The following is a 101269-nucleotide window of genomic DNA, read 5'->3' on the forward strand; positions in this document are numbered from 1 at the left end:
GCGCGGTCGCGGGGGAACCCTTCGGACATGCACAGCAGGAGGCCGTCCGCGGAGACCACCACCGTGTGCGACACCCCGGGGGTGTTGTCCACGAAATTGGTGATCAGCCAGTTCAGGTTCTGTGCGGCCTGGCTCATCTGATTCAACTCAACGCTCCTGATGATCTGCGGCGTTGCCGTCGGTCCGGCCCCCGAAACTATCGAACCCGGGCTGCTGGGCACCATGGCGGAATCCGGCCTGATTGCCCTGGCCCTGGGCCTGGCCCTGAGGCTGGCCCGGGCCCTGGCCGGCGGCCTGCTCGGCGCCGACCCGGCGGCCCTGCTGGATACCGCGGCGAAGGTTGGTCAGACGGCCCCGCACCTCCTCGGGAGCGCGGGACACCTGAGGACCGGTCAGCGGGGACGACTCGGCGGTCCCGGAGACCAGGTTGGCCTGCGGGGTCCGCCGGGGGAGGCCCGACATGGTGACGCCGCTGGTCGAGGGCTCGCGGACCTGCTCGGCCCGCCGCCAGCGCTCGTCGTTGGCGGACGGACGCCACGGGGCGTCGTCGAGACCGTCCTGCGGACCCTGCGGACCCTGGGCCTGGGCCTGCGGAGCAGGGCCCTGGGGAGCCTGGGCCTGCGGGGCCTCGGCGCGCGGCTGCGGCTGCTGCTGCTGGGCCTGGGCGGCCCGACGGGCCTGCGGAGCCGGGCGACCCGGTGCCTCGTCGAAGCCCGGCGCGGTGGTCCCGGGACGGCGCGGCTGGTACCCCCGCGGCCGGGACCCCGGCTGGCCCGGGCGGGCCTCCTCGCCGTACCGGGCCTGCTCGGCCGGGGCGCCGCCGTCGGACGGACCGGTGGGCAGGGCCATCGGCTCCGGACGGGCCGGCGGCTGCTGGGGCTGCTGCTGGGCGGCCTGCTCCGGACGGACCGGCTCCGGGAGTGCCGGGTTGGGCACGCTCGGAAGGACCGGCTCGACCAGGCCGAGGCCCAGCGGGTCGCGCGGGTCGATGTCACTGGCCTCGAACCGGGGGCGGGCGAACTGCTGGGTGCTCTCCAGCGACGCGGACTCGGCCGACGGCAGCGGCTGGGCGGCCTGCTGCTGCTGGATCTGCTGCGGCTGCTGGCGGGGCTGGCCCTGCTGCGGCGGGAGCTGCGGCTGGCGGCCCTGCGGCGGCGCACCCGCTCCGGGGCGCTGCGGACGACCCTGACCCGGGCCCTGCGGCCCCTGGGGACCCTGCGGCCCCTGGGGACCCTGCGGACCCGGCCGGCCGGGGGCCTGTCGGCCCTGGCCCGGCTGGTTCTGGCCCTGCGGAGCCTGACCCTGCGGGCCCTGTCCCTGTCCCTGGCCCGGCCGCTGGCGCTGCGGGAGCCCGTCCTGCGGACGGTTGCCCGGGCGGGTGCCCTGCGGCGCACCGCCGGGTCGGCCGGGCTGGTCGGCCCAGCCGTGCTGCGGCTGTTCGGCGGTCCGGGCGGCCGGGCCGCCCTCGGCCCGCGGCCGCTCCTGACCGGGGCGCCGACCGGCACCGGGGCCGGCCTGCGGACCACCGGCCTGCGGAGCGCCGGCCTGCGGACCACCGGTCTGCTGGCCGCGGCGGGGCAGACCACCGGGGCCGCCCTGCGGCGCACCGCCGGGGCCGCCCTGGGCCGGACCCTGCCGGCCCGGGGTGCGCTGCGGCAGGCCGCCCTGCTGGCCGGCGGCGGGCCGACCACCCTGCGGGTTCTGCGGGTTCTGCTGGCTCTGGGCGCCGGCCCGGCCGGCCGGGGCCGCCGGGGTCTCGCGCAGTGCCTGGCCGACCTGCCGGGTCGGCAGGCCGCCCTGACCGCCGGGACCGCCCTGACCGGCGGGGGTGTTCGGTCCGCCGGGACCGCCCTGGCCGAGCTGCGGCCGGTTCTGCGGGGTGCCGCCCGGCGCGCCCTGGCCGAGTGCGGCCGGGGCACCGCCCGGGCCGCCGGGCATCTGACGCTGCTGGCGCGGCGTCGGGGCGACCCCGCGCTGCTGCTTGGCCTGCGCCGGGCCGGGCCGGCCGGCGCCGCGGCGGTCGGCGGAGTTGGTGACGTCCACCGGGAGCATGACCAGCGCGGTGGTGCCGCCGGAGTCGCTGGGGCGGAGCTGGATCCGGATGCCGTGCCGCAGGGACAGGCGACCGACCACGAAGAGGCCCATGCGGCGGGAGACGGAGACGTCCACCGTCGGCGGGTTGGCGAGGCGCTCGTTGATCTCGGCGAGGTCGTCCGGGCTGAGGCCGATACCGGTGTCGTGGATCTCGACCAGCACCCGGCCGTCCGGCAGCGCGTGGCCGGTGACCCGGACGCGGGTCTGCGGGCTGGAGAACGAGGTGGCGTTCTCCAGCAGCTCGGCGAGCAGGTGGACGAGGTCGTTGACGACGCGGCCGGCGACCTCGGCGGACGGCACGGAGGCCAGTTCGATGCGCTCGTACTGCTCCACCTCGGAGGCGGCGGCGCGGAGCACGTCGACCAGCGGGACGGGGCGGGTCCAGCGGCGGCCCGGGTCCTCACCGGCGAGGACGAGGAGGTTTTCGCCGTTGCGGCGCATACGGGTCGCGAGGTGGTCCAGCTTGAAGAGGTTGGCCAGCTGGTCCGGGTCGGCCTCGCGGCTCTCCAGCTCGGAGATGAGCGACAGCTGGCGCTGGATGAGGCCCTGGCTGCGGCGCGACAGGTTGGTGAACATCGCGTTGATGTTGCCGCGGAGGAGGGCCTGCTCGGCGGCGAGGCGGACGGCCTCGCTGTGCACCATGTCGAAGGCGTGGGCCACGTGGCCGATCTCGTCCGCGGAGTCGACGGCGACCGGTTCGACGGTGACGTCGACGTCGTGCGGGTCGCTCTCGGAGAGCGTCTTGACCAGCTCCGGGAGCCGCCGCTCGGCGACGTCCTCGGCCGCGGCCTGCAGACGGGTCAGCGAGCGCACCATCGAGCGGGCGATCAGACCGGCGCCACCGAGGGCGACGAGCAGCACGAGCGCGACGGCGGCACCGATGATCAGGGCCTCGGTGTCGGCCTGGGACTGCAGCTCCTGGGCCTTGCCGTCGAGGTCCTCGATGAGCTTGGACTCGATGCGGCGCTCGGCGGAGATCTTGGCGGTGGACTGCTCGTACCAGTCCTTGAAGCTGACGGTCTCGCTCTGGTGGATACCGCTCTGCTGGAGGATCGAGCGCGCGTAGCGGTCGGCCGCGGCGACCACCGAGTTGTAGCTCAGCTGGCCGCGCAGGTTGTCCAGGTCGTGCGAGGTGTAGATGTTGTTGAAGCCGGTGAGCGCGTTGTCGTAGGACGAGCGCAGCCGGATACCGAAGGACTCGTCGCTCAGGCTGAGGTTGGGGCCGTCGGGGTTGGCGAGCGCGGCGCTGATCAGCGCACGCTGCTGCGACGTGGAGTTCTTGGCCAGCGAGAACTGCTGCAGGGCGCGGGTCGAGCGGACCAGCTCGCGGTTGTTGGAGGCGAGCGCGATGTCCTGGGTGATCGACAGCAGGTCGCGGATGATCACGTCGTAGGCGGTGATCGTGGCCTGGATGTTCTGGTTGTTCTGGTACGGCGTGCCACGGGCGTCGGAGACCGAGTTCAGGTCCTTGCGGATCTGGAAGAGCAGGGCCTTCCCGCCGGAGAGTTCGAGGTTCTCGAACTTGTCCGAGGACGCGGTGAAGGTGCGGCTGAGGTCGTCGGTGACCTTGCGGGCGGCGACGATGTCGTCGTCCAGCGGTGCGTTCGGCTTGGCGGTGATCGGGCCGGCGCTGATGTCCCGCTCGTTCTGCAGCGCGTTGGCGAGGTCGGTCGCCTTCTTGGCCAGATCGGAGAGGTTGGCCATCTGGGCCAGCTGCTGCGAGGTTTCGAGCGAGGTCTGGATGCGCAGGCCACCGAGGACCAGCGCGACCATGACCGGCAGCGCGAGCAGGGCGATCAGCTTGCTCCGGATTCGCCAGTTGCGCATGGCGAGCCGGCTCACGCCCTTGGCCCGTCGGCGGGTCAGCGTGGTGCGGAGCTTGTCCCGGGTCGACTTCCGGTCCGCCCCGTCCTCCTCCGGCCGGCCGATCACCTCGGGCGCCGGTTCGGCCGGGCCGCCGGGCGTTGCCGCCTGCTGGGGGGCTGTCGTGGGCTCACGCGACTCCGGGTCACCCGCGGCGCCGCTACCCCTTTTGAAACGTCCCTGCACTGGCGTCGCAACCTCTGGACCGGGCGTCCCGCCGCGTCGCCGCAGCCTGGACGGTGTGGAGTTTCCATCCGCACCCCGGCCGGTCCGGGAGAGCGGGTCACCGGGGTGGACTACTCCCTACCCACGGTCCGTGGCATTCCAGCACAGCCGGGGAATCCCAACAAGGGCCGCCAGGGCACACCGGGCGGTGCTACCCACTGCGCGCGGGTTCTCACTGACTGTGCGCCAACCGGACCGGAATACCGCCTTTTTCGGACACTCGTCAGATGCATGCCAAGCGGGTCCGAGATCAACAAGAGTCGTAGAGCTTCGGATATGCCCGATATATCCGGTATGCCGGTAAAAGCTGATGCGGCGATATGTCGGATATAAGAGAATTGCTTCTCAATTTGTGAGCAAAATCACAGGTGTATGTGTAGCTTTGGTCACGGTCGCTGTGGAAAGAGATCCGTAACCTGGCTGTCTCCGGAGCGCGGCCCCGAATCAGCCTGCCCGGAATCTCCCCGAACCACTCAGGCCGGTGCCGATCCCCGGGGATCGCCCGGCCACGACCTTGAGGTGCTGACGCGATGTCCCAGGCGAAGAACGCCACCCAGTCCACGCTCTCCAGCGGTTCCACGGCGAACCCGCGCCGGACGACGCTGGCCTCGGTCGAGGACTTCGGCAAGGTCCCGGGCGCCCGCAGGGCCGAGGACGTCGCGACCTACGCCACCGAGCTGCCGTCCTCCACCGCCAACCCGCGTCGCACCGTGCTGATGGTCGCGCCGCTGGTGAACGTCCCGCAGAGCTGAGCCGTTCCGCGGGACCGTGCTGTCCCGCGGGTGGCGAAGGGCGCCGCGACCGACCCCTCCGGGCGGTCGCGGCGCCCTTCGCCGTGCCGGGGCGCAACGTCTCCGAACAGGGGCAAAGCGGGCAGCGGGGGGCCCACGCGATAGCCTGGGCAGCGATCGAGCGGGTCCGGGCCCAGACGGGTTCGGCGCCCACCAGCGCCCGGGCGCGCCCGGGCGGCCGTCGAAGCGAGGGGTAGCCCAGCCGTGCGCATTGCCAGGTTTTCCGTCCGGGAAGGGAGCCCTGCCGCCGGCAGCGTCTCCTTCGGCGTGGTCGAGGGGGACCCGGCCCGGCCCGAGTCGCTGGTCGTCCACGCCCTGGCCGGCCACCCGTTCGGGCAGCCCCAGCCGACGGGCGAGAGCTACCGCTTCCAGGACGTCCGGCTGCTCAGCCCGATGCTGCCCAACAAGATCGTCGCGGTCGGCCGCAACTACGCCGCGCACGCCGCCGAACTGGGCAACGACGTCCCGGACGTCCCGCTGACCTTCTTCAAGCCGTCGACCGCGGTGATCGGCCCGACCGAGGCGATCGCCTACCCGCCGTTCTCCTCGGACGTCCAGTACGAGGCCGAACTCGCCGTGGTGATCGGCCGGATGTGCCGTGAGGTGCCGCTGGACCGGGTGCCCGAGGTGATCCTCGGCTACACCTGTGCCAACGACGTCACCGCGCGCGACGTCCAGCAGCGCGAGGGCCAGTGGGCCCGGGCCAAGGGCTTCGACACCTCCTGCCCGCTCGGCCCGTGGATCGAGACCGACCTCGACCCGGCCGACCTCGCCGTCACCTGCACCGTCAACGGCGAGCTGCGGCAGACCGGCCGCACCTCCCGGATGGTCCGCTCGGTCGCCGAGCTGATCGTCCACATCTCCGAGGCCATGACGCTGCTTCCCGGCGACGTCATCCTCACCGGCACACCCGCTGGGGTGGGCCCGCTCAACGTCGGCGACGAGGTCGCCGTCTCCATCGAAGGCATCGGCACTCTCACCAACAAGGTGATCAAGCGTGGCTAACACCGACCCCACCGTCCGGGTCCGCTTCTGTCCGTCCCCGACCGGCAACCCCCACGTGGGCCTGGTCCGCACCGCCCTCTTCAACTGGGCCTTCGCCCGCCACAACGGCGGCACGATGGTCTTCCGGATCGAGGACACCGACGCGGCCCGCGACTCCGAGGAGTCGTACGAGCAGCTCCTCGACGCCATGAAGTGGCTCGGTTTCGACTGGGACGAGGGCCCCGAGATCGGCGGCCCGCACGCGCCGTACCGCCAGTCGCAGCGGATGGACGTCTACGCCGATGTCGCCCGCCGCCTCCACGAGGCCGGTCACGCCTACTCCTGCTACTGCTCGACCGAGGAGCTGGACGCCCGCCGCGAGGCCGCCCGCGCGGCCGGCAAGCCGTCGGGCTACGACGGCCACTGCCGCGACCTGACGGACGACCAGGTCGCCGTCTACAAGCTGGAGAAGCGCGAGCCGATCCTGCGGTTCCGGATGCCGGACACCACCATCGTGTTCGACGACCTGGTCCGCGGCACGCTGAGCTTCGAGCCGGAGAACGTGCCCGACTACGGCATCGTCCGGGCCAACGGCGCACCGCTCTACACCCTGGTCAACCCGGTGGACGACGCGCTGATGGAGATCACCCACGTGCTCCGCGGCGAGGACCTGCTCTCCTCCACCCCGCGCCAGGTCGCGCTCTACGCGGCGCTCGCGGACATCGGCGTCGGCAACGGCACCACCCCGCGCTTCGGCCACCTGCCGTACGTGATGGGCGAGGGCAACAAGAAGCTCTCCAAGCGTGACCCGCAGGCCTCGCTCAACCTCTACCGCGAGCGCGGCTTCATCCCCGAGGGCCTGCTCAACTACCTGTCGCTGCTGGGCTGGTCGCTCTCCGCGGACGACGACATCTTCTCGGTCGAGCAGCTGGTCGAGGCGTTCGACGTCGCCGACGTCAACGCCAACCCGGCCCGCTTCGACCTCAAGAAGTGCGAGCACATCAACGCCGAGCACCTGCGCAGGCTCGCGCCGGAGGACTTCGTCCGCCGCCTCGTGCCGTACCTGCAGGCCCCGGGCCTGCTGCCGGCCGAGCCGACCGCCGAGCAGCTGGAGCTGCTGGCCAAGGTGGCGCCGCTCACCCAGGAGCGGATGGTCGTCCTCGGCGAGATCGTCACGATGGCCGGCTTCCTGTTCGTCGCCCCGGACGACTTCGCGGTCGACCCGGACGACGCGGCCAAGGTGCTGACCGCGGACGCCCGCCCGGTGCTGGAGGCCAGCGTCAAGGCGCTGGAGGCGCTGGAGGACTTCACGCCGGAGCCGATCCAGGCCGCGCTGCGCGAGGCGCTGGTGGAGGGCCTGGGCATCAAGCCCAAGTTCGCCTTCACCCCGCTGCGGGTCGCGGTCACCGGCCGGCGGGTCTCGCCGCCGCTCTTCGAGTCGATGGAGCTGCTCGGCCGGCCCGAGACGCTGCGCCGCCTGAACGCCGCTCTGGCCGCCGCCCCGGCGGCCTGACCGGGGCTCCGACCAGGACGCCGAGCAGGGCCCGCCCGGGTCCTGCTCGGCTCGCAGGCCGGGCCCGGCGCCGGGCCCGCGGCGCCCCCGGGCGTCACCGGGCGGCCTCCCGGCCGCCGCCTGGGGTTATCGATTTTGGAGCCAGGCCAGACGTCGGGTAATGTTCTTTCTGCGCCGCCCGGGAGGGAACGGACGGGGGAGTGAAACCCCGTCGGGAACCGAACGAGGGGCGCAACGCCCGAGAAGGCCCCGCAAGGGTCCAACTCTGGTGGGGTATGGTGTAATTGGCAGCACGAGTGATTCTGGTTCATTTAGTCTAGGTTCGAGTCCTGGTACCCCAGCGCAGTACAGCTCCACCGCAGTACCGTACAACAAGAGATCAAGCCCCCGTTGTGTAGCGGCCTAGCACGCTGCCCTCTCACGGCAGTAGCGCCGGTTCGAATCCGGTCGGGGGTACTGGTTCCGCGAGGGACCACCTGGAAAGCCCCCGTTGTGTAGCGGCCTAGCACGCTGCCCTCTCACGGCAGTAGCGCCGGTTCGAATCCGGTCGGGGGTACTGGTTCCGCGAGGGACCGCCAGGAAGCCCCCGTTGTGTAGCGGCCTAGCACGCTGCCCTCTCACGGCAGTAGCGCCGGTTCGAATCCGGTCGGGGGTACCAGAGCAGGAAGGCCGATGGGCTCACCCATCGGCTGAATTGCTTTGTTGGGGTATGGTGTAATTGGCAGCACGAGTGATTCTGGTTCATTTAGTCTAGGTTCGAGTCCTGGTACCCCAGCCAGAAAGTACGGCCCCGGTTCACGCCGGGGCTTTTCGCATTTCCGGCGGTCGTGCGGAATTGCGACGCCGGCCATTTCGAAGGGCCCGCTCACCAGGTGAGCGGGCCCTTTCGGATTCGTGGGGGATTTTCTGCGGGGGGCGGATACGGGGACGGGCGCGTGGGGGTGGGGGAGGGCCTGCGGGGGAGTTTCAGCTGCGGCGCAGCGCCTCGGTGAGGCGGTTGGCGGCTTCGATGATGGCCTGGGCGTGCAGTCGGCCCGGGTGGCGGGTCAGGCGCTCGATGGGGCCGGAGACCGAGACGGAGGCCACCACGCGGTTGGAGGGGCCGCGGACCGGGGCGGAGACCGAGGCCACGCCGGGCTCCCGCTCGCCGATCGACTGGGCCCAGCCGCGCCGCCGCACGCCGCTGAGCGCGGTGGCGGTGAAGCGGGCGCCCTGGAGGCCGCGGTGGAGCCGCTCGGGCTCCTCCCAGGCGAGCAGGACCTGGGCGGCCGAGCCGGCCTTCATCGGCAGGGTGCTGCCGACCGGGACGGTGTCCCGCAGACCGGAGAGCCGCTCGGCGGCGGCGACGCAGATCCGCATCTCGCCCTGCCGGCGGTAGAGCTGTGCGCTCTCGCCGGTGACGTCGCGCAGGTGGGTCAGGACCGGGCCCGCGGTGGCGAGCAGCCGGTCCTCGCCCGCCGCGGCGGAGAGTTCGGAGAGTCGGGGGCCGAGGATGAAGCGGCCCTGCATGTCCCTGGTGACCAGGCGGTGGTGTTCGAGTGCGACGGCGAGTCGGTGGGCCGTGGGGCGCGCCAGACCGGTGGCGGCGACCAGCCCCGCCAACGTGGCGGGGCCCGACTCCAGTGCGCTCAGCACCAGAGCGGCCTTGTCGAGAACGCCGACGCCGCTAGAGTTGTCCATGCCCTAAGACTGCAGTCTCAGTCCGCGAGACGCAAGTTCAATCTTCCGGGAAAAGCGCCACTCTGGATGCAGCAGCCCGGGAGACATCCAGGATGCGGCCCCGACCAGGTGTCCGCATGGTGGACAACGATCCGGTGTGCAGGTCGCGCGACGCGAGCCTCACAGGGCGGCGAAAGCTTCGACCTCGACGACACGAGAAGGCCGGCAACGCGGCCGGCTGGAGGGAACCCGATGGGACGGACACTCGCAGAGAAGGTCTGGGACGACCACGTCGTGCGGCGCGCGGAGGGCGAACCCGACCTGCTCTACATCGACCTTCACCTGCTGCACGAGGTGACCAGCCCGCAGGCCTTCGACGGCCTCCGGCTGGCCGGACGCACGGTCCGCCGCACCGACCTCACGATCGCGACCGAGGACCACAACACCCCGACCCTCGACATCGACAAGCCGATCGCCGACCCGGTCTCCCGGATCCAGCTGGAGACGCTGCGGCGCAACGCCGCCGAGTTCGGCGTCCGGATCCACTCGCTCGGCGACGTCGAGCAGGGCGTCGTGCACGTCGTCGGCCCGCAGCTGGGCCTGACCCAGCCCGGTACGACCGTGGTCTGTGGCGATTCCCACACCTCCACCCACGGCGCCTTCGGCGCACTGGCGTTCGGTATCGGCACCAGCCAGGTCGAGCACGTGCTGGCCACCCAGACGCTGCCGCTGGCCCCGTTCCGGACCATGGCCATCACCGTGGAGGGCGAACTCCCCGACGGAGTGACCGCCAAGGACCTGATCCTGGCGATCATCACGAAGATCGGCACCGGCGGCGGTCAGGGCTACGTCCTGGAGTACCGCGGCTCGGCGATCCGCAGCCTCTCCATGGAGGCCCGGATGACCATCTGCAACATGTCCATCGAGGCGGGCGCCAGGGCCGGCATGATCGCGCCTGACCAGATCACCTTCGACTACCTCGAAGGCCGCCCGCACGCCCCGAAGGGCGAGGACTGGGACGCCGCCGTCGCCTACTGGAAGACCCTGGGCACCGACGAGGACGCGGTCTTCGACCACGAGATCTTCATCGACGCCGCCGAGCTGACCCCCTTCGTCACCTGGGGCACCAACCCCGGTCAGGGCGCCCCGCTCGGTGCGAACGTCCCGCACCCCGAGTCGTTCGCCGACCCGCAGGAGCGGACCGCCGCCGAGAACGCCCTCGCGTACATGGGCCTGGTGGCCGGTACGCCGCTGCGCGAGGTCGCGGTCGACGCGGTCTTCGTCGGCTCCTGCACCAACGGCCGGATCGAGGACCTGCGCGCCGCCGCGGCCATCCTGGAGGGCCGCCGGGTCGCCGACGGCGTGCGGATGCTGGTCGTCCCCGGTTCCGTCCGGGTCGCCCTGCAGGCCGTCGAGGAGGGCCTGGACAAGGTGTTCACCGCGGCGGGTGCCGAGTGGCGCCACGCCGGCTGCTCGATGTGCCTGGGCATGAACCCCGACCAGCTGGCCCCCGGCGAGCGCTGCGCCTCGACCTCGAACCGCAACTTCGAGGGCCGCCAGGGCAAGGGCGGACGCACCCACCTGGTCTCCCCACAGGTCGCCGCCGCGACCGCCGTCCTGGGCCGGCTGGCGGCCCCCGCCGATCTGAGCGCCGCCGACCTGGCGGACCCCAACGCCGCTGTGGAGGTCTGAGCAGCATGGACAAGTTCACCACCCACACCGGCCGGGCCGTCCCGCTGCGCCGCAGCAACGTGGACACCGACCAGATCATCCCGGCCCACTGGCTCAAGAAGGTCACCCGTTCCGGTTTCGAGGGCGGTCTGTTCGAGGCCTGGCGCAAGGACGAGTCGTTCATCCTCAACCGGCCCGAGCGGGAAGGGGCCACCGTCCTGGTGGCCGGCCCCGAGTTCGGCACCGGCTCCTCCCGTGAGCACGCCGTCTGGGCGCTCCAGAACTACGGTTTCCACGCGGTCGTCTCCTCGCGCTTCGCCGACATCTTCCGCGGCAACTCGCTGAAGAACGGCCTGCTCACCGTGGTGCTGCCGCAGGAGACCGTGGAGCGGCTCTGGGAGCTCACCGAGGCCGACCCGACCGCGGAGATCACCGTCGACCTGGAGGCCCGCGAGGTGCGCGCCGAGGGCATCACCGCGTCCTTCGAACTGGACGACAACGTTCGGTGGCGGCTGCTGAACGGGCTGGACGACATCAGCATCACCCTGCAGAACGAGGCCGACATCTCGGCGTTCGAGGAGACCCGTCCCTCGTTCAAGCCGCGTACTCTGCCGGTCGCCTGAGATCCCGTTCTGAACAAGCATTCTGACGATCCGCCGGATGGCCCGCTCCCCCCTCGGGGGGGCGGGCCGTCCGCCGTTCCGGAGCGGGAGTTGTGCGGCCCGGCCGCCCCCCGATTGCCCTTTCGGTAATGCGGCGGAGGGCCCCGCGCATGCACAACTCCGGGTAGATGGCACAATCAGTGCATGCACCGGCACCATGAACCTCCGTACGCGGGCGGCGAACCCGCGTCACCGGAGTCCACGGGCCGGGGATCCGAACGCCGAATTGACGATCGGCCGGACGCCGCCACCTCACCTGCTGAGGGGCCGGACGACCCGGAAGTCGCAGCGCTCTTCGCGCTTGTGGCCGAGCGGTTGAAGCAAGCTCACGACCGCGTGCATGCGCTGAACGTGTCTGCCGATGCAAAGACCGCTCTCGCCCGTCAACTGCTGATCGTCACGGAGACCGCCAAGCGCGATCTTCCCGGGGCGGCGCGGCGGTTGAGTCGCTTTGTGCAGGACCTCGACGAGGGGCGCCCGCCCGTCGACTGAGGTCGCCGACGCGCAAATCCATTGCGACACTAGGGTGATTCGCGCGTTTGGTAATTGAAAGTCCGCAGATACATACCTAACGTGCGAAATGAACGGATGGAATCATCCGGCGCCCGTTTCCGAAGGGGAAGACGTGAACAAGGCTCAGCTTGTCGAAGCGGTGGCCGAGCAGCTGGGCGGTCGCAAGGCTGCCGCAGAGGCCGTCGACGCAGTGCTCGACACCATGGTCCGCGCCGTTGTGGCCGGTGACCGGGTGTCGGTCACCGGTTTTGGCACCTTTGAGAAGGTGGAGCGCTCCGCGCGCTTCGCCCGCAACCCGCAGACCGGCGAGAAGGTCAAGGTCAAGAAGACCTCGGTGCCCCGCTTCCGTCCCGGCCAGGGCTTCAAGGACCTGGTCAGCGGCAGCAAGAAGCTGCCGAAGGAAGGCCCCTCGGTGAAGAAGGCGCCCAAGGGCTCCCTCACCCCGGGCAAGAGCGGTGTCGCCGCGACTCCGGCCGCCAAGCGCGCCGCCACCAAGCGTGCCGCCACGGCTGCCGCTGCCGCCGCCCCGGCGAAGAAGGCCGCGGCGAAGAAGACCGCCACCACCACCGCCGCCGCCGCGAAGAAGACCACCGCGACCGCTGCCAAGAAGGCGCCCGCCGCCAAGAAGGCCACCACCACCGCCGCCGCGAAGAAGACCACCGCGACCGCGACCAAGAAGACGGCGGCCGCCGCGAAGAAGACGGCCACCACCGCCGCCGCCAAGAAGACCACCGCGACCGCCGCCAAGAAGGCGACCGCGACGGCCAAGAAGACGGCTCCGGCGAAGAAGACCGCCACCCGTAAGACCACCGCGCGCAAGACCTCCGCGAAGTAGTCGACGGACGGCCTTCGAGAGCCGTGGCGCAGCACTCCACCCGGTTTTCCGGGCGGGGCCGGCGCCACGGCTCTCCGGTTTTCCGGGCCTCCGGCGCCGTACGGACGCGGTCAGCCCGCGCTCGGGTCCGCGGCCGGGTCCGGGAAGGTCTGCAGCGTCAGGAAGACCACCCGGCGGGCCTCCGCGGCGCCCTCGGTGCGGATCCGGACCCGCTGGCCGGGACGGAGCAGCCGCAGGCCGCCGGCGTCGAAGGCGGCGGCGTCGAACGGCACCGGGGTCCCGTCGTCGAGCAGCACGGAGCCGGCCCGGGTGGCGGGGTCGAAAGTGAACGCGGTGGCCTGCATGTCAGCAGCATAGCGAGCACCACCGACAGTCCCGGGTGACGTGCGGGCCGGGGCCCGGCGCGGTCCGGAGGACCGGTCCGGCAGGTACCCGAGCCGGACCGCCAGGGCCCGGGTGTGCGGGCCCACGCCGAGGGCCAGCGCCGCCGCCAGGTCCTCGCCGGTGTCGACGTCCCGGCGGACCGACTCCACGCCGGTCAGCCGCAGTTCGCGGGCGCCGCCGGCCGCGTGCCGGGCCCGTGAACCGTCCCCGAAGGCGGGGGAGAGCGGGCTGCCCGGGGTGCAGGCGAGCAGGGTGGTGCCCAGGCCGGGTGCGTCGGGCAGGAAGGCCCGGCCGGTGACCGGGACGGCGGTCAGCACCCGGCCCAGTTCGGCCGGGCGCAGGGCCGGCAGGTCCGCCGAGAGAGCGGCCAACGGGGCGCGCGGGGCGAGCGCCAGCGCGACCGCCGCGCCGTGCGCCAGTGCGTCGTTGAGTCCGCCCCCCGGTTCGTCGTCGACGACCAGGGCGCCGAGCGCGGCGAGCAGCTCGCCGGCCTCCGCGTCCCGGGTCACCACCAGGACGCGACCGACCTCGGAGGCGGCCAGCGCGGCGGTGACGGTGTCCAGGGCGAAGGAGAGCGCCAGGTCCGGGCGGTGCGGGCCGGCGAACGGCGCCAGCCGTGACTTGGCCCGGGCGAGCTGCTTGAGCGGCAGTACCAGCGACCAGCCGGCAGTGGGTGCGGCGGGCGCGACGGGCCCGCTGGGGCGTACGGTGTCCTGGGTCATCGGCGTCATTGTGACGCCGGTCCCGGAACCCTCGCCAGGCCGTCCGAACTGTGCGGACGTGCGTTTGATCACGCCCGCCCGACGTGCTGGCGCGGTTGCTCGACAGCCAATGAGCGGTCGGGTGAGACTGTTCCGCGCCCGGGCCCCGAAGCGGGGTCGCGGCAACGTGACTGACGCGGCACCCGACGTGCCGCACGGATGAGGAGGATCTGGGGTGGCCCGCCGCTCGTACGCCAGCTTCGGCAACGCCGACTACGGCATCTGGTACCGCTTCGCGGCCGTGCTGGTGAAGCCGGTGACGACCGCCCTGGTCAAGCCCGACTGGCGGGGCTGGGAGCACCTTCCGAAGAAGGGCGGCTTCATCACCGCGGTCAACCACAACTCGGTCATCGACCCGGTGATCTACGCGCACTGGCAGTACAACAGCGGACGGCCGCCGCGGATCCTCGGCAAGTCCTCGCTGTTCTCCGTGCCGTTCATCGGCTTCATGCTCCGCAAGACGGGCCAGATCCCGGTGTTCCGCGAGTCGACCGACGCGGCGCAGGCGTTCCGGGCCGCCATCGACGCGGTCAACGGCGGCCAGTGCGTGCAGTTCTACCCGGAGGGCACCCTCACCCGGGACCCGGACCTCTGGCCGATGACCGGCAAGAGCGGGGTGGCCCGGGTCGCGCTGATGACCGGCGCCCCGGTCATCCCCGTGGCGCACTGGGGCGCGCACGAGATCATCCCGCCGTACGGCAGGGGCGGCGCCGGGAAGAGCAAGTTCAACCTCTTCCCGCGCCACCGGGTGACGGTCGCGGCCGGGCCGGCCGTCGACCTGAGCAAGTACCGCGGCCAGGAGCTGACCGCCCAGGTGCTCAGGGACGCCACCGAGGACATCATGACGGCGATCACCGCCGTGCTGGCCGAGATCCGCGAGACCGAGCCGCCCGCCGAGCGGTACGACATGAGGGAGGCGGCCCGGAACCGGGGCGCCGCCGCGGCGGCCCGCCGGCAGAAGGCGGCCGGCCGGGCCGCCGACGAGGACGAGGAGGCCGGCAAGTGACCCGATGTGCCGTGTTCGGAACGGGCTCCTGGGGCACCGCGTTCGCGATGATCCTCGCGGACGCCGGCTGCGAGGTGACCCTCTGGGGCCGCCGGCAGGAGCTGGCGGACGCCGTCAACGCCACCCACGTCAACCCGGACTACCTCCCCGGGGTCCGGCTGCCCTCCTCGGTCCGGGCCACCACCGACCCCGCCGAGGCGCTGGCCGGCGCCGACTTCGCGGTGCTGGTGGTGCCCTCCCAGACGCTCCGCGAGAACCTGGCGGCCTGGGCGCCGCTGCTGGAGCCGCAGACCGTCCTGGTCAGCCTGATGAAGGGCATCGAGCTCGGCACCGCCAAGCGGATGAGCGAGGTCATCGGCGAGGTCGCCGGTGTCGGTCCGGAGCGGATCGCCGTGGTCAGCGGCCCCAACCTGGCCCGCGAGATCGCCAACCGGCAGCCCGCCGCGAGCGTCGTCGCGTGCACCGACGAGTCGGTCGCCAAGCGGCTCCAGGCGGCCTGCCACACGCCGTACTTCCGGCCGTACACCAACACCGACGTGATCGGCTGCGAGCTGGGCGGCGCGGTGAAGAACGTGATCGGCCTCGCGGTCGGCATGGCCAACGGCATGGGGCTCGGCGACAACACCAAGGCGACGCTGATCACCCGCGGGCTGGCCGAGACCACCCGGCTGGGACTGGCACTCGGCGCGGACGCGCACACCTTCGCCGGACTCGCCGGGATGGGCGACCTGGTGGCGACCTGCTCCTCACCGCTCTCCCGCAACAACACCTTCGGCACCAACCTGGGCCGGGGCATGTCGCTGGCGGAGACCATCGCGGCCACCCGCCAGACCGCGGAGGGCGTGAAGTCCTGCGAGTCGGTGCTCGACCTGGCCCGGCGCTGCGGCGTCGACATGCCGATCGTCGAGGCCGTGGTGGACGTGGTGCACAACGGCCGGCCCACCCAGGAGGTCCTTCAGGCGCTGATGTCCCGCTCGGCCAAGCCCGAGCGGCGGTGAACGTCCGCCCCAGGGTGGCTCACCTGTCCGAAACAGGCCGCACGGTACTCTCGGTCGCGATATGAGCATCGAACAGACCTCCCAGAACCCGTCCGTGAAGCCTCGTGTCGCCATCGTCTTCGGCGGCCGCAGCTCCGAGCACGCCATCTCGGTCTCCACCGCGGGCAGCGTGCTGAGGGCGATCGACCGCGACAAGTACGAGGTGCTGCCGATCGGCATCACCCACGAGGGCCGCTGGGCGCTGGTCAGCGACGAACCGGCCCGGATGACCATCACCGACGGCCGGCTGCCGGACGTCGACCAGGTCGCCGAGTCCGTCGAGGGCCAGGTCGCGCTGCCGCTCGGCCCGGGCAGCCGCGAGGTGGTCTGGAGCGAGCCCGGTGCGGCCCCCAAGGCGCTCGGCGAGGTCGACGTGGTCTTCCCGCTGCTGCACGGCCCCTGGGGCGAGGACGGCACGCTGCAGGGCCTGCTGGAGCTCTCCGGCGTGCCGTACGTCGGCAACGGCGTGCTCTCCAGCGCGGTCGGCATGGACAAGGAGTTCACCAAGCGCCTGCTGGCCTCGCACGGCCTGGGCGTCGGCCGCTACACCGTGGTCCGCCCGCGCGAGTGGGAGACCGAGGAGGGCCGCGCGGCCGTCCGCGAGCGGGCCGCCGAGCTCGGTCTGCCGCTGTTCGTGAAGCCCTGCCGGGCCGGCTCCAGCATGGGCATCACCAAGGTCAAGGACCTCTCCGACCTCGACCGCGCGATCGACGAGGCCCGCCGGCACGACCCCAAGCTGATCATCGAGGCAGGCGTCTCCGGCCGCGAGATCGAGTGCGCCGTGCTGGAGTTCGAGGACGGCCCGCGGGCCAGCGTCCCGGCCGAGGTGCTGGTCGGCGGCGACTACGAGTTCTACGACTTCGAGGCCAAGTACATCGACTCCTCGGAGGTGCGGATCCCGGCCGAGCTGTCCGGCGAGGAGACCGCCGAGATCCGCCGCCAGGCGGTGGCCGCGTTCGAGGCGCTCGGCTGCGAGGGCCTGGCCCGGGTGGACTTCTTCCTGCTGGAGGACGGCAGCTGGATGGTCAACGAGATCAACACCATGCCCGGCTTCACCCCGATCTCGGCCTACCCGAAGATGTGGGAGGCCAGCGGGCTGTCCTACCCGGAGCTGATCGACCGGCTGCTGCAGGCGGCGCTGCGCCGCTCCACCGGCCTGCGGTAGCCGCGCGGACCGCACCGCGGACGACGCGCGAGGGCGGGCCCGGGTTCCCCCGGGCCCGCCCTCGCGCGTGCGGCACTACGGGATGGTGGCCCTCACCGCGTCGGAGAGCGCGGCGGCGGCGTCGAGCGGGTTGGCGAGTGCCCCGCCGGGGACGGTCACCTCGACGAACACGGCCCGCTGGGTGACGGTGAGCCGGTAGCCGCCGTCCTTCAGCGGCTCCGGCCACCAGGTGACGTCGTTGATCGTCGGCGAGATCTCCTTCTGCCTCTCGTCGACCAGCCCCTCCGGGTGCGGCACGCCGCAGCGCAGCACGACGCGCGGCGACGAGGCCCAGGCGGCGGTGTACGGGGAGGCGGGCCCGGGGTCCTTGCGCGGGTGCCCGATCAGGTCCTGCGGCAGCGCGGCGTCCAGGGCCCGGCAGTACGCGGCGGCCCTGGGGGCGGGCGTGGGGGCGTCGACCTTCTCGGGCGCGCCCCAGTTGCCGACCAGCACCACGATGGTGCAGGTCAGCGCGAGCGGCACCGCCAGCCAACGGACCGGGGCCGGCAGTGCCGCGAGGAGGCGGGGGGCACGGAATTCTCGGGTCACCCGCCGATGGTATGCGCGGCTTACAGGTGAACCACCGGACAGGTCAGGGTCCGGGTGATTCCCTCGACCTGCTGAACCTTCGCGACGACGAGGCGGCCGAGGTCGTCGACCGTGTCGGCCTCCGCGCGGACGATCACGTCGTAGGGCCCGGTCACGTCCTCGGCCTGGAGGACACCGGGGATCTTGGAGATCGACTCGGCCACGGAGCTGGCCTTGCCGACCTCGGTCTGAATCAGGATGTAGGCCTGTACCACGGGGACCTCCCGGCGGCTGGGTACGGGGATCGCCGCCGTGATCGCCCGGTCAGGCGTCGGGGGTGGGGCACGGGCTCACCGGCAGTCTGATCACCACGCTACCGCGCAGCGGGGCAGGGAGGGGAGACCTGTGCGCCGTCGGAGGGCGTACGCTGCGCGCGGAAGCGACTTGGACGTACGACGCAGGTGCGCACGTGATGGAGACCGAGAGGACGGCAGATGCAGGGGACCGTGGGCGAGCTGGGCGAGTTCGGACTCATCAGGGAGCTGACCGCCCGGGTACCGCTCACCGACGCGGTCGACCTCGGCCCGGGTGACGACGCCGCGGTGGTGAAGGCGCCGGACGGCCGGGTGGTGGCCACCACGGACGTGCTGATCGAGAACCGGCACTTCCGCCGGGACTGGTCCACCGCCTACGACGTGGGCCGCAAGGCCGCCGCGCAGAACCTCGCCGACGTGGCCGCGATGGGCGCGGTGCCGACCGCGATCCTGCTGGGTCTGGTCGCGCCCGCCGATCTGCCCACCACCTGGGCGACCGAGCTGATGGACGGCCTGCGCGACGAGTGCCAGGTGGCCGGCGCGACCGTGGTCGGCGGCGACGTGGTGCGCGGGGACACCATCACGCTGGCCATCACGGCGCTCGGAGATCTGCAGGGGCGTGCGCCCGTGACGCGCGCCGGTGCTCAGGTGGGTGACGTGGTGGCGGTCACCGGCTGGCTGGGCTGGTCGGCGGCCGGACTGACCGTGCTGCAGCGCGGCTTCCGCTCCCCGAGGGCCTTCGTCGAGGCGCACCGCCGCCCCGAGCCGCCGTACCACGCCGGTCCGGCCGGCTCCGAGTTGGGCGCCACCTCGATGATCGACGTGAGTGACGGGCTGGTCGCCGACCTGGGCCACGTCGCCAAGGCCAGCGCGGTGGACATCGACCTGCGGGCCGCCGACTTCGACGTCCCGGTCCAGATGGCGGACATCGGGCAGGCGGTCGGGGTGGACCCGCTGGTCTGGGTGCTCTCCGGCGGCGAGGACCACGCGATCGTGGCGACCTTCCCGCGCGGGGTCCAACTGCCCGCCCGCTGGCGGGTGGTCGGTGAGGTCGTGGGGCGGGCCCGGGCGGCGCGCGGCGGCCGGGTGACGGTGGACGGCGAGGCCTGGGACCGGGTCGGCGGCTGGGACCACTTCTCGGAGTGAGGGCGGTCGGCCACCTGCGCTCGGCCGTTGCGGGACCGGCCGTTCCGGGAACGGCCGTTCAAGGGTCGGTCGTTCCGTGGGTCGGCCGGCCCGGCGGCCGACGGACGTGCGGGGCCGGTGGGTTGACGCCCCGCCGGGGGCGGGAACGGGGGCGGGAACGGGGCGCGGCCGAGGGCGCGCGACGCTCCGGGTACGTCCCGCGATCCGGCTCCGGACGGGCCGAGCGCGTAGGCTTGCCGCATCCGGACCGCCCGTCTTCGGCGTGAGTGGTCTGAACCACTGTGGTCTGAACCACTTCGGAGCGGGAGAGCACACCACCATGCGTATCGGTGTCCTGACCAGCGGCGGCGACTGCCCCGGCCTGAACGCGGTGATCCGTTCCGTGGTGCACCGGGGAACCGATGTGCACGGCGACGAGATCGTCGGCATCGAGGACGGCTTCCTCGGCCTGATCGAGGGCCGCACCCGCCCGGTCTCCCACGACGACGTCACCGGCCTGCTGACCCTCGGCGGCACCATCCTCGGCTCGGCCCGGGTGCAGCGCGACCGGATCGCCTGGGCGGTGGAGAACGCCAAGGCCCTCGCCCGCGACATCGGCATCGACGCGCTGATCGCGATCGGCGGCGAGGGCACGCTCACCGCCGCCAAGATGTTCAGCGACGCCGGACTCCCCGTGGTCGGGGTGCCCAAGACCATCGACAACGACATCGACGCCACCGACGTCACCTTCGGCTTCGACACCGCGGTGCACGTCGCGACCGAGGCGATCGACCGGCTGAAGACCACCGCCGAATCCCACCAGCGCGTCATGGTGGTCGAGTTGATGGGCCGGCACACCGGCTGGATCACCCTCACCGCCGGCATGGCGGGCGGCGCGCACGGCATCCTCATCCCGGAGAAGCCGTTCGACATCGAGGGGGTGGCCCGGATGGTCGAGGACCGCTTCGCCCGCGGCAAGAAGTTCGCCATCATCGCCGTCGCCGAGGGCGCCGCACCGATGCCCGGCACCATGCGCTTCGACCACGGCGAGGTCGACCGGTTCGGGCACCGCACCTTCGGCGGGATCGGCAACCGGCTCGCCCACGAGCTGGAGAACCTGCTCGGCAAGGAGGCCCGCCCGGTCATCCTCGGCCACACCCAGCGCGGCGGCACCCCGACCGCCCGGGACCGGGTGCTCGCCACCCGGTTCGGCTGGCACGCGGTCGAGGCCGTCCACCAGGGCGCGTTCGGCCACTTCACCGCGCTGCGCCGGGGCGAGATCCGCCTGGTGCCGGTCGCCGAGGCCGTCACCCGGCTCAAGACCGTGCCGGAGGACCGCTGGGCGGAGTCGGAGGCGGTGCTCTGAACCGGCGCCGGTAGGTTGGAGGGCATGTCGCTCCCGTCCTCCACCCCCGCCCCCGGCGGCCGCCCGTCGCCGGGCGGCCCCTCCGCCGCACCTCCCCGCGTCCTCACGGTGGCCGGCTCCGACTCCGGCGGCGGCGCCGGCATCCAGGCCGACCTCAAGGCGATGCTCGCCCTCGGCGTCCACGGCATGAGCGTGATCACGGCCGTCACCGCGCAGAACTCGCTCGGCGTCCAGGGCTACTGGGAACTCCCCGCCGAGGCCGTCCGCGCCCAGTTCCGCAGCGTGGTGGACGACATCGGCGTCCAGGCCGTGAAGACCGGCATGCTCGCCTCCGTCGAACTGGTGGAGACCGTCGCCGGACTGCTGGTCGACGTCGACGTGCCCGTCGTGGTCGACCCGGTCGGCGTCTCCAAGCACGGCGACGCGCTGCTCGCCGCCGAGGCCGTCGTGACCGTCCGCGAGAAGCTGCTGCCGGTCGCCACCCTCGCCACGCCCAACCTGCACGAGGTGACGCAGCTCACCGGGCGCACCGTGGAGAACGAGGCGCAGATGGCGGACGCGGCCAAGGCGCTGCTCGACCTCGGGCCGCGCTGGGTGCTGGTCAAGGGCGGCCACCTGGAGGGCGACGCGGCCGACCTGCTCCACGGCGGCGCGGGGGAGGAGTACTGGTTCCGGGCACCGCGCCACGACAACCGGCACACCCACGGCACGGGCTGCACGCTGGCCAGCGCGATCGCCTCCGGACTGGCCAAGGGCGAGCCGCTGCCGGAGGCCGTGGCCTCCGCGAAGGAGTACATCACCGGCGCGATCGCCGGCGGGTTCGCGCTGGGAGGCGGGATCGGGCCGGTCGACCACGCCTGGCGTTGGCGCTGAACCGACCGGAAAGACCGATGGGCGGGCCCGGGGGCCCGCCCATCGGCGGAAGGGTCGGCGGGGTTCGCCGGGCAAACAGGAAGCCGGCTCATCCGAGGATGAACCGGCTTGCTGGAGGACCGGCGTACCGGTCTGCGCGTCAGCGCGAGACCTTACCGGCCTTGATGCACGAGGTGCAGACGTTGAGCCGCTTCGGCGTCCGCCCAATCACAGCGCGCACCGTCTGAATGTTGGGGTTCCAACGACGGGGGGTACGGCGGTGAGAGTGGGAGATGCTGTTGCCGAAGCCCGGCCCCTTGCCGCAGACGTCGCAGTTGGCAGCCACAGGAGTCACTCCAAGACTTCAGATCATTTACGTTCGAAAACCCCGCTGGACCAGCGGAGCACTCGCGTGAACCGGACCGGGCCGAAGGGTGAGCCTGAACCTGTTCCAGGCAACCGGAAGAGCATACAACGCTTGCTTCCGTTCAACGAAACTACCACGACCGGCCGAGTGATCGCTCTGCCCGCCGCTCCGGGCACCGTCCCGCGGCCCCCGATAACCTGCCGGTATCACCCCTCGCCGTTCACCCTCAGGCCATCACGGCGTCCCATCCGGAGGAGACCTGGTGCTGCACACGCTCGACGCCCCGGCCGTGCGCAGCTGGTGCCAGCTGGCCCTGCGCGCGCTCGGCCAGGCCCGTGAGGAGATCGACGCACTCAACGTCTATCCCGTCCCGGACGGCGACACCGGCACCAACCTGTACCTGACCGTCGAGTCGGCCGCCGCGGCGGTGGAGAGCCGGTTCGCCGACCCGGGACCGGGCGGGGTGCCGGGGCTCGCCGAGACCGCCCGGGCGATGGCCCGCGGCGCGCTGGTCGGCGCCCGCGGCAACTCCGGGGTGATCCTCGCCCAGTGGCTGCGCGGCACCGCCGAGATGCTCGCCGAGGGCGGCGGCGCCGACCAGCTGCGGGCCGCCCTCCAACGGGCCGCCGACTCCGCCTACCAGGCCGTCGCCGAGCCGGTCGAGGGCACCCTGCTCACCGTCGCCCGGGTCGCCGCCCGGGAGGCGGGCCGGGCCGGTGCGGGGCTCGGCCAGGTCGCCGACACCGCGTACCGGGCCGCCCGGGACGCGCTGCGGCGCACCCCCGAACAGCTCGCCGTGCTCGCCGAGAACGGGGTGGTGGACGCCGGGGGCCGCGGCCTGGTCGCCGTCCTCGGCGCGCTCGCCGACGCGGTGGCCGGGCACCAGCCGATGGGCCCGGTCGCCCTGCGCGGGGACCTCCACGTGGTGGAGAGCTGCTCCGGACACGTCCGCCCGCCCGGGCCGGGCCACCCCGCGTTCGAGGTCATCTACCTGCTGGACGCCCCCGACGAGGCCCTGCCGGCGCTGCGCGAACGGCTGGCGGGTCTCGGTGACTCGCTGGTGGTCGGCGGCGGCGACGGACTCTGGAACGTGCACGTCCACGTGGACGACGCGGGCGCCGCCGTCGAGGCCGGGGTCGGGGCCGGGCGTCCGCACCAGATCCGGATCACCCACTTCGCCGAGGCCGCCGCCCGGGCCGGCACCGCCGCCGACCGCGGCGAGGCCGAGCGGCGCACCCGCGCGGTGCTCTCGGTGGTCTCGGGCGCGGGCCTTGCCGAACTCTGCGAGCAGGCCGGCGCGGTCGTGCTGCACGCCGAGCCCGGCCGCCCGCCGGCCAGCGCCGAACTCACCGCCGCCGTCCGCCGGTCCGCCGCCCGCGAGGTCGTGCTGCTGCTCAACGACCCGGAGCTGCGGGCCGCCGCGGGCGCCGCCGCCGACCAGCTGCGCGAGGAGGGCGTCCGGATCGCCGTCCTGCCCACCCGGTCGCCGGTCCAGGGCCTGGCCGCGCTCGCCGTGCACGAGTCCGCCCGGCGCTTCGACGAGGACGTGGTCGCCATGACCTCCGCGGCCGGCGCCACCCGGTACGCCGAACTGGCGGTCGCCGAGGGGGAGTCCTGGACCATGGCCGGGGTCTGCCAGGCCGGCGACGTGCTCGGCCTGATCGACGGGGACGTCGCGGTGATCGGCACCGGGCTGGCCGAGGTCGGCACGAGCGTGCTGGACCGGATGCTCGGCGCCGGCGGCGAACTGGTCACCCTGATCCTCGGGGAGGGCGCGCCCGAGGGGCTGGCCGAGCGGATGGTCGCGCACGCCCGGCACCGGCGGCCCGAGGTGGACGCGGTGGTCTTCCACGGCGGCCAGGAGTCGGCGCCGCTGCTCATCGGCGTGGAGTGAGGCGGCTCCGCGGGCGGCTCCGCGGGCCGCGCCGGACCGGGGCGGCCGGAGGGCGCGTCGGCGGAGTGAGGGCCGGTCTGTCGGTCCCGTGGTGTAAACAAGGCCCTGATGGGCGCTCTCGATGAACCACTGACCAAGCTCGTCGGCGACCGGACCGCCAAGGTGCTCGCCGACAGCCTCAAGCTGCGCACGGTCGGGGACCTGCTGCACCACTACCCGCGCCGCTACGTCGAACGCGGCCAGCTCACCAGCCTGGACGAGCTGGAGATCGACGAGCACGTCACCGTGCTGGCCAGGGTCGAGAAGGTCACCCTGATCCCGTTCCGCGGGCGCAAGGGCGACCGGCTGGAGGTCGTCGTCACCGACGGCCGCAGCCGGCTCTCGCTGGTCTTCTTCAACCAGGGCTGGCGGCAGAAGGAGCTGAAGGGCGGCTCCCAGGGCCTGTTCGCGGGCAAGGTGGGCGTCTTCAACCGCACCCGCCAGCTGGTCTCGCCGGACTACCAGCTGCTCGACGCGGACGCGGACGCCGGCGCCGCCCAGCAGTTCGCCGGCCGGCTCATCCCCGTGTACGGCGCCAGCGCCCAGATGCCCAGCTGGAAGCTCTCGCTCTGCGTCGAGACGGCGCTCACCAAGCACCTGTCCGACGTCGGCGAGCCGCTCCCCGCCGAACTGCGCGAGCGGCACGACCTGATCCCGCTGCCCGAGGCGCTCGAACTGATCCACCGCCCGCGCAACCAGGCCGACCGCGAACGCGCCCAGGAACGGCTCCGCTGGGACGAGGCGTTCGTCCTCCAGGTCGCCCTCGCGCAGCGCCGGGCCGCCGACTCCGCCCTGCCCGCCAAGCCGCGCAGGGCCCGGGAGGGCGGCCTGCTCGACGCCTTCGACGCCCGGCTGCCGTTCACCCTCACGGAGGGCCAGCAGAAGGTCTCCGCGGAGATCGCCGCCGACCTGGCGGGCGAACACCCGATGCACCGCCTGCTCCAGGGCGAGGTCGGCTCCGGCAAGACCCTGGTCGCGCTGCGCGCCATGCTCGCCGTGGTGGACGCCGGCGGACAGGCGGTGCTGCTCGCGCCCACCGAGGTCCTGGCCCAGCAGCACCACCGCTCGATCGTCGAGATGATGGGCGACCTGGCCGAGGGCGGTCTGCTCGGCGGCTCCGACCTGGGCACCCGGGTGGCGCTGCTCACCGGCTCGATGGGCGTCCCGGCCCGCCGCCAGGTGCTGCTCGACATGGCCTGCGGGGACGCCGGCATCGCGATCGGCACCCACGCGCTGATCGAGGACAAGGTGCAGTTCCAGGACCTCGGCCTGGTCGTGGTCGACGAGCAGCACCGCTTCGGCGTCGAGCAGCGCGACGCGCTGCGCGCCAAGGGCGACCAGCCGCCGCACCTGCTGGTGATGACCGCCACCCCGATCCCGCGCACCGTCGCGATGACCGTCTTCGGGGACTTGGAGACCTCCGTGCTGGACCAGCTTCCGGCCGGCCGCTCGCCCATCTCCACCCACGTCGTCCCGGCCGTCGAGAAGCCCAACTTCCTGGCGCGGGCCTGGGAGCGGGTCCGCGAGGAGGTGACCCGGGGCCACCAGGCGTACGTGGTCTGCCCCCGGATCGGGGACGAGGAGCCCGCCGACCTGAAGGCCGCGAAGGGCGCGAAGAAGCGGCGCCGGGCCGAGGACGAGCTGGAGGACCTCACCGACGACGCACCGGACGAGGGCGCCGCGAGCGACGAGCGGCGGCCCCCGCTCTCCGTCGTGGAGACCGCCGCGAAGCTGGTCGGGGGCCCGCTGGCCGGGCTGCGGGTGGAGATCCTGCACGGCCAGCTGACGCCCGAGGCCAAGGACGACGTGATGCGCCGGTTCACGGCCGGCGCGGTGGACGTGCTGGTCGCGACCACGGTGATCGAGGTCGGCGTCAACGTCCCGAACTCCACCGTGATGGTGATCATGGACGCGGACCGGTTCGGCGTCTCCCAGCTCCACCAGCTCCGCGGCCGGGTCGGGCGCGGCTCCGCCGCCGGGCTCTGCCTGCTGGTCAGCGACATGCCCGCGGGCAGCGCCGCCCGGGCCCGGCTGGACGCGGTGGCCGGCACGCTGGACGGCTTCCAGCTGTCCCGGATCGACCTCGAACAGCGCCGCGAGGGCGACGTCCTGGGCCAGGCGCAGTCGGGTGTGAAGTCCTCGCTCAAGGTGCTCTCGGTGCTGGAGGACGAGGAGGTCATCGTGACCGCCCGCACCGAGGCCACCCGGCTGGTCGCCGAGGACCCCGGGCTGACCGCCCACCCGGAGCTGCGCACCGCGCTGGCGAGCCTGCTCGACGAGGACCGTGCGGAGTATCTGGAGAAGGGCTGAGGCCCGCTCGGCAGAGCCCGACTGTCAGACCCCCGGGAGAGAATGAAGGTGTTCAGGACGCACCCCCAAGGTGCGTTCCTGGCGCGACACTTGGGGGTTTTGCCATGGCATTCCGTCATCTCAACGAGCTCCCGCTGGGCGACAAGGTCTTCCGGATCGAACTCGCCAGCGACGACGACCGCGAGGTCACCCTCACCCTCACCGGCTGGCGCGAGGGGGAAGCGGCCGCGCCGCTCGCCTCCGGACGGCTGCGGCTGCCGGTCGAGGACGTCGCCTCGCTCCGGATCGCGCTCAACCGGGCGCTCCGGGCCCTGGCGATCGTCGCCGACGTCTCCGAGCCCATCCCCGACCGTGACGTGCTGCGCGAGCTCTACCCCGGACACGGCGCCCCCTGGGTGCCGCAGCACGAGGAGGAACTGGTCCGGCGGTTCCACGAGAACGAGACCGTCGCCCGGATCGCCGCCCGCTTCGGCCGTACGCCCGACTCCGTCCGCACCAAGCTGCGGGAGCTCGGCCACGACCCGCGCCGCCCCGAGTACTGCCCGCCCGACGGCTGCCTCTCCTGGTCCCGCTACGCCTCGCCGACGCTGCTCGGCGCGGCCGTCCCGGCCCAGGCGGCGGGGGAGTAGCCGGCATCCGGTCCGTGGGTGCGACGGGGGCGCGACGGGGGCGCGGCGTCCGCGGTGACGAGCTGAAGTGAGGGGGGAGGGCCCCGCCGGTCGGACCGGCGGGGCCCGGCCCGTATAGCGTGGTCGGGCAGCGACGAAAGGACCTCCCACCACCATGACCCGCGTGATCGCCGGGGCGGCCGGCGGCCGCCGACTGGCCGTACCGCCCGGTCGGGGCACCCGCCCGACCTCCGACAAGGCCCGCGAGGCGATGTTCTCCACCCTGGAGGCGCTGCGCGGCACCCTGCACGGCATCCGGATGCTGGACCTGTTCGGCGGGTCCGGCGCGGTCGGCCTGGAGGCGCTGTCGCGCGGCGCCGAGCACGTGCTGCTGGTCGAGGCCGACGCCCAGGCGGCCCGGGTGATCCGGGAGAACGTCCGGACGATCGGACTGCCGGGCGCGCTGGTGAAGGCCGCCAGGGCGGAGAAGGTGATCGCCGGGCCGGCTCCGGAGGCTCCGTACGACCTCGTCTTCCTCGACCCGCCGTACGTCGTCACCGACGACGAGGTGCGCGAGATGCTGATCACACTGTCGGCCGGGGGCTGGCTCGCGGCCGACGCACTCGTCACCGTGGAGCGCAGCACCCGGGGCGGCGAGTTCGGCTGGCCGGAGGGCTTCGAGGTACTGCGCTCGCGCCGGTACGGCGAGGGCACCCTCTGGTACGGTCGCGCCGCCGCCGAGACCCGTCGCCACCCGTAGCGGGCCGAGGCCCGCAGCAGTCTCGTCACCCCATGAGGGAGCACCAACGCCATGCGCCGTGCCGTCTGCCCCGGATCGTTCGACCCGATCACCAACGGTCACCTCGACATCATCGAGCGGGCCTCGAAGCTGTACGACGTGGTGCACGTCGCGGTGTTGATCAACCGCAACAAGGAGGGCATGTTCAGCGTCGAGGAGCGGATCGCGCTGATCGAGGAGACCACCGCGCAGTACGGGAACGTCGTGGTCGAGTCGCACCTCGGCCTGCTGGTGGACTTCTGCCGGGAGCGGGACATCCCGGCGATCATCAAGGGCCTGCGCGCCGTCAGCGACTTCGACTACGAGCTGCAGATGGCCCAGATGAACCACGGGCTGACCGGCGTCGAGACGCTCTTCGTGCCGACGTCGCCGACGTACAGCTTCCTCTCCTCGACGCTGGTCAAGGAGGTGGCCTCGTACGGCGGCGACGTCTCGCACCTGCTGCCGGAGACGGTGCACGGCCGCCTGGTCGAGCGGATCGCCGAGCGGCGCGCCGGGCGGTAGCGCGCGACGGGGCGGCCGGCCCGCGGGGTGGGTCCGGTGGTGACCTCCGGTCCGTTTCTGCCGGTTCGTCACGGTATGTCGGTCAGGTGGGTGGTCGGCCCCGTCCGGACGTTGTGACCTCGCCCCGCCGTGGCCGTACAGTCTGTATTCCTGCCCTGCGGTGAGGTGCACCGCGCCGGGCGCTGCCTCCGCCGGACCGTCGGCGGCACACGGAAAGACGAAGCCCCGTGGACGTGCAGAACAAGGTCGACGAGATCGTGGCCGCCGTCGAGAACGCCCGCTCGATGCCCATGTCGGCCTCCTGCGTGGTGAACCGGGCCGAGCTGGTCGGCCTGCTCCAGGACCTGCGCTCGGCACTGCCCGCCGAGTTGGCCCAGGCCCAGTCGGTGATGGCCGACCACGAGTCGGTGGTCGCGGACGCCCAGTCCGAGGCCGACCGGATCATCCAGGGGGCGCACGCCGAACGGGGCTCGCTGATCTCCGACACCGAGGTGGTCCGCCGCGCCCAGGCCGAGGCCGACCGGATCCTCGTCGAGGCCCGCGCCGAGGTCGACACCAAGCGCGCCGAGGCCGACGACTACGTGGACAGCAAGCTGGCCAACTTCGAGGTCGTGCTCACCAAGACGCTCGGCGCCGTCGGCCGCGGCCGGACCAAGCTGCGCGGCGACGCGAGCGTCTTCGAGAACGACTTCGACGGCGAGAGCGACGGCGAGGAGTTCCGGCCGCAGCGGACCAGCCCGAGCCCCGAGGTCGACGAGTACGTCGATGTGAAGCTCGCCACCCTGGAGAACGTGCTCAGCGCGACCCTGGAGGCGGTCGGCAAGGGCCGCGACAAGCTGCTCGGCAAGCGGCCGATCGACGAGCTGGGCGCCTACCTGGCCGCCGCCGACCAGGCGCAGCAGGCCAAGGAGCGGGCCGAGGCGGTCGCCGCGGGCTTCGCCGGGGACGCCGACGGTGCCGACATCGCGTGGTACCGCGAGGAGGTTCCGCAGCAGCAGAGCTGGCCGGAGCAGGCCCCGGCGGCGGCGGGCTGGCAGTCCCCGGGGGCCGACCAGTACGCGGCCGCGCAGCAGGGCGGCGGCCAGTACGCGGAGGTGTACGGCGGCGGCTTCGACCCGGCGATCGGCCAGGGGGGCGACCCGTACGCCGGCCAGTACGGCTACGGCCAGCAGGTCCCGCAGATCCAGCACGCGCAGCAGGTCCAGCACGTGCAGCAACCCGGCTACCCGGAGGGCCGGCAGGGCCAGCAGGGCGGGTACGACTACCCGCCCCAGCACCAGGGGTACGCCGCCCAGCAGTACGACGCCTGGGGCAACCCCCAGCCCGAGGCCGGGGCCGGCTACCCGCAGCCGCCGGCCAACCCGCCGGCCCTTCCGCAGCAGGCGCAGCCCGGCCTGGACGAGACCAGCTTCTTCGACACCAGCATGATCGACATGACCCGGCTCCGGGAGCTCGGCGGGAGGTAGTGGCCGGGAGCGAAGTTGGGCCTGGCCGGAGACTCCGGTAGTCTGACCACTCCGGCCTCTCCGTGTCGGGCCGTCGGTCTGCCCGCGCATCCATTCGATGAGTGGCGCCGCACATCAGTTTTCTCAGGAAGTCAGGACACCTTGAACCGCCTCGACCACCGCGACCCCCTCGTGTTCGACACGCACGAGCTGGGCCGTCGTCCGGGTGCGCTGCGCAAGGTGAGCCGGACCCTGGAGGCCCCCGAGGGCCTGGGGATCATCGACGTGATCGGTGTTCCCGAGAAGAGTGAGATGGTTCTGGAGCTCCGCCTGGAGTCCGTGGTCGAGGGCGTGCTGGTGACCGGCACCGCCGAGACCGTGGTCGAGGGCGAGTGTGTACGGTGCCTGGAGCCGGTCGAGTTCGACCTCGACGTGGACTTCCAGGAGCTGTACTACTACCCGGAGTCCGACGAGCGCCATCGCGCCCGGACCGCCGGGACCGAGGACCTCGAAGAGGACTCGGAAGAAGAGACTTACCGTCTGGAGGGCGACTACTTCGACCTCCGGCCGGTGCTGCGTGACGCGGTGGTGCTCGCACTGCCGCTGCAGCCGGTGTGCCAGGAAGACTGCCTGGGCCTGTGCTCCGAGTGCGGAGCGCGCCTGAGCGACGACCCGGCGCACCACCACGACGCCGCCGACCCCCGGTGGGCGGCTCTGCAGGGACTCTCCGCCGCCCCTGGCGACGAGGGTGACGGAATCAAGTACAGCGACACCCGTGAGGGTCTCGCCGAGAACCAGGAGAAGTAGCCGTGGCTGTTCCGAAGCGGAAGATGTCGCGCAGCAACACGCGCCACCGTCGGTCCAACTGGAAGGCCGTTGTCCCGGCCCTCGTGGCGTGCGACCGCTGCCACGAGCCGAAGCTGGGTCACATCGCGTGCCCGAGCTGCGGCACGTACAACCGTCGCCAGGTCCTCTCGGTCTGATCGGCGGGGTGCACGGATCGATGTCGGACGGTAACTCTTCCCGCAAGGCGACCACCGCAACGAAGGCTCCTTCGGGTGGCGGAAAGGCCGGCGGGCCGGCTTCGACCGAATACGACGTCCTGGAAGGGCGCCTCGGGTACACGCTCGAGCGCGCCCTTCTGGTGCGTGCCCTGACCCACCGCTCGTACGCGTACGAGAACGGCGGGCTGCCCACCAACGAGCGCCTGGAGTTCCTCGGCGACTCGGTGCTGGGCCTGGTGGTGACCGACACCCTCTACCGCGTCCACCCGGACGTCCCGGAGGGCACGCTCGCCAAGCTGCGCGCCGCGGTGGTCAACTCGCGCGCGCTCGCCGACGTCGGACGCGGCCTGGAGCTCGGCACGTTCATCCGGCTCGGCAAGGGCGAGGAGGGCACCGGCGGCCGCGACAAGTCGTCGATCCTCGCCGACACCGTCGAGGCCGTGATCGGCGCCGTCTACCTGGACCAGGGTCTGGACGCGGCCACCGAGTTCGTCCACCGGCTGTTCGACCCGCTGATCGAGGAATCCTCTCAGCTGGGCGCGGGCCTGGACTGGAAGACCAGCCTCCAGGAGCTCACCGCCTCGGTGGGCATCGGAGTGCCGGAGTACGTGGTCGAGGAATCCGGTCCGGACCACGAGAAGACCTTCACCGCGGCGGCCCGGGTGGCCGGCGAGGACTTCGGCAGCGGCGTCGGCCGCTCGAAGAAGGAAGCCGAGCAGAAGGCCGCGGAGAGCGCCTGGCGGGCGATCAAGGAGAAGTACGCCGACCGCCTGCCCGGCGGCGCCTGAGCACGCAGTAGCCTTCCTCCAGCAGACGCAGTTCCCCGTCGCAGGAGGCTTGTTCCCGTGCCCGAACTTCCCGAGGTCGAGGTCGTCCGCCGCGGTCTGGCGAACTGGGTCGCCGGACGGACCGTGGCCGGGGTCGAGGTGCTGCACCCGCGTGCGGTGCGGCGCCAGCAGGCCGGCGCGGCCGACTTCACCGCCCGGCTCACCGGCACCACCCTCGGCACCGCGCAGCGGCGGGGCAAGTACCTGTGGGTGCCGCTCGCCGGCACCGGGGCCGGGTTCGCGCTGATCGGCCACCTCGGGATGAGCGGCCAGCTGCTCGTCCAGGACCCGTCCGCGCCGGACGAGAAGCACCTGCGGGTCCGGCTGCGGTTCGGCGACGGCGGGCGCGAGCTGCGCTTCGTCGACCAGCGGACCTTCGGCGGGCTGGCGGTCGAGGAGGCCGAGGACGGCGACCCGGAGGGCACCCCGGTCTCCATCGCGCACATCGCCCGCGACCCGCTCGACCCGCGCTTCGACGACGCCGCCTTCGTGACCGCGCTGCGCCTCAGGCGCACCACCGTCAAGCGCGCGCTGCTGGACCAGACGCTGATCAGCGGGGTCGGCAACATCTACGCGGACGAGGCGCTCTGGCGCACCCGGCTGCACTACGACCGCCCGACCGGGTCCCTCACCCGCCCGCAGGCGCTGCTGCTGCTGGCCAACGCCCGGGACGTGATGTCCGCGGCGCTGGCCGTCGGCGGCACCAGTTTCGACAGCCTGTACGTCAACGTGAACGGCGAGAGCGGCTACTTCTCCCGGGACCTGGACGCCTACGGCCGCGAGCAGGAGCCGTGCCGGCGCTGCGGGACGCCGATCCGGCGGGCCGCCTGGATGAACCGGTCCAGCTACTTCTGCCCCCGCTGCCAGCGGGTGCCGCGGGTCCGCAGCGGGGGCTGAGCGGCCTCAGTGCTTGGCGAGTTCGGGCTGCGGCCGTTCGGCTTCGGGCGCGCCGTGGGTGTCCTGGCCGAAGTAGGCGACGCCGACCGCCGCGACCACCGAGAGCAGGAAGCCGGCCACGCCGAGCCAGCCGAGCCCGGCCTTCGAGGAGTCGCCGAGCCAGAGCACGCCGACCGCGCCGGGCAGCACCGTCTCACCGACGACCAGGGCCGCGGTGGCCCCGTTCACCGAGCCGATCTGCAGCGCCACGGTGTGCACGTACATGCCGCCGATGCCGCCGACGAGGATCGCGTACAGGGCCGGGTCGGAGAGCAGCGCGCCGAGCTCGAACGGCTCGATCCCGTTGAGGATGCGCACGCCGACGCCGAGCGCGCCGAAGCCCAGACCGGAGAGCAGGCCGGCGACGATCGCGCCGTTGGCCCCCATCCGGCGGACCAGCAGGCCACCGCCGACCAGCAGCACGGTGGTGATCGCCAGCAGCCCCCAGTGGAAGGCCATCGCGGCGTGGTGGCCGCCCTCCGGTCCGGCCGAGACCGCCAGCAGCACCAGCGCCGAGCAGAGCACGCCGATCGACACCCACTCCAGCTGCTTGAGCCGGATCCCGAGCAGCTTGATCGACAGCACCGCGGTGATCACCAGGTTGGCGCTGATGATGGTCTGGGAGAGGAACAGCGGCAGCAGCCGGGCGGCCAGCGCGCCGAGGCCGAAGCCGATGAAGTCCAGCACCGTGCCGAGGATGAACTCCCAGGTCACGGCCGCCTTGGCGGTGGAGGAGAGGCTCGGCCCGCCGTGCGCGGTGGTCCCGGCGGCGGAGGCGCCCTTGGCGGCCTCCTCCCGGGCGGAGCGGCGTGATCCGACGGCCTGCAGGACCGAGCCGATGCCGTAGCAGGCGGAGGCCGCCACGGCGGTGACGAGGCCGATCAACACGCTGTGCTCCGATCGAGAGGAATGCGGGAGGAGAGGAGTGCGGGAGGAATGGTCAAGAGAAGGTCATGAACGGGCCGTACGGCCACCACTATGCCCGGTCGCGGAGTACGGTCGGACCGCCCCCCGGTGGTCGTCGCGAGCTGCGGTGACCCGCCGGAACGTACGTCCGGGCAGGTGGCCGGGTTCCCGCCGCCCGCCCGGCTCAGGGACCCGCCCGGGTAGAGATCATCCCCGGGGAGGGGACGCACCCCGGCGGACGGTGGGGGTCACCCGGCAGGCCGTACCCGACGGGTATGCCGTGCCGGAGGGTCCGGAGAGGTAGCGTCGATGGCATGAGAACCCTTGCTCGACGACGTTCCCGGGCCGCCGGGCCGCCGGCCCTGGTGGCGGCGCTGCTCGGGCTGCTGCTCGGGTTGCTGCTCCTGGTGACGCCGGCGGCCTCGGCGGCGGGCGGGCTGGACGACGCGGCCGCCACGCTCAAGCAGGGCCGGGTGTACGTCGACCCGGCTATGGCCGGCCGGTTCGACCAGGGGCAGGCCGACGCGCTGACCGAGAAGATCCGCAAGACCGACAAGCCGATCTTCGTCGCGGTGGTCCCGGCCGCGGCTCCCTACGGCGCCCAGACGGTCTTCGACGACCTGCGGACCAAGGTCGGCATCACCGGTACCTACGCCGTCTGGCGCGGCGACCAGTTCCAGGCCCGCTCGGACCGGGCCGCGCTGGCCAGCGAGAGCGCCGAACGGATCGCGGGCGCCTCCTTCCGCTCGCACCCCGGCGACATCGGCGCCACCCTCGACGACTTCGTCGACACCGCCGCCCCGCAGGTCAAGGGGAACGGTGTGAACAGCGGTGCGGGCGGCGCCTCGACCGCCGCGATCGTGGTCCCGCTGGCCCTGCTCGCACTGGCCGGTACCGGCGTCTTCCTGCTCTTCCGCCGCGCGAAGCGGCGCAAGGAGGAGCAGCGCCGGGCCGAACTCGCACAGCTGCGACGGGTCGTCGACGAGGACATCACGGCCTACGGCGAGGAGCTCGACCGGCTCGACTTCGACCCGGGTGCCGCGGACGCGGACGACGTGCAGCGCGGCGACTACACCCACGCCCTGGACTCCTATGACCGGGCCAAGCGTCTGATGGACGAGGCCAGGGGACCGCACGACGTGAAGCCGGTCACCGAGGCGCTGGAGGACGGCCGGTTCGCGCTGGCCACCCTGGAGGCCCGGCGGGAGAGCAGGCCGCTGCCGGAGCGGCGTCCGCCGTGCTTCTTCGACCCGCGGCACGGCCCGTCGGTGCAGGACGCCGACTGGGCCCCGGCGGACGGCGCGGCGCGCACCGTCCCGGTCTGCCGCGCCGACGCGGAGCGGCTGGCGGCCGGGCAGGCCCCGGACATCCGGACCGTCCCGACCGAGCACGGGCCGCAGCCGTACTGGAACGCCGGACCGGCGTACGGGCCCTGGGCGGGCGGCTACTTCGGCGGCTTCGGCGGCGGCGGGCTGCTGCCGGGCCTGCTGGTCGGCACGATGCTCGGTTCGATGATGGCCACCCCGGCCTACGCGGCCGGCGCGGGCGACGCCGGTTCCGGCTACGAGGGCGGCGACGTCTCCGGGGCCGACTACAACTCCTCCGACTTCGACGGCGGGTTCGGCGGCGGCGACTACGGGGGCGGTGGCGGCGGCGACTTCGGTGGCGGTGGCGGAGGCGACTTCGGCGGAGGGTTCTGACTCCCTCGTTCGGCTCCGGCCGGTGCGACGACCGGCCCGCGGCCCCGCCGGACGACCGGCGGGGCCGCGGCGTCCGTCCGGGGAGTGGCCCGGACGGCGCCGGATCCGACCCGCTGATCGGTGTCCGGCGCGGCTCCGGAGCCCCGGCCGTACGGGTTTGAGAAGGCAACCCGGTATGGGAAGGTGGAGGACGTGACGCCCCGCACCCCTTCAGCCGTTCCCGCCGCGCCCGCCCTGCCGGGGCGGCCCTGCTCGATCGCCGCCGCGCTGCACGTGGTGGGGGAGAAGTGGGCGCTGCTCGCCGTGCGGGAGCTGTTCTACGGCAACCACCGGTTCGACCGGATCGCCCGGAACACCGGGGCGCCCCGCGACCGGCTCACCGCCCGGCTGCGCGCGCTGGAAGAGGCCGGCGTGGTCGAACGGCGCGCGTACAGCGAACGCCCGCCCCGGTACGAGTACCACCTGACGGAGGCGGGCCGCGACCTCGCGCCCCTCAGCCAGGCCCTGCTCGGCTGGGGCGACCGGTGGCTGATGCCGGAGCCCCCGGTCGGCCTGGAGCACGACCCGCAGGGGCACGAACCGCACCCGTACGACCCGGCCTGGGTGTGCCGCACCTGCGGCGAGCAGGGGCGCCGCGCGGACCTGCGGATCGAGGTCCACAGCCCGGGCTGGACGACGGAGGGCCCGACGGCGCCGTGACGCGGGCCGTCGCCCCGCCGGATAGGGTCGGGGGCATGCACGGTCGCGACGCCCACAGTGACGAGCCGGTCCGGGTCACCGCCTGGGTGCGGGGCAAGGTCCAGCAGGTCGGCTTCCGCTGGTGGACCAGGGCGCGGGCGCTGGAGATCGGCCTCACCGGCTACGCGAGCAACCTCGGCGACGGCCGGGTGCAGGTGGTGGCCGAGGGCGTCGCCGTCGACTGCGAACAGCTGCTCGCCCTGCTCAGGGGCGCCGGCACACCGGGCCGGGTCGCCGGGGTGACCGAGATCTGGACCGCCGTCGGCACGGGTTACGAGGGCTTCGAGATCCGCTGAGCCGGACCCGGTCCGGTTCCGGCCCTGGCCGGGTCCGGAACCCGTGCGAAAGGATCGGCAACTGGCGGTGTCGTACGGTTGCCATCCGGGCAGACTCGTGGTTGACTCCGCATCGGACGATGATCCACGAGCTCGTGGTGGACCTCCCCGCGACCGCCCGGCGTGACCACACCGCCAGGCAGGTGACAGGGGCGCGGTAGCGTGCGGTGATCGTGTTGACCCGTACCGTCTTTGGTGAGACGCTGGAAACCCGCGCACACGACCGCGTTATCCCGGCAGGCGCATGCCCTCGTGAGCCCAGCTCACGGCGGTTGTGCCGTAGTGCCCAGCCAGCACTGCCGGGGCGCGACGCGCGTGCGTCCCCCTTCCCCCTAGACCTGTTCCGTTCCGGTTCGGTCACTCAGCGTGGAGGACCATTCATCATGGCAAAGGCGCTTCTCGGGTACGTCGGCGGCCCCGACCCGCGAATGCTCTCCGAGATGCGACGGCTGCAGCAGCGCGTTCAGGATCTTGAATCCGAGCTCATTCGGATGCAGGCCGAGAACGACGCTCTCACCGCTGTCGCTGACGAGCACTCGCTGCTCAGCAGCATCGATCTGGACCAGCGGGAGCCGGCTCTCACCTGAGTCCCGCCCGATCCCTCGATCGACGTCGTTGTGCACTGAGCCGCCCCGAAAGGGACGCAGCTTGCAAGGGACGCCCCGCGTGGCGTCCCTTCGTCGTGTCCGGAGCGTTTCGGGACGGCGCCCGGCGCCCGGTGGCCGGGGACCGGCGCCGCGCCCGGCGCGGTGTGGTGGCGGTCCGGTGGCCCGGGGCCGGACCGGCCGGTCCGACCGGTGTGTCCGGGCACGATCGCCGCAGGTGCGGGCGGATACAGTCGCCGCAGAGCCCGGTGAGCGATGTGAGGAGACCGGCGCGTGCACCTGAAGAGCCTGACGCTGCGCGGGTTCAAGTCCTTCGCCTCCGCCACCACCCTGCGGTTCGAACCCGGCATCACCTGCGTGGTCGGGCCCAACGGCTCCGGCAAGTCCAACGTCGTCGACGCGCTCTCCTGGGTGATGGGCGAGCAGGGTGCCAAGTCGCTGCGCGGCGGCAAGATGGAGGACGTCATCTTCGCCGGGACCAGCGGGCGCGCCCCGCTCGGCCGCGCCGAGGTCAGCCTCACCATCGACAACTCCGACGGCGCCCTGCCGATCGAGTACGCCGAGGTGACCATCACCCGGACGATGTTCCGCAACGGCGGCAGCGAGTACGCGCTCAACGGCGACACCTGCCGGCTGCTCGACATCCAGGAACTCCTCTCCGACTCCGGCATCGGCCGCGAGATGCACGTCATCGTCGGCCAGGGTCAGCTCGACTCCGTCCTGCACGCCGACCCGATGGGCCGCCGCGCCTTCATCGAGGAGGCGGCCGGCGTCCTGAAGCACCGCAAGCGCAAGGAGAAGGCGCTCCGGAAGCTGGACGCGATGCAGGTCAACCTCAACCGCGTCCAGGACCTGGTGGCCGAACTCCGCCGCCAGCTCGGCCCGCTCGGCCGGCAGGCCCGGATCGCCCGGCGCGCCGCCGGCATCCAGGCCGACCTGCGCGACGCCCGGCTCCGGCTGCTCGCCGACGACCTGCTCGCCCTGCGCCGGGCGGTCGAGGCCGAGATCGCCGACGAACTCGCGCTGCGCCTGCGCCGCTCCACCGTCGAACAGGAACTGGGCCGGGCGATCGGCCGCGAGGCCGTGCTGGAGGCCCAGGTCCAGCAGCTCGGACCGGGTCTGGAGGCGGCCCGGCAGACCTGGTACCTGCTCTCCGCGCTGGCCGAGCGGACCCGCGGCACCATCGGGCTGGCCGAGGCCCGGGCCCGGCACGCGGTGGCCGGCGGACGGACCGAGGAACGGCGCGGACGGGACCCGGAGGAGTCGGAGCAGGAGGCCGAACGGGTCCGCGAGGAGGAGGCCGCGCTGGCCGGGGCGCTGGAGGAGGCCCGGTACGCGCTGGCCGAGGCGGTCGAGACCAAGGGCGAGCTGGAGCGCGACCTCGCCGCCGAGGAACGGCGGCTCAAGGACGCCGCCCGGGCGATCGCCGACCGCCGGGAGGGGCTGGCCCGGCTGCAGGGGCAGGCCGCCGCCGCGCGTTCCAGGGCCGCCGCCGCCGAGGCCGAGACCGGCCGGCTCGCCGAGGCCCGGGACGAGGCGATGCAGCGTGCCGAGGCCGCCCGGTGCGAGCACGAGGAGCTGGCGTCCCGGGTCGACACCTCGGCCGAGGACGAACGGGCCGACACCGCGCACGAGACCGCCCGGGAGCGGCTCGCCGCCGTCGAGCGGGACCTCGTGGCCGCGCGCGAGGCGGCCGGCGCCGCCGAACGCGAGCGGGCCGGACTGACCGCCCGGCACGAGGCGCTGGCGCTCGGCCTGCGCCGCAAGGACGGCAGCGGCGCGCTGCTGGCCGCGGGCGACCGGCTGGCCGGGCTGCTCGGCCCGGCGGCCGCGCTGCTGCGGATCGCCCCCGGCCACGAGACCGCCCTCGCCGCCGCGTTCGGCGCGGCGGCGGACGCGGTGGCCGTCGACTCGCCCGCCGCGGCGGCCGGCGCGCTCCGACTGCTGCGCGCGGAGGACGCCGGCCGGGCCGCCCTGCTGATCGCCGGCGCGCCCGAACCCACCCGCCCGGTCGGGGAGTTGCCGCCCGGTGCCCGCTGGGCCGCCGAACTCGTCGACGGACCGGCCGGGTTGCTGCCCGCCGTGGGCGAACTGCTCTCCGGAGTCGCGGTGGTCGACTCGCTGGACGACGCCGTCCGCCTGGTCGCCGCGCACCCCGGGGTGGCCGCCGTCACCGCACAGGGCGACCGGCTCGGCGCGGGCTTCGCGCACGGCGGCTCCGGCGGCGCGCCCAGCCTGCTGGAGACCCGGGCGGCGGTGGACGAGACGGCCCGCGCGCTCGGCGAACTCGCCGTCCGCTGCGCCGAGTCGGCCGAACGTCTGGCCGAACTGACCGAGCAGCGGAGCGAGTCGGCGGCCGAACTCGACCGACTCGCCCTCCGGCAGCGGCAGCGGGAACGCGACCGGGCCGAGGTCGCGGGCACACTCGGCCGGCTCGGCGGCCAGGCCCGGGCGGCCGTCGGCGAGGCCGAGCGGCTCACGGCCGCCGCCGTCCGCGCCGAGGACGGGCTCGACCGGCTGCTCGCCACCGCCGAGGAACTGGCCGAACGTCTCGCCGCGGCCGAGGAGTCGGCCGCCGCGGGGGAGGACGAGCCCGATCCCGCCGAGCAGCAACGGCTGGCAGCCGGCGCGACCGCCGCCCGGCAGGCCGAACTGGAGGCCCGGCTCGCGGTCCGCACCCACGAGGAGCGGGTCCGCGCCCTGGCGGGCCGGGCCGATCAGCTGGAACGGGCCGCCCGCGCCGAGCGCGAGGCGCGCGCCCGGGCGGCCGAGCGCCGCCGACGGGCCGCGCACGACGAGGGCGTCGCGAACGCCGTCGCGGCGGGCGCCCGGCAGCTGGCGGCCTGCCTGGAGGTGTCGCTGGCCCGCGCGGACGCCGGCCGGGCCGCGGTCGAGCAGGCGCGCGCCTCGCGTGAGGCGGAGCTGAGGGAGCACCGCGAACTCGGGCGCGAACTCAAGGACGAGCTGGACAAGTTGGTCGACGCGGGCCACCGGGACGAGGTGCTGCGGGCCGAGAAGCGGCTGCGGATCGAGCAGCTGGAGTCCCGCGCGCTGGAGGAGTTCGGCATCGAGGGGGGCGAACTGCTGGCCTCCTACGGGCCGGACCGGCTCGTCCCGCCGTCCACGCCCGAGGAGGGGCAGGAGCCGGGGGAGGCGCGTCCGTACGTCCGGTCCGAGCAGGAGAAGCGGCTGCGGGCGGCGGAGAAGGCGTACCAGCAGCTCGGCAAGGTCAACCCGCTGGCGCTGGAGGAGTTCGCCGCCCTGGAGGAGCGCCACACCTTCCTCGGCGAGCAGCTCGACGACCTCAAGCGGAGCCGGCGCGACCTGCTCGACATCGTCAAGGACGTCGACCAACGGGTGGAGCAGCTGTTCACCTCCGCCTACCACGACACCGCGGCGCAGTTCGAAGGCGTCTTCTCCCGGCTCTTCCCCGGCGGGGAGGGCCGGCTCGTGCTCACCGACCCCGACTCCATGCTGACCACCGGCGTCGAGGTGGAGGCCCGTCCGCCCGGCAAGAGGGTCAAGCGGCTCTCGCTGCTCTCCGGGGGCGAGCGCTCGCTGACCGCGGTGGCGCTGCTGGTCTCGATCTTCAAGGCCCGGCCCAGCCCGTTCTACGTGATGGACGAGGTGGAGGCCGCGCTGGACGAGAGCAACCTGCGGCGGCTGATCGGGATCATGGAGGAGCTCCGGGAGAGCTCCCAGCTGATCGTGATCACCCACCAGAAGCTGACCATGGAGTCCGCCGACGCCCTGTACGGGGTGACCATGAAGGGGGACGGCATCTCCCAGGTGATCAGCCAGCGCCTGCGCGGGGGGACGACCCCCGGACGCCGGGCCGGCGAAGGGGTCCGGGAACGGCCGGACGCCATCGGTAGCACAACGGTCTAGCCGCCTGCGGTCCGTCCGGGCCCCCGTCACGGATACTGGACGGGTTATGGAATACGTGATTCTTGCCGTAGTCATCGCGGTGGTCGCCGTCGGAGCGATCGCCGGACTCGTCGTTTCCGGCAGACGACGCCAGCAGCTGCCCCCGAAGTCGCAGGCGCCGGTCATCACGGCGCCCCCGACCCCGCGCGAGCCCGCCGTCGGCGAGGAGGCCGCGCCGCCGACCGAGGAGCCCCGTCGCACCGTCGAGGAGGTGGAGCTCCCCGAGGCCGAGGACGAGGCCGTCCCCGGACCGTCCGTGGCCGAGGAGGTTCCGGCCCTCGACGTCCCCGAGCCCACCGCCGGCCGGCTGGTCCGGCTGCGCTCCCGGCTCTCCCGTTCGCAGAACTCGCTCGGCAAGGGCCTGCTCTCGCTGCTCTCGCGCGAGCACCTCGACGAGGACACCTGGGAGGAGATCGAGGAGACCCTGCTGATCGCCGACGTCGGCGTCGCCCCCACCCAGGAGCTGGTCGAGCGGCTGCGCACCCGGGTGAAGGTGCTCGGCACCCGCACCCCGGACGAGCTGCGCGGGCTGCTCCGCGAGGAGCTGGTCGAGCTGATCGGCAAGGACGCCGACCGCACGGTCCACTCCACCAGGCACGAGGAGGGTCCGGCCGTCGTCCTGGTGGTCGGCGTCAACGGCGTCGGCAAGACCACCACCACCGGCAAGCTGGCCCGGGTGCTGGTCGCCGACGGCCGCACGGTGGTGCTCGGCGCGGCCGACACCTTCCGCGCCGCCGCCGCAGACCAGCTGCAGACCTGGGGCGAGCGGGTCGGCGCGCGCACCGTGCGCGGGCCCGAGGGCGGCGACCCGGCCTCGATCGCGTTCGACGCGGTCAAGGAGGGCATCGCCGAGGGCGTCGACACCGTGCTCGTGGACACCGCGGGCCGGCTGCACACCAAGACCGGCCTGATGGACGAGCTGGGCAAGGTCAAGCGGGTGATCGAGAAGCACGGTCCGGTGGACGAGGTGCTGCTCGTCCTGGACGCCACCACCGGTCAGAACGGGCTCGTCCAGGCCCGTGTCTTCGCCGAGGTGGTCGACATCACCGGCATCGTGCTGACCAAGCTGGACGGCACCGCCAAGGGCGGCATCGTGGTCGCGGTCCAGCGCGAGCTGGGCGTCCCGGTGAAGCTGATCGGGCTCGGCGAGGGTGCGGACGACCTGGCGCCGTTCGAGCCGGGTGCGTTCGTGGACGCGCTGATCGGGGACTGACCCCGGCCCGCCCGGTCCTTCCGAGAAGGGTCCGCTCCGTGAGGGGCGGGCCCTTCGGCGTGTCCGGGTCGTGTCCGGTGACCCCGCTCGCCGCTCCGGCCTGCCGACCGAGGTCCGTGCCGTGCCGGGCCGTGCCGTGCCGTGCCGGGCCCGGCACGTGGTTCGGGCCGGGGCCGGCGGACGATCAGCCGGCCATCCAGGCGGGTTCGGCGGTGCGCTCCCGGCCGCGGTGGCAGGCGTAGGCGAGGGTGCCGAGCAGCAGTCGGGCCTCGGGCGGGCAGCCGGCGTTGTCCCGGGTGGGGCGGCGCAGCCAGCGGACCGGGCCGAGGGCGCCCAGCACGGTGGGCGGGGCGGCGACGAAGCTGCCCTCGCCGTGGCAGGTGAGGTCGAGCGCGGCGTCGTCCCAGCCCATCCGGTACAGCAGGTCCGGCAGCCGGCGGGCGGTGCCGGCCGCGACCAGGAACTGCAGCCGACCGGTGGGTGCGGCGAGGACCGGGCCGACCTGGGTGCCCATCCGTTCCAGCCGGACCAGCGCCTGCAGCCCGGCCTGCTCGGGGACGTCCAGCACGTCGAAGGCGCGGCCGGTGGGGAACAGGACGGAGACGTCCGGGCCGGGGCGGGCGGAGGGTCCGCCGCCGGGTACGGGGTGCAGACCGGGAGCGGCGCAACGCGGGGTGCCGCAGTGGCAGTCGGCCGGGGTGGTGGCTGCGCGGGCCGGCTCGCCGACGACGACGGCCCAGCCCCACCGGCCGGTGTACTCCGCGGCCGCCTGGCCCGCGGTGACGCGGGTGCGGCGGCGCACGCCCAGCGGTGCCAGCCGAAGGTGCCCCAGTCGAAGTTCGCCGAACAGGTTGTCCATGCCTCCCCCAACAGGTTCTCGTCGCCGATGGTTACGGGACGGTGACTTTGTGTTGATTGTCTGGTGCGTGGTGCGTGGTGCGGTGGCGGCGCGCAGCGCGCGGAGTGCGCCTGTTGCGGTGGTGTGCCTCGGGCGCCGCCTTGTGGCGGGCGGCACCGATGCCGGATCGTCGTGCGGGCGGGGTGGGCGTCGATCGGCGCGCACGGCAAACTCGCCTGTGGCTGGGGCGCATTGTCGTGAAGGGCCGGGTGCCGGTGGGGACTTGGCGGCCCGCATATGCCGGACCGTCGGGACTACCTAGTCAAGCGCGTGCCGACTCGGTTCGGTTCACTCCTGGGGGTGGCGAAAGGTGGCGTTTCGCCAGGGCCGCTCCCCCGGACGGTACGCGGGGCATTACGTTCAGCACACGGACCTCGTCGGGGAGTCCGCTCCGGGCGCTGGGGAGCCGGGAGTTGGGGAGCTGACGGTGAGTCCGGCGGCGGTGGCGCCGCAGGTTCGGCACCGGTAAGAGCCCGCAACCGTCGGGCGGTCACGATCGGGGGCCCCGCAGCAGGGGCCGGGCGGGATGGGGACGTTCCCATGGCAGAGAAGCAACCCAACGAGAAGCTGACCACGTGGTTCGCCCGGAGCGGTTGGTCCAAGGGCGAGTTGGCGCGTCAGGTCAACCGACGGGCTCGCCAGATCGGCGCCCACCACGTCTCCACCGACACCTCGCGGGTGCGCCGCTGGCTCGACGGCGAGCAGCCCCGCGAGCCGATCCCGAAGATCATGTCGGAACTGTTCTCCGAGCGCTTCGGCTCCGTGGTCTCCATCGAGGACCTCGGCCTGCGCGCGGCCATCCCGGTCTCCACCGTCGGCGGCGGCGTCGACCTGCCCTGGAGCGCCCCCCAGACCGTCCAGCTGATCAGCGACTACTCGCGCAGCGACCTCATGCTCAACCGGCGGGGCTTCCTGGGCACCTCGCTCGCCCTGACCGCCGGTGCCGCGCTGATCGAGCCGATGCAGCGCTGGCTCGCCCCCGGCCCGAACGGCACGCCCACCCCGATCCTCACCGCCGCCAACGGCGGCGAGCCCTTCACCGGCCGGCTCTCCGAGCCCGAGCTGGAACTGCTGGAGCAGACCACGGTCATGTTCCGGCAGTGGGACGCGCAGAACGGCGGCGGACTGCGCCGCAAGGCCGTGGTCGGCCAGCTCCACGAGGTCACCGACCTGCTCCAGGAGACCTACCCCGAACAGACCACCCGGCGGCTGTTCCGGCTCACCGCCGAGCTGGCCCACCTGGCCGGCTGGATGTCCTACGACGTCGGCATGCACCCCAGCGCGCAGAAGTACTACGTGCTGGCGCTGCACGCCGCGAAGGAGGCCGGCGACCGCCCGTTCGGCGCGCTGATCCTCACCGACATGAGCCGCCAGATGATCCACCTCAACCGGGGCGAGGACGCGCTGGAGCTGATCCACCTCGCCCAGTACGGCAGCCGTGACACCGCCACCCCGCGCCAGCAGTCGCTGCTGTACGCGATGGAGGCGCGCGCCTACGCGACCATCGGCGAGGTGAACCGTTGCGCCCGGGCGGTCCGGCTGGCCGAGGACACCTTCACCGACATCCGCGAGGGCGACGGCGACCCGGACTGGCTGAAGTTCTTCTCGCCGGCCGAGCTGAACGCGGAGAACGCGCACTCCTTCCGCGACCTCGCCTACCACTCCGACCAGTCCGAGCTGTACGCCTCGATGTCCGCGCCCGTGATGGAGCGGGCGGTCGACCTGTTCCGGCAGGACGGCGACCACGTCCGCTCGTACGCCTTCAACCTGATCGGCATGGCCAGCGTGCACCTGCTGCAGAAGGAGCCGGAGCAGGCCGCCGTCTTCGCCGAGCAGGCGGTCGACATCGCCACCAAGGTCCGCTCCGAGCGGCTGAACTCCCGGGTCCGCAAGACCACCGAGGCCGCCGCCGTCCGGTTCCAGGGCGTCGACGCGGTCAGCCGGCTCCAGGAGCGGGTGGTTCAGGACATTCCCGAGTACGTCTCGGTGGTCTGACCCGCCGCTCCCGTCACGCTCCGCCGACCGTACCGGCCGCCGCCGGTACGGTCGGTGGCGTATCCGGCACGCCCCGTGCGGAGCGGCCGTACGGTAACCCGTCCGGCGGTCCGGCGTGGCCGGGGTTCACGCGGGCGTAACCCCGGTGTCGCCCTCGTCACCGCCGCGAAACAACCGGCCGCATCGGCCGAAACCAGCCTTCGGCACTCTCCTTCTCATCGCCGACGCCCCGGGTACACGGGACAGGAAACCCGGGTGCGGAGCGGCTTCCACTCAGAGGAGACGCCGATGCCGGACGGCTTCAGCGCGGGCGACACCGCCTTCGTGCTCATCAGTGCGGCCCTGGTCATGGTGATGACCCCGGGGCTGGCCTTCTTCTACGGAGGGATGGTCCGGGCCAAGAGCACCCTCAACATGCTGGCGATGAGCTTCCTCTCGCTCGGCATCGTCAGCGTGCTCTGGGTCCTCTACGGGTACTCGCTCAGTTTCGGCCCCGACGCGGGCGCCGGACTGATCGGCAACCTGGACTTCCTCGGGATGCGCGGCATCGGCGTCACCGATCTCGCCGGAACGATCCCGGTCACCGCGTTCTCGTCCTTCCAGCTGATGTTCGCCATCATCACCCCGGCCCTGATCAGCGGGGCGATCGCGGACCGCGCCCGGTTCGCGGCCTGGGGCCTGTTCGTCGGACTCTGGGTGACCGTCGTCTACTTCCCGGTCGCGCACTGGGTGTTCTTCTTCGACGGCGGCAACGGCGGCTGGCTCGGCGACCGCAACGGCGTGATCGACTTCGCCGGCGGCACCGCCGTCCACATCAACGCCGGCGTCGCGGGCCTGGCGCTCTGCCTGGTGCTCGGCAAGCGGGTCGGCTTCCGCAAGGACCCGATGCGCCCGCACAGCCTGCCGCTGGTGATGCTCGGCTCCGGGCTGCTCTGGTTCGGCTGGTTCGGCTTCAACGCGGGCTCGGCCCTGGCCGCCAACGGCGTCGCGGCGATGGCCCTGATCAACACCCAGGTCGCCACGGCGGCCGCGCTGGTCGGCTGGCTGATCTACGAGAAGCTGCGGCACGGCGCGTTCACCACGCTGGGCGCCGCCTCCGGCGCGGTGGCCGGTCTGGTCGCCATCACCCCCGCCTGCGGTTCGGTCTCCCCGCTCGGCGCGGTGGCGATCGGCCTGATCGCCGGTGCGGCCTGCGCCGCCGCGATCAGCCTCAAGTACCGCTTCGGCTTCGACGACTCGCTCGACGTGGTCGGTGTGCACGCCGTCGGCGGGGCGATCGGCTCGCTGCTGGTCGGCCTCTTCGCCACCGGCACCGTCGGCCAGACCGCCAAGGGCCTGTTCTACGGCGGCGGGCTGGAGCAGCTCGGCAAGCAGGCGATGGGCGTGGCCGTGGTCGGCGCGTACTCCTTCGTGCTCTCCTGGCTGCTCGCCAAGGCGATCGACCGCACCATCGGCTTCCGGGTCGCCGAGGAGGTCGAGGTCGCCGGCATCGACCAGGCCGAGCACGCCGAGTCCGCGTACGACTTCAGCGCCCTGGGCGCCGGCCTCGCCCGGACCGCGCACGCCCCGGCCGCCTCGGTCGTCGCAGCCGCCCCCGCCGCCGGTGCTCCTGCCGGTGCCGCCCCCGCCGTCGCTCCGAAGAGCACCGAGAAGACCGAGGTCGACGCCTGATGAAGCTCATCACCGCCGTCATCAAGCCCTACCGCCTGGACGAGGTGAAGGCCGCACTGCAGGCCTTCGGCGTGCACGGCCTGACCGTCACCGAGGCCAGCGGCTACGGCCGCCAGCGCGGCCACACCGAGGTCTACCGTGGTGCGGAGTACACCGTGGACCTGGTGCCCAAGGTCAGAATCGAGGTCCTGGTGGAGGACGACGACGCCGACCAGCTGATCGACGTCCTGGTGAAGGCCGCCCGGACCGGCAAGATCGGCGACGGCAAGGTCTGGGCGGTCCCCGTCGACACCGCCGTCCGGGTCCGGACCGGTGAACGCGGCCCCGACGCCCTCTAGGAACGCCCTAGCATTCGGATGATCACGTAGGCGGGCCTGCGACCACCCCCGGTCGCAGGTCCGCTGACGGCGTATCGGCGCCGCTCGCTCCACCCGCACGACCACGGACGGGGACTTCGCATGGCTACCGGAACCGACGACCTCCGCGACGACTCCCACGACGACTCCGGCGGTGGCACCCTCGACCACGTCGCCGCCCGGGCCCGGCTGCTGGCCGCTCCCGGTCCCGGCGGCCGGGACCGGCGCGCCGCGCTGTCCGCGCTCACCGACGACTGGCTGGCCGGCCTGCTGGAGGCGGCCGGAGCCCCCGGCGGCGTCGCCCTGGTCGCGGTCGGCGGCTACGGGCGCGGCGAACTCTCCCCGCGCAGCGACCTCGACGTCCTGCTGCTGCACGAGGGCCCGCTCGACCCGGCGCTGCCCGAGCGCCTCTGGTACCCGGTCTGGGACGCCGGCGCCGCGCTCGACCACTCCGTCCGCACCCCGGCCGAGGCCCGGTCGGTCGCCGCCGCCGACCTCAAGGCGCAGATCGGCCTGCTGGACGCGCGGCACGTGGCCGGCGACCCGGAACTCACCGCCGCACTGCGCTCCGCCGTCCTCGCCGACTGGCGGGCGAGCGCCCCGAAACGCCTGCCCGAACTGCGCGAACTCGGCCGCGAGCGGGCCGAACGGCACGGCGAGCTGTCCTTCCTGCTGGAGCCCGACCTCAAGGAGGCCCGCGGCGGCCTGCGCGACGTGGTCGCGCTCAACGCCGTCGCCGCGACCTGGCTGGCCGACGCGCCCCGGGACGGTCTGGACGCCGCCGCGCTCCGGCTGGCCGACGTCCGCGACGCCCTGCACCTGGTCACCGGCCGGGCCACCGAACGGCTCAGCCTGCAGGACCAGGACCAGGTCGCCGAGCGGCTCGGCGTCCTGGACGCGGACACCCTGCTGCGCCAGGTCTACGAGGCGGCCCGGACCATCGCCTACGCGGGCGACGTTACCTGGCGGGCGGTGGACCGGGTGCTGGCCGGCCGCTCGGCCCGGGGCCGGCGCCCGCACCGGCTCCCCTTCCCGTTCGCCGGCCCGTTCGGCGGGTCCGGGCGCGGTGCGGGCGCGGTGGCCCGGGGCGCGGTCGACCGCCGGCCGCTCGCCGAGGGCGTGGTCGAGCAGGACGGCGAGGCGGTGCTCGCCCAGGGCGCGCGCCCCGCCGCCGACCCGGTGCTGTCGCTGCGCGCCGCGGCGGCCGCCGCCCAGAACGGCCTGACCGTCTCCTACGCGACCGTGCGCAGGCTGGCCGCCGAATGCCGCCCGCTGCCGGTGCCCTGGCCGGACGAGGCGCGCGAGCAGCTCGTCACCCTGCTCGGTGCGGGCGAGGCCTGCCTGCCGGTCTGGGAGGCGCTGGAGGCCGAGGGGCTGATCACCCGGCTGCTGCCGGACTGGGAGCGGGTCCGGTGCCGTCCGCAACGCAACGCGGTGCACCGCTGGACGGTGGACCGGCACCTGGTGGAGACGGCGGTGCGGGCCGCCGCGATGACCCGCCGGGTGGCCCGGCCCGACCTGCTGCTCGTCGCCGCGCTGCTGCACGACATCGGCAAGGGCTGGCCCGGTGACCACAGCGAGGCCGGCGAGGTGATCGTCCGCGACGTGGCGGCCCGGATGGGCTTCGACCCGGAGTCGGTGGAGACCCTCGCGGTGCTGGTCCGCCACCACCTGACCCTGGTGGACACCGCGACCAGGCGGGACCCGGACGACCCGGCGACCGTCGACGCGATCACCAAGGTGGTCACCACCCTGCCGCAGCTGGAACTCCTGCACGCGCTGACCGAGGCCGACGCACTGGCCACCGGCCCGGCCGCGTGGAGCCGCTGGCGGGCCTCGCTGGTGGACGGCCTGGCCGAGCGGGCCGCCGCCCGGCTCGCCGGGGCCCGTCCTCCCGCGGCCTTCGGCCGCAGGTACACCCACCCCGTCGAGGCCGAGCCGACCGCCGAACAGGAGCGGCTCGCCGTGGAGGCGGCCCTGACCGGCGGCCCGGCGCTCTCGCTGCTCGCCCAGGCCGAGGTGGACGAGACGGGGGCCGAGCCGATGGGCGTGCGGCTGCTGCTGGCCGTTCCGGACCGGCCCGGTCTGCTCGGCACCGTGGCCGGGGTGCTCGCGCTGCACCGGCTGGCCGTCCGCTCGGCCGGACTGCGGGAGCTGGACCCGATCGGCGCCGGGCCGGTGCTGCTGCTCTCCTGGACGGTGGCGGCCGAGTTCGGCGAGCTGCCGGAGGCCGCCCGGCTCCGGGCCGACCTGCGCCGGGCGCTGGACGGTTCGCTGGACGTCTCGCGCCGGCTCGCCGAGCGGGACGCCGCGGCGCCGCGCCGGCGGGGCATCCCCACCCCTCCGCCGCTGGTCGCGGTGGCGCCGCCGGTGGCCTCGTCGACGGCGACGGTGCTGGAGGTGCGCGCGCACGACGCGCCGGGGCTGCTGCACCGGATCGGCCGGGCACTGGACGGTGCCGGGGTACGGGTCCGGACGGCGTACGTGTCCACGCTCGGGGCGGACGCCGTCGACGCCTTCTACCTGACCGACGAGGCGGGCCGTCCGCTCGCCGCGCAGCGGGCCGGCGAGGTGGCGGCGGCCGTCCGGGCGGCGCTGGGCTGAGGCTCGGAGGGGGCTTGTCCGGGGCCCGGGAGGGGCACGGGCGGGGCGTGGACGGGGCCGGTCCGGCGCTGGTCCGGCGCTGGTCCGGGGCTCGGGCGGGGCTCGGCGAGCCCGGGTGGAGACCGCTCCCGGGGCGGCCGGATACCCTTGGGGGCGACGACCGTACTGATACCGATGCCGCAGAGGACCCGCGACGACGTGTTCGACACCCTTTCCGATCGCCTCGCAGCGACGTTCAAGAACCTCCGGGGCAAGGGCCGCCTCAGCGAGGCGGACATCGACGCCACCACCCGCGAGATCCGCATCGCGCTGCTGGAGGCGGACGTCGCGCTGCCGGTCGTCCGGGCCTTCATCAAGCAGATCAAGGAGCGCGCGCTCGGCTCCGAGGTCTCCGGTGCGCTGAACCCGGCCCAGCAGATCATCAAGATCGTCAACGAGGAGCTCATCGCCATCCTCGGCGGCGAGACCCGACGGGTGCGGTTCGCCAAGAACGGCCCGACGGTGATCATGCTGGCGGGCCTCCAGGGCGCCGGCAAGACCACGCTCGCGGGCAAGCTCGGCCACTGGCTGAAGCAGCAGAAGCACACCCCGCTGCTGGTCGCCTGCGACCTCCAGCGCCCCAACGCGGTCAACCAGCTGCAGGTCGTCGCCGAGCGCGCCGGTGTCGCGTTCTACGGCCCGCAGCCGGGCAACGGCGTCGGCGACCCGGTCCAGGTGGCGCGGGACTCGATCGAGTACGCCAAGCAGAAGCAGTTCGACGTGGTCGTCGTCGACACCGCCGGCCGCCTCGGCATCGACGCCGAGCTGATGCAGCAGGCCGCCGACATCCGTGCCGCGGTCGACCCGGACGAGGTCCTGTTCGTCGTCGACGCGATGATCGGCCAGGACGCGGTCACCACCGCGCAGGCCTTCCTCGACGGCGTCGACTTCACCGGTGTCGTGCTCTCCAAGCTCGACGGCGACGCCCGTGGCGGTGCCGCGCTCTCGGTCGCGCACGTCACCGGCCGGCAGATCATGTTCGCCTCCAACGGCGAGAAGGTCGACGACTTCGACGCCTTCCACCCGGACCGGATGGCCTCGCGCATCCTGGGCATGGGTGACGTCCTCTCGCTGATCGAGAAGGCCGAGCAGACCTTCTCGCAGGCCGAGGCCGAGAAGATCGCCTCCAAGCTGCAGGGCGGCGGCAAGGACTTCACGCTCGACGACTTCCTGTCCCAGCTGGAGCAGGTCCGCAAGATGGGCTCGATCTCCAAGCTGCTCGGCATGCTGCCGGGCATGGGCCAGATCCGCGAGCAGATCAACAACATCGACGACAAGGACGTCGACCGGGTCGGCGCGATCATCAAGTCGATGACCCCGGCCGAGCGGACCGACCCGAAGATCATCAACGGTTCGCGGCGCGCCCGTATCGCCAAGGGTTCGGGTGTGCAGGTCGGCGAGGTCAACAACCTGGTCGAGCGGTTCTTCGAGGCCCGCAAGATGATGTCCGCGATGGCCTCCGGCAAGGGCATCCCCGGGATGCCGGGCATCCCGGGGATGGGCGGCGGCGCGAAGAAGTCCGCGAAGAAGGCCCCGGCCGCCAAGGGCAAGCGCAAGAGCGGCAACCCGCTGAAGCGCGCGCAGGAGGAGGCCGCGGCCGCCGAGCGGCGCGCGCTCGGCCCCGGCGCGGGCCAGGCGCCCGCCGAGGGCGGTGCGTTCGGCCTCGGCGCGGGCAAGGGCCCGTCCGACTTCGAGCTGCCCAAGGAGTTCAAGGACCTGCTGTAGGCCCTTGTCGTCGGCTTCGACGGCCCGCCGCCCGGAACCTCCGGGCGGCGGGCCGTTCGCATGCCCGATGATGGTCGGATGCGAGTGACGATCAGGGCCCCGCGGTCCGGTGACGAGGTGGCGTACGCCCAGGCGGTCCGGCGGTCCGCCGACCACATCGGGCGGTGGAACCCGGTCGAGCCGGACGGGCTGCCGGACCTGCTGGAACGCCAGGGGCCGGGTCTGCGGACCTTCCTGGTGGTCGACCGGGAGACCGGTGGGCTGGTCGGCAAGGTCAACGTGGCCAACATCGTGATGGGCCGGTTCTGCAACGGCTCGCTCGGCTACGACTCCTACCTGCCGTTCGCCGGCACCGGGAGGATGACGGAGGGCATGCGGCTGGTGCTGGACCGCTGCTTCGCCCCGCAGACGGAGGACGGTCTCGGCCTGCACCGGCTGGAGATCAACGTGCAGCCGGACAACGGGCGCTCGATCGGGCTGGCCAAGCGGCTGGGCTTCCGGCACGAGGGGTTCACCCCCCGGATGCTGTTCCTCCAGGGCGAGTGGCGGGACCACGAGCGGTTCGCGCTGACGGCGGAGGAATGGCCCGGTCCGGGCTCGGAGGGGTAGCCGGTCCGGGGCGGGCGGGCGGCCGTCCGGGTACGGAGGGGCGGCCGTCCGTGCGGCGTGTGTGGCGCGGCGTTGCGGTTGAAGGACCCGAGCAGATGTCCGTATTGTCCGATGGGTGACCGATCCCGTGCCGCCGCGCCAGACCCCCGACCAGCCGTGGCGCTCCGAGGGCGCCCCTCCGCCGCCACCCCCGCGCCGCAAGATGCCGGGCGGCTGGATCGGCCTCGTCCTCACCGCCCTCGTGGTGTTCCTGATCAGCGATCTGCTGCTGTCCTTCTTCGGTCCCGGCGGCGCCACCACGATCTCCTACACCGAGTTCAACAACCAGCTGAACAAGGGCAACATCACCAAGATCTACTCCAAGGGCGACTCGATCGAGGGAACCCTCAAGAACGCCGAGCCCAAGCCGGACGGTGAGAAGGGGACGTACACCGACTTCGACACCCAGCGCCCGGTCTTCGCCGGTGACGACCTCTGGGCCGCCCTCCAGCAGCAGGGCGTCGAGGTCACCGCCGAACCGGTCGTCCAGCAGCGCAGCTTCCTCGTCAACCTGCTGTTCTCGCTCGCCCCGATGCTGCTGCTCATCCTGGTCTGGGTGCTGCTCGCCCGGCGGATGGCCGGCGGCCTGGGCGCCGGCCCGCTCGGCCGCAAGACCCCGCCGAAGCCGGTCACCGCGGAGTCCGGCAAGCGCACCACCTTCGCCGACGTGGCCGGTATCGACGAGGTCGAGGCCGAGCTCACCGAAGTGGTCGACTTCCTGAAGAACCCGCAGCAGTACCGCAGGCTCGGCGCCAAGATGCCGCGCGGCGTGCTGCTCAGCGGCGCGCCCGGCACGGGCAAGACCCTGCTCGCCCGGGCCGTCGCGGGCGAGGCCGACGTGCCGTTCTTCTCCGCGTCCGCCTCGGAGTTCATCGAGATGATCGTCGGCGTCGGCGCCAGCCGGGTCCGCGAGCTGTTCGCCGAGGCCCGCAAGGTCGCCCCGGCGATCGTCTTCATCGACGAGATCGACACCATCGGCCGCCAGCGCGGCGGCGGTGGCGGCACGGGCGGCCACGACGAGCGCGAGCAGACGCTCAACCAGATCCTCACCGAGATGGACGGCTTCACCGGCTCCGAGGGCGTCATCGTCATCGCCGCCACCAACCGGGCCGACGTGCTCGACCCGGCCCTGCTGCGCCCCGGCCGGTTCGACCGGCGGATCACCGTCAGCCCGCCGGACCGCGACGGCCGCGCCGCGATCCTGCGCATCCACACCAGGGCCGTCCCGCTGGCCGAGGGCGCCGACCTCAACCGGCTCGCCAAGGTCACCCCGGGCATGACCGGCGCCGAACTGGCCAACCTGGTCAACGAGGCCGCCCTGCTGGCGGTCAAGCGCAGGCAGGACGCGGTCGGGGAGCGCGACCTCTCGGACGCGCTGGAGAAGGTCCAGCTGGGCGCCGTCCGACCGCTGGTCATGCCGCAGGCGGAGCGCGAGCGGACGGCGTACCACGAGAGCGGCCACGCCCTGCTCGGCATGCTCCAGCCGGGCGCGGACCCGGTCCGCAAGATCACCATCGTGCCGCGCGGCCGGGCCCTCGGGGTCACCCTCTCGACCCCGGAGACGGACCGGTACTCCTACACCGAGCCCTACCTGCGCGGCCGGATCATCGGCGCGCTCGGCGGGATGGCCGCCGAGCAGGTCGTCTACGGGGTCATCACCACCGGGGCGGAGAACGACCTGGAGCAGGTCACCAACATCGCCCGCGGCATGGCCGGCCGCTGGGGCATGAGCGAACGGGTCGGCCGGCTCACCGCCGTCCCGTCCGACCCGCAGGGTGCGTACGGGCTCTCCGCCGCGCCGACCACCCTGGACGCGGTGGACGAGGAGGCCCGGCGGATCGTCTCCGAGTGCTACGACGAGGCGGTGCTGCTGCTGACCGAGCAGCGGTCCCGGCTGGACGCGCTGGCGGAGGCCCTGCTGGCGGCGGAGACGTTGAACGAGGAGGAGGCGTACCGGGCGGCGGGGGTGCCGCGGAAGTCGCTGGACTGAGGGGCGGGGGGCGGGGGCTGCGGCGCGGGTGTGCGCCGGCGAGGTCTGCGCCGGTGAGGTGTGCGCGGACAGAGGCGCGGGCCGACCGGGGCGTGCGCCGGGTCGTGCGCGCCCCGGTCCGTCGGTTCCGCCGCGGTTCCGCCGCCGTTCCGCTGTCGTTCCGCCGCCGGTGACCCGTCAGCGCGGCCGCTCGGCGACGAGGTAGCGGAACACGTTCTCCATCCGCACCGTGCCGTCCGGCCGCAGGTACGGGTGCAGCGCCTCCTCCAGCTCCTTCGCCACCAGCGGCAGCCCGGAGAACTCCGCGGCCGCGTCGTACAGACCGGTGGAGAGCAGCCCGCGGACCGCGCTGTCCAGGTCCGGGTAGGCGAACGGGCAGCCGACCCGGCCGCCGCCGGCCGGCCGCAGACCGGTTCCGGCCAGCAGGTCCTCCAGCGCTCCGGGCGGACTCAGCTCGAACGGGTCCCGCGCCGTGCTGCGCCGGGCCATCCGGCGCGCCACGTCCAGCACCGCCGCGCTCCCGCAACGCTCCCGCGGCCCCCAGGAGGCCAGCACCACGTGTCCGCCGGGGAGCGTCAGCCGGGCCGCCTCGGCCACCGTCCGGTAGGGATCGGCGGATCCGGGGAGCCCCTCGAAAACAGTGACCAGCGAATAGGCCGAGCGGGCGACGGCCACCGCCGTCCGGGGCCCGCTCCCCACCCGCAGCCGACGGCCGCGGGCCAGCTCGCGCAGCTCGCTCTCCGGCTCCAGGCCGGCGACCTGCGCACCGCGTCCCGCGGCGAGCAGCAGCGCCAGTCCCGACCGGCAGCCCAGCCCCAGCACGCTGGTGGCGGGACCGACCTCCAGACGGTCGTGGACGGCCTCGTAGAGCGGCACCAGCATCCGTTCCTGGATCTCCGCCCAGTCGCGCGCCCGGGCGGCGGCGTGTTCGGCCACCGAGCGCGGGTCGTGCGGTGGTGCGCCCGTGGGTCGTACGGTCGTGCCGGTCACCCGCGCTGAAGCCATCGCGGTCTCCTATCCGGTCCTTCGGTGTGCTGCTCCGGCCCCCCAAAGTCCCGCCCCACTCCAGCGAACAGCGGCTCGGGCGCGGCGTCCAGAGGGGTGCGGGGTGGTGCGCGCGTGTCGGGGTGGTGCGCCCCCGGGTGAGACGCCGCGCTATCGATTCGAAGTCGAAGGCCGGATCGCCGTACCATTCGCCCCATGGCTAAGGCACCCGTTCTCACCCCTCAGGCGGAAGACTTCCCGCGCTGGTACCAGGACCTCATCAGCAAGGCCGAGCTGGCCGACAACGGTCCGGTGCGCGGCACCATGGTCATCCGACCGTACGGCTACGGCCTGTGGGAGCGGATGCAGCAGGAGATGGACGCGCGGATCAAGAAGGCCGGCGCCCAGAACGCCTACTTCCCGATGTTCATCCCGCAGTCCTACCTGACCAAGGAGGCGGAGCACGTCGAGGGCTTCGCCCCCGAGCTCGCCGTGGTGACCCACGGCGGCGGCAAGCAGCTGGAGGAGCCGGTCGTCGTCCGTCCGACCTCCGAGACGATCATCAACGAGTACTTCTCGAAGTGGGTGCAGAGCCACCGCGACCTGCCCCTGCTGATCAACCAGTGGGCCAACGTGGTCCGCTGGGAGCTGCGCCCGCGCGTGTTCCTGCGCACCACCGAGTTCCTCTGGCAGGAGGGCCACACGGCCCACGCCACGTACGAGGACGCCCGCGAGTACGCCTCGATGATCCACACCCAGGTCTACGGCGACTTCATGACCAACGTGCTGGGCATCGACGTCGTGCTCGGCCGCAAGACCGCCAAGGAGCGCTTCGCCGGCGCCATCAACACCCTCACCCTCGAAGGCATGATGGGTGACGGCAAGGCGCTGCAGATGGGCACCAGCCACGAGCTGGGCCAGAACTTCGCCAAGGCGTTCAACACCACGTACCAGCTGCAGGGCGCCGAGCGCGAGTACGTCTGGCAGACCTCCTGGGGCGTCTCGACCCGCATGGTCGGCGGCCTGATCATGTCGCACGGTGACGACAACGGTCTGCGGGTCCCGCCGCGGCTGGCCGCCGTCCAGGCCGTCGTCCTCGCCATCAAGGGCGACGACGCGGTGCTCGCCAAGGTCCGCGAGATCGGTGCCCGGCTGGAGGCCGCCGGCATCCGGGTGGTCGTCGACGACCGCACCGACACCCCGTTCGGCCGCCGCGCCGTGGACTGGGAGCTCAAGGGCGTGCCGCTGCGCATCGAGGTCGGTCCGCGCGACCTGGAGAACGGCACCGCGATGCTGGCCCGCCGGATCCCGGGCGGCAAGGAGCCGGTCGCGATCGACGGCCTGGTGGAGCTGCTCCCGGGCATCCTCGACGAGGACCAGGCGCAGTTGCTGCGCGAGTCGCGCGAGCGCCGCGTGGCCCGCACGGTCGACGTGAAGTACCTCGACGAGGCCGTCGAGGCCGCCGCCACCGGCTGGGGCCGCATCTCCTGGGCCGAGCTCGGCCCGGCGGGCGAGGCCAAGCTGGCGGAGCAGGGCGTCTCGGTGCGCTGCATCGTGGCCGCCGACGGTTCGGTGCCGCAGACGGACGATCAGGACGGCAACATCGCGATTGTCGCGCGCGCCTACTGACGGACGACCACGGACGACTGTGCGCAACCGGCGCGGTACCTCGGTGGCGTTGTCGGCGTGGGTGATGTGTCGTACGGGATGTGTCGTGAGAGATGTCGTAATACGACATCCACTGACGCGGACTGACGGCTGTTGACCGGCGCTGCGGTGAATTCGCGGGGCCGCTGACCGGGCTTGTTCCGCGCATGTCTCACATGTCGGCATCGCTACTGGTCGGTCAACTGCCGGTATTAACGGAATAGCGGTACGGTGTACGGCCCGTGGCCCTGTCAACTCGACAGGTCCGCGGGCCGTACGTCCTGGGGGCGACAGCCCGTCCCCGGACGGAATTGACGAGGCTCGCCGAGCTCGGCGGCCCCAAACCAGCAGGGGGTTGGTCTTGCGTCAGATCCGGAACGCGCATTTCGCGCGGGCTCGCACATTCCTGAGAGTTTCCTGGGAATTCCCGGGGAACGGGAACACGCGGAACATCAGCTCCTACTCCATCGTTGGTCTAGCGTGAGCACGACACAGCCCCTCGTTCTCGCGGCCGAACTGGCCGCCGCCTGGAGTGACATCCAGGCCTACCATCAGGACCTCCCCGACCTCGCCTCTCCCGAGGCGTTGATCGGCGAGTCCTCCTCGGCCTGTGGTACCCGGCTCGGTTTCGAGCGGCTCCTCCACGAGGCTGCCCATGGTCTGGCCGCGGCCCGGGACATCCGGGACACCTCGCGGGCCGGCCGCTACCACAATCGGCGCTTCCTCCTCCTGGCCTCCGAGCTGGGCCTGGCGCACCCGGTCGAACCGCACGCCAGTAGCGGCTTCTCCCAGGTGACCATGCTCAAGGAGACCCAGGAGCGGTACGCCGAGACCATCGAACGCCTGGACCGCGCTCTGGGGGCGCACCAGGAGGCGGTGGCCGGCGAGGGGGCCTCGCGCGCCTTCCGCGGGCCGGCCGCCCGGCACGGCTCCTCCGGGGGTGGCGTCCGGGTCAAGGCGGTCTGCGGCTGCGGCCGCAACGTCCGGGTCGTTCCGTCCGTCCTCGCGCAGGCGTCCATCGTCTGCGGGGCCTGCCAGCAGCCGTTCAAGATCGCGTAGTCCGGGGAGCTGGAACAGCTCGGGGAACCCGGGGAACCGGTCGGTGGCTGTGCGGGCAGCGTGCCGGGCCGGAGCGATCGACGGCGTTCGACAATGATTCGCCAGTGATGTGGAAGTGGTTGGGCTGACCGGGAGCGGGGGCTCCCGGTCGACCTGTTTCCGGGCCCCTTCACGGCGGGCGCCGAAGGGGCGGCCGGTCCCGGCTCGTGCGAGGCGGTCTGCGCCGGTATGGCACAATGGACAGCTGAGTACTCGGCAGCCGAGCAGGACCCCTCTCTCCTACGGCTGGCGTGTCCCTTGAACGGCCCACCTCGCAACCCCACGCGACGGCAGGGCCGCTCACCCACGTCAACACCAGGAGAATCCACTCCCGTGGCAGTCAAGATCAAGCTCAAGCGTCTCGGCAAGATTCGCTCCCCGCACTACCGCATCGTCGTCGCGGACGCCCGCACCAAGCGTGACGGTCGCGCGATCGAGGAGATCGGCATCTACCAGCCGACCTACAACCCCTCGAAGATCGAGGTCGACACCGACCGCGCCCAGTACTGGCTGTCCGTCGGCGCCCAGCCGACCGAGCCGGTTCTCGCCATCCTCAAGCTGACCGGCGACTGGCAGAAGTTCAAGGGCCTGCCGGCTCCGGCGCCGCTGCTCGTCGCCGAGCCGAAGGTCGAGGACTTCTCGCACCTGTTCGCCAAGGCCGTCGCCGGCTTCGAGGACGCCACCACCGGTGTCGCCATCACCCCGAAGGCCAAGAAGTCGGACAAGGTCGAGGCTGAGGCCGACGCCGCCGCCGAGGCCTGAGCGTGATCGAGGACGCCCTCGACCACTTGGTGAAGGGCATCGTCGAGCACCCCGACGAGGTGCAGGTGCGCTCGCGCAACCTGCGTCGGGGCAACACCATCGAGGTGCGTGTGCACCCCGATGACCTCGGCAAGGTGATCGGCCGGGGCGGCCGCACGGCGCGCGCACTGCGCACCGTGGTCGGAGCCCTCGGCGGTCGCAACGTCCGGGTCGACCTCGTCGACGTGGACAGCATTCGCTGACGCAGCTGTTCGTTGTTCGGACAGCCGTCGGATTCGAGGCCGGCCGGGACGCATGTCGTCCCGGCCGGCCTTCGCCGTTTTCTCGTGCTGCCCACCGCGGCAGCCTTCCCAAGCACTCACCCAGGAGAACGATCACCGTGCAGCTCGTCGTCGGCAAGATCGGCCGCGCCCACGGCATCAGGGGAGACGTCAGTGTCGAGGTCCGCACCGACGAGCCGGAGCTCCGGCTCGGGCCCGGTGCCGTCCTGCTCACCGACCCCGCGTCGACCGGGCCGCTGACCGTCGAGTCCGGCAAGGTGCACAGCGGCCGGCTCCTGCTGCGGTTCGCCGGCGTGAAGGACCGCAACGCCGCCGAGGCGCTGCGCGGCACCGTCCTCATCGCCGAGGTCGACCCGGAGGAGACCCCGGACGACCCGGAGGAGTACTACGACCACCAGCTGATCGGCCTGGACGTGGTGCTGCTCGACGGCACCCCGGTCGGTGAGCTCACCGAGGTCGTCCACCTGCCCTACCAGGACCTGCTCACGGTCAGGAAGGCCGACGGGACGGAGGTGCTGGTGCCCTTCGTCACCCGGATCGTGCCGGTCATCGACCTGGAGAACCAGCGCGCCGTGATCGACCCTCCGGGCGGGCTCATCGACCCGGCGGGGGCCGAGGTCGCCGGGAGCGAGGCCGATGAGCCCGCCGACGGCCCGGAGGCGTCGGCCGAGGGCCGGGAGGAGTCGGAGTGACCACCGAGGAGCCGACCGTTCCCGTCGGTGCCGATGCCGGTGTCGGTGTCGGGTCCGGTGCCGGGTCCGGTGCCGAGGTCGAGTCCGGTGCCGAGGGCGGTGCCGGTGTCGAGGCCACCGGTGTCGTCGCCGGGGTCGCGCCGGTGCAGAGCGGGATGCGGATCGACGTCGTCTCGATCTTCCCCGAGTACCTGGAACCGCTGAACATCTCGCTGGTCGGCAAGGCCCGCGCTCGCGGCCAGCTCGACGTGCACGTCCACGACCTGCGCGACTGGACGCACGACGTGCACCGGACCGTCGACGACAGTCCGTACGGCGGCGGCCCGGGCATGGTGATGAAGCCCGAACCGTGGGGCGAGGCGCTCGACGCGGTGATCGGCCGGGGCCCGGCGGGGGAGGTGCCGACCCTGGTGGTGCCCACCCCGAGCGGTCGGCCGTTCACCCAGGAGCTCGCGCAGGAGCTCGCCGGTCGTCCGTGGCTGGCGTTCACCCCCGCCCGCTACGAGGGCATCGACCGTCGGGTGATCGACGAGGCCGCCACCCGGATGCCGGTCGTCGAGGCGTCGATCGGCGACTACGTGCTCGCCGGGGGCGAGGTCGCGGTCCTGGTCATGGTCGAGGCGATCGCCCGGCTGCTGCCGGGTGTGCTCGGCAACGCCGAGTCCCACCGGGACGACTCCTTCGCGCCCGGCGCGATGGCCGACCTGCTGGAGGGCCCGGTGTACACCAAGCCCGCCGAGTGGCGCGGACGGTCGGTGCCGGACGTGCTGTTGAGCGGCAACCACGGCCGGATCGCCCGCTGGCGGCGCGAGCAGGCATTCGCCCGCACCCTGGCCAACCGGTCGGACCTCGTGGAGCGCTGGCGGTACGGGGCCTTCGACAAGAAGGACCGGGAGGCGCTCAGCGTCCTCGGCCTGGCCTGGGACGAGGGGCTCGGCCGATTTCGGTCAGCGGCCGGTGATGTGGAAGAATAGGCCGCTGTTGTCTGTCGCTGGGCTCCTCCCGTAGGGGTCACGTGGTTCGGCGCCCCCGCCACGGGGGGACCGCCGGTCGCCGATGCGGCCCGCAGCACACCCCATTGTGACGAACTTCCGTGGGCGGCCCGTGGCGCCTGCGATGGAGAGCAACATGAGCAACAAGCTCGCTGCTGTCGACGCGGCTTCGCTGCGTAGCGACATTCCGGCCTTCCGCGCCGGTGACACCCTGAAGGTGCACGTCCGGGTCATCGAGGGCAACCGCTCCCGTGTCCAGGTCTTCCAGGGCGTCGTCATCCGCCGCCACGGCGCCGGCGTCGGTGAGACCTTCACCGTTCGCAAGGTCAGCTTCAACGTCGGTGTCGAGCGCACCTTCCCGGTGCACACCCCGGTCGTCGAGAAGATCGAGGTCGTGACCCGCGGTGCGGTTCGCCGCGCCAAGCTGTACTACCTGCGTGACCTCCGCGGCAAGGCCGCGAAGATCAAGGAGAAGCGCGACCGCTGATCCACCGTCCTCCGGCTCCGCCGGGGGATCGGATCGCTCTGGGGGGCCGGCCTGCCGCACGGTAGGCTCAGCCCCCGATGAGCACGCACGAACCACCCGCGGACCGCGACGGCTGTCCCGCACCCACCGGTGCGGACTCGCCGACGCGGTCCGCGGTCGTTTCCGCGGGGGCTTCTGCGGACAGGTCCGCGGACCGGGTCGCCGCGGACGCGGCAGACACCGGGGAGCGTGCTGCCGGGACTGCCGGCACTGCCGGGGACGCCGGGATCGCCGAGGACGCGGAGGAACCGGCCCGGTCGCGGTCCCGGGACCTCCTGCTGCTCACGGGTGTCTGCCTGTTCGTCCTGCTGCTGGTCAACGCCTTCGTGGCGCGTCCGTTCTCGGTGCCGTCCGCGTCGATGGAGAACAGCCTGCGCCCCGGCGACCGCCTGATCGTGAACAAGCTGTCCTACGCGTTCGGCGGCCACCCCGAACGGGGCGACGTGGTGGTGTTCGACGGCACGGGTTCCTTTCTGCGCAAGCCGGTCGAGCGGGACGGGTTCTGGACCGGGCTTCGCTCCTTCGGCCGGACCGTCGGTCTGGCGCCGGCCGGCGACACGGTCTACGTGAAGCGGGTCATCGGTGTCGGCGGCGACCGGGTCACGAGTGCCGGCCCGGGGCACCCGATCACCGTGAACGGCGTGCCGGTCGACGAGTCCGCCTACCTGGCGCCGGGGGACGAGCCGTCCGCGGTGGCCTTCGACGTGGTGGTCCCCGCCGGCAAGCTCTGGGTGATGGGTGACCACCGAACCGCTTCCCGGGACTCGCGCGACCACCTCGGCGAGCCCGGCGGCGGGTTCGTTCCGGAGGGCAGGGTGATCGGGCGGGCCGCCTGGGTGGTCTACCCGGTCGGGCACTGGAGCAGCCTGGACCGGCCGGCGGCGTTCGCCGCGACAGGGGGGACGGGTGGTCATGGGGACCAGAGGTAGGGGCCGGCTGGTCGACCGTCCGGCCCCCGGGTCCACCGGATCCCCAGGGTCGGGGAAAGAGGCAGGGGCAGAGGCAGGGGAAGCACCGGAGCCGTCCTGGCCGGAGCCGGTCGGCGCCGAGTCGGCGGGGCCCGAACCCGTCGGTCCTCGCCGGACCGGTCCTGAGCAGGTCGGTCCTGAGCAGGTCGGGCCGGTGGTCCGGGGCCGGGCCGAGCGTCGGCGCACCGCCCAACGGGCGGCCCGTCGCCGCAGACGTTCCCATCTGCGGGAGATCCCGCTGATCATCGTGGTGGCGCTGGTGGTGGCGCTGGTGATGAAGACCTTCCTGGTCCAGGTCTTCGTGATCCCCTCCGGTTCGATGGAGCAGACCATCCAGATCGGCGACCGGGTGCTGGTGGACAAGCTGACCCCCTGGTTCGGCGCCGAGCCGGAGCGCGGCGAGGTGGTGGTGTTCAAGGATCCGGGCGGCTGGCTGGAGAACGGCCACCACGGCCCGTCCTCGGACGGGCCCGTCCTGCGCGGGGCCAAGCAGGTGCTGACCTTCGTCGGACTCCTGCCGTCGGACAGCGAGCAGGACCTGATCAAGCGCGTGATCGGAGTCGGCGGCGACACGGTGGAGTGCTGCGACGAGCAGGGCAGGGTCAGCCTCAACGGCAAGGCGTTGGACGAGCCCTACCTCGCGCCGGGCAACCCTGCCTCCCGGCAGCCGTTCAAGGTGAAGGTGCCGCAGGGGCGGCTCTGGGTCATGGGTGACCACCGGGACGTGTCCGCCGACTCCCGGTTCCACATGGGGAATCCGGGCCAGGGAACCATCCCGGTGAGCGGAGTGGTGGGGCGGGCGTTCATGATCGCCTGGCCGCTGGGCCGGGTCCATCAACTTGATGTGCCGGTTTCACTCTCCTCGGTGGCGCAGGGCCCGGGGGCCCGCGGAACTGTGCCGAACTCCGTGGATGTTGGGCCGGGTCCTGAGGAACCTCCGCTCGTTATGGGTGTGTTGGGCATCCTTCCGCTCGTCGGCCGCAGGGTGGGGCGGGACCGACTGTAGGTCGGAGCAGGCCGATGACCGGCCGGGTCGCGCGTGTGGGACCGCGAGCCGGATGCCCGGGAGTGATAGAGAAGAGTGCTGGTGCGGCCTGTCCGTGTTGACTGGTCGCATTCGAAGGCTGTGCTGGTGTCAGGTGCGCCCGGACGGGGTGGTCCTGACGTTCACGGTCGGTGGTGGAGCGTGGTGCCCGCTGTGCGGCACTGTGAGCGCGGACGCACGGGCGTCCGCACAGCAGGGAGGAGACGTTGTGGGGGATTTGGTGATCGGCGCCCGCTCAGGCGCCGGAGAGCCCGAGGGCTCCGGCGGCAGGGCGGCCCGGTCCGCGGAGTCGACTGCGCCTTCGGCCTCGGCCGAGGATGCGACGGCCCAGTCCGCCGACGAGCACGGTGACGGCGCGGGTGACGCCTCCGAGGACACCGGAGGTGGGACCACGCCGGCCGACGAGGCGGAGGAGCAGTCGGGCCGGACCGAGCGCAAGCAGCGCTCGTTCTGGAAGGAACTGCCGATCCTGATCGGTATCGCCCTGGTCCTGGCGCTCGTGATCAAGACCTTCTTCGTTCAGGCGTTCTCCATTCCGTCGGAGTCGATGCAGAACACGCTTCAGGTCGGGGACCGCGTCCTGGTGGACAAGCTCACCCCGTGGTTCGGTGCCGAGCCGGAGCGCGGCGAGGTCGTGGTGTTCCACGACCCGGGCGGCTGGCTGGCCGACGAGCCCACCAACGAGAGCAGCAACTCCTTCGTCCGGGGCATCCAGGAAGTGCTCAGCTTCGTCGGCCTGATGCCCTCCGACAACGAGAAGGACCTGATCAAGCGGGTCATCGCGATCGGCGGCGACACCGTCGAGTGCGAGGGCGAAGGCCCGGTGAAGGTCAACGGGATCGCGCTCGACGAGCCGTACGTCTTCCCCGGGAACACCCCCTGCGGCACCAAGCCGTTCGCCCCGGTGAAGGTCCCGGAGAACAGCATCTGGGTGATGGGTGACCACCGCGCGGACTCGCTCGACTCGCGGTTCCACATGGACCAGCCGGGCGGCGGCACCGTCCCCGTCGACGAGGTGATCGGGCGTGCCTTCGTGGTGGCGTGGCCGATCGACCACTGGTCGACGCTTCCGGTGCCGGCCACCTTCGACCAGAAGGGCCTTGCGTCGGCTGCGCCGGTGGTGCCGGCCGCTGCCGGGGCCGTGGGCGCCGTCGCCCTGCTCCCGCTGGTGCGCCGACTGCGGAACCGGGCGGAGCGCGACAAGCGGTCCTGACACCGAACCTCTTGTTCCCGGGTCTTGCGCGGGCCGTGGTACCGACGAGTAATCTGCTCGGACGTGCCACGGCCCGCCGGGTTTTCCGCCCGTGGACCGGGCGCACCGTGAGCGTTTCCGGGTCTGTCAGGGGTGGACGGTATCGATGAGCAGTCTCGCGGAACGGGCGCCCGACCGTCAGCCGGCCGCCCCGCAGCCCCGGTCCCGCTTCAAGCCCGCAGCCGTACTGCAAGGGGTGCTGCTCGGGCTCGGGCTGGTCCTGATGATCGGCGGCTTCGCGGTGATCGCCGTGAACTACCGCCCCTACGACATCCCGACTGCCTCGATGGCCCCCACGCTCCAGGTCGGGGACACCGTGCTGGCCAGGAAGACCGACGGCGCGGACATCGGCCGCGGTGACGTGGTGATCTTCCGTGACCAGGCCTGGGGCGCACAACCCATGGTCAAGCGCGTCGTGGCGGTCGGCGGTGACACGGTCGCCTTCGACGGGGGACAGCAGCGGCTGACCCTCAACGGCAAGCCGGTGGAGGAGTCCTACCTCTCGGCGCAGGGCCCGCAGGGCGGTTCCTACAGCGTGACGGTTCCGGCGGGCCGCCTGTTCCTGCTCGGCGACAACCGGCTGGGCTCGCTCGACTCCCGCGTCCACCTGGAGGTCGACGGCGGGACCGTCCCGGCCGCCGACGTGGAGGCCCGGGTCGAGGGCACCGTGCTCCCGTTCGGCCGGGCCGGCCTGCTCGCCGGTACCAGCGCCTTCGACGAGGTCGGCGGACCCGGCCCGGCCGGACCCGGTCCACTGGAGCCCGCCTTCTACGCGACCGTTGTAGGCGCGGCGACGGTCGTGGTGACCTCGGCGGTGGGCGGAGCGGCAGGTCTGGTCCGCAAGCGCCGCCGGCCGTCCTGACCCCGGCCGGTACCGCGCGTGCCCGGGCCGCTCTGTCGAACCTCGCCCCGGACGCCCGCGCCGGGTGGCAGGATCGGGGGAACGACCGGGTCGGACGAAGGGAGCGTGGAGACCCGCCATGACGGCACAGCGGCGCAGGGCGTCGCGGATCCTGCTGCTCGACGGCCGGGACCGCCTGCTCCTCTTCCACGGCGCCGACCCCGCGACACCCGGCGTCACCTGGTGGTTCACGCCGGGCGGCGGCCTGGAGCCCGGCGAGGACGTACGCGAGGCGGCCGAGCGGGAGCTCGCGGAGGAGACCGGCCTGCGGGGCGTGGAGCTGGGCCCGGTGGTGGCGTACGGCACGGCTTCGTTCTCCTTTCAGGGGCGGCGCTACGAGCAGGAGCAGTGGTTCCACCTCGCCCGGACGACGGACACGGTGCTCGACCACTCGGGCATGGGCGCGGACGAACACGCCCAGCTCCTCGCGGCACGCTGGTGGACGGTCGGGGAACTGAGGGCCACCACCGAGACCGTCTACCCGGTCGGGCTGGTGGACTTTCTGGAGCGGCTGTTGACCGAGGGGCCACCGGTCACTCCGGTAAGGCTCTGAGGGTGGGTGCAGTGGTCCACAATGGGTGGACGTGACAAGTTGAGGGGACGCCTGGATGAGTGCCGAAGATCTCGAGAAGTACGAGACCGAGATGGAGCTCAAGCTCTACCGGGAGTACCGGGACGTCGTCGGCCTGTTCAAGTACGTGATCGAGACCGAGCGACGGTTCTACCTCACCAACGACTACGAGCTGCAGGTGCACTCGGTCCAGGGCGAGGTGTTCTTCGAGGTGTCGATGGCGGATGCGTGGGTCTGGGACATGTACCGGCCGGCCCGGTTCGTCCGCAAGGTCCGGGTGCTGACCTTCAAGGACGTGAACATCGAGGAGCTCGCGAAGAGCGATCTGGAGCTGCCCTCGGACGAGCCCGGCTTCGGGAACTGACGTTGGACCGCCCCGGCCCCGGATGTCCAGGGGAATTTCGCGCATTCCGGGATTACCACTCCTGCGGGTGACAGGAGTTATCCACAGGCCGGGGTTTTCCACAGGAAGTGACAACCTTCTGGTCCGCCCCGGGGCCGCACGGCAACCTCCTCGGCGGAGGTGGTCACCGTGCAGGACACCAAGCGCGCAACGCGCAAGCAGACGGCGAAGGCCCAGCAGGACGGTCGGCCGCCGCGCCGGAGGGCGGCGCGGCCCGGGGCGACCGGCGGGCAGTCCCCGCCGGTCACCCCCGGTGCGGCCGGCCCGGCGCGGACCGGCAACGGCGGCCTCGGCCGCTACGGCGAACAGGTCGCCGCCCGGCGGCTGGCCGAGGACGGCCTGCGCATCCTGGACCGCAACTGGCGGTGCACCGAGGGCGAACTCGACATCGTGGCCCTCGACGGCGACACCGTGGCGGTCTGCGAGGTGAAGACCCGCTCCGAGCGGGGGTTCCAGCACCCCAGCGAGGCGATCGACCGGACGAAGGCCGCCCGGCTGAGGCGGCTGGCGGAGCGCTGGATGGCCGAGCGCTGGCCCGGCCACTTCGAGCGACTGGCCGGACCCGACTACCGGCCGGGGCCCGCCGATCCGCCGTGGGTACCCGTCCCGCCGGGCGGAGTCCGGATCGACCTGGTCGCCGTCATCAACCGGATCCGCGGCGCCGCTTCGGTGGACCACCTGCGGGGGGTGGTCTGAGATGGCCTTCGCCCGGACGTGTTCCGTCGCGCTGGTCGGCGTCGACGGCGTGATCGTCGAGGTCCAGGCCGACCTGGAGCCCGGGGTGGCGGCGTTCACCCTGGTCGGCCTGCCCGACAAGGCACTCACCGAGGCCCGCGACCGGGTGCGCGCGGCCGTCGTGAACAGCGGTGAGACCTGGCCGCAGCGGAAGCTGACCGTCGGACTGAGCCCGGCGTCGGTGCCCAAGAGCGGTAGCGGCTTCGACCTCGCGGTGGCCTGCGCCGTGCTGGCCGCCGCCGAACGGCTGGACCCCTCCGCGATCGCGGACCTGCTCGTCATCGGCGAACTCGGGCTCGACGGGCGGGTGCGCCCTGTGCGCGGGGTGCTTCCGTCGGTGCTGGCCGCCGCCGACGCAGGCTACCTGCGGGTCGTGGTGGCCGAACAGACCGCCGCCGAGGCCTCGCTCGTCCCCGGTGTCACCGTCATCGGCGTGCGGAGCCTTCGCCAGCTGGTGGCCGTACTGACCGGAGCTCCCGAACCGGAGGAGCCGCCCGACCCGGTGGGCGGGCGCCCGGACCCCCTGATGGCCGGCCTGATGCTCCCCGGGGCGGGGGTGCGCGGGCTGCCCGGCGACGCGGCGGCCCGGATGGACCTCGCCGACGTGGCCGGACAGTACGAGGCCCGCAGGGCCCTGGAGATCGCCGCCGCCGGCGGCCACCACCTGTACCTGAAGGGCCCGCCGGGTGCGGGCAAGACCATGCTGGCCGAGCGGCTGCCGTCGCTCCTCCCGCCGCTCACCCAGAAGGAGGCGCTTGAGGTCACCGCGGTCCACTCCGTGGCCGGGCTGCTCCCGGCCGGTCGGCCGCTGATCGACCGCGCGCCCTACTGCGCCCCGCACCACTCCACCACCATGCCGGCGATCGTCGGCGGGGGCAGCGGACTGCCGAGACCGGGCGCCGTCTCGCTGGCCCACCGGGGCGTGCTCTTCCTGGACGAGGCACCGGAGTTCCCGGTCCGGGTGCTCGACGCCCTGCGCCAGCCGCTGGAATCGGGCGAGGTGGTGATCGCCCGTTCGGCCGGATCGATGCGGCTGCCGTCCCGCTTCCTGCTCTGCCTGGCCGCGAACCCCTGCCCCTGCGGGCGCCACTCCCGGCGGGGAGAGGGCTGCGAATGCACGCCGGCCATGGTCAGCCGGTACCAGGGGCGGCTCTCCGGACCGTTGCTGGACCGGGTCGACCTGCAGGTCCAGGTCGCCCCGGTGACCAGGGCCGAACTGATGCAACGGGACAGCACGGCGGAGACCACCGAGATCGTCGCGGCGCGCGTCCTGGCCGCGCGTGAGCGGGCGGCTGCCCGGCTGGCCGAGACCCCCTGGCGCACCAATGCCGAGGTCCCCGGTTACGAGCTCCGCACCCGTTGGCAGTTGGCGTCGGGCGCGCTGAACGACGCCGCGCGCCAACTGGAACGCGGTCTGCTGACCGCCCGCGGCCTGGACAGGGTGCTCCGGGTCGCCTGGACGGTCGCCGACCTCGCGGGCCGGGACCGCCCCGACCGGCGCGACGTCAGGACCGCGCTCGTCCTGCGCACCGGGGTCGAACAGGGGCTCCCGCTGACGGAGCGTTTCGACGGCTGGTCCGGCCCGTCCGGCCCCGCCCCGGAGGGGGACGGTGACCCGGTGGATAAGGAGAAGCGGCCGGCCCGCCCGCGTACGGCCCGCACGAAGCCCGACCGGCACGCGGAGACCGAGGAGACCGTCGTATGAACCGCACCGCCGACCACCGCAGGCACGGCTCGTCGCCGGGGACCAAGGGAGCCCCGGGGGTCGGGTCGGAGACCGTTCCCGGGATCGAGTCGGAGCGTCTCGCCAGGGTGGTGCTCAGCCGCCTCAGCGAACCGGGCGACGCGGTGATCGGCCGATGGCTGGCCCGCCTCGGGGCTCCCGAGGTGCTGCGGACGATCAGGGACGGCACCGTGCCCGGCCAGCCGGGCCCGGACGCCGGCCGGTTGGCCGGATACCGGGCCCGGCTGGCCGACCTCGATCCCGTCGCCGACCTGGAACGGGTACGAGAGGCCGGTGGACGCTTCATCATTCCGGGCGACACGGAATGGCCGAGCCAGCTGGACGATCTCGGGGAGAGCCGGCCGATCGGGTTGTGGGCGGCAGGCCCCGGATCGCTGCGCCTGCTCGCCCTGCGTTCGGTCGCCGTCGTCGGCGCCCGGGCGTGCACGGCGTACGGCGCACACGTCGCCGGAGAGCTCTCCGCACAACTCGCCGAACGCGGATGGGTGGTGGTTTCCGGTGGGGCGTACGGGATCGACGCGGCGGCCCACCGCGGCGCGCTGGCGGTCGGCGGGATGACCATCGGGGTCCTCGCCTGCGGGGTGGACGTGGCCTACCCGCGGGGCAACACCGACCTGATCCGCAGGATCGCCGCCCAGGGGCTCCTGCTGAGCGAACTCCCGCCGGGGGAGCACCCCACCCGGTTCCGGTTCGTCCTGCGCAATCGGGTGATCGCCGCCCTGACCAGGGGCACGGTGGTGGTCGAGGCGGCGATGCGCAGCGGGGCACTCAGTACGGCCCGACGTGCCCGCGACCTCAACCGGCACACCATGGGCGTCGCCGGGCCGGTGACCTCGGAACTCTCGGCCGGGGTGCACGCCCTGATCCGCGGCGGCGCCACCCTGGTCACCGACGCCGCCGAGGTCGCCGAACTGATCGGCGCGATCGGCGACGACCTGGCACCGCAGCGGAGCGGGCCGGTCCTGCCGAGGGACCTGTTGGAGCCGGAGGCGGCGCTGGTTCTGGAGGCCGTGCCGGCCACGGCGGAGGGCGCGCCGGTGGAGCGACTGGCCCGGCAGTCCGGACTCCCGCCGGACGAGGTGCTGCACCGGCTCTACGAGTTGGGTTCGCTCGGTTACATCGAGCGCCACGGAGCCCACTGGCGCCTGGTCAGGAGGAGGTGACGCGCAGGCGCGCAGGCGGGCAGGCGGGCAGGCCGTCGGGCGGACCGGTCGGGCTGCGGTTCGCCGCCGCCGGTACCCGGTTCCGGCGACACGAGTGCCACCGGATCGAGGGACGCCCGAGTGGCGGTAGCACTCTGCAGCGAGTCGGTCACGCTACGCTCGCCATGCCTTCCCTATCAGCACATGACTCGGCAGAACGGCGCAGACCAACGCATGCCCACACACATTCCGGGACACAGAGTGACCGGTGGCGCCCGGTCCTCGGGAGGGCCGCGGACCGAGCGGCGCCCCGTGACCGAGTTCCCGTCCAAGGCCATGGGCGGGATGGGGTCCCTGGCGCGGCAAGGCGGCCGACCGGCGCACACCGGGGCGCACGACGACCGGCCGGACGCGTCCGGTGCCTCCGACGACGCGTCGGCCATCGCGCCGGCCCCCGCACCGGTCGAGACCCCGGCTCCCCGCCGGGCGACGGGCGGCCAGGACCGCACGGCTCTCGAAGCGCTCTGGCGCTCCTACAAGGAGACGGGTGACCAGCGGCTGCGGGAACAACTGATCCTGCACTACTCACCACTCGTCAAGTACGTCGCGGGCCGGGTGGGGGTCGGCCTGCCATCCAACGTGGAGCAGGCCGACTTCGTCTCCTCCGGTGTCTTCGGACTGATCGACGCGATCGAGAAGTTCGACATCGACCGCGCCATCAAGTTCGAGACCTACGCGATCAGCCGCATCCGCGGCGCGATCATCGACGAGCTCCGGGCGCTGGACTGGATCCCGCGCTCGGTGCGACAGAAGGCGAAGGCGGTCGAGCGGACGTACGCGACCCTGGAGGCCCGGCTGCGGCGGACGCCGCACGAACCCGAGGTCGCGGCCGAGATGGGCATCGCCATCGAGGACCTGCACGCCATCTTCAGCCAGCTCTCGCTCGCCAACGTGGTCGCCCTGGACGAACTGCTCCACCCCGTCGGCGAGGGCGGCGACCGGCTGAGCCTCATGGAAACCCTGGAGGACCACGGCGCCGACAACCCGGTCGAGGTGGCGGAGGACCGGGAGCTCCGCAGGCTGCTGGCGCAGGCCGTGAACACCCTGCCCGAGCGGGAGAAGACCGTGGTGACGCTCTACTACTACGAGGGGCTGACCCTCGCGGAGATCGGTCAGGTCCTCGGGGTGACCGAGAGCAGGGTCAGCCAGATCCACACGAAGTCGGTGTTGCAGTTGCGCGCCAAGCTTTCGGACATTCGGTAGGGACGCTCGGCCGTCGCGCACGCCGGGCCCGCGCCCCTGTGCCTCTTGGCGCTTCCCTTCCGCGACCTCTGCGACGCGCGGCACCGTACCGGCGCGCTGTAGGGCTCCGTACAGTGGGAGGGTGCCGAAGATCCGAGCGGCCAGTGTGGCCGAGCACCGTCAGTTGCAGCGGGCAGCTCTTCTTGATGCTGCCCGCAGTCTCCTCACCGAAGGAGGCATGGAAGGGCTGAGCTTCCCCGCGCTCGCCGCGCGTACGGGGCTCGCGCGCTCCTCGGTGTACGAGTACTTCCGTTCCCGTGCGGCGGTGGTCGAAGCGCTCTGCGAGGTCGACTTCCCGCTCTGGGCGGCCGAGATCGAGGCCGGCATGAAGAGCTGCGACACTGCGGCCGAGCGGATCGAGTCCTATGTCCGCGGGCAGTTGCTGCTGGCCGCGGACCCTCGCCACCGGGCGGTCGCCGCGATCTCCGCGCTGGAACTCGACGACGCGGCCCGTGAACGCATCCGGGCGGCGCACGGGAAGCTGGCCGGACTGGTGGTCCAGGCGCTGGAGGACTTCGGACACGAGCGGCCGCGGCTCGCCGCAGCGCTGCTCCAGGGGATCGTCGAGGCGGCCGTACGGCAGTCCGAGCAGCGCGCGGCCGGCGGGCGGGCCGAGAGTCCCGAGGTGATCGCGGACGCCGCCGTCGCCCTCGCCCTGTACGGGCTGGGGCCCAGCTGACCCCTTCTCCCACCCCGGGTGGTGAGGGTGTGGCCGAGCCCGGGCCGCCGTCCGCGCCGCCGCCCGGGTGACCCCCCGGATCGTCGCCGAGCGGTAGTAGACGGGCAGTGCCGGCGCCGAGCAGGGCCGGCGGGTCGAGGTACCGCCTGCCGCGCAGCAGGCCCCAGTGCAGGCAGGACCCGTCGGCGCAGTGGCCGACACCGGTGGTGAGCCGCCCGATCACCTGGCCCGCCGCCACCGGGGTGCCCACCGGGACGCTGCCGGTCACCGGCAGGTAGGTGGTGCGCAGTGGTGGAGCCGGAGGCGCGGCGGACGTCGGGTGGGTGACCGTGACCACGGGGCGGCCCGCCACTGGTCCTGCGAACGTCACCACGCCCGCCGCCGCCGACCGGACGTCCGCGCCGGGCGCGGCGGCCAGGTCGACGCCCCGGTGGCCGGCGGCATAAGGGCCGGCCGGCGCATCGAACCTGTCGACGATCTCGCCCGGCCAGCCCTGGGGACCGTCCACCGGCCATGACCGCTGCTGCCCCCGGTTCCCGCTTCCGGTCCCGGCCCCTCTCCCTTGTCCGTCGACCCCGACCCCGACCCCGACCCCGACCCCGACCCCGACCCCGACCCCGACCCCGAACCCGTCACCCTGACCGCCGTTCCCGCTGACGGACTCCTCGGCCGCATGCCCCGCCGGTCCGGGCAGGACGGTCAGCAGCAGCGCCGTCAAGGTCAGCAGCGCGAGCAGCAGCACCCTGTGGCCGTGTCCGGGACCCGGCCCGGGCGGCGGGAGCGCCAGCAGGGGGCCCGCACCCGAGCCGGCACCCGAGAAGCCGCGCCCTGAGGGACCGCGCCCCGAGAAGCCGCGCCCTGCGGAACCGCGCCCCGCGGAACCACGACCTGCGGAACCGCGGCGTGCACCGACCGAAACACCCGTCATTGCCGTCATGCGGTCGAGGCTCCCCGTGCCGCCCCCGCCCCACCAGCCCTGTTCCGGTTCCTGTGGACAACCGGCCCCTGTGGACAGCGGCTGTCCCCCCAACGGGTGCACGCCGTCGGTGTACGAGGGCCCGGGAGGCCCGCCCCGTGTCCTCGTCCGCTTCCCGCCCGTACCGGAGCGCGCGGCCCTGCCGGGGGGCGCCCGCCTGTCGTGGAGTCGCTCGGCGCTCGGCGCTTCCCGTACACTTCACACGCGACCCGGTCCGCCGGGTCGACTTCGCACGCCCCGCCACCGGTGGACAGAAGCGGCCCCGGCCGCCACCCTCCGCCAGGTGCGAGTGCCGCTCGGTCCGCCGAGCCCGGACGGTCCGCAGGACCGCTCGGGTGGAAGCGGCTCGGCACGTTCGGGGCGTCAGGCGTGGCTGTCACCTGGCTGCCACGAACAAAACCGAGCCTGACCCGGCCGTTCGCAGACGCCGAGCGGGGAGCGCCACCGCGCCTACCGCCACGCAGCTGTGCCAGAGCCGGGCGCAACACCTGAGGAGCACGGCTATGGCCGTCGTCACGATGCGGGAGCTGCTTGAGAGCGGCGTCCACTTCGGTCACCAGACCCGCCGCTGGAACCCGAAGATGAAGCGCTTCATCATCACCGAGCGCAACGGCATCTACATCATCGACCTCCTGCAGTCGCTGAACTACATCGACCGCGCCTTCGAGTTCATCAAGGAGACCGTTGCCCACGGCGGCAGCGTCCTCTTCGTCGGCACGAAGAAGCAGGCCCAGGAGGCCATCGCCGAGCAGGCCACCCGCGTGGGCATGCCCTACGTGAACCAGCGCTGGCTCGGCGGCATGCTGACCAACTTCTCGACCGTCTACAAGCGCCTGCAGCGCCTCAAGGAGCTCGGCGAGCTGGACTTCTCGGACGTGGCCGGTTCCGGCCTCACCAAGAAGGAGCTCCTGGTCCTCCAGCGCGAGCACGACAAGCTGGAGAAGACCCTCGGCGGTATCCGTGACATGCAGCGCGTTCCCAGCGCTGTCTGGATCGTGGACACCAAGAAGGAGCACATCGCGGTCGGCGAGGCCCGGAAGCTCAACATCCCGGTCGTCGCCATCCTCGACACCAACTGCGACCCCGACGAGGTCGACTACAAGATCCCGGGCAACGACGACGCGATCCGCTCCGTCACCCTGCTGACCCGCGTGATCGCCGACGCCGTCGCCGAGGGCCTCAAGTCCCGCGCGGGTGTCGCCAAGGGCGACGTGAAGGCCGAGCCGGGCGCCGACCAGCCGCTGGCCGACTGGGAGAAGGACATCCTGGAGGGCGAGAAGAAGGCTGAGGAGGCTCCGGCCGCCGAGGCCGAGGCCCCCGAGGCCCCCGCCGTCGAGGCCACCGAGGCTCCGGCCGCCGAGGCCGAGGTCACCGAGGCCCCCGAGGCCCCGGCCGCCGAGGTCACCGAGGCTCCGGCCGAGCAGGCCTGACGTACCAAGGGTGAGGGGCACCCACCGGTACGACACCGGTCGGTGCCCCTCTCTCCCGTGCCTGGGCCGAACCAGCGGCCCAGGCACAACCCCACGCAGACACGCGAGACGCGAGAAGAGATTCACACCATGGCGAACTTCACCGCCGCGGACGTCAAGAAGCTCCGTGAGCTCACCGGCGCCGGCATGATGGACTGCAAGAAGGCCCTGGACGAGGCCGAGGGCAACGTCGAGAAGGCCGTCGAGCTTCTGCGCATCAAGGGCCAGAAGGGCGTTGCCAAGCGCGAGGGCCGTGACGCCTCCAACGGCGCCGTCGCCGCGCTGATCGCCGACGACAAGAAGTCCGGCGTTCTGGTCGAGCTCAACTGCGAGACCGACTTCGTCGCCAAGGGTGACAACTTCGTGAAGGTCGCCGACGCGATCGCCACCCACGTCGCCAAGACCGCCCCGGCCGACCTGGACGCCGCTCTGGCCTCCGAGATCGAGGCCGGCAAGACCGTCCAGCAGTTCGTGGACGAGGCCAACGCGACCCTGGGTGAGAAGATCGTCTTCCGCCGCTTCGCGCAGTTCGACGGTGACGGCTTCGTCGCGGTCTACCTGCACAAGACCAGCCCCGACCTCCCGCCGGCCGTCGGCGTCCTGGTCGAGCTGGACAAGGAGAACGCCGAGGTCGCCAAGGACGTCGCGCAGCACATCGCCGCGTTCGCGCCGAAGTACCTCTCGCGCGAGGACATCCCGGCCGAGGACCTGGAGAACGAGCGCCGCGTCGCCGAGGCCACCGCCCGCGAGGAGGGCAAGCCGGAGGCCGCCCTGCCGAAGATCGTCGAGGGTCGCGTCACGGGCTTCGTGAAGGAGAACTCCGTCCTGGAGCAGGCCTTCGCGAAGGACAACAAGAAGTCCGTCGCCAAGGTCCTCGAGGAGAACGGCGTCGCCCTCAAGCGCTTCGCCCGCTTCCGCGTCGGCGCCTGAGCCACGTTCCACCGGACTCCCGGCGAGCTTAGGCTGGGAACCGCCCCCGCCCGCTGATCAGGGCGGGCGGGACGCGCCGAACGGGCTCACCCAGCGCCACATCCGTGGGCGGGCCGCGTCGGCAGCATGAACGACGAGGAGGCCATTGCCGTGCAGGACACCGAACCGGTTCCCGCGGCAGTGGCCTCCTCGCGTGTACGCGCAGGCCGGGGATCCGCACATCCACGCCTGTGAACCAGTAGGTGTAGAAGGAGAAGTCCATGCAGGAGACGCAGGAGACCGCGCAGGACACCCAGACCGGTTCGCGTCGCCGGGTGATGCTGAAGCTGTCCGGTGAGGCGTTCGCCGGTGGTGGCGGACTCGGCGTCGACCCCGACGTCGTGCACGCGATCGCCCGCGAGATCGCCACGGTCGTCCGCGCCGGCACCGAGGTCGCGGTGGTCATCGGCGGCGGTAACTTCTTCCGCGGCGCGGAGCTGCAGGTCCGCGGTATGGACCGGGCCCGCTCGGACTACATGGGCATGCTCGGCACGGTCATGAACTGCCTCGCGCTCCAGGACTTCCTGGTCAAGGAGGGCATCGAGACCCGGGTCCAGACCGCCATCACCATGGGCCAGGTCGCCGAACCGTACCTGCCCCTGCGCGCCGTCCGGCACCTGGAGAAGGGCCGTGTGGTGATCTTCGGCGCCGGTATGGGCATGCCGTACTTCTCCACCGACACCACCGCCGTCCAGCGGGCCCTGGAAATCCACGCCGACGTGCTGCTGATGGGCAAGAACGGTGTGGACGGCGTCTACGACTCCGACCCGCGGACCAACCCGGACGCGGTCAAGTTCGACGCGCTGGAGTACTCCGAGGTCATCACCCGCGACCTGAAGGTCGCCGACCTCACCGCGATCACGCTGTGCAAGGACAACAACCTCCCGATGCTGGTCTTCGAGCTGCTGGCGGAGGGCAATATCGCGCGTGCGGTGAAGAGTGAGAAGATCGGCACACTCATCAGCCAGGATTCTGTCCGGGCCTGAGCAGCAACCAGCCGTACGGGTCGGTGACGACCGGGCGTGGTCAGCGTGATCACCGCGTCCGGCCGTGACGCCGATACCGGTCGGGACAACCGCAGATCAACCGGACAGGGAGTACACAGTGATCGAAGAGACCCTCCTCGAGGCCGAGGAGAAGATGGAGAAGGCCGTCGTCGTCGCCAAGGACGACTTCGCCGCCATCCGTACGGGCCGCGCCCACCCGGCGATGTTCGCCAAGATCGTGGCCGAGTACTACGGTGCCGTGACGCCGATCAACCAGCTGGCCTCCTTCTCCGTGCCGGAGCCGCGGATGGCGGTCGTCTCGCCGTTCGACAAGACCGCGCTGAAGGCCATCGAGCAGGCGATCCGCGACTCCGACCTGGGCGTCAACCCGTCCAACGACGGTTCCATCATCCGGGTGGTGCTGCCCGAGCTCACCGAGGAGCGCCGCCGGGAGTTCATCAAGGTCGCCCGCGGCAAGGGCGAGGACGCCAAGGTCTCGATCCGCGCCGTGCGCCGCAAGGCCAAGGACGCCATCGACAAGCTGGTCAAGGACGGCGAGGTCGGCGAGGACGACGGTCGCCGCGGGGAGAAGGAGCTCGACGACACCACGGCCAAGTACGTGGCCGCCGTCGACGAGCTGCTGAAGCACAAGGAAGCCGAGCTGCTCGAAGTCTGATGAACGACGCCCCTGACGCCCCTGGCTATTGGGGCCCATCCGACCAGCAGTACCCGCCGTACCAGCCGCACCGGCCTGCGCAGACACCGAACGCGCCTGCGCAGGCCCCCGGTGCGGCGGCGCCCGGCACGCCGGCGCCCGCGCCCTACCGGGAGGCCCCGGGACAGCACGCGGCCCCGGCGCAGCCGCACGGACGGCACGGGGCACCGGAGCAGTACGGGGCCCCGGACGGGTTCGGGGCTTCCGAGCAGTACGGAGCCCCGGACCGGTACGGCAACCAGTACGGCACCCCGGAGCAGTACGGGGCCCCGGAACAGCAGGGCGTCCGAGGGCCGTACGACGGCCCGGGACGGCACGGCGCGGGTGACCCCGGCCACCGAACGGGTCACTCCCAGCAGTCTCCGGTGTACTGGGGCGCCGACGCGGAGGAGACTCAGGTCATGCCTCCCGTAGCGGCCGACGCGGGACCCCGGCCGGGAGCCCGGCCCGGGCCCGAACCCGCCGAGGGGCCGGTCCGGGAAGCCGGCCGGCTGAGCGGTCCGCTGTTCCGGGACGAGCAGCCCGGCCCGGCGGAGCCGGGTTCGTCGGAGACGGTCGTGCTGCGCGCGATCACCGACGACACCGCCCCCGCCCCCGGTGCCCGGCCGTACCAGGGCGCCGCGGCGTACCCGGTGCCCCCGGGTCACCCGGCGGCGCCTCACCCTGCGGCGGGGCAGCCCCACCCCGTGCCGTCGTTCCACCCAGGGCAGGAGACATCCGTGGCGCAGCCCGACCCGCAGCCGCAACAGCGCAAGCAGCGCGGTGGTCGCAATCTCCAGGCCGCGATAGGCGTGGGTGTCGGCCTCGGCGCGGTGATCGTCGCCTCGTTGTTCTTCGTCAAGGCCCTGTTCCTCGTCGTGGTGATCGCGGCGGTGTCGGTCGGCATCTGGGAGCTGACCAGCCGGCTGGCCGAGCGCAAGGAGATCAAGGCGCCGCTCGTCCCGCTGGTCGCGGGTGGCATCGCGATGGTCGCCACCGGCTACTGGTCGGGGATCCAGTGGGCGGCCGCTTCGCTCGCGCTGACCGGACTGGCGGTGATGGTCTGGCGGATGGCCGAGCCGCCGGAGAACTACCTGCGGGACATAACGGCCGGCATCTTCACCGCCTTCTACGTCCCCTTCCTGGCCACCTTCGTGGCGATGATGCTGGCGGCCGACGACGGCCCGCAGCGGATCGTGCTCTTCCTGATCGTCACGGTCTGCAGTGACACCGGGGCCTACGCGGTGGGCTACAAGTTCGGCAGGACCAAGCTGGCGCCGACGATCAGCCCGGGCAAGACCCGTGAGGGCCTGGCCGGCGGTATCGGCCTGTCGATGCTGGCGGGCGCGCTGCTGATGCAGTTCGTGATCGACGACGGCAGCTGGTGGCAGGGTCTGATCCTGGGCGGTTGCGCGGCGGTCACCGCGACTCTGGGTGACCTGGGCGAGTCGATGATCAAGCGCGACCTCGGCATCAAGGACATGGGCACGCTGCTGCCCGGTCACGGCGGCATCATGGACCGGCTGGACTCGCTGCTGCCGACCGCCCCGGTGGTCTGGCTGCTGCTGGCGGCCTTCGTCGGCAGCTGAGCCGCAGGCCGGAGGGACGGTGCCCGCAGGCCGGCCCCGGAGGCCGGACCAGGGCCGCGATCAGGGCTTCGACCAGAGGTGTGAGCAGGGCCCCGGACGCCAGGCGTCCGGGGCCCGCGCCGTCTGCGACACTGGATGAACCATGCCTAAGCCCGGAGAACTCACCTTTGCCGCGCCGCGCGGCGCGAAGCCCCCGCGACACCTCGCCGACCTGAGCCCCACCGAGCGCAAGGAGGCCGTCGCCGAGCTGGGCGAGCAGCCGTTCCGCTCGAAGCAGCTCTCCAACCACTACTTCGGCCGGATGTCGAACGACCCGGCGAGCTGGACGGACATCCCCGCCGCCAGCCGGGAGAAGCTCACCGAGGCCCTGCTGCCCGAGCTCATGTCGGTGGTCCGCCACGTGTCCTGCGACGACGACACCACCCGCAAGACGCTCTGGAAGCTGTTCGACGGCACCCTCGTCGAGTCGGTGCTGATGCGCTACCCGGACCGGGTCACCATGTGCATCAGCTCGCAGGCCGGATGCGGCATGAACTGCCCGTTCTGCGCGACCGGACAGGCCGGGCTGACCCGGAACCTCTCCACCGCCGAGATCGTCGAGCAGATCGCCGCCGGGATGCGCGCGCTCAAGGACGGCGAGATCCCGGGCGGTGAGGCGCGGCTCTCCAACGTGGTCTTCATGGGCATGGGCGAGCCGCTCGCGAACTACAACCGCGTGCTGGCCTCGATCCGCCGTCTGACCGACCCGGCGCCGGACGGCTTCGGTCTCTCCCAGCGGGGCATCACGGTCTCCACCGTCGGGCTGGTCCCGGCGATGAACCGGCTGGCGGACGAAGGACTCAGCTGCCGGCTGGCGCTCTCGCTGCACGCCCCGGACGACGAGCTGCGCGACGAACTGGTGCCGGTCAACACCCGGTGGAAGGTCGCCGAGGTGCTGGACGCGGCGTGGAACTACGCGGAGAAGTCCGGCCGCCGGATCTCCATCGAGTACGCGCTGATCAAGGACATCAACGACCAGGCGTGGCGGGCGGACCTGCTCGGCCGGCTGATCAAGAACCACCGGGTGCACGTCAACCTGATCCCGCTGAACCCGACCCCGGGCTCCAAGTGGACGGCCTCCCGGCCCGAGGACGAGCGCGAGTTCGTCCGGAGGCTGCAGTCCCACGGAGTGCCGACCACCGTCCGGGACACCCGCGGCCAGGAGATCGACGGCGCCTGCGGCCAGCTCGCCGCGGCAGGCTGAGCCGGAGCGATCCGAGCGGCGGGGTCAGCGCAGGCCGGCCGCGGCCAGCGCCGCGGTGGCCCCGCCGGTGACCAGCAGGACCGTGCCGACCATCAGTGTCCGCAGCGCGACCGCGCCGAACAGTATCCGGGGTGCGACGCCTAGCCGCAGCAGGGTCTCGGCGACCCCCCGGCGGGCGGTGCGCAGTTCGGCCAGCCGGGCCGCCACCGCGGCGACTGCGCAGCCCAGGACGAGAGCCGCCTCGATCGCGGGCAGGACGTCCGCGCTGCCCGGCTCGCCGATCCAGTAGCGGACGGTGGTGAGCACCACCGCGAGCACCAGGGTGAGTACCGCGAGCGGCGGACCGAGCCGGCGGGCCTGCGCGGTCAGGCCGCGCCCGGCGAGCAGGCGCAGCGGGGTGGGCCGGCCGAGTGCGAGCAGCCGGCCGGCCCATCCGAGCAGCGGCCCCGTGAGGAGGGCGAGGCCCAGGGCACCGGCGATCCAGCCGCCGAGGGCCGCGGTGCTGGTGGTGCCGAGCCCGGCCGGCAGGTGGATCGGGCGGCCGTCGGCGGCGGCGCCGGGCCGGAGGGCGATCAGTTCCAGGGCGAGGCCGATCACGGCGAGGCCGACCGGCAGGGCGAGCCGCCAGGGGCCGAACCCGGTCGGCTCGGGCCCGGGGCGGCCGGGCAGGGTCTCGGCGTGCGAGACCGCGCCGGCCGCCGCGATCCCGGCGGTGAGCGGGACGAGGGCGAGCAGGGTCACCGGCGCGGCGGCCGGGAGCGGTACGCCCATGCCGAGTTCGTCGGCGAGTGCCGGACCGGCGATGTCGTTGCGCAGGACCAGGAAGACCAGCAGGGTCAGGACGGAGCCGGCGCCGCAGGCGAGCGCGACCTCGCCGGCGATCAGGGCCCGGATCCGGGCGGACCCGGCGCCGGCGGCGGTGAGGCCGGTGATCCGTTCGGGCCACCGGGCCGGGACGGCGCGGGCGGCGACGGCGGCGAACCAGCCGACGGCGGCCAGTGGCGGCAGGCACCAGAGCAGCCGGGGGAGGGCGCCGGTGCCGCCGAGCGGCTCGCTCATCGCGCGGCCGAGGGCGCGCAGGAGGAAGGCGGCGACGACCGCGCCGGCCAGGGCGGTCAGCAGCCAGCGGCCGAGGTCGAGGGCCCGGTAGCCCCGGGCCAGACGGAGATAGAACACGTCGACTCTTTCAGCGGCAGGCGGCAGGCGGCGGGCGGTGGGCGATAGGCGTCGTCAGCGGCCGGTGGCGGGGACGGCGGAGGGCCCGGCGGCTCCGGTGCCTCCGGCGGCGACGGGGCCGCCGCGGGTGACGGGCGCGGCAGGGGCGGACGGCCGGCCGTCGACGAGCGCGACGGAACGGTCCGCGTACCGGACGAGCTCGGGGTCGTGGGTGGCCAGCACGAGGGTGAGCTGGTGCGAGCGGGCCGCGCTGGTCAGTATCCGCATGACCTGTTCGGCGGTCTCGCGGTGCAGCGGGGCGGTCGGGTCGTCGGCGAAGACGACCGGCGGCAGCGGGGCGAGCGCGCGGGCGACGGCGACCCGCTGCCGCTGGCCCTGCACCAGTCGATCCGGCCGGACCTTGGCGAGCTCGCCGATGTCGAGGCGCTCCAGCCACTCGTCGGCGGCGGTGTAGGCGGCCTTGCCGCCGGCCCCGGCGAGCAGCAGCGGCAGGGCGACGTTCTCACGGGCGGTCAGTTCGGGCACCAGGTGCGGTTCGGAGCCGACGAAGCCGAAGCGGTCGCGGCGGAGCCGTTCCCGGCCGGCCCGGCTCAGGGTGTGCACGGGGGAGCTGTTGAACCAGACCTCGCCCTCGTCGACCGGGAGGAGCGCGGAGAGACAGCCGAGCAGAGTGCTCTTGCCGGAGCCGCGCGGACCGGTGACGGCGAGCACCTCGCCCTCCCGCACACCGATCGAGACGCCGCGCAGCGCGGGGGTGCCGTGATGGGACTTGACGATCCCCCGGGCCCACAGCACGTCGTTGTCAGGAGGGGACGCTGACATGAGGTTCCATCCTGGGTGGCCGCAGGGATATGACAGTCGTCAGATTAGAACGATCGGGCCTGGGCGCGGGTGCGGCACACTGGCCCATCAGGGGCAAATCACCCGGAATCAGGCGTGTTTGATCGAAGAACCGGTCGTGAAAACCGTCGGGGACGGTCCGGAGGAACGGCGGGCGGGGGAGCAGGCGGGCGGTGGCCCGCGACCGGGTGCCGGGGGAAACGCCGCAGGGCGGCCCCGCGGGAAGCGGGACCGCCCTGCGGCGGAGGGTGGGGAAGGAGGCTCGGACCGTCAGATCTTCGCCCACGCGTCGGTGAGGCTGGTCCGCAGGATCTGCTCGATCTCGTCGAAGGTCGACTGGTCGGAGATCAGCGGCGGGGCCAGCTGGACGACCGGGTCGCCACGGTCGTCGGCGCGGCAGTACAGGCCGTTGTCGAAGAGCGCCTTCGACAGGAAGCCGTAGAGGACGCGCTCGACCTCGTCGTCGTTGAACGACTCCTTGGTGGCCTTGTCCTTCACGAGCTCGATGCCGTAGAAGTACCCGTTGCCGCGGACGTCGCCGACGATCGGCAGGTCGCGCAGCTTGTTCAGGGTGCCGAGGAAGTTCGCCTCGTTGTCGAGGACGTGCTGGTTCAGGCCCTCGCGCTCGAAGATGTCGAGGTTGGCCAGCGCCACCGCGGAGGAGACCGGGTGGCCACCGAAGGTGTAGCCGTGCAGGAAGGTGTTGTCACCCTTGTAGAACGGCTCGGCGAGGCGGTCCGAGATGATCGTGGCGCCGATCGGGGAGTACCCCGAGGTCATGCCCTTGGCGCAGGTGATCATGTCGGGCTGGTAGCCGAACTTGTCGGCGCCGAACATGGTGCCGAGGCGGCCGAAGGCGCAGATGACCTCGTCCGAGACCAGCAGCACGTCGTGGCGGTCGCAGATCTCGCGCAGGCGCTGGAAGTACCCGGGCGGCGGCGGGAAGCAGCCGCCGGCGTTCTGCACCGGCTCGACGAAGACGGCGGCGACGGTGTCGGCGCCCTCGTTGAGGATCGCGACCTCGATCTCGTCGGCGCACCAGCGGCCGTACGCCTCGGGGTCGACCGTGCCGTCGGGGCCGGCCAGGAAGGCCGGGGCGCGGTAGATGTTGGTGTTCGGGGCCTTGTGGGTGCCCGGCACCAGCGGCTCGAACGGGGCCTTCAGGCCCGGCAGGCCGGTGATGGAGAGGGCGCCCTGCGGGGTGCCGTGGTAGGCGACGGCGCGCGAGATGACCTTGTACTTGGTCGGCTTGCCGGTCAGCTTGAAGTACTGCTTGGCAAGCTTCCAGGCGGTCTCGACGGCCTCGCCGCCACCGGTGGAGAAGAAGACCTTGTTGAGGTCGCCCGGGGCGTAGTTGGCCAGGCGCTCGGCCAGCTCGACGGCCTTCGGGTGGGCGTAGCTCCACACCGGGAAGAAGGCGAGCTCCTTGGCCTGCTTGGCGGCGGCCTCGGCGAGCTCCTCACGGCCGTGGCCGGCCTGGACGACGAACAGGCCGGCGAGGCCGTCGAGGTACTTGCGGCCCTTGTCGTCCCAGACGTAGGTGCCCTCGCCCTTGACGATCGTCGGCACGGGAGAGTTCTCGTACGACGACATGCGGGTGAAGTGCATCCACAGGTGGTCGTAGGCGGTCTTGGAAAGGTCCTTCTGCGCCGGGTCGGCTGTCATCGGGTGCCCCAGGTGTAGGTCTGTTTCCGGAGCTTCAGGTAAACGAAGCTCTCGGTGCTCCGCACGCCGGGAAGCGCGCGGATGCGCTTGTTGATCAGTTCGAGCAGGTGCTCGTCGTCCTCGCAGACCAGTTCGGCCAGGAGATCGAACGAGCCTGCGGTGCAGACGACGTAGTCGACCTCGTCGAGGGCGGCCAACGCGTCGGCGACGGGTTCGATGTCGCCTTCGACCCGGATCCCGACCATCGCCTGGCGGGTGAAGCCGACGGTGAGCGGGTCCGTGACGGCGACGATCTGCATCACGCCCTGGTCGAGCAGCTTCTGGACGCGCTGTCGTACGGCCGCCTCGGACAGGCCGACGGCCTTGCCGATGGCGGCGTACGGGCGGCGCCCGTCCTCCTGGAGCTGCTCGATGATCGCCTTGGAGGCGGCGTCGAGGGGAACGCTGGCGTTCCGGTCGCGGTTGGCCACGCCGCAACTGTGCCTGATCAGGATCGTGTTCGCAAGCTCGGGATCTGCTGATTTCGTCGTGATCTTGGAAATCGGATGCGGATTTCATCGCACCCACGTGACCGATCTGTCGATACCGGCAGTCGAACGGTTAACCTGGCCCGGTACCCGCGTGGCTCCGCAGGGCCGCGCGAACTACCCCATCAGTGGACCGTGCCGCCGCCGGCCCGGCCACTCGGCGCCCTTCGTCGGCCGGACCGGTCGACGTACCATGGCGCCGGATTCTGCAACGCCGCAGGCCGAGACCGAGGAGAGACCGTGAGCGACCTTCGCACGCTGCGCAACTACATCAACGGTGAGTTCGTCGACGCGGCGGACGGCCGCACGCTCGACATCGTCGACCCCACCACCGGCGAGGTCTACGCGACGTCCCCGCTGTCCGGTGCCTCCGACGTGGACTCCGCCATGGCCAGTGCCGCAGCCGCGTTCCCGCTCTGGCGCGACGCCACTCCGAGCACCCGGCAGAAGCTGCTGCTGAAGATCGCCGACGCGGTCGAGGCGCGTGCCGACGAGATCGTCGACGTCGAGTGTCGCAACACGGGCAAGCCGCGGTCGCTGACGCTCTCCGAGGAGATCGGCCCGATGGTCGACCAGATCCGGTTCTTCGCCGGTGCCGCCCGCCTGCTGGAGGGCAAGGCCGCCGGTGAGTACATGGACGGCATGACCTCGATCGTCCGCCGCGAGCCGGTCGGCGTCTGCGCCCAGGTGGCGCCGTGGAACTACCCGATGATGATGGCCGTCTGGAAGTTCGCCCCGGCCATCGCCGCCGGCAACACCGTGGTGCTGAAGCCCTCCGACACCACCCCCGCCTCCACGGTGCTGCTGGCCGAGATCATCGGCGGCGTCCTGAGGGACCTGGAGCTGCCGGCCGGCGTCTTCAACGTGATCTGCGGCGACCGGGAGACCGGCAAGGCCATGGTCGAGCACCCCACCCCGGCGATGGCCTCGATCACCGGCTCGGTGCGGGCCGGCATCTCGGTCGCCGAGTCCGCCTCCAAGGACGTCAAGCGCGTCCACCTGGAGCTGGGCGGCAAGGCCCCGGTCGTGGTCTTCGAGGACGCCGACATCGCCGAGGCGGTCGAGGGCATCTCCGTGGCGGGCTTCTTCAACGCCGGCCAGGACTGCACCGCCGCCACCCGCGTGCTGGTGCACGAGTCGATCCACGACGCGTTCGTCGAGGCGCTGGCCAAGGCCGCGGCCGAGACCAAGACCGGCGGCGTGGACGACGAGGACGTGCTCTACGGCCCGCTGAACAACGCCAACCAGCTGACGCAGGTCACCGGCTTCATCGAGCGCCTGCCGAAGCACGCCAAGGTCGAGGCCGGTGGCCACCGGGTCGGCGACAAGGGCTACTTCTACGCCCCGACCGTCGTCTCCGGGCTGAACCAGGACGACGAGATCATCCAGAACGAGGTCTTCGGCCCGGTCATCACCGTGCAGCGGTTCTCCGACGAGGACCAGGCCGTCGACTACGCCAACGGCGTCGAGTACGCGCTGGCCTCCTCGGTCTGGACCAAGGACCACGCCCGCGCGATGCGGATGTCCCGCCGGCTGGACTTCGGCTGCGTCTGGATCAACACCCACATCCCGCTGGTCGCCGAGATGCCGCACGGTGGTTTCAAGAAGTCCGGCTACGGCAAGGACCTCTCCTCCTACGGCTTCGAGGACTACACCCGCGTGAAGCACGTCATGACCGCGATCTAGCGGGTCGTGACGGTCGGGTGCTGTATGACCGCGATCTAGCGGGTCGTGACGGTCGGGTGCTGTATGACCGCGATCCAGCGGGTCGTGACGGCCGGGCACAGGATGCCTGCGATCTGATGTTCGGGTGATCCGACGATGGGCCCGGGTCCTTGCGACCCGGGCCCTGTGTCTTTGCACCCTGTCGGCCGTTCGGGTGACCGCCTGACAGGATGCGCCTGCACTTCGGCGGCCGGACTCCCTAGCCTTGCCGCATGAGCATCCCCACCGCCGACCCAGCCGCCGGCCAGGCCGTCAAGGCCGCCGACCGCGCGCACGTCTTCCACTCGTGGTCCGCCCAGGCCCTGATCGACCCCCTCGCGGTGGCCGGCGCCGAGGGCTCGTACTTCTGGGACTACGACGGAAACCGCTACCTCGACTTCTCCTCGCAGCTGGTGAACACCAACATCGGTCACCAGCACCCGAAGGTGGTCGCGGCGATCCAGGAGCAGGCGGCGAAGCTCTGCACCATCGCTCCCGGCTTCGCGGTGGAGTCCCGCAGCGAGGCCGCCCGGCTGATCGCCGAGCGGACCCCGGGCGACCTCGACCGGATCTTCTTCACCAACGGCGGCGCCGAGGCCAACGAGAACGCCATCCGGCTGGCCCGGCTGCACACCGGCCGTCAGAAGGTGCTCGCCACCTACCGCTCGTACCACGGCGCCACCGCCAACGCGATCGCCCTCACCGGCGACCCGCGCCGCTGGGCCAACGAGACCGGTGTCTCCGGCATCGTGCACTTCTGGGGGCCGTACGCCTACCGCTCCAACTTCCACGCCGAGAACGAGGCGCAGGAGTCCGAGCGCGCGCTGGCACACCTGGAGCAGGTGATCGCGTTCGAGGGCCCGGGCACCGTCGCGGCGATCATCCTGGAGACGGTGGTCGGCACCGCCGGCATCCTCGTCCCGCCGCCCGGCTACCTGGCCGGCGTCCGGGAGATCTGCGACCGCTACGGCATCGTCTTCATCCTGGACGAGGTGATGGCCGGCTTCGGCCGTACCGGTGCCTGGTTCGCCGCCGACCACTGGGACGTCACCCCGGACCTGCTCACCTTCGCCAAGGGCGTCAACTCGGGCTACGTCCCGCTCGGCGGCGTGGCGATCAGCGCGGAGATCGCCGCGACCTTCGCCGAGCGGCCGTTCCCCGGCGGGCTCACCTACTCCGGTCACCCGCTGGCCTGCGCCTCGGCGATCGCCACGATCAACGCGATGGCCGAGGAGGGCATCGTCGAGAACGCCCGGCACATCGGCGAGACCGTGATCGGCCCCGGCCTGCGCGAGCTGGCCGAGCGCCACCCCTCGATCGGCGAGGTGCGCGGGCTCGGCGTGTTCTGGGCCCTCGACCTGGTGAAGGACCGCGCCACCCGCGAGCCGCTGGTGCCGTACAACGCGGCCGGTGCGGCCAACGCGCCGATGGCCGAGCTGGCCGCCGCCTGCAAGCGGCGCGGGCTCTGGCCGTTCGTCAACATGAACCGCTTCCACGTCGTCCCCCCGTGCACGGTGACCGAGGAGGAGGCCAAGGCGGGTCTCGCGGTGCTCGACGAGGTGCTCTCGCTGACCGACGCGCACACCGTCTGACCCGCAGGGCGGCCGGCCGAGCCGCAGCCCGTTCGGCGGGGCGGCACCACGGCACACGGCAGCACCAGAACCGACCGGGCGGCCCCGGGTGCCCGCGCGCCCGGGGCCGCCCCACGCCCCGGAGGCCCCCATGTCCCCCACCACCCCGACCCGCCGTGCCCTGACCCGCCGCAGCGTGCTCGGCACCGCCGGGCTGCTCGGCGCCGGCACCCTCACGGGCTGCGGAATCCCGTCCGCGTACGTCGCCGAGGAACGCCGGTCCGCCCCCGACCGCTCCGGGGACGAGCCGCGGCTGGTCTTCTCCAACTGGACCCAGTACATCGACGCCGACGACGACGGCCGGCGCCCGACCCTGGACGCCTTCACCGAGCGGACCGGGATCGCCGTCACCTACACCGAGGACATCAACGACAACGACGAGTTCTTCGGCAAGATGGGCCCGGTGCTCACCCAGGGCACCGACCCCGGCCGGGACCTCATGGTGGTCAGCGACTGGATGGCCGGACGGTACGTCTCGCTCGGCTGGGTGCAGACCCTGGACCGGGCCAACCTGCCCCACGTCACCGCCCACCTGGATCCGCAGCTGGCGGCGCCGGCCTTCGACCCCGGACGGCGGCGGAGCGTGCCGTGGCAGTCCGGGATCACCGGCATCGCCTACAACCGCAAGGAACTCGGCCGCGAGTTGCGCTCCACCGCCGACCTCTGGGCGCCCGACCTCAAGGGCCGGGTCACCCTGTTCGCCGGACTGGACGAGGCGCTCGGCCTGCTGATGCTCGCCCACGGCGCCGACATCGCCGCGTTCACCGCGGACGACGCGCACCGGGCCATGGACCAGGTGCAGAAGATGGTCGACACCCGGCACGTCCGGCGTTTCACCGGCAACGACTACACCAGCGACCTGGCCTCCGGCGCCGCGCTGGCCTGCCAGGCGTACTCGGGGGACGCCGTCCAGCTCATGGCGGAGAACCCGGACCTCGACTTCGTGGTGCCGGAGGAGGGCGGCGAGCTCTGGGCGGAGAGCCTGCTGGTCCCCAACCGGGCCGGGCACAAGCGCAACGCGGAGCAGCTGATCGACCACTACTACCAGCCGGAGGTGGCCGCCGAGCTGGCCGCCGCCGTGCAGTACATCTGCCCGGTGCCCGCCGCCCGCGAGGTGCTCGCAGCCAGCGGGGAGAAGGAGAAGGCGGAGCTGGCCGAGCACCCGCTGGTCTTCCCGACCGAGGAGATGCGCGCGCGGCTGCACACCATGCGCGACGTCACCTCGGCGGAGCGGCCCGTCCTCCACAAGGTCTGGGGCCGGATCACCGGCGTCTGACACTGTGACACCCGGCGCCCTGACACCCTGACACCCGGCGACCCACCGCCCCGGCGACCCACCGCCCCGGCGACCCACCGACCCGGCGACCCACCGCCCCGGCGACCCACCGACCCGGCGACCCACCGACCCGGCGACCCACCGACCCGGCGCCGAGGCGGGCCGTACGGGGCGGCCCGCCTCGCGGCGGGTCACGCTCAGCGCCGGACGGCGTCCAGCGCGAGCAGGGCGACGTGCAGCGACAGGCAGGACTCCACCTGGTCGAGGTCGACCCCCAGGATCCGTTCGACCTTGTGCAGCCGGTCGTAGAAGGACGGCCGGGACAGGTGCGCGGCGTCGGCCGCCGCCGACTTGTTCCGGCCCTGCTCCAGATAGATCCGCAGCATCCGGACCAACTGGCCGTTGTGCTCCGCGTCGTAGGCGAGCAGCGGGCCCAGCTCGCGTTCCACGTAGGTCTGCAGCCGGGCGTCGTCGCGCAGCAGGTGCAGCAGGCCGCGCAGCCGGACGTCGGGCAGCCGGTAGTACGCCGCCGCCCGGCCGCCGGGCGCGTCGTGCAGGGCGGCGTCGGCGACCTGGGTGGCTTCCAGCAGGGTTCGCCGGGCGTCGCGGACCGAGCCGACCGAGGAGCCGACCGCGACGACGGGGGACGGCGCGGCCGCGTCGCGTGCGGCCTCGGCGGCCAGCCTTCGCAGCGCCGCCGCGAAGGCGTCCAGCGAGGCGTGTTCCTCCTGCTGGGGGCCGAGGGCGATCAGGACGCCGACGCCCTCGTCGTCCAGCGCGCCGACCAGGGCGGAGAGCCGGCAGGCGCGGACCGCGCTCGCCGCCAGCTCGGTGAAGTCGCGCAGCCGGGCCTGTGCCTCCAGCGCGGCGGGGATCGGGCCGCGGCGCTGCCGCAGCACCACGCCGACCAGTCGGCGGCTCTCCAGCGGGACGCCGAGCGCCTGGGCGCGCAGTGCCACCTCGGAGACGGTGAGGGCGTGGGTGAGGATGCCGGAGAGCAGGGTGCGGTGGGTCTGCCGCTCCAGGCTCTCCCGGTCGCGGACCACCAGCCGGTTGAGGGCCAGGGCCGAGGCGCCGCGCTCCAGCAGCATGGTGTTCGGGTGCGGGCCGTCGTCGGACAGCGGGCCGGGGTCCTGGACCAGGACCAGCCGCCCCCAGTCCTGGCCGCGGGCGCCGACCGTGGTGACCAGCCAGCCGCTGCGCGGGTCGTGGCCGGTGCGGCCGGGCGGGCGGACCCCGCGCGAGCGGCGTTCCCAGTCCTCCAGCAGGTCGGCCTCGGGCCGGCCGGCGGGGTCGTGGGTCAGCACCTGGTGGGCGAGGTTCTCCAGGACGACCGGGGCACCCGCTATCCGGGCGACCTGGCGGACCACCTCGACCGGTTCGGCGCCCTCCACGACGAGCTCGTTGAAGACCTGGTGGATCGCCTCCGAGGTGCGCAGCTGCTCCAGCTGGGCGTTGACCACCAGGGCGTGCACCGCTTCGGTGACGGCGACGAAGCGCAGCTCGCGGCGGAGCGCGATCAGGGGCAGGCCCCGCTGTTCGGCGGCGTGCACCAGGGCCCGCGGCAGGGTGTCGAAGTAGCGCCGGCCGAACTCGATGACCAGCCCGGCGACGCCGACGTCGGCGAGGTCGCGGACGTAGCGGGCGAGTCCCTCGCGGTCCTCGGGGAGGGCGATGCCGGTGCTGAGGACCAGCTCGCCGCCCTGGAGCACGCCGGCGACGTCGGGCAGCTCGCTGACGTGCACCCAGCGGACCGGGCGTTCCAGATGGGCGGCGCCGGCGACCACCTGGGGCAGGCCGCGCCGCATCACCTCCAGGTCCAGGACATGGGCGACGGTGGGGAGCATCGCTGCCTCCAGGGTTCAGAGTGTCAGGTAAATCATCCATCCCGGCGACGACCTGTCACCCCGACCGAACCTTTGCACCCTGTAAGGCCCTGAGCTTCGAGGTTGGCGGAGTGACCCTTGTCACGCCCCTGCGGCATTGGGCATGGTCAGCGGGTCGGCTGTGGCGAAACACGGGCAGCACCCCCGGAATCCGTGGCGTAACCAGAAAGCAACAGCGGAATCCCTTGCCGGACCCCCATCGGTCTTGCCAGGATCGCGGATCCCGGCGACCTGTCGGAACGGATTCCCCTGGACCGCGGGCGCGGCGACTCGACCAGTCCGACCACGCCGAACGGGCCCCTCGTCCACCGGCGCGTGCGGCCCCGCAGGGATGATCAAGGACGCCGTACGGGCGGTCGAACCACCGGGAACTTGGAGGAACCAGATGGACCTGACCGATTTCGGCGCGGGCGCGCAGTACATCGCGGGCCGGTCGGACCGGGGGAGGGGCGAGCCCTTCCAGGTCGTCAACCCCGCCGACGGCAGCGTGGTCGAGCAGGTCACCCTCGCCTCCACCGGGCAGGTCGACGAGGCCGTCGCCGCCGCCCGGGCCGCGCTGCCGGAGTGGGCGGGTGCCACCCCCGGCGCACGCTCCGAGGCACTCACCCGGCTGGCCGCCGTCCTCACCGGCGCCGCCGACGACCTGGCCCGGGTGGAGACCGCGCAGACCGGCAAGCCGATCAAGCTCTCCACCGAGTTCGACGTCCCCGGGACGATCGACAACACCGCCTTCTTCGCCGGCGCCGCCCGCAACCTGGAGGGCCGGGCGGCCGGCGAGTACTCCGGTGACCACACCTCGTACGTGCGGCGCGAGCCGATCGGCGTGATCGGCTCGATCTCGCCGTGGAACTACCCGCTGCAGATGGCCGCCTGGAAGGTCCTCCCGGCGATCGCGGCGGGCAACACCGTCGTCCTGAAGCCGGCCGAGCTGACCCCGCTGACCTCGCTGATGTTCGCCCGGGCCTGCACCCTGGCCGGCATCCCGGACGGCGTGGTCAACGTGGTCACCGGCGCCGGGCGGACCGCCGGGGAGCACCTGGTCGCCCACCCGGACGTCGCGATGGTCTCCTTCACGGGCTCCACCCCGGTGGGCCGCCGGGTCGCCGAGCTGGCCGCCGCGACCGTCAAGCGGACCCACCTGGAGCTCGGCGGCAAGGCCCCCTTCGTGGTCTTCGACGACGCCGACCTGGACGCCGCCGTGCACGGCGCGGTCGCCGCCTCGCTGATCAACAGCGGCCAGGACTGCACCGCCGCCACCCGCGCCTACGTCCAGCGGCCGCTCTACGACGCCTTCGTGACCGGCGTCGCGGAGCTGTACCGGGCCGTCCGGGTGGGCGACCCGCTGAACCCGCGGACCGACCTCGGCCCGCTGGTCTCCCACACCCACCGGGACCGGGTGGCCGGCTTCGTCGAGCGCGCCCGTGCGGCCGGCGCCACCGTGGTCACCGGCGGCGCGACCGGCACCGAGGGCCACGACGGCACCGACCTCACCCCCGGCGCCTACTACCTGCCGACCCTGATCACCGGTGCCGCGCAGGACAGCGAGGTCGTCCAGGGCGAGATCTTCGGCCCGGTGCTGGTGGTGCTGCCCTTCGACACCGACGACGAGGGCCTGCGGCTGGCCAACGACACCCCCTTCGGCCTGGCCGCCTCCGCCTGGACCGGCAACGTCCACCGCTCGCTGCGCGCCACCCGCGAGCTCGCGGCCGGCTGCGTCTGGGTGAACGACCACATCCCGATCATCAGCGAGATGCCGCACGGGGGCTACAAGTCCTCGGGCTACGGCAAGGACATGTCCCAGTACTCGATGGACGAGTACACCCAGGTCAAGCACGTCATGTTCGACACCACCGCTGTGGCGCGCAAGGACTGGCACCGCACCGTCTTCGGAGACAGATAACCCCCGGGGGACCCCCACCCCCCTGCCCCAGGAGGCCCGTTCCATGGCGTTCAACGAGCTCACCGACGGTCTGCCCGATCCGGTCCGCAAGGCCTGGGAACGCAGCCTCACCAGCGGCCGGGCCGCGGTCGGCCGCCGCACCGTACTGCGGGCCGCCGCCCTGGCCGCCGGCGCCGGGACCCTGGCCGCCTGCGGTATCCCGCCGGCCAGGACCGCCGGCACCGGTGACTCCACCGCCAACGCCGCCGAGGACCTCTCGGAAGGCGAGAAGGAGGTCAACTTCTCCAACTGGCCGCTCTACGTCGACGCCGACGAGAACGACAAGGAGAAGCACGGCACCCTGGAGGCCTTCACCGCCGCCACCGGCATCAAGGTCAGGTACACCGAGGACGTCAACGACAACGTCGAGTTCTTCGGCAAGGTCAAACCGCAGCTCGCGGCCGGCCAGGACACCGGCCGCGACCTGGTGGTGCTCACCGACTGGATGGCCGCCCGGCTGATCCGCCTCGGCTGGGCGCAGAAGCTCAACCCGGCCAACGTCACCACCGCCATCACCACCGTCGAGTCCCGCTTCCGCGCCCCCGACTGGGACCCGGGCCGGCTCTACTCGTACCCCTGGGCCGGCATCCAGACGGTCATCGCCTACAACCGGAAGGCCACCAGGGGCAAGGAGGTCGGCAGCATCTCCCAACTGCTCGACGACCCCGACCTCAAGGGCCGGGTCACCTTCCTCTCCGAGATGCGCGACAGCGTGGGCATGACCCTGCTCGACCTGGGCAAGGACCCGGCGAAGTTCACCGCCGACGACTACGACGCCGCGATCGCCCGGCTGCAGAAGGCCGTCGACAGCAAGCAGATCCGCCGCTTCACCGGCAACGACTACGGCCAGGAGCTGTCCTCCGGCGACATCGCCGCCTGCGTCGCCTGGGGCGGCGACCTGATCCAGCTGCGCGCCGACAACCCGGACATCGAGTTCGTCATACCGGAGAAGGGCTTCGTCTCCTCGACCGACAACCTGCTGGTCCCGGCCAAGGCCCAGCACAAGACCAACGCCGAGAAGCTGATCGACTTCTACTACCAGCCGAAGATCGCGGCGCAGCTGGTCGCCGGCATCGGCTTCGTCTCCGCCGTCACCGGCATGAAGGACGAGCTCGCCGCACTCTCCCCCGACACCGCGGCCAACCCCCTGGTCGTCCCCACCCCCGAGATGGCGGCCAGGGCGCACGTCTTCCGGACCCTCACCGAGGCCGAGGAGAGCTCCTTCGAGGAGAAGTTCTCCAAGCTCATCGGCGCCTGACCCCCGACGGCCGCGACCAGAGAGACCCCCATGACAGACCAGCTGCGCACCCCGGCCGGCGGCGACGTCCGCCTCACCGGCATCGGCAAGACCTACGGCGCCTTCACCGCCGTCCAGCCGCTCGACCTGACCGTCCCGCAGGGCTCCTTCTTCGCCCTGCTCGGCGCCTCCGGCTGCGGCAAGACCACCACCCTGCGCATGATCGCCGGTCTGGAGGAGCCCACCTCCGGCACCGTCCTGATCGGCGGCCAGGACGTCACCGCGCTGCCCCCGTACAAGCGCCCGGTCAACACGGTCTTCCAGAGCTACGCGCTCTTCCCGCACCTCGACATCTTCGAGAACGTCGCCTTCGGCCTGCGCCGGCGCGGCAAGAAGGACGTCAGGAAGCAGGTCGAGGACATGCTCGAACTGGTCGAGCTCGGCGCGTACGCCCGGCGCAAGCCGCACCAGCTCTCCGGCGGCCAGCAGCAGCGCGTCGCCGTGGCCCGCGCCCTGATCAACCACCCGCAGGTGCTGCTCCTCGACGAGCCGCTCGGCGCCCTCGACCTCAAGCTCCGCCGCCAGATGCAGCTGGAGCTCAAGCGGATCCAGACCGAGGTCGGCATCACCTTCGTCCACGTCACCCACGACCAGGAGGAGGCCATGACCATGGCCGACACCATCGCGGTGATGAACGGCGGCCGGGTCGAACAGCTCGGCGCACCCGCCGAGCTCTACGAGAACCCCGCCACCACCTTCGTGGCCAACTTCCTCGGCCAGTCCAACCTGCTGCCCGCCGACGTCACCGGCAGCGCCGGCGAGGACCTGCTGCTCACCGCCGCCGGTACCCGGCTCACCGTGCCCCGGGCCCGTTGTGCCGCCGAGGCCAAGCGGGTCCACCTCGGGGTACGGCCGGAGAAGATCACCATCGAGCACGGTTCCGCCGAGGTCGCCGACGGGCGCAACCGCCTGGTCGGCACCGTCGTCGACTCCAGCTTCATCGGCGTCTCCACCCAGTACCTGGTGCGCACGGACGGCGGCCAGGAGGTCACCGTCTTCGAGCAGAACATGGAGCGCGACGCCCGGATCGTCCCCGGGGCCCCGGTCGTCCTGCACTGGAACCCGGCGCACTCCTTCGCCCTGGACGCCGCCCAGGCGATCGACGCGGGCACCGGGGAGGCGGCGGCATGACCACCACCATCCCGGCGGCCCCCGCGGAGGCCATACCCCCCGACGGCGCCCGCCCCCCTGGTCCCGGACCGCGCCCCCGGCGACGGCTCACCCCGTACTGGCTGCTGCTGCCCGGCACCGCCTGGCTGGTCGTCTTCTTCGCGGTGCCGATGGTGTACCAGGCGTCCACCTCGCTCCAGACCGGCTCGCTGGAGGACGGCTTCCGGGTCACCTGGCACGTCGCGACGTACTGGGACGCCCTGGTCGAGTACCGGTGGCACTTCGTCCGGTCGTTCGGCTACGCCGCCACCGCGACCGTGCTCTGCCTGGCCATCGGCTACCCGCTCGCCTACACCATCGCGTTCAAGGCGGGCCGGCGCTGGCGCAACGTCATCCTGATCCTGGTGATCGCGCCGTTCTTCACCAGCTTCCTGATCCGCACGCTGGCCTGGAAGACCATCCTCTCGGACAGCGGCCCGGTGGTCGGCGCGCTCGACGCGCTGCACGTCCTCGACGTCACCGGCGCGCTCGGCCTCACCTCCGGCGACCGGGTGCTCGCCACCCCGCTCGCCGTGGTCTGCGGCCTCACCTACAACTTCCTGCCGTTCATGATCCTGCCGCTGTACACCTCGCTGGAGCGGATCGACCCGCGCCTGCACGAGGCCGCCGGCGACCTCTACGCCCGCCCGTTCACGACCTTCCGCAAGGTGACCTTCCCGATCTCGCTGCCCGGCGTCGTCGCGGGCACCCTGCTCACCTTCATCCCGGCGTCCGGCGACTACATCAACGCGCAGCTGCTGGGCTCGCCGAGCGAGCAGATGGTCGGCAACGGCATCCAGAAGCAGTTCCTGAACGTGCTCGACTACCCCACGGCAGCCGCGTTGAGCTTCATCCTGATGGCCCTGATCCTGGGCGTGGTGACGGTCTACATGCGCAAGGCCGGGACGGAGGAACTGGTCTGATGTCCAGAGTGATCACATGGATCCGCCGCAACCTGGTGGTGCTCGCCGGCCTGCTGGCCCTCGCCTACCTGGTGCTCCCCAACCTGGTCGTGCTCGCGTTCTCGTTCAACAAGCCGGTCGGCAAGTTCAACTACGAGTGGAACGAGTTCTCCACCGACGCCTGGACCGACCCCTGCGGCGTGGCCGAGATGTGCGGTTCGCTGTCGCTCAGCCTCCAGGTCGCGGTGGCCGCCACCGTCGGCGCCACCGTGCTCGGCACCATGGTCGCCTTCGCACTGGCCCGCTACCGGTTCCGCGGCAAGGGCGCCACCAGCGCCATGATCTTCCTGCCGATGGCCATGCCGGAGGTGGTGATGGCCGCCTCGCTCGGCACGCTCTTCCTCAACATGCGCATCCCGTTCGGCTTCACCACCATCCTCATCGCGCACATCATGTTCTGCCTCAGCTTCGTGGTGACGGCGGTCAAGGCCCGTGTGATGAGCATGGACCCGCGGCTCGAACAGGCCGCCCAGGACCTCTACGCGACCCCCGTCCAGACCTTCCTGAGGGTCACCCTGCCGCTCGCCGCCCCCGGCATCGCGGCGGGCGCGCTGCTCAGCTTCGCGCTCTCCTTCGACGACTTCATCATCACCCAGTTCAACTCGGGACCGACCACGGTCACCTTCCCGATGTTCGTCTGGGGCGCCTCGCAGCGCGGCATCCCGGTCCAGGTGAACGTCATCGGCACCGCGATGTTCGCCGCCGCGGTCGTGCTCACGGTGGCCGGCCAGTGGCTCGGCAACCGTCGCAAGGCCGCCGCCTGACCAACCCTCCGTACCGTTCTACGTGCAGAAAGTGGCTGATAATGCATGGACTCCGCCCGCGCGCTCGCTGACGCCAGGCCCACCCCCTTCTGGCTGGAGGACCCCGGCCGCCCCCCGGCCCTGCCGGCCCTGGCCGGTCCCACCACCTGCGACCTCCTGGTCGTCGGCGGAGGCTACTCCGGCCTGTGGACGGCCCTGATCGCCAAGGAACGCGACCCCTCGCTGGACGTCGTCCTGGTCGAGGGGCAGGAGATCGGGTGGGCCGCGTCCGGGCGCAACGGCGGGTTCTGCGCCGCCAGCCTCACCCACGGCTTCGGCAACGGCCTGCAGCGCTGGCCCGCCGAACTCGGCCGGCTGGAACGCCTCGGCGCCGCCAACCTGGACGGCATCGAGGCGACCCTGGAGCGGTACGGCATCGACGCCGAGTGGGAGCGGACCGGCGAGATCGACATCGCCACCCAGCCCCACCAGCTCGACGAACTCCACGAGCTCGCCGAGGCCGTCGCCGAGTACGGCCTCGACCTCACCGTGCTCGACGCCGACGCGCTGCGGGCCGAGGTCGACTCGCCGACCTTCCTCGGCGGCGTCTGGGACCGGGACGGCGTGGCCATGGTCCATCCCGCCAAGCTGGCCTGGGGCCTCCGGGCCGCGTGCCTCGCCCAGGGGGTGCGGATCTTCGAGCACACCCCCGCGCTCGACCTGAACGACGACGGCGCCGGTATGAGCGTCCGGACCCCGCACGGCCGGGTGTTCGCGGGCAAGGTCGCCCTCGGCACCAACGCCTTCCCGTCCCTGCTCCGGCGCGTCCGTCCGTACATCGTCCCCGTGTACGACTACGCCCTGATGACCGAGCCGCTCACCGACGAGCAGCTCGCCGCCATCGGCTGGCGCGGCCGGCAGGGCCTCAGCGACAGCGCGAACAAGTTCCACTACTTCCGGCTCAGCGCCGACAACCGGATCCTCTGGGGCGGCTACGACGCCGTCTACCACTTCGGCGGACACCTGCGCCGGGAGTACGACCAGCGGCCGCAGACCTTCGACACCCTGGCGCAGAACTTCGCCCGCTGCTTCCCCCAGCTGGACGGCGTCCGCTTCACCAACGCCTGGGGCGGTGCCATCGACACCTGCAGCCGGTTCTCGGCGTTCTACGACACCGCCCACCGCGGCCGGGTCGCGTACGCCGCCGGGTACACCGGCCTCGGCGTCGGCGCCACCCGCTTCGGCGCCGAGGTGATGCTCGACCTGCTGTCGGGGGAGCGCACCGAACGCACCGACCTGGAGATGGTCCGCCGCAAGCCGCTGCCCTTCCCGCCCGAGCCGGTCCGCTGGGCGGGCATCGAGATCACCACGCGGTCGCTGGAGCGCGCCGACCGCCTCGGCGGCCGGCGCAACCTCTGGCTGCGCGCCCTCGACCGGATGGGGCTCGGCTTCGACAGCTGACCGGTAGCCGGTAGCCGACGGCTGCGGCCGTCGGGTCGCCCAGGTGTGACCCGGGCGACCCTTGGACCTGTGTAAGAGAGACCCGCCGTCCGCCTCTCGTTGGTGACGGCGGGTCTCACTGTCCCCCGCCGTGTCTCGGACAGCACCGACGCGAAGAAGCGGGGACCACACATGGAACACACCGGACTGCACTGGCTGGCCCAGGCGGCACCGGACCCGGAGGCCTTCCGGGAACAGTGGGAACGCACCGGCTTCGGCCTGATGCTGCTCCCCGCCGGGCGTCGCTGGGACCTTCTCTCGGTGCCCGGCCGGCTCGGCCGGCCCGCCGTGGACCTGCTCGGCGCCCGGTCCTGCGGACCGGTCCTGGCCGACTTCGGGGACGAGCACATCGGGTTCCTGGTCCCCGTCGGCACAGCCGCCCGGTGGGTCGGCACCGGCGTGCGCTGCGCGGGCGAGGGGACCTGGATCGTCGTGCCGCACCCCGGCCGGCGCAGCCGGGGCGTCCGCTGGCTGGTCCCGCCCGACGGCACCGGACGGCTCAACGACCCGGTCGTCCTGGAGCTCGTCCTCCACGAGGCCGCCGCGGGGCTGAGCGACGGGTGAACCGCCGGGCCGTCCCCGGGCCGTCTCCGGGCCGTCCCCGGCCGTCCCTGGCCGTCCCCCTGCCGGTCGGGCTCGGCGGCCCGGCAGCCACCCGCCCGGAACGGTGCGGGGGAGCGGCGCACGGGATGGCGCGGCGCGCCAGACTGGAGGGGTGACCACTGCCCCGGACGCCGTCGACCCGTCCCTCCGCCCGGACCCGGCCCAGCTGCGTCTCGCCGAACTGGCCAGGCCCGTCTGCGACCGGACCGGACTCGCCCTCGCCGGTGGGCACGCCCTGCGTGCCCACGGCGTTCCGGCCTGCCCCCAGGACGGGCTCACCCTGGTGGCCGACGGCACCACCGACCTGCCGCAGGCCGCCGCCGAGCTGGCCGCCACCTACCGGGCGGCCGGCGGCGGGGTCGCCGAGCGGCCGGGCACGCCGCGCATGGAACAGCTCTCCGTCCGGCTCACCCTCGGTGGGAGGTCGCACGCCGTCGAACTGCGGAAGGAACCGCTCGGCCACCGGCCGGTCCGGGTCGGCCTGGGCGGGCCCGAGGCCCCGCTGGCGGTGACGGCCGTCGCGCTGGAGGACGCTGCGGCGCTCACCACGGCGCTGCTCGCCGACCGGGCCCTGCCCCGTGACCTCATCGACGTGCACGCGCTGACCGCCTGGTACCGGGAGGGCGAGCTCCTCGCGCTGGCCACCGCGCTCGATGCCGACTTCCAGCCCGCGGTGCTCGCCGACCGGCTGGAGACCCTGGCCGAGGCCGCCGACGGCCGGTTCCGGGCCCGGGGCTGTCCCGCGGAGGAGGTCGACGCGCTGAAGCGGTGGGCGCTCGCGTGGGCACAGGACCTGAGGCTCGACCTGCTGGAGACCCAGGAGGCGGCCGACGGCCTGCACGACCCGTACCTGGAGGACGAGGAGGAGGCGTGACCTCTCCCGCCCTGCGCCCTCCGTCGTCCGCCCCGCGCCCCCTCCTCCCGGCCCTCGGGAGCCACTCCGGCCTGCTCTCCGGGCGCCCGCCCGACGACCTGTAAGGCTGAACCGTCGATACCCGTCAGCCTGTTCGTTGAGCCCGTCGGCGAGGGCGACCAGACTGGGTGCCGAGCGCGGTAGCCCCGTGACCCCGTCGCCCGGCCACCGCGCGGGCGGCGTCACACAAGGGACCGGTGGCTTGATGCCGCCCGGGACTTCGGAGGCAGACGGACCTTGAGCAAGCACATCACCCACTGGATCGGCGGCCGGCCGGTCGCCACCGCCGGTGCCGCGCCCCGTCGCGGTGACATCTTCGACCCGGCCACCGGCCAGGTCACGGGCCACGTCGACTTCGCGGAGACCGCCGAGGTCGACCAGGCGGTGGCCGCCGCCGCCTCGGCGTTCACCGAGTGGCGCACCGCGTCGATCGCCAAGCGCACCTCCGTGCTCTTCGCCTTCCGCGAGCTGCTCAACGCCCGCCGGGACGAGCTGGCGTCGATCATCGTCGCCGAGCACGGCAAGGTGCACTCCGACGCGCTCGGCGAGATCGCCCGCGGTCTGGACGTCGTCGAGTACGCCTGCGGCATCCCGCAGCTGCTCAAGGGCGGCTTCACCGAGCAGGCCTCCACCGGTATCGACGTCTACTCGATCCGCCAGCCCCTCGGCCCCGTCGCGATCATCTCGCCGTTCAACTTCCCGGCCATGGTGCCGATGTGGTTCTTCCCGATCGCGGTGGCCGCGGGTAACACCGTCGTCCTCAAGCCCTCCGAGAGGGACCCGTCCGCCGCCAACTTCCTGGCCGGGCTGTGGAAGGAGGCCGGCCTGCCGGACGGCGTCTTCAACGTCGTGCACGGTGACAAGGTGGCCGTCGACCGCCTGCTGGAGCACCCGGACATCAAGTCGGTCAGCTTCGTGGGCTCCACCCCCATCGCCCGGTACGTGTACGAGACCGGCACCCGCTACGGCAAGCGCGTCCAGGCGCTCGGCGGCGCCAAGAACCACATGCTGGTCCTGCCCGACGCCGACCTCGACCTGAGCGCCGACGCCGCCGTCAACGCCGGCTTCGGTGCGGCCGGCGAGCGCTGCATGGCGGTCTCCGTCCTGGTCGCGGTCGACCCGGTCGGCGACGAGCTGGTCGAGAAGATCAAGCAGCGGATCGCCACCCTCACGGTCGGCCCGGGCTGCAACGGCGAGTCCGAGATGGGCCCGCTGGTCACCGGCCAGCACCGGGACAAGGTCACGTCCTACGTCGAGTCCGGTCTCGCGGACGGCGCCGAGCTCGCGGTCGACGGCCGCAAGCACCCGGTCACGGTCGAGGACCTTCACGGCACGCCCACGGCGGACGGCTTCTGGCTGGGCCCGACGCTGTTCGACCACGTGAAGCCCGGCATGTCCGTCTACAGCGACGAGATCTTCGGCCCGGTGCTCTCGGTGGTGCGGGTCGCCTCCTACGAGGAGGGTCTGGCGCTCATCAACGACAACCCCTACGGCAACGGCACCGCCATCTTCACCAACGACGGTGGCGCCGCCCGGCGCTTCCAGTACGAGGTGGAGGTCGGCATGGTCGGTATCAATGTGCCGATCCCGGTCCCGGTCGCCTACTACTCCTTCGGCGGCTGGAAGGCCTCGCTGTTCGGTGACGCCCACGCCTACGGCGCGGACGGCGTTCACTTCTTCACCCGCGGCAAGGCCGTCACCCAGCGCTGGCTCGACCCCTCGCACGGCGGCATCAACCTCGGCTTCCCGACCAACAGCTGAGCCTCCCGACGGCGGGTTCCCCCGTCCGTCGCCGGGCCCCGCAGGCCGGTCCGCTCCCCGGCGGACCGGCCTGCGGGCTTTCCGCGGCCGGCGCCGCCCGGGAGGGTTTGCACCTCCACCCCATCGGGCGTAGTGTTCTCTAGTCGCTCGGCAGGGAGCACCGGACACGCATCAGCGCGGACGGTCCCGGGGCGGCCAATCCTCTGAAACACCACTTCCCGTGCGGATCGTGTCGCGTCATGCCTTTCGGCTTTCACTGCGCAGGTCTTATTCGGTGTGCTCATTTCAGGGGATTGCGGCCGGATTCGCTTTTCGGAGCGGGGGTCGGCTAGAGTTTGAAACGTCGGACGGGGCGTCAAGCCGCAGAAGACGCCAGCGAGTTGGACGAAGGAAGCGCCGGAAGCGGAGCGGAAAGCGTCTGATAAGCTCAAAGTACGAAAGCGAGTCAGGTGAGTGAAACTCCGGAAAACGGAGCGGAAAACGTCTGGTAAGCTGGAAACACGAAAGAACGAAGCGCCCGGAGGGCCGGTGTGAAAGCCGCCTGAAGGAAGTGTCCGTTCCTTGAGAACTCAACAGC

86 protein-coding genes, 5 tRNA genes and 2 pseudogenes are annotated in these 101269 nt (G+C 72.6%); 77 read left to right on the forward strand and 16 right to left on the reverse strand.

The features are described from left to right. The coding region (locus PUR56_RS33055) for a roadblock/LC7 domain-containing protein (protein ID WP_329882915.1) at nucleotides 1–137 on the reverse strand (137 nt) is incomplete at its 3' end. A gap of 10 nt (nucleotides 138–147) precedes the next feature. Beyond that, nucleotides 148–4026 carry a sensor histidine kinase gene (locus tag PUR56_RS33060; protein WP_329951658.1) on the reverse strand — a complete coding sequence of 1293 codons (3879 nt, stop codon included), beginning with the start codon at nucleotides 4024–4026 and terminating at the stop codon, nucleotides 148–150. A gap of 686 nt (nucleotides 4027–4712) precedes the next feature. Here PUR56_RS33060 and PUR56_RS33065 point away from each other — a divergent pair. The 8 genes from PUR56_RS33065 to PUR56_RS33100 all read left to right on the forward strand — a co-directional run bounded on the left by PUR56_RS33065 (nucleotide 4713) and on the right by PUR56_RS33100 (nucleotide 8248). Further along, the gene (locus PUR56_RS33065) at nucleotides 4713–4934 is read left to right on the forward strand and encodes a hypothetical protein (RefSeq protein ID WP_329882844.1); all 222 of its coding nucleotides are present in this window, start codon (nucleotides 4713–4715) and stop codon (nucleotides 4932–4934) included. Nucleotides 4935–5177: 243 nt separating this feature from the next. Then, a complete protein-coding gene (locus tag PUR56_RS33070) occupies nucleotides 5178–5978 on the forward strand; it encodes a fumarylacetoacetate hydrolase family protein (RefSeq protein WP_329951659.1) in 801 nt (266 codons plus the stop codon). Next, nucleotides 5971–7470, forward strand: coding sequence for a glutamate--tRNA ligase (gene gltX / locus PUR56_RS33075; protein ID WP_329951660.1), 1500 nt, complete (start codon nucleotides 5971–5973; stop codon nucleotides 7468–7470). The genes PUR56_RS33070 and gltX overlap by 8 nt, the downstream gene beginning before the upstream one ends. Nucleotides 7471–7739: 269 nt before the next feature. Further along, nucleotides 7740–7811, forward strand: a tRNA-Gln gene (locus tag PUR56_RS33080). Between the two features lie 42 nt (nucleotides 7812–7853). Beyond that, nucleotides 7854–7926: transfer RNA gene (locus PUR56_RS33085), tRNA-Glu, on the forward strand. A gap of 27 nt (nucleotides 7927–7953) precedes the next feature. Further along, a tRNA-Glu gene (locus tag PUR56_RS33090) sits at nucleotides 7954–8026 on the forward strand. A 26-nt stretch (nucleotides 8027–8052) separates the two neighbouring features. Beyond that, nucleotides 8053–8128, forward strand: a tRNA-Glu gene (locus PUR56_RS33095). A 45-nt stretch (nucleotides 8129–8173) separates the two neighbouring features. Then, a tRNA-Gln gene (locus PUR56_RS33100) sits at nucleotides 8174–8248 on the forward strand. 188 nt (nucleotides 8249–8436) lie between these two features. Here the strand turns inward: PUR56_RS33100 and PUR56_RS33105 are convergent. Further along, on the reverse strand, nucleotides 8437–9150 hold the full coding sequence (locus PUR56_RS33105; RefSeq protein WP_329882847.1) for an IclR family transcriptional regulator: 714 nt from the start codon (nucleotides 9148–9150) through the stop codon (nucleotides 8437–8439). A gap of 231 nt (nucleotides 9151–9381) precedes the next feature. Here PUR56_RS33105 and leuC point away from each other — a divergent pair, with 231 nt between their 5' ends. The 4 genes from leuC to PUR56_RS33125 all read left to right on the forward strand — a co-directional run bounded on the left by leuC (nucleotide 9382) and on the right by PUR56_RS33125 (nucleotide 12810). Next, nucleotides 9382–10821, forward strand: a complete 1440-nt coding sequence (leuC, locus tag PUR56_RS33110) for a 3-isopropylmalate dehydratase large subunit (protein WP_329882848.1) — start codon at nucleotides 9382–9384, stop codon at nucleotides 10819–10821. A gap of 5 nt (nucleotides 10822–10826) precedes the next feature. Continuing rightward, complete coding sequence (leuD, locus tag PUR56_RS33115) at nucleotides 10827–11423, forward strand: 3-isopropylmalate dehydratase small subunit (RefSeq protein ID WP_329882849.1); 597 nt, start codon at nucleotides 10827–10829, stop codon at nucleotides 11421–11423. Between the two features lie 183 nt (nucleotides 11424–11606). Then, nucleotides 11607–11954 (forward strand): hypothetical protein, encoded by a 348-nt coding sequence (locus PUR56_RS43660; protein WP_380356926.1) that lies wholly within the window; start codon nucleotides 11607–11609, stop codon nucleotides 11952–11954. Nucleotides 11955–12087: 133 nt separating this feature from the next. After that, nucleotides 12088–12810 (forward strand): HU family DNA-binding protein, encoded by a 723-nt coding sequence (locus PUR56_RS33125; RefSeq protein ID WP_329882850.1) that lies wholly within the window; start codon nucleotides 12088–12090, stop codon nucleotides 12808–12810. Between the two features lie 434 nt (nucleotides 12811–13244). Here the strand turns inward: PUR56_RS33125 and cofC are convergent. Continuing rightward, a pseudogene (gene cofC, locus PUR56_RS33130) lies at nucleotides 13245–13916 on the reverse strand (2-phospho-L-lactate guanylyltransferase); the annotation flags it as partial. Between the two features lie 214 nt (nucleotides 13917–14130). Here cofC and PUR56_RS33135 point away from each other — a divergent pair. The 3 genes from PUR56_RS33135 to PUR56_RS33145 all read left to right on the forward strand — a co-directional run bounded on the left by PUR56_RS33135 (nucleotide 14131) and on the right by PUR56_RS33145 (nucleotide 17163). Continuing rightward, on the forward strand, nucleotides 14131–14961 hold the full coding sequence (locus tag PUR56_RS33135) for a lysophospholipid acyltransferase family protein (protein WP_329882851.1): 831 nt from the start codon (nucleotides 14131–14133) through the stop codon (nucleotides 14959–14961). Next, nucleotides 14958–15959, forward strand: coding sequence for an NAD(P)H-dependent glycerol-3-phosphate dehydrogenase (locus tag PUR56_RS33140; RefSeq protein WP_329951661.1), 1002 nt, complete (start codon nucleotides 14958–14960; stop codon nucleotides 15957–15959). The genes PUR56_RS33135 and PUR56_RS33140 overlap by 4 nt, the downstream gene beginning before the upstream one ends. Nucleotides 15960–16020: 61 nt before the next feature. Next, complete coding sequence (locus PUR56_RS33145; protein ID WP_329882853.1) at nucleotides 16021–17163, forward strand: D-alanine--D-alanine ligase family protein; 1143 nt, start codon at nucleotides 16021–16023, stop codon at nucleotides 17161–17163. Between the two features lie 75 nt (nucleotides 17164–17238). Here the strand turns inward: PUR56_RS33145 and PUR56_RS33150 are convergent, their stop codons facing one another. Together PUR56_RS33150 and PUR56_RS33155 are read right to left on the reverse strand one after the other, a co-directional pair. Beyond that, nucleotides 17239–17751 (reverse strand): DUF3515 family protein, encoded by a 513-nt coding sequence (locus PUR56_RS33150; RefSeq protein ID WP_329951662.1) that lies wholly within the window; start codon nucleotides 17749–17751, stop codon nucleotides 17239–17241. Between the two features lie 20 nt (nucleotides 17752–17771). After that, the gene (locus PUR56_RS33155) at nucleotides 17772–18005 is read right to left on the reverse strand and encodes an Lrp/AsnC family transcriptional regulator (RefSeq protein ID WP_329882855.1); all 234 of its coding nucleotides are present in this window, start codon (nucleotides 18003–18005) and stop codon (nucleotides 17772–17774) included. A 219-nt stretch (nucleotides 18006–18224) separates the two neighbouring features. Here PUR56_RS33155 and PUR56_RS33160 point away from each other — a divergent pair, with 219 nt between their 5' ends. From PUR56_RS33160 to thiD, 3 genes are all read left to right on the forward strand, one after another. Next, nucleotides 18225–19190, forward strand: a complete 966-nt coding sequence (locus PUR56_RS33160; protein WP_329882856.1) for a thiamine-phosphate kinase — start codon at nucleotides 18225–18227, stop codon at nucleotides 19188–19190. A 319-nt stretch (nucleotides 19191–19509) separates the two neighbouring features. Then, a complete protein-coding gene (locus PUR56_RS33165; protein ID WP_329951663.1) occupies nucleotides 19510–20535 on the forward strand; it encodes a 6-phosphofructokinase in 1026 nt (341 codons plus the stop codon). 24 nt (nucleotides 20536–20559) lie between these two features. Further along, the gene (thiD, locus tag PUR56_RS33170) at nucleotides 20560–21408 is read left to right on the forward strand and encodes a bifunctional hydroxymethylpyrimidine kinase/phosphomethylpyrimidine kinase (RefSeq protein ID WP_329951664.1); all 849 of its coding nucleotides are present in this window, start codon (nucleotides 20560–20562) and stop codon (nucleotides 21406–21408) included. Between the two features lie 139 nt (nucleotides 21409–21547). Here thiD and rpmB read toward each other — a convergent pair whose 3' ends face one another. Beyond that, a complete protein-coding gene (rpmB, locus tag PUR56_RS33175; protein ID WP_014138233.1) occupies nucleotides 21548–21733 on the reverse strand; it encodes a 50S ribosomal protein L28 in 186 nt (61 codons plus the stop codon). A gap of 283 nt (nucleotides 21734–22016) precedes the next feature. On the opposite strand from rpmB, the gene PUR56_RS33180 reads away from it, so the two are divergent. The 10 genes from PUR56_RS33180 to mutM all read left to right on the forward strand — a co-directional run bounded on the left by PUR56_RS33180 (nucleotide 22017) and on the right by mutM (nucleotide 32081). Then, entirely contained in the window at nucleotides 22017–23648 is a 1632-nt protein-coding gene (locus tag PUR56_RS33180) for a DAK2 domain-containing protein (protein WP_329951665.1), read from the forward strand. A gap of 108 nt (nucleotides 23649–23756) precedes the next feature. Next, the gene (recG, locus tag PUR56_RS33185) at nucleotides 23757–25997 is read left to right on the forward strand and encodes an ATP-dependent DNA helicase RecG (RefSeq protein WP_329951666.1); all 2241 of its coding nucleotides are present in this window, start codon (nucleotides 23757–23759) and stop codon (nucleotides 25995–25997) included. A gap of 104 nt (nucleotides 25998–26101) precedes the next feature. Next, on the forward strand, nucleotides 26102–26626 hold the full coding sequence (locus PUR56_RS33190; RefSeq protein ID WP_329882861.1) for a hypothetical protein: 525 nt from the start codon (nucleotides 26102–26104) through the stop codon (nucleotides 26624–26626). A 154-nt stretch (nucleotides 26627–26780) separates the two neighbouring features. Then, nucleotides 26781–27365, forward strand: coding sequence for a 16S rRNA (guanine(966)-N(2))-methyltransferase RsmD (gene rsmD, locus PUR56_RS33195; RefSeq protein ID WP_329882862.1), 585 nt, complete (start codon nucleotides 26781–26783; stop codon nucleotides 27363–27365). 51 nt (nucleotides 27366–27416) lie between these two features. Beyond that, on the forward strand, nucleotides 27417–27908 hold the full coding sequence (gene coaD / locus PUR56_RS33200) for a pantetheine-phosphate adenylyltransferase (protein ID WP_329882863.1): 492 nt from the start codon (nucleotides 27417–27419) through the stop codon (nucleotides 27906–27908). Between the two features lie 227 nt (nucleotides 27909–28135). Then, nucleotides 28136–29374 carry a cell division initiation protein gene (locus PUR56_RS33205; protein ID WP_329951667.1) on the forward strand — a complete coding sequence of 413 codons (1239 nt, stop codon included), beginning with the start codon at nucleotides 28136–28138 and terminating at the stop codon, nucleotides 29372–29374. Nucleotides 29375–29515: 141 nt separating this feature from the next. Continuing rightward, a complete protein-coding gene (locus PUR56_RS33210) occupies nucleotides 29516–30160 on the forward strand; it encodes a YceD family protein (RefSeq protein ID WP_329882865.1) in 645 nt (214 codons plus the stop codon). A gap of 2 nt (nucleotides 30161–30162) precedes the next feature. After that, entirely contained in the window at nucleotides 30163–30336 is a 174-nt protein-coding gene (rpmF, locus tag PUR56_RS33215; RefSeq protein ID WP_030056747.1) for a 50S ribosomal protein L32, read from the forward strand. A 20-nt stretch (nucleotides 30337–30356) separates the two neighbouring features. Then, entirely contained in the window at nucleotides 30357–31145 is a 789-nt protein-coding gene (rnc, locus tag PUR56_RS33220; protein WP_329882866.1) for a ribonuclease III, read from the forward strand. 57 nt (nucleotides 31146–31202) lie between these two features. Beyond that, on the forward strand, nucleotides 31203–32081 hold the full coding sequence (mutM, locus tag PUR56_RS33225; protein ID WP_329951668.1) for a bifunctional DNA-formamidopyrimidine glycosylase/DNA-(apurinic or apyrimidinic site) lyase: 879 nt from the start codon (nucleotides 31203–31205) through the stop codon (nucleotides 32079–32081). Nucleotides 32082–32087: 6 nt separating this feature from the next. Here the strand turns inward: mutM and PUR56_RS33230 are convergent, their stop codons facing one another. Next, nucleotides 32088–33008 carry a hypothetical protein gene (locus tag PUR56_RS33230; protein ID WP_329882868.1) on the reverse strand — a complete coding sequence of 307 codons (921 nt, stop codon included), beginning with the start codon at nucleotides 33006–33008 and terminating at the stop codon, nucleotides 32088–32090. A 332-nt stretch (nucleotides 33009–33340) separates the two neighbouring features. Between PUR56_RS33230 and PUR56_RS33235 the strand changes: the two genes are divergently transcribed. The 6 genes from PUR56_RS33235 (at nucleotide 33341) to ftsY (ending at nucleotide 41544) form a co-directional block, all read left to right on the forward strand. Then, entirely contained in the window at nucleotides 33341–34726 is a 1386-nt protein-coding gene (locus PUR56_RS33235; RefSeq protein WP_329951669.1) for a hypothetical protein, read from the forward strand. A gap of 192 nt (nucleotides 34727–34918) precedes the next feature. Continuing rightward, nucleotides 34919–35425, forward strand: a complete 507-nt coding sequence (locus tag PUR56_RS33240; protein WP_329951670.1) for a winged helix-turn-helix transcriptional regulator — start codon at nucleotides 34919–34921, stop codon at nucleotides 35423–35425. A gap of 35 nt (nucleotides 35426–35460) precedes the next feature. Continuing rightward, the gene (locus tag PUR56_RS33245) at nucleotides 35461–35760 is read left to right on the forward strand and encodes an acylphosphatase (RefSeq protein ID WP_329951671.1); all 300 of its coding nucleotides are present in this window, start codon (nucleotides 35461–35463) and stop codon (nucleotides 35758–35760) included. Between the two features lie 422 nt (nucleotides 35761–36182). Beyond that, a complete protein-coding gene (locus PUR56_RS33250) occupies nucleotides 36183–36386 on the forward strand; it encodes a hypothetical protein (RefSeq protein WP_327681011.1) in 204 nt (67 codons plus the stop codon). Between the two features lie 291 nt (nucleotides 36387–36677). Continuing rightward, nucleotides 36678–40292 carry a chromosome segregation protein SMC gene (gene smc, locus PUR56_RS33255; protein ID WP_329951672.1) on the forward strand — a complete coding sequence of 1205 codons (3615 nt, stop codon included), beginning with the start codon at nucleotides 36678–36680 and terminating at the stop codon, nucleotides 40290–40292. Between the two features lie 46 nt (nucleotides 40293–40338). Continuing rightward, complete coding sequence (gene ftsY / locus PUR56_RS33260; protein ID WP_329882873.1) at nucleotides 40339–41544, forward strand: signal recognition particle-docking protein FtsY; 1206 nt, start codon at nucleotides 40339–40341, stop codon at nucleotides 41542–41544. Nucleotides 41545–41728: 184 nt separating this feature from the next. Here the strand turns inward: ftsY and PUR56_RS33265 are convergent, their stop codons facing one another. Beyond that, nucleotides 41729–42403: a bifunctional DNA primase/polymerase gene (locus PUR56_RS33265; RefSeq protein WP_329882874.1), complete on the reverse strand. Its 675-nt coding sequence runs from the start codon at nucleotides 42401–42403 to the stop codon at nucleotides 41729–41731. A 579-nt stretch (nucleotides 42404–42982) separates the two neighbouring features. Between PUR56_RS33265 and nsdA the strand changes: the two genes are divergently transcribed. From nsdA to ftsH, 7 genes are all read left to right on the forward strand, one after another. After that, nucleotides 42983–44437: a transcriptional repressor NsdA gene (nsdA, locus tag PUR56_RS33270; RefSeq protein WP_329882875.1), complete on the forward strand. Its 1455-nt coding sequence runs from the start codon at nucleotides 42983–42985 to the stop codon at nucleotides 44435–44437. Between the two features lie 288 nt (nucleotides 44438–44725). Next, a complete protein-coding gene (locus tag PUR56_RS33275) occupies nucleotides 44726–46108 on the forward strand; it encodes an ammonium transporter (protein WP_329951673.1) in 1383 nt (460 codons plus the stop codon). Next, the gene (locus PUR56_RS33280; RefSeq protein ID WP_327681022.1) at nucleotides 46108–46446 is read left to right on the forward strand and encodes a P-II family nitrogen regulator; all 339 of its coding nucleotides are present in this window, start codon (nucleotides 46108–46110) and stop codon (nucleotides 46444–46446) included. Before PUR56_RS33275 ends, PUR56_RS33280 begins: the two co-directional genes overlap by 1 nt. A 120-nt stretch (nucleotides 46447–46566) precedes the next feature. After that, the gene (locus PUR56_RS33285) at nucleotides 46567–49068 is read left to right on the forward strand and encodes a [protein-PII] uridylyltransferase (RefSeq protein ID WP_329951674.1); all 2502 of its coding nucleotides are present in this window, start codon (nucleotides 46567–46569) and stop codon (nucleotides 49066–49068) included. 198 nt (nucleotides 49069–49266) lie between these two features. Then, on the forward strand, nucleotides 49267–50832 hold the full coding sequence (ffh, locus tag PUR56_RS33290) for a signal recognition particle protein (protein WP_329951698.1): 1566 nt from the start codon (nucleotides 49267–49269) through the stop codon (nucleotides 50830–50832). Nucleotides 50833–50910: 78 nt separating this feature from the next. Further along, nucleotides 50911–51441, forward strand: coding sequence for a GNAT family N-acetyltransferase (locus tag PUR56_RS33295; protein WP_329882878.1), 531 nt, complete (start codon nucleotides 50911–50913; stop codon nucleotides 51439–51441). A gap of 115 nt (nucleotides 51442–51556) precedes the next feature. Continuing rightward, entirely contained in the window at nucleotides 51557–53470 is a 1914-nt protein-coding gene (gene ftsH / locus PUR56_RS33300; RefSeq protein ID WP_329951675.1) for an ATP-dependent zinc metalloprotease FtsH, read from the forward strand. 177 nt (nucleotides 53471–53647) lie between these two features. On the opposite strand, the gene PUR56_RS33305 is transcribed toward ftsH, so the two are convergent. Continuing rightward, nucleotides 53648–54475 (reverse strand): class I SAM-dependent methyltransferase, encoded by an 828-nt coding sequence (locus tag PUR56_RS33305; RefSeq protein ID WP_329882880.1) that lies wholly within the window; start codon nucleotides 54473–54475, stop codon nucleotides 53648–53650. Nucleotides 54476–54670: 195 nt separating this feature from the next. On the opposite strand from PUR56_RS33305, the gene proS reads away from it, so the two are divergent. The 18 genes from proS to PUR56_RS33395 all read left to right on the forward strand — a co-directional run bounded on the left by proS (nucleotide 54671) and on the right by PUR56_RS33395 (nucleotide 71194). After that, nucleotides 54671–56083, forward strand: a complete 1413-nt coding sequence (gene proS / locus PUR56_RS33310; protein ID WP_329951676.1) for a proline--tRNA ligase — start codon at nucleotides 54671–54673, stop codon at nucleotides 56081–56083. 498 nt (nucleotides 56084–56581) lie between these two features. Further along, nucleotides 56582–57160, forward strand: coding sequence for a hypothetical protein (locus tag PUR56_RS33315; RefSeq protein WP_327681034.1), 579 nt, complete (start codon nucleotides 56582–56584; stop codon nucleotides 57158–57160). A gap of 372 nt (nucleotides 57161–57532) precedes the next feature. After that, nucleotides 57533–57961, forward strand: a complete 429-nt coding sequence (gene rpsP / locus PUR56_RS33320) for a 30S ribosomal protein S16 (protein WP_329882883.1) — start codon at nucleotides 57533–57535, stop codon at nucleotides 57959–57961. Between the two features lie 2 nt (nucleotides 57962–57963). Then, the gene (locus PUR56_RS33325) at nucleotides 57964–58203 is read left to right on the forward strand and encodes an RNA-binding protein (RefSeq protein ID WP_030306741.1); all 240 of its coding nucleotides are present in this window, start codon (nucleotides 57964–57966) and stop codon (nucleotides 58201–58203) included. A 137-nt stretch (nucleotides 58204–58340) separates the two neighbouring features. Then, nucleotides 58341–58934: a ribosome maturation factor RimM gene (rimM, locus tag PUR56_RS33330; RefSeq protein ID WP_329951677.1), complete on the forward strand. Its 594-nt coding sequence runs from the start codon at nucleotides 58341–58343 to the stop codon at nucleotides 58932–58934. A gap of 155 nt (nucleotides 58935–59089) precedes the next feature. Next, entirely contained in the window at nucleotides 59090–59908 is an 819-nt protein-coding gene (gene trmD / locus PUR56_RS33335) for a tRNA (guanosine(37)-N1)-methyltransferase TrmD (protein ID WP_329951699.1), read from the forward strand. Nucleotides 59909–60062: 154 nt separating this feature from the next. Next, entirely contained in the window at nucleotides 60063–60413 is a 351-nt protein-coding gene (gene rplS, locus PUR56_RS33340) for a 50S ribosomal protein L19 (RefSeq protein WP_063347674.1), read from the forward strand. 77 nt (nucleotides 60414–60490) lie between these two features. Continuing rightward, nucleotides 60491–61381, forward strand: coding sequence for a signal peptidase I (gene lepB / locus PUR56_RS33345; RefSeq protein ID WP_329951678.1), 891 nt, complete (start codon nucleotides 60491–60493; stop codon nucleotides 61379–61381). A gap of 193 nt (nucleotides 61382–61574) precedes the next feature. After that, entirely contained in the window at nucleotides 61575–62426 is an 852-nt protein-coding gene (gene lepB / locus PUR56_RS33350; RefSeq protein WP_329951679.1) for a signal peptidase I, read from the forward strand. Nucleotides 62427–62673: 247 nt separating this feature from the next. After that, nucleotides 62674–63678 carry a signal peptidase I gene (gene lepB / locus PUR56_RS33355; protein ID WP_329882887.1) on the forward strand — a complete coding sequence of 335 codons (1005 nt, stop codon included), beginning with the start codon at nucleotides 62674–62676 and terminating at the stop codon, nucleotides 63676–63678. A 145-nt stretch (nucleotides 63679–63823) separates the two neighbouring features. After that, nucleotides 63824–64579, forward strand: coding sequence for a signal peptidase I (gene lepB / locus PUR56_RS33360; RefSeq protein WP_329951680.1), 756 nt, complete (start codon nucleotides 63824–63826; stop codon nucleotides 64577–64579). A 118-nt stretch (nucleotides 64580–64697) separates the two neighbouring features. Continuing rightward, nucleotides 64698–65171, forward strand: coding sequence for an NUDIX domain-containing protein (locus PUR56_RS33365; RefSeq protein ID WP_329951681.1), 474 nt, complete (start codon nucleotides 64698–64700; stop codon nucleotides 65169–65171). Nucleotides 65172–65226: 55 nt separating this feature from the next. Further along, the gene (locus PUR56_RS33370) at nucleotides 65227–65553 is read left to right on the forward strand and encodes a DUF2469 domain-containing protein (RefSeq protein ID WP_030306725.1); all 327 of its coding nucleotides are present in this window, start codon (nucleotides 65227–65229) and stop codon (nucleotides 65551–65553) included. A gap of 168 nt (nucleotides 65554–65721) precedes the next feature. After that, nucleotides 65722–66288, forward strand: coding sequence for a YraN family protein (locus tag PUR56_RS33375; protein WP_329882890.1), 567 nt, complete (start codon nucleotides 65722–65724; stop codon nucleotides 66286–66288). Between the two features lies 1 nt (nucleotide 66289). After that, entirely contained in the window at nucleotides 66290–68032 is a 1743-nt protein-coding gene (locus tag PUR56_RS33380) for a YifB family Mg chelatase-like AAA ATPase (protein ID WP_329951682.1), read from the forward strand. Further along, nucleotides 68029–69234, forward strand: a complete 1206-nt coding sequence (gene dprA, locus PUR56_RS33385; RefSeq protein WP_329951683.1) for a DNA-processing protein DprA — start codon at nucleotides 68029–68031, stop codon at nucleotides 69232–69234. The genes PUR56_RS33380 and dprA overlap by 4 nt, the downstream gene beginning before the upstream one ends. A 324-nt stretch (nucleotides 69235–69558) precedes the next feature. Continuing rightward, nucleotides 69559–70476: an RNA polymerase sigma factor WhiG gene (gene whiG, locus PUR56_RS33390; protein ID WP_380361208.1), complete on the forward strand. Its 918-nt coding sequence runs from the start codon at nucleotides 69559–69561 to the stop codon at nucleotides 70474–70476. A 145-nt stretch (nucleotides 70477–70621) separates the two neighbouring features. Further along, nucleotides 70622–71194: a TetR/AcrR family transcriptional regulator gene (locus PUR56_RS33395; RefSeq protein ID WP_329951700.1), complete on the forward strand. Its 573-nt coding sequence runs from the start codon at nucleotides 70622–70624 to the stop codon at nucleotides 71192–71194. 142 nt (nucleotides 71195–71336) lie between these two features. Here PUR56_RS33395 and PUR56_RS33400 read toward each other — a convergent pair. Continuing rightward, a pseudogene (locus PUR56_RS33400) lies at nucleotides 71337–72131 on the reverse strand (peptidoglycan DD-metalloendopeptidase family protein); the annotation flags it as partial. Nucleotides 72132–72673: 542 nt separating this feature from the next. Between PUR56_RS33400 and rpsB the strand changes: the two are divergent. The 6 genes from rpsB to rlmN all read left to right on the forward strand — a co-directional run bounded on the left by rpsB (nucleotide 72674) and on the right by rlmN (nucleotide 79120). Further along, complete coding sequence (rpsB, locus tag PUR56_RS33405) at nucleotides 72674–73600, forward strand: 30S ribosomal protein S2 (protein ID WP_329951684.1); 927 nt, start codon at nucleotides 72674–72676, stop codon at nucleotides 73598–73600. A 129-nt stretch (nucleotides 73601–73729) separates the two neighbouring features. Beyond that, nucleotides 73730–74569, forward strand: coding sequence for a translation elongation factor Ts (gene tsf / locus PUR56_RS33410; protein ID WP_329882894.1), 840 nt, complete (start codon nucleotides 73730–73732; stop codon nucleotides 74567–74569). A gap of 260 nt (nucleotides 74570–74829) precedes the next feature. Further along, nucleotides 74830–75594: a UMP kinase gene (gene pyrH, locus PUR56_RS33415; RefSeq protein ID WP_329882895.1), complete on the forward strand. Its 765-nt coding sequence runs from the start codon at nucleotides 74830–74832 to the stop codon at nucleotides 75592–75594. A gap of 118 nt (nucleotides 75595–75712) precedes the next feature. After that, nucleotides 75713–76270 (forward strand): ribosome recycling factor, encoded by a 558-nt coding sequence (gene frr, locus PUR56_RS33420; RefSeq protein ID WP_329882896.1) that lies wholly within the window; start codon nucleotides 75713–75715, stop codon nucleotides 76268–76270. A gap of 440 nt (nucleotides 76271–76710) precedes the next feature. Then, nucleotides 76711–77877, forward strand: coding sequence for a phosphatidate cytidylyltransferase (locus PUR56_RS33425; RefSeq protein WP_329951685.1), 1167 nt, complete (start codon nucleotides 76711–76713; stop codon nucleotides 77875–77877). 142 nt (nucleotides 77878–78019) lie between these two features. Further along, nucleotides 78020–79120 (forward strand): 23S rRNA (adenine(2503)-C(2))-methyltransferase RlmN, encoded by a 1101-nt coding sequence (gene rlmN / locus PUR56_RS33430; RefSeq protein WP_329882898.1) that lies wholly within the window; start codon nucleotides 78020–78022, stop codon nucleotides 79118–79120. 24 nt (nucleotides 79121–79144) lie between these two features. Here rlmN and PUR56_RS33435 read toward each other — a convergent pair whose 3' ends face one another. The 4 genes from PUR56_RS33435 to PUR56_RS33450 all read right to left on the reverse strand — a co-directional run bounded on the left by PUR56_RS33435 (nucleotide 79145) and on the right by PUR56_RS33450 (nucleotide 83271). Continuing rightward, entirely contained in the window at nucleotides 79145–80296 is a 1152-nt protein-coding gene (locus tag PUR56_RS33435; RefSeq protein WP_329951686.1) for a hypothetical protein, read from the reverse strand. Nucleotides 80297–80350: 54 nt separating this feature from the next. Then, nucleotides 80351–81118, reverse strand: coding sequence for an ABC transporter ATP-binding protein (locus tag PUR56_RS33440; protein WP_329882900.1), 768 nt, complete (start codon nucleotides 81116–81118; stop codon nucleotides 80351–80353). A gap of 288 nt (nucleotides 81119–81406) precedes the next feature. Further along, entirely contained in the window at nucleotides 81407–82801 is a 1395-nt protein-coding gene (locus PUR56_RS33445; protein WP_329882901.1) for an aspartate aminotransferase family protein, read from the reverse strand. After that, entirely contained in the window at nucleotides 82798–83271 is a 474-nt protein-coding gene (locus tag PUR56_RS33450; RefSeq protein ID WP_030243538.1) for an Lrp/AsnC family transcriptional regulator, read from the reverse strand. Before PUR56_RS33450 ends, PUR56_RS33445 begins: the two co-directional genes overlap by 4 nt. 297 nt (nucleotides 83272–83568) lie before the next feature. On the opposite strand from PUR56_RS33450, the gene PUR56_RS33455 reads away from it, so the two are divergent. The 3 genes from PUR56_RS33455 to PUR56_RS33465 all read left to right on the forward strand — a co-directional run bounded on the left by PUR56_RS33455 (nucleotide 83569) and on the right by PUR56_RS33465 (nucleotide 87939). Next, nucleotides 83569–85014 carry a gamma-aminobutyraldehyde dehydrogenase gene (locus PUR56_RS33455; protein WP_329951687.1) on the forward strand — a complete coding sequence of 482 codons (1446 nt, stop codon included), beginning with the start codon at nucleotides 83569–83571 and terminating at the stop codon, nucleotides 85012–85014. A 251-nt stretch (nucleotides 85015–85265) separates the two neighbouring features. Next, complete coding sequence (locus tag PUR56_RS33460) at nucleotides 85266–86624, forward strand: aspartate aminotransferase family protein (protein ID WP_329951688.1); 1359 nt, start codon at nucleotides 85266–85268, stop codon at nucleotides 86622–86624. A gap of 130 nt (nucleotides 86625–86754) precedes the next feature. Then, the gene (locus tag PUR56_RS33465) at nucleotides 86755–87939 is read left to right on the forward strand and encodes a polyamine ABC transporter substrate-binding protein (protein WP_329882904.1); all 1185 of its coding nucleotides are present in this window, start codon (nucleotides 86755–86757) and stop codon (nucleotides 87937–87939) included. A gap of 197 nt (nucleotides 87940–88136) precedes the next feature. Here PUR56_RS33465 and PUR56_RS33470 read toward each other — a convergent pair whose 3' ends face one another. Then, a complete protein-coding gene (locus PUR56_RS33470; protein WP_329951689.1) occupies nucleotides 88137–89786 on the reverse strand; it encodes a PucR family transcriptional regulator in 1650 nt (549 codons plus the stop codon). Nucleotides 89787–90210: 424 nt separating this feature from the next. Between PUR56_RS33470 and PUR56_RS33475 the strand changes: the two genes are divergently transcribed. The 9 genes from PUR56_RS33475 (at nucleotide 90211) to PUR56_RS33515 (ending at nucleotide 100692) form a co-directional block, all read left to right on the forward strand. Beyond that, nucleotides 90211–91725 carry a gamma-aminobutyraldehyde dehydrogenase gene (locus PUR56_RS33475; RefSeq protein ID WP_329951690.1) on the forward strand — a complete coding sequence of 505 codons (1515 nt, stop codon included), beginning with the start codon at nucleotides 90211–90213 and terminating at the stop codon, nucleotides 91723–91725. Between the two features lie 43 nt (nucleotides 91726–91768). Beyond that, nucleotides 91769–93022, forward strand: coding sequence for a polyamine ABC transporter substrate-binding protein (locus PUR56_RS33480; protein WP_329951691.1), 1254 nt, complete (start codon nucleotides 91769–91771; stop codon nucleotides 93020–93022). 30 nt (nucleotides 93023–93052) lie between these two features. Continuing rightward, nucleotides 93053–94192, forward strand: a complete 1140-nt coding sequence (locus tag PUR56_RS33485; RefSeq protein ID WP_329951692.1) for an ABC transporter ATP-binding protein — start codon at nucleotides 93053–93055, stop codon at nucleotides 94190–94192. Further along, nucleotides 94189–95133 (forward strand): ABC transporter permease, encoded by a 945-nt coding sequence (locus PUR56_RS33490; protein WP_329951693.1) that lies wholly within the window; start codon nucleotides 94189–94191, stop codon nucleotides 95131–95133. The genes PUR56_RS33485 and PUR56_RS33490 overlap by 4 nt, the downstream gene beginning before the upstream one ends. Continuing rightward, on the forward strand, nucleotides 95133–95936 hold the full coding sequence (locus tag PUR56_RS33495; protein WP_329951694.1) for an ABC transporter permease: 804 nt from the start codon (nucleotides 95133–95135) through the stop codon (nucleotides 95934–95936). The genes PUR56_RS33490 and PUR56_RS33495 overlap by 1 nt, the downstream gene beginning before the upstream one ends. A gap of 45 nt (nucleotides 95937–95981) precedes the next feature. Continuing rightward, nucleotides 95982–97376, forward strand: coding sequence for an NAD(P)/FAD-dependent oxidoreductase (locus PUR56_RS33500; RefSeq protein WP_329951695.1), 1395 nt, complete (start codon nucleotides 95982–95984; stop codon nucleotides 97374–97376). Nucleotides 97377–97547: 171 nt separating this feature from the next. Then, a complete protein-coding gene (locus PUR56_RS33505) occupies nucleotides 97548–97979 on the forward strand; it encodes a hypothetical protein (RefSeq protein ID WP_329882912.1) in 432 nt (143 codons plus the stop codon). A 151-nt stretch (nucleotides 97980–98130) separates the two neighbouring features. Then, a complete protein-coding gene (locus PUR56_RS33510; protein WP_329951696.1) occupies nucleotides 98131–98892 on the forward strand; it encodes a hypothetical protein in 762 nt (253 codons plus the stop codon). Nucleotides 98893–99168: 276 nt separating this feature from the next. Further along, the gene (locus PUR56_RS33515) at nucleotides 99169–100692 is read left to right on the forward strand and encodes a CoA-acylating methylmalonate-semialdehyde dehydrogenase (RefSeq protein WP_329951697.1); all 1524 of its coding nucleotides are present in this window, start codon (nucleotides 99169–99171) and stop codon (nucleotides 100690–100692) included. Nucleotides 100693–101269: the final 577 nt, after the last annotated feature.

The sequence above is a fragment of the Streptomyces sp. BE303 genome (genome assembly GCF_036290945.1).
Taxonomy (GTDB): Bacteria; Actinomycetota; Actinomycetes; order Streptomycetales; family Streptomycetaceae; genus Kitasatospora.

Excerpts from the sequence above, each read along its gene's own strand:
- leuC (WP_329882848.1), top strand. The coding sequence starts at position 9,382 with ATGGGACGGACACTCGCAGAGAAGGTCTGGGACGACCACGTCGTGCGG.
- recG (WP_329951666.1), top strand. The coding sequence starts at position 23,757 with ATGGGCGCTCTCGATGAACCACTGACCAAGCTCGTCGGCGACCGGACC.
- PUR56_RS33440 (WP_329882900.1), bottom strand. The coding sequence starts at position 81,118 with ATGTCAGCGTCCCCTCCTGACAACGACGTGCTGTGGGCCCGGGGGATC.
- nsdA (WP_329882875.1), top strand. The coding sequence starts at position 42,983 with ATGGCAGAGAAGCAACCCAACGAGAAGCTGACCACGTGGTTCGCCCGG.
- rnc (WP_329882866.1), top strand. The coding sequence starts at position 30,357 with ATGTCGGACGGTAACTCTTCCCGCAAGGCGACCACCGCAACGAAGGCT.
- PUR56_RS33490 (WP_329951693.1), top strand. The coding sequence starts at position 94,189 with ATGACCACCACCATCCCGGCGGCCCCCGCGGAGGCCATACCCCCCGAC.
- rpsB (WP_329951684.1), top strand. The coding sequence starts at position 72,674 with ATGGCCGTCGTCACGATGCGGGAGCTGCTTGAGAGCGGCGTCCACTTC.
- PUR56_RS33105 (WP_329882847.1), bottom strand. The coding sequence starts at position 9,150 with ATGGACAACTCTAGCGGCGTCGGCGTTCTCGACAAGGCCGCTCTGGTG.
- PUR56_RS33245 (WP_329951671.1), top strand. The coding sequence starts at position 35,461 with ATGCACGGTCGCGACGCCCACAGTGACGAGCCGGTCCGGGTCACCGCC.
- PUR56_RS33485 (WP_329951692.1), top strand. The coding sequence starts at position 93,053 with ATGACAGACCAGCTGCGCACCCCGGCCGGCGGCGACGTCCGCCTCACC.
- pyrH (WP_329882895.1), top strand. The coding sequence starts at position 74,830 with ATGCAGGAGACGCAGGAGACCGCGCAGGACACCCAGACCGGTTCGCGT.
- PUR56_RS33160 (WP_329882856.1), top strand. The coding sequence starts at position 18,225 with ATGCAGGGGACCGTGGGCGAGCTGGGCGAGTTCGGACTCATCAGGGAG.
- rplS (WP_063347674.1), top strand. The coding sequence starts at position 60,063 with ATGAGCAACAAGCTCGCTGCTGTCGACGCGGCTTCGCTGCGTAGCGAC.
- PUR56_RS33285 (WP_329951674.1), top strand. The coding sequence starts at position 46,567 with ATGGCTACCGGAACCGACGACCTCCGCGACGACTCCCACGACGACTCC.
- PUR56_RS33505 (WP_329882912.1), top strand. The coding sequence starts at position 97,548 with ATGGAACACACCGGACTGCACTGGCTGGCCCAGGCGGCACCGGACCCG.
- thiD (WP_329951664.1), top strand. The coding sequence starts at position 20,560 with ATGTCGCTCCCGTCCTCCACCCCCGCCCCCGGCGGCCGCCCGTCGCCG.
- rlmN (WP_329882898.1), top strand. The coding sequence starts at position 78,020 with ATGCCTAAGCCCGGAGAACTCACCTTTGCCGCGCCGCGCGGCGCGAAG.
- lepB (WP_329951680.1), top strand. The coding sequence starts at position 63,824 with ATGAGCAGTCTCGCGGAACGGGCGCCCGACCGTCAGCCGGCCGCCCCG.
- PUR56_RS33265 (WP_329882874.1), bottom strand. The coding sequence starts at position 42,403 with ATGGACAACCTGTTCGGCGAACTTCGACTGGGGCACCTTCGGCTGGCA.
- PUR56_RS33235 (WP_329951669.1), top strand. The coding sequence starts at position 33,341 with ATGAGAACCCTTGCTCGACGACGTTCCCGGGCCGCCGGGCCGCCGGCC.
- proS (WP_329951676.1), top strand. The coding sequence starts at position 54,671 with ATGGCTAAGGCACCCGTTCTCACCCCTCAGGCGGAAGACTTCCCGCGC.
- PUR56_RS33365 (WP_329951681.1), top strand. The coding sequence starts at position 64,698 with ATGACGGCACAGCGGCGCAGGGCGTCGCGGATCCTGCTGCTCGACGGC.
- whiG (WP_380361208.1), top strand. The coding sequence starts at position 69,559 with ATGGGGTCCCTGGCGCGGCAAGGCGGCCGACCGGCGCACACCGGGGCG.
- PUR56_RS33470 (WP_329951689.1), bottom strand. The coding sequence starts at position 89,786 with ATGCTCCCCACCGTCGCCCATGTCCTGGACCTGGAGGTGATGCGGCGC.
- dprA (WP_329951683.1), top strand. The coding sequence starts at position 68,029 with ATGAACCGCACCGCCGACCACCGCAGGCACGGCTCGTCGCCGGGGACC.
- PUR56_RS33145 (WP_329882853.1), top strand. The coding sequence starts at position 16,021 with ATGAGCATCGAACAGACCTCCCAGAACCCGTCCGTGAAGCCTCGTGTC.
- PUR56_RS33370 (WP_030306725.1), top strand. The coding sequence starts at position 65,227 with ATGAGTGCCGAAGATCTCGAGAAGTACGAGACCGAGATGGAGCTCAAG.
- PUR56_RS33275 (WP_329951673.1), top strand. The coding sequence starts at position 44,726 with ATGCCGGACGGCTTCAGCGCGGGCGACACCGCCTTCGTGCTCATCAGT.
- PUR56_RS33460 (WP_329951688.1), top strand. The coding sequence starts at position 85,266 with ATGAGCATCCCCACCGCCGACCCAGCCGCCGGCCAGGCCGTCAAGGCC.
- PUR56_RS33250 (WP_327681011.1), top strand. The coding sequence starts at position 36,183 with ATGGCAAAGGCGCTTCTCGGGTACGTCGGCGGCCCCGACCCGCGAATG.
- PUR56_RS33295 (WP_329882878.1), top strand. The coding sequence starts at position 50,911 with ATGCGAGTGACGATCAGGGCCCCGCGGTCCGGTGACGAGGTGGCGTAC.
- PUR56_RS43660 (WP_380356926.1), top strand. The coding sequence starts at position 11,607 with ATGCACCGGCACCATGAACCTCCGTACGCGGGCGGCGAACCCGCGTCA.
- tsf (WP_329882894.1), top strand. The coding sequence starts at position 73,730 with ATGGCGAACTTCACCGCCGCGGACGTCAAGAAGCTCCGTGAGCTCACC.
- leuD (WP_329882849.1), top strand. The coding sequence starts at position 10,827 with ATGGACAAGTTCACCACCCACACCGGCCGGGCCGTCCCGCTGCGCCGC.
- PUR56_RS33495 (WP_329951694.1), top strand. The coding sequence starts at position 95,133 with ATGTCCAGAGTGATCACATGGATCCGCCGCAACCTGGTGGTGCTCGCC.
- PUR56_RS33480 (WP_329951691.1), top strand. The coding sequence starts at position 91,769 with ATGGCGTTCAACGAGCTCACCGACGGTCTGCCCGATCCGGTCCGCAAG.
- trmD (WP_329951699.1), top strand. The coding sequence starts at position 59,090 with ATGCGGATCGACGTCGTCTCGATCTTCCCCGAGTACCTGGAACCGCTG.
- coaD (WP_329882863.1), top strand. The coding sequence starts at position 27,417 with ATGCGCCGTGCCGTCTGCCCCGGATCGTTCGACCCGATCACCAACGGT.
- PUR56_RS33190 (WP_329882861.1), top strand. The coding sequence starts at position 26,102 with ATGGCATTCCGTCATCTCAACGAGCTCCCGCTGGGCGACAAGGTCTTC.
- rsmD (WP_329882862.1), top strand. The coding sequence starts at position 26,781 with ATGACCCGCGTGATCGCCGGGGCGGCCGGCGGCCGCCGACTGGCCGTA.
- PUR56_RS33305 (WP_329882880.1), bottom strand. The coding sequence starts at position 54,475 with ATGGCTTCAGCGCGGGTGACCGGCACGACCGTACGACCCACGGGCGCA.
- PUR56_RS33500 (WP_329951695.1), top strand. The coding sequence starts at position 95,982 with ATGGACTCCGCCCGCGCGCTCGCTGACGCCAGGCCCACCCCCTTCTGG.
- PUR56_RS33165 (WP_329951663.1), top strand. The coding sequence starts at position 19,510 with ATGCGTATCGGTGTCCTGACCAGCGGCGGCGACTGCCCCGGCCTGAAC.
- PUR56_RS33280 (WP_327681022.1), top strand. The coding sequence starts at position 46,108 with ATGAAGCTCATCACCGCCGTCATCAAGCCCTACCGCCTGGACGAGGTG.
- ftsY (WP_329882873.1), top strand. The coding sequence starts at position 40,339 with ATGGAATACGTGATTCTTGCCGTAGTCATCGCGGTGGTCGCCGTCGGA.
- PUR56_RS33380 (WP_329951682.1), top strand. The coding sequence starts at position 66,290 with ATGGCCTTCGCCCGGACGTGTTCCGTCGCGCTGGTCGGCGTCGACGGC.
- PUR56_RS33445 (WP_329882901.1), bottom strand. The coding sequence starts at position 82,801 with ATGACAGCCGACCCGGCGCAGAAGGACCTTTCCAAGACCGCCTACGAC.
- PUR56_RS33475 (WP_329951690.1), top strand. The coding sequence starts at position 90,211 with ATGGACCTGACCGATTTCGGCGCGGGCGCGCAGTACATCGCGGGCCGG.
- PUR56_RS33065 (WP_329882844.1), top strand. The coding sequence starts at position 4,713 with ATGTCCCAGGCGAAGAACGCCACCCAGTCCACGCTCTCCAGCGGTTCC.
- lepB (WP_329951678.1), top strand. The coding sequence starts at position 60,491 with ATGAGCACGCACGAACCACCCGCGGACCGCGACGGCTGTCCCGCACCC.
- PUR56_RS33425 (WP_329951685.1), top strand. The coding sequence starts at position 76,711 with ATGCCTCCCGTAGCGGCCGACGCGGGACCCCGGCCGGGAGCCCGGCCC.
- PUR56_RS33465 (WP_329882904.1), top strand. The coding sequence starts at position 86,755 with ATGTCCCCCACCACCCCGACCCGCCGTGCCCTGACCCGCCGCAGCGTG.